At 71.6% G+C, this 112,579-nt stretch carries 102 protein-coding genes and 3 pseudogenes (1 of these 105 cut by a window edge); 54 read left to right on the top strand and 51 right to left on the bottom strand.

What is annotated here, in order from left to right:
- Positions 1-6,172, bottom strand: the 5' portion of a protein-coding gene (locus ACIP8W_RS18230; protein ID WP_402203662.1) for an SDR family NAD(P)-dependent oxidoreductase. It extends 1,103 nt beyond the left edge of the window; only the first 6,172 of its 7,275 coding nucleotides appear in the window; its start codon is at positions 6,170-6,172; its stop codon lies beyond the left edge, outside the window.
- A 579-nt stretch (positions 6,173-6,751) separates the two neighbouring features.
- Positions 6,752-7,555 (bottom strand): class I SAM-dependent methyltransferase, encoded by an 804-nt coding sequence (locus ACIP8W_RS18225; protein ID WP_401956235.1) that lies wholly within the window; start codon positions 7,553-7,555, stop codon positions 6,752-6,754.
- A 221-nt stretch (positions 7,556-7,776) separates the two neighbouring features.
- On the opposite strand from ACIP8W_RS18225, the gene ACIP8W_RS18220 reads away from it, so the two are divergent.
- The gene (locus ACIP8W_RS18220) at positions 7,777-8,436 is read left to right on the top strand and encodes an O-methyltransferase (protein ID WP_401956234.1); all 660 of its coding nucleotides are present in this window, start codon (positions 7,777-7,779) and stop codon (positions 8,434-8,436) included.
- A gap of 362 nt (positions 8,437-8,798) precedes the next feature.
- Here the strand turns inward: ACIP8W_RS18220 and ACIP8W_RS18215 are convergent, their stop codons facing one another.
- The 8 genes from ACIP8W_RS18215 to ACIP8W_RS18180 all read right to left on the bottom strand — a co-directional run bounded on the left by ACIP8W_RS18215 (position 8,799) and on the right by ACIP8W_RS18180 (position 16,740).
- Entirely contained in the window at positions 8,799-9,845 is a 1,047-nt protein-coding gene (locus ACIP8W_RS18215; protein ID WP_402203659.1) for a pyridoxal phosphate-dependent aminotransferase, read from the bottom strand.
- 125 nt (positions 9,846-9,970) lie between these two features.
- Positions 9,971-11,311 carry an MFS transporter gene (locus ACIP8W_RS18210; protein WP_401956232.1) on the bottom strand — a complete coding sequence of 447 codons (1,341 nt, stop codon included), beginning with the start codon at positions 11,309-11,311 and terminating at the stop codon, positions 9,971-9,973.
- A 293-nt stretch (positions 11,312-11,604) separates the two neighbouring features.
- Positions 11,605-12,222, bottom strand: a complete 618-nt coding sequence (locus tag ACIP8W_RS18205; RefSeq protein WP_402203657.1) for a class I SAM-dependent methyltransferase — start codon at positions 12,220-12,222, stop codon at positions 11,605-11,607.
- An 82-nt stretch (positions 12,223-12,304) separates the two neighbouring features.
- The gene (locus ACIP8W_RS18200) at positions 12,305-13,186 is read right to left on the bottom strand and encodes an NAD(P)H-binding protein (protein ID WP_401956230.1); all 882 of its coding nucleotides are present in this window, start codon (positions 13,184-13,186) and stop codon (positions 12,305-12,307) included.
- Between the two features lie 48 nt (positions 13,187-13,234).
- Positions 13,235-13,690, bottom strand: coding sequence for an anthrone oxygenase family protein (locus ACIP8W_RS18195; RefSeq protein ID WP_401956229.1), 456 nt, complete (start codon positions 13,688-13,690; stop codon positions 13,235-13,237).
- Entirely contained in the window at positions 13,687-14,064 is a 378-nt protein-coding gene (locus ACIP8W_RS18190) for a SchA/CurD-like domain-containing protein (RefSeq protein WP_402153010.1), read from the bottom strand. Before ACIP8W_RS18190 ends, ACIP8W_RS18195 begins: the two co-directional genes overlap by 4 nt.
- Entirely contained in the window at positions 14,064-14,801 is a 738-nt protein-coding gene (locus ACIP8W_RS18185) for an SDR family NAD(P)-dependent oxidoreductase (protein ID WP_401956227.1), read from the bottom strand. The genes ACIP8W_RS18190 and ACIP8W_RS18185 overlap by 1 nt, the downstream gene beginning before the upstream one ends.
- Positions 14,802-14,817: 16 nt before the next feature.
- Positions 14,818-16,740 carry a BTAD domain-containing putative transcriptional regulator gene (locus tag ACIP8W_RS18180; RefSeq protein WP_402203654.1) on the bottom strand — a complete coding sequence of 641 codons (1,923 nt, stop codon included), beginning with the start codon at positions 16,738-16,740 and terminating at the stop codon, positions 14,818-14,820.
- A gap of 401 nt (positions 16,741-17,141) precedes the next feature.
- Between ACIP8W_RS18180 and ACIP8W_RS18175 the strand changes: the two genes are divergently transcribed.
- The 3 genes from ACIP8W_RS18175 to ACIP8W_RS18165 all read left to right on the top strand — a co-directional run bounded on the left by ACIP8W_RS18175 (position 17,142) and on the right by ACIP8W_RS18165 (position 19,327).
- Entirely contained in the window at positions 17,142-17,477 is a 336-nt protein-coding gene (locus tag ACIP8W_RS18175; RefSeq protein ID WP_401956225.1) for a TcmI family type II polyketide cyclase, read from the top strand.
- A 267-nt stretch (positions 17,478-17,744) separates the two neighbouring features.
- Positions 17,745-18,650 carry a haloalkane dehalogenase gene (locus tag ACIP8W_RS18170; protein ID WP_401956224.1) on the top strand — a complete coding sequence of 302 codons (906 nt, stop codon included), beginning with the start codon at positions 17,745-17,747 and terminating at the stop codon, positions 18,648-18,650.
- Positions 18,638-19,327 carry an SDR family oxidoreductase gene (locus ACIP8W_RS18165; protein ID WP_401956223.1) on the top strand — a complete coding sequence of 230 codons (690 nt, stop codon included), beginning with the start codon at positions 18,638-18,640 and terminating at the stop codon, positions 19,325-19,327. The genes ACIP8W_RS18170 and ACIP8W_RS18165 overlap by 13 nt, the downstream gene beginning before the upstream one ends.
- 124 nt (positions 19,328-19,451) lie before the next feature.
- Here ACIP8W_RS18165 and ACIP8W_RS18160 read toward each other — a convergent pair whose 3' ends face one another.
- The 11 genes from ACIP8W_RS18160 to ACIP8W_RS18110 all read right to left on the bottom strand — a co-directional run bounded on the left by ACIP8W_RS18160 (position 19,452) and on the right by ACIP8W_RS18110 (position 27,918).
- A complete protein-coding gene (locus tag ACIP8W_RS18160; RefSeq protein ID WP_401956644.1) occupies positions 19,452-19,751 on the bottom strand; it encodes an antibiotic biosynthesis monooxygenase family protein in 300 nt (99 codons plus the stop codon).
- Positions 19,748-20,065 (bottom strand): antibiotic biosynthesis monooxygenase family protein, encoded by a 318-nt coding sequence (locus ACIP8W_RS18155; RefSeq protein WP_401956647.1) that lies wholly within the window; start codon positions 20,063-20,065, stop codon positions 19,748-19,750. Before ACIP8W_RS18155 ends, ACIP8W_RS18160 begins: the two co-directional genes overlap by 4 nt.
- Positions 20,062-20,814, bottom strand: coding sequence for an SDR family NAD(P)-dependent oxidoreductase (locus tag ACIP8W_RS18150; RefSeq protein WP_401956650.1), 753 nt, complete (start codon positions 20,812-20,814; stop codon positions 20,062-20,064). Before ACIP8W_RS18150 ends, ACIP8W_RS18155 begins: the two co-directional genes overlap by 4 nt.
- A 58-nt stretch (positions 20,815-20,872) precedes the next feature.
- Positions 20,873-21,328, bottom strand: a complete 456-nt coding sequence (locus tag ACIP8W_RS18145; protein ID WP_401956653.1) for an anthrone oxygenase family protein — start codon at positions 21,326-21,328, stop codon at positions 20,873-20,875.
- A 2-nt stretch (positions 21,329-21,330) separates the two neighbouring features.
- Complete coding sequence (locus ACIP8W_RS18140; protein ID WP_402203650.1) at positions 21,331-22,569, bottom strand: beta-ketoacyl synthase N-terminal-like domain-containing protein; 1,239 nt, start codon at positions 22,567-22,569, stop codon at positions 21,331-21,333.
- Positions 22,566-23,834: a beta-ketoacyl-[acyl-carrier-protein] synthase family protein gene (locus tag ACIP8W_RS18135; RefSeq protein WP_401956656.1), complete on the bottom strand. Its 1,269-nt coding sequence runs from the start codon at positions 23,832-23,834 to the stop codon at positions 22,566-22,568. Before ACIP8W_RS18135 ends, ACIP8W_RS18140 begins: the two co-directional genes overlap by 4 nt.
- Positions 23,835-23,839: 5 nt before the next feature.
- Positions 23,840-24,688 carry a cupin domain-containing protein gene (locus ACIP8W_RS18130; protein ID WP_401956658.1) on the bottom strand — a complete coding sequence of 283 codons (849 nt, stop codon included), beginning with the start codon at positions 24,686-24,688 and terminating at the stop codon, positions 23,840-23,842.
- Positions 24,689-24,697: 9 nt separating this feature from the next.
- Positions 24,698-24,952, bottom strand: coding sequence for an acyl carrier protein (locus tag ACIP8W_RS18125; RefSeq protein ID WP_401956661.1), 255 nt, complete (start codon positions 24,950-24,952; stop codon positions 24,698-24,700).
- A gap of 119 nt (positions 24,953-25,071) precedes the next feature.
- Positions 25,072-25,983: an NAD(P)H-binding protein gene (locus tag ACIP8W_RS18120; RefSeq protein WP_402203648.1), complete on the bottom strand. Its 912-nt coding sequence runs from the start codon at positions 25,981-25,983 to the stop codon at positions 25,072-25,074.
- 28 nt (positions 25,984-26,011) lie between these two features.
- Complete coding sequence (locus ACIP8W_RS18115) at positions 26,012-26,686, bottom strand: hypothetical protein (protein WP_401956665.1); 675 nt, start codon at positions 26,684-26,686, stop codon at positions 26,012-26,014.
- A gap of 26 nt (positions 26,687-26,712) precedes the next feature.
- Positions 26,713-27,918: an FAD-dependent monooxygenase gene (locus ACIP8W_RS18110; protein ID WP_401956667.1), complete on the bottom strand. Its 1,206-nt coding sequence runs from the start codon at positions 27,916-27,918 to the stop codon at positions 26,713-26,715.
- Between the two features lie 198 nt (positions 27,919-28,116).
- Here ACIP8W_RS18110 and ACIP8W_RS18105 point away from each other — a divergent pair, with 198 nt between their 5' ends.
- Positions 28,117-28,980 carry an SDR family oxidoreductase gene (locus tag ACIP8W_RS18105; protein WP_401956669.1) on the top strand — a complete coding sequence of 288 codons (864 nt, stop codon included), beginning with the start codon at positions 28,117-28,119 and terminating at the stop codon, positions 28,978-28,980.
- 75 nt (positions 28,981-29,055) lie between these two features.
- Here ACIP8W_RS18105 and ACIP8W_RS18100 read toward each other — a convergent pair whose 3' ends face one another.
- The gene (locus ACIP8W_RS18100; protein ID WP_402203645.1) at positions 29,056-30,063 is read right to left on the bottom strand and encodes a methyltransferase; all 1,008 of its coding nucleotides are present in this window, start codon (positions 30,061-30,063) and stop codon (positions 29,056-29,058) included.
- Here ACIP8W_RS18100 and ACIP8W_RS18095 point away from each other — a divergent pair.
- A complete protein-coding gene (locus ACIP8W_RS18095) occupies positions 30,062-31,135 on the top strand; it encodes an NAD(P)-dependent oxidoreductase (RefSeq protein WP_401956674.1) in 1,074 nt (357 codons plus the stop codon). The genes ACIP8W_RS18100 and ACIP8W_RS18095 overlap by 2 nt on opposite strands.
- Before the next feature lie 52 nt (positions 31,136-31,187).
- Positions 31,188-32,381 carry a cytochrome P450 gene (locus ACIP8W_RS18090; RefSeq protein ID WP_401956676.1) on the top strand — a complete coding sequence of 398 codons (1,194 nt, stop codon included), beginning with the start codon at positions 31,188-31,190 and terminating at the stop codon, positions 32,379-32,381.
- Between the two features lie 70 nt (positions 32,382-32,451).
- On the opposite strand, the gene ribA is transcribed toward ACIP8W_RS18090, so the two are convergent.
- Positions 32,452-33,159 (bottom strand): GTP cyclohydrolase II, encoded by a 708-nt coding sequence (gene ribA / locus ACIP8W_RS18085; protein ID WP_401956677.1) that lies wholly within the window; start codon positions 33,157-33,159, stop codon positions 32,452-32,454.
- A 107-nt stretch (positions 33,160-33,266) separates the two neighbouring features.
- Positions 33,267-33,917, bottom strand: a complete 651-nt coding sequence (locus ACIP8W_RS18080; RefSeq protein WP_401956679.1) for an ester cyclase — start codon at positions 33,915-33,917, stop codon at positions 33,267-33,269.
- Positions 33,918-34,008: 91 nt separating this feature from the next.
- On the opposite strand from ACIP8W_RS18080, the gene ACIP8W_RS18075 reads away from it, so the two are divergent.
- From ACIP8W_RS18075 to ACIP8W_RS18065, 3 genes are all read left to right on the top strand, one after another.
- Entirely contained in the window at positions 34,009-34,470 is a 462-nt protein-coding gene (locus tag ACIP8W_RS18075; RefSeq protein WP_401956681.1) for a MarR family winged helix-turn-helix transcriptional regulator, read from the top strand.
- A 97-nt stretch (positions 34,471-34,567) separates the two neighbouring features.
- The gene (locus ACIP8W_RS18070; RefSeq protein WP_402150984.1) at positions 34,568-35,341 is read left to right on the top strand and encodes a dienelactone hydrolase family protein; all 774 of its coding nucleotides are present in this window, start codon (positions 34,568-34,570) and stop codon (positions 35,339-35,341) included.
- 150 nt (positions 35,342-35,491) lie between these two features.
- Entirely contained in the window at positions 35,492-36,247 is a 756-nt protein-coding gene (locus ACIP8W_RS18065; protein ID WP_402150987.1) for an NPP1 family protein, read from the top strand.
- Between the two features lie 47 nt (positions 36,248-36,294).
- Here ACIP8W_RS18065 and ACIP8W_RS18060 read toward each other — a convergent pair whose 3' ends face one another.
- Positions 36,295-37,998: a bifunctional 3'-5' exonuclease/DNA polymerase gene (locus ACIP8W_RS18060; protein ID WP_402203642.1), complete on the bottom strand. Its 1,704-nt coding sequence runs from the start codon at positions 37,996-37,998 to the stop codon at positions 36,295-36,297.
- Positions 37,999-38,128: 130 nt separating this feature from the next.
- On the opposite strand from ACIP8W_RS18060, the gene ACIP8W_RS18055 reads away from it, so the two are divergent.
- The 4 genes and pseudogenes from ACIP8W_RS18055 to ACIP8W_RS18040 all read left to right on the top strand — a co-directional run bounded on the left by ACIP8W_RS18055 (position 38,129) and on the right by ACIP8W_RS18040 (position 41,043).
- On the top strand, positions 38,129-38,614 hold the full coding sequence (locus ACIP8W_RS18055) for an ATP-binding protein (RefSeq protein WP_402203640.1): 486 nt from the start codon (positions 38,129-38,131) through the stop codon (positions 38,612-38,614).
- Between the two features lie 504 nt (positions 38,615-39,118).
- The gene (locus ACIP8W_RS18050) at positions 39,119-40,297 is read left to right on the top strand and encodes a DUF2786 domain-containing protein (RefSeq protein ID WP_401956693.1); all 1,179 of its coding nucleotides are present in this window, start codon (positions 39,119-39,121) and stop codon (positions 40,295-40,297) included.
- A 141-nt stretch (positions 40,298-40,438) separates the two neighbouring features.
- Positions 40,439-40,548: pseudogene (locus ACIP8W_RS18045) on the top strand (30S ribosomal protein S18); the annotation flags it as partial.
- 252 nt (positions 40,549-40,800) lie between these two features.
- Positions 40,801-41,043 (top strand): DUF397 domain-containing protein, encoded by a 243-nt coding sequence (locus tag ACIP8W_RS18040; RefSeq protein WP_401956696.1) that lies wholly within the window; start codon positions 40,801-40,803, stop codon positions 41,041-41,043.
- 200 nt (positions 41,044-41,243) lie between these two features.
- On the opposite strand, the gene ACIP8W_RS18035 is transcribed toward ACIP8W_RS18040, so the two are convergent.
- Positions 41,244-41,756: an ATP-binding protein gene (locus ACIP8W_RS18035; protein ID WP_401956698.1), complete on the bottom strand. Its 513-nt coding sequence runs from the start codon at positions 41,754-41,756 to the stop codon at positions 41,244-41,246.
- Positions 41,757-42,135: 379 nt separating this feature from the next.
- On the opposite strand from ACIP8W_RS18035, the gene ACIP8W_RS18030 reads away from it, so the two are divergent.
- From ACIP8W_RS18030 to ACIP8W_RS18020, 3 genes and pseudogenes are all read left to right on the top strand, one after another.
- Positions 42,136-42,969, top strand: coding sequence for a helix-turn-helix domain-containing protein (locus tag ACIP8W_RS18030; protein WP_401956819.1), 834 nt, complete (start codon positions 42,136-42,138; stop codon positions 42,967-42,969).
- A 63-nt stretch (positions 42,970-43,032) separates the two neighbouring features.
- The gene (locus ACIP8W_RS18025) at positions 43,033-44,499 is read left to right on the top strand and encodes an aldehyde dehydrogenase family protein (RefSeq protein ID WP_401956700.1); all 1,467 of its coding nucleotides are present in this window, start codon (positions 43,033-43,035) and stop codon (positions 44,497-44,499) included.
- Positions 44,500-44,558: 59 nt separating this feature from the next.
- Positions 44,559-44,672, top strand: a pseudogene (locus ACIP8W_RS18020) (PadR family transcriptional regulator); the annotation flags it as partial.
- Positions 44,673-44,747: 75 nt separating this feature from the next.
- Here the strand turns inward: ACIP8W_RS18020 and ACIP8W_RS18015 are convergent.
- Positions 44,748-46,184 carry a glutamate decarboxylase gene (locus ACIP8W_RS18015; protein ID WP_401956702.1) on the bottom strand — a complete coding sequence of 479 codons (1,437 nt, stop codon included), beginning with the start codon at positions 46,182-46,184 and terminating at the stop codon, positions 44,748-44,750.
- A 260-nt stretch (positions 46,185-46,444) separates the two neighbouring features.
- Between ACIP8W_RS18015 and ACIP8W_RS18010 the strand changes: the two genes are divergently transcribed.
- Positions 46,445-47,431, top strand: coding sequence for a VTT domain-containing protein (locus tag ACIP8W_RS18010; protein WP_401956704.1), 987 nt, complete (start codon positions 46,445-46,447; stop codon positions 47,429-47,431).
- A gap of 90 nt (positions 47,432-47,521) precedes the next feature.
- Here the strand turns inward: ACIP8W_RS18010 and ACIP8W_RS18005 are convergent, their stop codons facing one another.
- Together ACIP8W_RS18005 and ACIP8W_RS18000 are read right to left on the bottom strand one after the other, a co-directional pair.
- A complete protein-coding gene (locus ACIP8W_RS18005; RefSeq protein WP_402203721.1) occupies positions 47,522-49,219 on the bottom strand; it encodes a threonine/serine exporter ThrE family protein in 1,698 nt (565 codons plus the stop codon).
- 197 nt (positions 49,220-49,416) lie between these two features.
- Positions 49,417-49,911 carry an inorganic diphosphatase gene (locus ACIP8W_RS18000; RefSeq protein ID WP_401956822.1) on the bottom strand — a complete coding sequence of 165 codons (495 nt, stop codon included), beginning with the start codon at positions 49,909-49,911 and terminating at the stop codon, positions 49,417-49,419.
- Between the two features lie 175 nt (positions 49,912-50,086).
- Between ACIP8W_RS18000 and dacB the strand changes: the two genes are divergently transcribed.
- The 6 genes from dacB to folE all read left to right on the top strand — a co-directional run bounded on the left by dacB (position 50,087) and on the right by folE (position 57,734).
- Complete coding sequence (dacB, locus tag ACIP8W_RS17995) at positions 50,087-51,511, top strand: D-alanyl-D-alanine carboxypeptidase/D-alanyl-D-alanine-endopeptidase (protein ID WP_401956706.1); 1,425 nt, start codon at positions 50,087-50,089, stop codon at positions 51,509-51,511.
- 208 nt (positions 51,512-51,719) lie between these two features.
- On the top strand, positions 51,720-52,856 hold the full coding sequence (locus ACIP8W_RS17990; protein ID WP_402203637.1) for a zinc-dependent metalloprotease: 1,137 nt from the start codon (positions 51,720-51,722) through the stop codon (positions 52,854-52,856).
- Positions 52,857-53,043: 187 nt separating this feature from the next.
- Positions 53,044-54,096 carry a tRNA lysidine(34) synthetase TilS gene (tilS, locus tag ACIP8W_RS17985; RefSeq protein ID WP_402148460.1) on the top strand — a complete coding sequence of 351 codons (1,053 nt, stop codon included), beginning with the start codon at positions 53,044-53,046 and terminating at the stop codon, positions 54,094-54,096.
- 68 nt (positions 54,097-54,164) lie between these two features.
- Positions 54,165-54,725, top strand: coding sequence for a hypoxanthine phosphoribosyltransferase (gene hpt, locus ACIP8W_RS17980; RefSeq protein WP_401956824.1), 561 nt, complete (start codon positions 54,165-54,167; stop codon positions 54,723-54,725).
- A gap of 262 nt (positions 54,726-54,987) precedes the next feature.
- Positions 54,988-57,015: an ATP-dependent zinc metalloprotease FtsH gene (ftsH, locus tag ACIP8W_RS17975; protein ID WP_401956714.1), complete on the top strand. Its 2,028-nt coding sequence runs from the start codon at positions 54,988-54,990 to the stop codon at positions 57,013-57,015.
- 110 nt (positions 57,016-57,125) lie between these two features.
- Positions 57,126-57,734: a GTP cyclohydrolase I FolE gene (gene folE / locus ACIP8W_RS17970; protein WP_401956716.1), complete on the top strand. Its 609-nt coding sequence runs from the start codon at positions 57,126-57,128 to the stop codon at positions 57,732-57,734.
- A gap of 43 nt (positions 57,735-57,777) precedes the next feature.
- On the opposite strand, the gene ACIP8W_RS17965 is transcribed toward folE, so the two are convergent.
- The 6 genes from ACIP8W_RS17965 to ACIP8W_RS17940 all read right to left on the bottom strand — a co-directional run bounded on the left by ACIP8W_RS17965 (position 57,778) and on the right by ACIP8W_RS17940 (position 62,806).
- Positions 57,778-58,272, bottom strand: coding sequence for a DUF3180 domain-containing protein (locus tag ACIP8W_RS17965; RefSeq protein ID WP_401956719.1), 495 nt, complete (start codon positions 58,270-58,272; stop codon positions 57,778-57,780).
- A gap of 74 nt (positions 58,273-58,346) precedes the next feature.
- Positions 58,347-58,961, bottom strand: a complete 615-nt coding sequence (gene folK, locus ACIP8W_RS17960; RefSeq protein ID WP_402203634.1) for a 2-amino-4-hydroxy-6-hydroxymethyldihydropteridine diphosphokinase — start codon at positions 58,959-58,961, stop codon at positions 58,347-58,349.
- Positions 58,958-59,317, bottom strand: coding sequence for a dihydroneopterin aldolase (gene folB / locus ACIP8W_RS17955; protein ID WP_401956725.1), 360 nt, complete (start codon positions 59,315-59,317; stop codon positions 58,958-58,960). Before folB ends, folK begins: the two co-directional genes overlap by 4 nt.
- A 195-nt stretch (positions 59,318-59,512) precedes the next feature.
- On the bottom strand, positions 59,513-59,998 hold the full coding sequence (locus ACIP8W_RS17950) for a nuclear transport factor 2 family protein (protein ID WP_402203632.1): 486 nt from the start codon (positions 59,996-59,998) through the stop codon (positions 59,513-59,515).
- Positions 59,995-60,855, bottom strand: a complete 861-nt coding sequence (folP, locus tag ACIP8W_RS17945) for a dihydropteroate synthase (protein WP_401956731.1) — start codon at positions 60,853-60,855, stop codon at positions 59,995-59,997. The genes ACIP8W_RS17950 and folP overlap by 4 nt, the downstream gene beginning before the upstream one ends.
- 52 nt (positions 60,856-60,907) lie before the next feature.
- A complete protein-coding gene (locus ACIP8W_RS17940) occupies positions 60,908-62,806 on the bottom strand; it encodes a phosphatidylglycerol lysyltransferase domain-containing protein (RefSeq protein ID WP_402203630.1) in 1,899 nt (632 codons plus the stop codon).
- Positions 62,807-62,948: 142 nt separating this feature from the next.
- Between ACIP8W_RS17940 and ACIP8W_RS17935 the strand changes: the two genes are divergently transcribed.
- The gene (locus ACIP8W_RS17935; RefSeq protein WP_401956736.1) at positions 62,949-64,064 is read left to right on the top strand and encodes an alpha/beta hydrolase; all 1,116 of its coding nucleotides are present in this window, start codon (positions 62,949-62,951) and stop codon (positions 64,062-64,064) included.
- A gap of 51 nt (positions 64,065-64,115) precedes the next feature.
- On the opposite strand, the gene ACIP8W_RS17930 is transcribed toward ACIP8W_RS17935, so the two are convergent.
- Complete coding sequence (locus tag ACIP8W_RS17930; protein WP_401956739.1) at positions 64,116-65,276, bottom strand: ABC transporter ATP-binding protein; 1,161 nt, start codon at positions 65,274-65,276, stop codon at positions 64,116-64,118.
- Between the two features lie 174 nt (positions 65,277-65,450).
- Here ACIP8W_RS17930 and ACIP8W_RS17925 point away from each other — a divergent pair, with 174 nt between their 5' ends.
- From ACIP8W_RS17925 to ACIP8W_RS17910, 4 genes are all read left to right on the top strand, one after another.
- Complete coding sequence (locus ACIP8W_RS17925; protein WP_402203627.1) at positions 65,451-66,140, top strand: ABC transporter permease; 690 nt, start codon at positions 65,451-65,453, stop codon at positions 66,138-66,140.
- A gap of 1 nt (position 66,141) precedes the next feature.
- Positions 66,142-66,831 (top strand): ABC transporter permease, encoded by a 690-nt coding sequence (locus ACIP8W_RS17920; RefSeq protein WP_401956744.1) that lies wholly within the window; start codon positions 66,142-66,144, stop codon positions 66,829-66,831.
- A 117-nt stretch (positions 66,832-66,948) separates the two neighbouring features.
- Positions 66,949-67,935 carry an ABC transporter substrate-binding protein gene (locus tag ACIP8W_RS17915; RefSeq protein WP_401956747.1) on the top strand — a complete coding sequence of 329 codons (987 nt, stop codon included), beginning with the start codon at positions 66,949-66,951 and terminating at the stop codon, positions 67,933-67,935.
- Between the two features lie 163 nt (positions 67,936-68,098).
- On the top strand, positions 68,099-69,178 hold the full coding sequence (locus tag ACIP8W_RS17910; RefSeq protein ID WP_402203625.1) for a hypothetical protein: 1,080 nt from the start codon (positions 68,099-68,101) through the stop codon (positions 69,176-69,178).
- Between the two features lie 31 nt (positions 69,179-69,209).
- Here ACIP8W_RS17910 and ACIP8W_RS17905 read toward each other — a convergent pair whose 3' ends face one another.
- Positions 69,210-70,361, bottom strand: coding sequence for an NADH-quinone oxidoreductase subunit D (locus ACIP8W_RS17905; protein ID WP_401956751.1), 1,152 nt, complete (start codon positions 70,359-70,361; stop codon positions 69,210-69,212).
- Between the two features lie 13 nt (positions 70,362-70,374).
- On the bottom strand, positions 70,375-71,325 hold the full coding sequence (locus tag ACIP8W_RS17900; RefSeq protein ID WP_401956826.1) for an SAM-dependent methyltransferase: 951 nt from the start codon (positions 71,323-71,325) through the stop codon (positions 70,375-70,377).
- A gap of 224 nt (positions 71,326-71,549) precedes the next feature.
- On the opposite strand from ACIP8W_RS17900, the gene ACIP8W_RS17895 reads away from it, so the two are divergent.
- From ACIP8W_RS17895 to ACIP8W_RS17835, 13 genes and pseudogenes are all read left to right on the top strand, one after another.
- The gene (locus ACIP8W_RS17895) at positions 71,550-72,749 is read left to right on the top strand and encodes a sensor histidine kinase (RefSeq protein WP_401956753.1); all 1,200 of its coding nucleotides are present in this window, start codon (positions 71,550-71,552) and stop codon (positions 72,747-72,749) included.
- A gap of 133 nt (positions 72,750-72,882) precedes the next feature.
- Positions 72,883-73,557 (top strand): response regulator, encoded by a 675-nt coding sequence (locus tag ACIP8W_RS17890; RefSeq protein WP_401956756.1) that lies wholly within the window; start codon positions 72,883-72,885, stop codon positions 73,555-73,557.
- A 1-nt stretch (position 73,558) separates the two neighbouring features.
- A pseudogene (locus ACIP8W_RS17885) lies at positions 73,559-74,160 on the top strand (AAA family ATPase).
- A gap of 143 nt (positions 74,161-74,303) precedes the next feature.
- Positions 74,304-75,257 carry a Rossmann-like and DUF2520 domain-containing protein gene (locus ACIP8W_RS17880; RefSeq protein ID WP_401956757.1) on the top strand — a complete coding sequence of 318 codons (954 nt, stop codon included), beginning with the start codon at positions 74,304-74,306 and terminating at the stop codon, positions 75,255-75,257.
- Between the two features lie 82 nt (positions 75,258-75,339).
- A complete protein-coding gene (gene panC, locus ACIP8W_RS17875; protein WP_402203622.1) occupies positions 75,340-76,398 on the top strand; it encodes a pantoate--beta-alanine ligase in 1,059 nt (352 codons plus the stop codon).
- The gene (locus tag ACIP8W_RS17870) at positions 76,395-78,182 is read left to right on the top strand and encodes an L-aspartate oxidase (RefSeq protein WP_401956763.1); all 1,788 of its coding nucleotides are present in this window, start codon (positions 76,395-76,397) and stop codon (positions 78,180-78,182) included. Before panC ends, ACIP8W_RS17870 begins: the two co-directional genes overlap by 4 nt.
- A gap of 38 nt (positions 78,183-78,220) precedes the next feature.
- The gene (nadC, locus tag ACIP8W_RS17865; protein WP_401956829.1) at positions 78,221-79,240 is read left to right on the top strand and encodes a carboxylating nicotinate-nucleotide diphosphorylase; all 1,020 of its coding nucleotides are present in this window, start codon (positions 78,221-78,223) and stop codon (positions 79,238-79,240) included.
- Positions 79,240-80,037 carry a type III pantothenate kinase gene (locus ACIP8W_RS17860; RefSeq protein WP_401956765.1) on the top strand — a complete coding sequence of 266 codons (798 nt, stop codon included), beginning with the start codon at positions 79,240-79,242 and terminating at the stop codon, positions 80,035-80,037. Before nadC ends, ACIP8W_RS17860 begins: the two co-directional genes overlap by 1 nt.
- Positions 80,038-80,175: 138 nt before the next feature.
- Positions 80,176-80,775, top strand: a complete 600-nt coding sequence (locus tag ACIP8W_RS17855; RefSeq protein ID WP_401956830.1) for a hypothetical protein — start codon at positions 80,176-80,178, stop codon at positions 80,773-80,775.
- A gap of 14 nt (positions 80,776-80,789) precedes the next feature.
- Positions 80,790-80,978, top strand: coding sequence for a hypothetical protein (locus tag ACIP8W_RS17850; protein ID WP_401956767.1), 189 nt, complete (start codon positions 80,790-80,792; stop codon positions 80,976-80,978).
- Positions 80,979-81,151: 173 nt separating this feature from the next.
- Positions 81,152-81,634 carry a BlaI/MecI/CopY family transcriptional regulator gene (locus ACIP8W_RS17845; RefSeq protein WP_401956768.1) on the top strand — a complete coding sequence of 161 codons (483 nt, stop codon included), beginning with the start codon at positions 81,152-81,154 and terminating at the stop codon, positions 81,632-81,634.
- A 9-nt stretch (positions 81,635-81,643) separates the two neighbouring features.
- The gene (locus tag ACIP8W_RS17840; RefSeq protein ID WP_401956770.1) at positions 81,644-82,183 is read left to right on the top strand and encodes an amino-acid N-acetyltransferase; all 540 of its coding nucleotides are present in this window, start codon (positions 81,644-81,646) and stop codon (positions 82,181-82,183) included.
- A 145-nt stretch (positions 82,184-82,328) separates the two neighbouring features.
- On the top strand, positions 82,329-82,664 hold the full coding sequence (locus tag ACIP8W_RS17835; protein ID WP_401956771.1) for an Lsr2 family protein: 336 nt from the start codon (positions 82,329-82,331) through the stop codon (positions 82,662-82,664).
- Here ACIP8W_RS17835 and ACIP8W_RS17830 read toward each other — a convergent pair.
- Positions 82,643-83,233, bottom strand: coding sequence for an SCO3374 family protein (locus tag ACIP8W_RS17830; RefSeq protein ID WP_401956772.1), 591 nt, complete (start codon positions 83,231-83,233; stop codon positions 82,643-82,645). The two genes, ACIP8W_RS17835 and ACIP8W_RS17830, sit on opposite strands and share 22 nt — an antisense overlap.
- A gap of 435 nt (positions 83,234-83,668) precedes the next feature.
- Here ACIP8W_RS17830 and ACIP8W_RS17825 point away from each other — a divergent pair, with 435 nt between their 5' ends.
- Positions 83,669-86,191, top strand: a complete 2,523-nt coding sequence (locus ACIP8W_RS17825; RefSeq protein ID WP_401956775.1) for an ATP-dependent Clp protease ATP-binding subunit — start codon at positions 83,669-83,671, stop codon at positions 86,189-86,191.
- Positions 86,192-86,675: 484 nt separating this feature from the next.
- On the top strand, positions 86,676-87,302 hold the full coding sequence (locus ACIP8W_RS17820) for a M23 family metallopeptidase (protein WP_401956777.1): 627 nt from the start codon (positions 86,676-86,678) through the stop codon (positions 87,300-87,302).
- Here ACIP8W_RS17820 and ACIP8W_RS17815 read toward each other — a convergent pair.
- Positions 87,292-87,870 carry a TetR/AcrR family transcriptional regulator gene (locus ACIP8W_RS17815; protein ID WP_401956780.1) on the bottom strand — a complete coding sequence of 193 codons (579 nt, stop codon included), beginning with the start codon at positions 87,868-87,870 and terminating at the stop codon, positions 87,292-87,294. The genes ACIP8W_RS17820 and ACIP8W_RS17815 overlap by 11 nt on opposite strands.
- A gap of 131 nt (positions 87,871-88,001) precedes the next feature.
- Here ACIP8W_RS17815 and ACIP8W_RS17810 point away from each other — a divergent pair, with 131 nt between their 5' ends.
- A complete protein-coding gene (locus ACIP8W_RS17810; protein WP_402203618.1) occupies positions 88,002-89,606 on the top strand; it encodes an MDR family MFS transporter in 1,605 nt (534 codons plus the stop codon).
- 109 nt (positions 89,607-89,715) lie between these two features.
- Here the strand turns inward: ACIP8W_RS17810 and cseC are convergent, their stop codons facing one another.
- The 6 genes from cseC to ACIP8W_RS17780 all read right to left on the bottom strand — a co-directional run bounded on the left by cseC (position 89,716) and on the right by ACIP8W_RS17780 (position 94,975).
- Positions 89,716-91,020, bottom strand: a complete 1,305-nt coding sequence (gene cseC / locus ACIP8W_RS17805; RefSeq protein WP_401956785.1) for a two-component system sensor histidine kinase CseC — start codon at positions 91,018-91,020, stop codon at positions 89,716-89,718.
- Positions 91,017-91,721: a two-component system response regulator CseB gene (gene cseB / locus ACIP8W_RS17800; protein ID WP_401956787.1), complete on the bottom strand. Its 705-nt coding sequence runs from the start codon at positions 91,719-91,721 to the stop codon at positions 91,017-91,019. The genes cseC and cseB overlap by 4 nt, the downstream gene beginning before the upstream one ends.
- Positions 91,722-91,731: 10 nt before the next feature.
- Positions 91,732-92,403 carry a hypothetical protein gene (locus ACIP8W_RS17795; protein ID WP_402148441.1) on the bottom strand — a complete coding sequence of 224 codons (672 nt, stop codon included), beginning with the start codon at positions 92,401-92,403 and terminating at the stop codon, positions 91,732-91,734.
- On the bottom strand, positions 92,391-93,005 hold the full coding sequence (locus ACIP8W_RS17790) for a SigE family RNA polymerase sigma factor (protein ID WP_401956791.1): 615 nt from the start codon (positions 93,003-93,005) through the stop codon (positions 92,391-92,393). Before ACIP8W_RS17790 ends, ACIP8W_RS17795 begins: the two co-directional genes overlap by 13 nt.
- 188 nt (positions 93,006-93,193) lie before the next feature.
- Positions 93,194-94,123 (bottom strand): A/G-specific adenine glycosylase, encoded by a 930-nt coding sequence (locus ACIP8W_RS17785; protein WP_401956793.1) that lies wholly within the window; start codon positions 94,121-94,123, stop codon positions 93,194-93,196.
- A 201-nt stretch (positions 94,124-94,324) separates the two neighbouring features.
- Complete coding sequence (locus ACIP8W_RS17780; protein ID WP_401956794.1) at positions 94,325-94,975, bottom strand: phosphatase PAP2 family protein; 651 nt, start codon at positions 94,973-94,975, stop codon at positions 94,325-94,327.
- 194 nt (positions 94,976-95,169) lie between these two features.
- Between ACIP8W_RS17780 and ACIP8W_RS17775 the strand changes: the two genes are divergently transcribed.
- On the top strand, positions 95,170-96,138 hold the full coding sequence (locus tag ACIP8W_RS17775) for a hypothetical protein (protein WP_402154369.1): 969 nt from the start codon (positions 95,170-95,172) through the stop codon (positions 96,136-96,138).
- Between the two features lie 84 nt (positions 96,139-96,222).
- On the opposite strand, the gene disA is transcribed toward ACIP8W_RS17775, so the two are convergent.
- Together disA and radA are read right to left on the bottom strand one after the other, a co-directional pair.
- Complete coding sequence (gene disA / locus ACIP8W_RS17770; RefSeq protein WP_401956796.1) at positions 96,223-97,347, bottom strand: DNA integrity scanning diadenylate cyclase DisA; 1,125 nt, start codon at positions 97,345-97,347, stop codon at positions 96,223-96,225.
- Between the two features lie 44 nt (positions 97,348-97,391).
- Positions 97,392-98,801 (bottom strand): DNA repair protein RadA, encoded by a 1,410-nt coding sequence (radA, locus tag ACIP8W_RS17765; protein ID WP_401956797.1) that lies wholly within the window; start codon positions 98,799-98,801, stop codon positions 97,392-97,394.
- 237 nt (positions 98,802-99,038) lie between these two features.
- Here radA and ACIP8W_RS17760 point away from each other — a divergent pair, with 237 nt between their 5' ends.
- Positions 99,039-100,769, top strand: a complete 1,731-nt coding sequence (locus ACIP8W_RS17760; RefSeq protein ID WP_401956799.1) for a hypothetical protein — start codon at positions 99,039-99,041, stop codon at positions 100,767-100,769.
- Between the two features lie 12 nt (positions 100,770-100,781).
- Here ACIP8W_RS17760 and ACIP8W_RS17755 read toward each other — a convergent pair whose 3' ends face one another.
- The gene (locus tag ACIP8W_RS17755; RefSeq protein ID WP_401956802.1) at positions 100,782-101,633 is read right to left on the bottom strand and encodes a hypothetical protein; all 852 of its coding nucleotides are present in this window, start codon (positions 101,631-101,633) and stop codon (positions 100,782-100,784) included.
- A 40-nt stretch (positions 101,634-101,673) separates the two neighbouring features.
- On the opposite strand from ACIP8W_RS17755, the gene ACIP8W_RS17750 reads away from it, so the two are divergent.
- The 3 genes from ACIP8W_RS17750 (at position 101,674) to ilvD (ending at position 105,696) form a co-directional block, all read left to right on the top strand.
- Entirely contained in the window at positions 101,674-102,606 is a 933-nt protein-coding gene (locus tag ACIP8W_RS17750) for a Ppx/GppA family phosphatase (protein ID WP_401956804.1), read from the top strand.
- A gap of 155 nt (positions 102,607-102,761) precedes the next feature.
- On the top strand, positions 102,762-103,643 hold the full coding sequence (locus ACIP8W_RS17745; protein WP_402203718.1) for a sugar phosphate isomerase/epimerase family protein: 882 nt from the start codon (positions 102,762-102,764) through the stop codon (positions 103,641-103,643).
- A gap of 202 nt (positions 103,644-103,845) precedes the next feature.
- Positions 103,846-105,696, top strand: coding sequence for a dihydroxy-acid dehydratase (ilvD, locus tag ACIP8W_RS17740; RefSeq protein ID WP_401956806.1), 1,851 nt, complete (start codon positions 103,846-103,848; stop codon positions 105,694-105,696).
- Between the two features lie 128 nt (positions 105,697-105,824).
- On the opposite strand, the gene ACIP8W_RS17735 is transcribed toward ilvD, so the two are convergent.
- A complete protein-coding gene (locus tag ACIP8W_RS17735; RefSeq protein WP_402203613.1) occupies positions 105,825-108,062 on the bottom strand; it encodes a PQQ-binding-like beta-propeller repeat protein in 2,238 nt (745 codons plus the stop codon).
- Between the two features lie 126 nt (positions 108,063-108,188).
- Here ACIP8W_RS17735 and ACIP8W_RS17730 point away from each other — a divergent pair, with 126 nt between their 5' ends.
- From ACIP8W_RS17730 to proC, 4 genes are all read left to right on the top strand, one after another.
- Positions 108,189-108,518: a peptidase gene (locus ACIP8W_RS17730; RefSeq protein WP_401956810.1), complete on the top strand. Its 330-nt coding sequence runs from the start codon at positions 108,189-108,191 to the stop codon at positions 108,516-108,518.
- A gap of 157 nt (positions 108,519-108,675) precedes the next feature.
- Positions 108,676-109,215, top strand: a complete 540-nt coding sequence (locus ACIP8W_RS17725) for a hypothetical protein (RefSeq protein ID WP_401956812.1) — start codon at positions 108,676-108,678, stop codon at positions 109,213-109,215.
- 64 nt (positions 109,216-109,279) lie between these two features.
- Positions 109,280-110,029, top strand: coding sequence for a class I SAM-dependent methyltransferase (locus tag ACIP8W_RS17720; RefSeq protein ID WP_401956813.1), 750 nt, complete (start codon positions 109,280-109,282; stop codon positions 110,027-110,029).
- Positions 110,030-110,170: 141 nt separating this feature from the next.
- Positions 110,171-110,980 carry a pyrroline-5-carboxylate reductase gene (gene proC, locus ACIP8W_RS17715; protein ID WP_401956815.1) on the top strand — a complete coding sequence of 270 codons (810 nt, stop codon included), beginning with the start codon at positions 110,171-110,173 and terminating at the stop codon, positions 110,978-110,980.
- A gap of 36 nt (positions 110,981-111,016) precedes the next feature.
- On the opposite strand, the gene trpS is transcribed toward proC, so the two are convergent.
- Positions 111,017-112,015 (bottom strand): tryptophan--tRNA ligase, encoded by a 999-nt coding sequence (trpS, locus tag ACIP8W_RS17710; RefSeq protein WP_401956816.1) that lies wholly within the window; start codon positions 112,013-112,015, stop codon positions 111,017-111,019.
- Positions 112,016-112,579 lie beyond the last annotated feature (564 nt).

The raw sequence follows: 112,579 nt of genomic DNA, 5'->3' as shown, positions 1-112,579 counted from the left end.
GTTCCGGTGCCTGGAGCCGGCCCGCGCTGATCCGCACGTGCGGCCGTCCGGCGGCCACCGCGTCGGCCAGCCGCGCCGAGGACCGGGGATCCTCGTCCGTCTCGACCAGCAGGAACCGTTCGGGGTGCTCGGACTGCGCCGACCGCACCAGGCCGCGCGCCGCGGCGTGGGCCAGGTCGTCGCTGCGGGTCAGCACGACGAGGGGGATGTCGGCCGGGTGGTCGGCGGCCAGCCAGTGCTGGAGGTGGGACAGTGTGTCCAGCGTCGCTTCCCGGACATCGTCGGGCGCCGGGGTGCAGATGACCGCGTCGGCGTCGGCGACATCGACCAGGTCGGCGGTCACACCGAGGAGGTCGGTGCCGAGCAGCGCCCATTTCGGTGTGGTCGCGCCCACCGGGTCGGCGAGTTCGGTCCACCGCGTCCGGTACACCGAATCCGTCGGCAGTGTGCCCGCCAGCTCGCGCAGGGCCACCGTGCGTGTTCCGAGTGTCGCCCGGAAAAGCGGTGCACCCTCGGCGGTGGTGACGTTCACGGTGAACTCGTCCTGGCCACTGGGCGTCAGGTGGGAGTACGCGTGGGTGGTACGGCAGTCGCCGGCCCACACGTCGCGCCATACGAACGGCAGCGCGACGTGGCCGTCCTGCAGCGGTTCGGTCAGGGCGACGGCGTGCATGGCGGCGTCACCGAGCACGGGGTGCAGTCCGGGGCCGGCGAACCCGCCGGGTGCCTCCTCGGGCAGCCGCAGCTCGGCGAACAGGTCCTCGCCCCGCCGCCACAGCCTGCGTACGGCCTGGAACGCCGGACCGTACTCGTAGCCGCGCTCGGCCAGCGACGCGTAGTCGAAGTCGATCTCCTCGGCGTCGGCCGGGGGCAGGTCCCCGGCGAACGGCTCGTCACGGGTGTCGCGGGTGTCCTCGATCGTGCCCTGCGCGTGGCGTCGCCACTGGCTGCCGGGCTGGTCGGGCCTGCTGAACACCTCGACCGTACGCAGGCCCGGGTCCGCCACGACCTGAAGCTCCGCCGTGCCCTGCTGGGACAGGACCAGGGGCGCCTCGATGATCAGCTCGGCGAGTCCGGTGCCGCCGGTGCCGTGCGCGGCGCGCAGGGTGAGGTCCAGCAGCGCGGTGCCGGGCAGGATGCAGGTTCCGTTCACCGCGTGGTCGGCCAGCCATGGCTGCTCGACCGGCGAGATACGGCTGGAGGCCACGAGTTCACCACTGCGGGCGGATTCGACCAGTGTGCCGAGCAGCGGGTGGCCGGTGCCCGCCTTGGGCGAGGCGGTCGTCGTGAGCCAGAACCGCCGCCGCTGGAACGGTGTGGTCGGCAGGGGGACCGGCCGTCCGGTGCCGGTGGCGAGGTTCACACCGTCCACCCCCCGCGTGTACAGCTGCGCGGCGGACATCAGGAACCGTACGGGGCCACCGTCGCCGCGGCGCAGGGTGCCGGTGACGACGCCGGTCGTACCGCCCTCGTCCAGCGTCTGTTCGATCGCGGAGGTCAGCACCGGGTGCGAGCTGGACTCCACGAAGACCCGGAAACCCTGCTCGGCGAGGTGCTCGACGGCCGGCTGGAACAGCACGGGCTGCCGGAGGTTGCGATACCAGTACGCGCCGGTCAGCGTGGAGGCGCCGACCCAGTCCAGGTCCACGGTGGAGTACATCGGCACCGACGGCCTGGTGGTACGTACCTCTCCCAGCCTGGCCAGCAGCTCGTCGTGGAGTGCCTCCACCTTCGGGCAGTGCGAGGCGTAGCCGATGCCGATACGGCGGGCGTGCACACCGTCCAGCGCGCACTGGGCGAGCAGCTCGTCGAGCGCCGGGTCGTCACCGGCGACCGCGGTGGTGGACGAACTGTTGAGCGCGGCGATCCAGAGCCGGTCCGGCCAGCGCTCCAGCAGCGACTCCAGCTGTTCGCGCGGCGCGGTCACCGACACCATGCCGGCGCCGGTGCCGAGCTGGGCGATGACCTGGCCGCGTACCGCGACGACGCGGGCGGCCTCCTCCAGCGGCAGCGCGCCCGCGACGCACGCGGCGGCCAGCTCGCCCAGGGAGTGGCCGAGCACCACGTCCGGTTCGACACCGCGGGAACGCCACAGGGCGGCCAGTGACACCGACATCGCGAACAGCACGGGCTGCAGGACATCGATCCGCTCCAACTGGTCGGCGCCTCCGGCCAGTACCTCGGTGAGCGACCAGTCCACGTGGGGTTTGAGCGCCCGCTCACAGGCGTGGACGGATTCGGCGAACGCCGGTTCGCCCATCAGCCCGGCCGCCATGCCCACCCACTGCGTGCCATGTCCCGGGAAGACGAACGCCACCTTCCCGTCCACCCCCGACGCTCCGGAGACGATGTTCTGCGCCGGCTTCCCCTCGGCGAGGGCCTGTATCCCGGCCAGCAGCTCTTCGCGGTCGCCGCCGACGACGACGGCGCGGTGGGCGAAGTGGCCGCGGGCCACCGTGAGCGAGTGCGCGAGGTCCACCGGCGCGACGTCCCCGGCCATGGGGAGCAGCCGGGCCGCCCAGTCCCGTAGCCGCTCGGGAGTCTTGCCGGACAACGTCCAGGCGACGGCGGACGGTTCGGCGGAGGGCGTCGGCGCGGGTTCCTCCGGTGGTGCCTCCAGGATCAGATGCGCGTTGGTGCCGCTGATCCCGAAGGAGGAGACCGCCGCGCGCGGCGGCCGGTCCTGCTGAGGCCACGGCATGCTCTCGGTGAGCAGCCGGACATCTCCCGCCGCCCAGTCGACGTGCGGCGACGGCTCGTCCACGTGCAGGGTCTTCGGCAGGGTGCGGTGGCGCATGGCCTGCACGATCTTGATCACACCGCCGACCCCGGCCGCGGCCTGGGTGTGCCCGATGTTGGACTTCAGCGAGCCCAGCCAGAGCGGGGTGTCGCGGTCCTGCCCGTAGGCGGCCAGCAGCGCACCGGCCTCGATCGGGTCGCCGAGCCGGGTGCCGGTGCCGTGCGCCTCGACCGCGTCCACTTCGGACGGTGTCAGACCGGCGTCCCGCAGGGCGAGCCGGATCACCTGCTGCTGGGCCGGCCCGCTCGGCGCTGTCAGGCCGTTGGACGCACCGTCCTGGTTCACCGCGGAACCCCGGATCACGGCCAGCACCGGGTGCCCGGCGCGGCGGGCGCTGGACAGCCGTTCCAGCACCACCATTCCGACGCCCTCGGCCCAGCCGGTGCCGTCCGCGGTCGCGGCGAACGCCTTGCACCGCCCGTCCTCGGCCAGCGCGCGCTGCCGGCTGAACTCCACGAACCGCTGCGGCGACGCCATGACGGTCACCCCGCCGGCCAGCGCGAGTTCGCACTCGCCCCGGCGGATCGACCGCACCGCGAGGTCGATGGTCACCAGGGACGAGGAGCAGCCGGTGTCGACGATGAGCGCCGGGCCGCGCAGCCCCAGCACATAGGCGACCCGCCCGGCGGCGACGCTGCCGGCCGTGGCCGTGCCGATGTAGCCCTCCAGTTCGCGGGGCACCTGGTCCGCATCGGTGACGTAGTCCTGGTTCATCAGCCCCGCGTACACCCCGACCCGCTTACCGCGCAGGGAGGTCGGGTCGATGCCGGCGCGCTCCAGCGCTTCCCAGGAGGTCTCCAGCAGCAGCCGGTGCTGCGGGTCCATCGCCAGCGCCTCACGCGGCGAGATCCCGAAGAACTCGGGGTCGAAGTCGGCCACTTCGTCGACGAACCCACCCCACCGGGTGTGCGAGGTGCCGCTGCGGTCGGGGTCGGGGTCGGACAGCCGGTCGAGGTCCCAGCCCCGGTCGTCGGGGAAACCGGACATGGCGTCGACCCCGTCGGCCAGCAGCCGCCACAGCTCCTCGGGGGAACCGACCCCGCCGGGGTAGCGGCAGCCGATACCCACGAGCACGATGGGATCGTCGTCGTCGGTGCCGGCCGCCGCTGCGGCCGTGGCCAGGGGCTCGGGTGAACCGGTGAGCTCGGCCTGCAGATACCCGGCGATGGCGCGCACCGAGGGGTGGTCGAACGCGAGCGTCGTGGGCAGGCGCAGCCCCGTGGCGGCGGCGACCCGGTCCCGTAGCCGGACCGCGCCCGCCGAGGTGAGCCCGTACTCGCGCAGGGCCCGGTCCGGCTCGATCGGACCGGCTTCGCCCAGCACCTCGGTGACCTGGCCCACGACAAGGTCGACGAGCGCCCTGCCGAGGTCGGTCCCGGTGACCCCGGCCAGGTCGGCCCTGGCGGGCAGCCGGTCGGGTGTGGTGGTCGACACCGGCCGTACGTCCGCGACCAGGGTGGCGCCCGGCCGGCTCAGCGCGACGTCCACGGCGTTACGGATCCGGTGGTCGGTCAACCCCTCCGCCAGCGTCAGGGTGGTGGGAGCGGATCCTTCGACGGCGACCGTCACGGTGGAGCCGGTGACGGTGACGGTGATGTCGTACTCCGTACCGGACCGCTCCACACCGCGGACCTCGTGACCGGCCACCAGGTGGTGGGCGATCAGGTCCGCGAGCTCCCCGGCGTCTCCCGTCAGGGCCACGTCGCGGCCGGCGAGCGGACTGGCCCCGGCGGGCAGTCCGGTGCCCGGGACCGGGACGGGCTCACCGTCGGCGCCCATGAGGCGCAGGCCGTCGTGGGAGCCGGCGACCGCGAGCAGCCGGCCGGGCAGCGCGGCCAGCGGCTCGCGCGCGACCTTGCCCGTGGGCGTCCTCGGCAGCGCGGCCACGGTGCGGATCTCCACCGGCACCTTGAAGTAGGCGAGGTCCCTGCGGCACCGCGCGAACAGCTCCGCGCAGTCGACACCGTCGGATTCCGGCACCACCACCGCCACCGGGACCTGGCCGAACTCCTCGTCGGCCCGTCCCGTCACAGCGGCGTCGCGCACCCCGGGCACCCGGACGAGCACGGCCTCGATCTCGCTGGGATGTACGTTCTCCCCGCCCCGGATGATCACGTCGTTGCGCCGGCCGGTGATCCAGAGGTAGCCGTCGGCGTTGCGGCGGGCGAGGTCGCCGGTGCGGTACCAGCCGTCGCGGAGCGCCTCCGCGGTGGCCTCCGGCTGGTTGTGGTAGCCCAGCATGACGTTCGGGCCGCTGACCCAGATCTCGCCGACCTCGCCGGTCGGCACCTCGACACCGGTGTCCGGGTCGACCACGCGCAGGTTCAGTCCGGGCAGCGGCAGACCGCACGAACCGGGCACCTGCTCACCGCCCGGCCGCATGGTGGCGATCGGCCCGCTCGTCTCGCTGCAGCCGTAGTTGTCGGTGAGCTGGAGACCGAAGGCGGTCTCGAACGACTCGGCGAACGTGGCCGAGGTGACCGCGCCCGCGACGAAACACACGCGCAGCGAGGGCAGTGTGAGTCCTTCCGCACCGGCGGCATGGACCAGGTTGTGATAGACCGTCGGCACGCCGACCAGGACGGTGTACGGCCGGGCGCGCAGTTCGTCGAGCACCTCGGCGGGGGAGAAGCCCGGGACCAGATGCGCCGAGGCGCCGACCGCGGTCACCCCCATCACACAGAGGTTGTAGCCGAAGGCGTGGAACAGCGGCAGCGGCCACAGCACCGTGTCCGACGGGGACAGCCCGATGATCGGGGCATAGCAGGTGGCGGCGTTCCACAACACGGCGCGCAGCGCGACCAGTACGCCCTTGGGGCGGCCCGTCGTCCCCGAGGTGTAGAGCAGATAGGCCGGTTCGTCCAGGCCGAGGTCGTCGCGCGCCGGGACGGCCGGCTCGCGCGTGGTCAGCTCCTCGTACGACACCGTGTCCGGGCAGTCGCCGACCACGACGAGGTGTCCGGCCGGTAGCATCGCGCGCACCCGGTCGGCGTGCGCGGGGTCGGTGATCACCGCCCGGGCGTCGCTGTCGGCGAGCAGGTGCCGCAGCTCCGCGTCGGAGGAGTGCGGGTTGACCGGCACACCGACGCAGCCGGCGCGGTTGATGCCGAGGTAACTCTCCACCATCTCCACGCGGTTGCCCAGCAGGATCACCACCCGCGAGCCCCGGGGCAGGCCGAGTGCGACCAGATGGCCGCCGAGCCGGGCCGTACGCCGCTCCAGTTCCGTGTGGGTCACGGCCCGCTGCGCGTCGGAGTACGCGACCTTGGCCCCGCGCAGCGCGGCGTGCGTGCGCAGCAGCTCGGGCAACGGGCGGATCAGATCAGCACGGTGTGTCGCGGACATGCCTGCCTCTTCACTCGATGTGGTCATGAGCGGGCTCCTATCGCTGACTCGGCCGCGGCGAGAACAGCGCCTGAGCCGACGAGCCCGACAGTGGTGTTGTTCTCGGGCGACGGCATGGCGGCGAGCCGCTCCGCGGTCCCGGCGTGTGCGCCGAGGTGCCCGGTCCCGAGTGTCGACAGCCGCGGCAGCACCATTCCGCGCACGACCTCCCGCCCTGGTCCGGCGGCGTGGCAGCGGACCGGAGACGGCTCCGGCCGACCGCGTCGTTCTTCCGGCGCGCCGAACCCGGTCGGGAGCGCGTATGACGGTGTCGGCGAAGAGACGCACTCCCGCGTGGGCTGATGGACCGGCCGCGGTCCTCGTCCAGTACGGGAAGAGGGGGCGAAAATCACGTACCGCATCAGATCTCTCCTACCGTCCTTGGACGGAGAACGTGTCGCCGGACTGCCGCCAGGAGATGTTCTGGAACGTTCACATGTCATCCCTCCGTGCCGCAGAGCGGCACGGAGGAGGCGGAGCGTGGCCGGGCAGGGGCACTCCTGGGGCGAGAGGTCCCGGATGGCCTGCCGGCCGGCGTCCCCCGGATCCTCCGACGTCGACGGCCGGTCAGGCGGCAGTGGCGGGGCGCCTGCCGCGGGTGGAGATCAGCAGCGGGGAGAACCACGCGAAGGAGGGTTCGGTCGTCGCCGCGTACCAGGCGTCGAGTTCCGCACTCGTGATCACGCCCGTGTCGATCATCTGGTCCCTGAGGAGCCGATAGGAGGCCCGGAACAGCTCCGTGCCGGGCGAGTCGGCGTCGCAGGTGGTGACATGGCCCGCGGCCGCGACATCGACCAGTCCACCGCGCCGCAGCGCCGCGTACTGCCGGCTGCCCCAGTCGGGGTCGAACCCGCCCTTGCGCAGTGCCTCGGTCGCGGCCCACGACACCTTCTCGATCAGCGTCTGAGCATCCGCGGTGGTGCTGTCCAGGACCGCCATGTACTTCATGTCGGAGTCCTCGAGCACCAGCCAGCCACCCGGGCGCAGCGCCTGGACCAGCCGGCCGATCACCTGTTCTCTCTCGCGCAGGTGCGTCAGCACCATCCGCGCGTGAATCAGGTCGAAGGTGTCGGCCTCCAGCTCGTCGCGGACGATGTCGTGCCGGCGAACCTCCAGATTGTGGCTTGCGAGGCCCTGCAGCATGCGGGGGTCGAGGTCGGTGACCACCACCTGTCCGGCCGTCCCCACGCGCTCGGCGAGCCAGCGGGCGATCGAGCCGCTGCCGCCCCCCACCTCCAGGCACTTCCACCCTTCGGTCACACCCACATTCGCCAACTGAGCCTTCGACCATCCGTCATAGATGGCCTCGAATCCGGTTAACCGTGCCTCTGTCTCACGAGATTCATTCGGCAGCAGGTACTCAGATATCATAATTCACTCGCATTTCATGCACGTCGGTCGGTGGGTCGAAAATCGAGTGTCTTCGCCGGGCCGCGCTCGGTGCTGTTATCGCAGCGCAGTAGGGGGGATTGGGGAAGGGGGTGTGCCGGTGGGCGGCACGGACGAGCCCCCGGCATATGCGGGTGTGCCCGTCGTGCCACAGGACGGCACGACGGGTATTCACCGACCTGAGAATCCCTAGGCTCGAATACATGACGCGAACAACAGAAGGCCTCACCCCGAAGCTGCAGGAGTACGTCGCGGCGCACAGCACCGCGCCGGACGAGATCCTGCTCGACCTCGCCGCCGAGACCGAGAAGCTCTTTCCCGACGACAATTTCATGCAGATCGGCCCCGAGCAGGGCGGTCTCATGACTCTTCTCGCCCAGATCACCGGGGCGGTGCGCATCGTGGAGGTCGGCAGCTTCACCGGCTACTCGGCCATCTGTCTGGCCCGCGGTCTGCGGCCCGGTGGCACGCTGCTGGCGTGTGACATCAGCGAGGAGTGGACCACGGTCGCCCAGCGCTACTGGAAGCGTGCCGGGCTGTCCGACACGATCACCCTCAAGCTCGGACCGGCGCTGGACACACTGCGCGCGCTGCCGGTGGAGCCGCAGTTCGACATCGCCTTCATCGACGCCGAGAAGGAGGACTACGTCGACTACTGGGAGGAGCTGGTCCCGCGGATGCGTCCCGGCGGGCTGCTGCTCGGCGACAACACCCTCCTCCACGGGAAGATCGTCGACCCCTCGGACAACGCCGCCGACACGCAGGGCATCCGCGCGTACAACGCCCGTGTCCTCGAGGACGACCGGGTGGAGCAGGTGCTCATCCCGATCGGTGACGGTCTGAACCTGGCGCGGAAGAAGTAGGCGCAGCGGAGAAGCACGGAGAGCCGCCAGGCTCTTCGGGCGCCAGGGACGAGGTTCGGAGTGCGGCCCCGGGTGGGGACGGGGCCGCACCGCCACGACACAGCCGTACGAACCGCTGTGGCCCCTGGCGCGGTGTTGTACGAGGACCTGGCCGCCCGTTCGAAGGCGAGCCGTCCCGCAGCCGTACGGTGTCCCCCTCCGGTCCGAGTGCGCCAACGCGTCGGACCGGGCGAGTGTGCGGAGCCGTACCCCCCTTGATGAGTCGGCCGAAGTGGCCTTTGCTCTCCCGTAGTTCGGCGGAGTCCGGTCCGGGACCGAGCACACTGCCCGGAGGCCGCGCCCGTGTGTTCCGGCCGAACGTCTCAGAGGACGGCTTCGAGTCGGCGTATGAGGGTGAGGACGTCGGTGGGGGTGCCGACGGAGATCCGTATCCAGCCGGGCATTCCCATGTCCGTGGCGTCCCGTACGTGGACGTGGTCGGTGAGCAGTCGCCGGGTGACCTCGGGTGCGGTTTCGGGCAGGTGCGCGGTGACGAAGTTGGTCTGGGAGGGCAGGTACGTGATGCCGAGCCGGTCCAGGCCACGGCACAGCGCTGTACGGGCGGTGGCGGTGTAGACCCTGGTCTGTTCCAGGAACGCCTGGTCCTCCAGGGCCGCGCAGGCGGCCGCCTGCGCGAGCCGGTTCACGTGGAACGGCATGGCGTCCTGCACGGTCCCGATACGGGAGACGACGTCGGGATCGCCGATCAGCGCACCCACGCGCAAGGAGGCCAGACCGTACGCCTTGGAGAACGTCCGCAGCACACTGACACACCCCCCCTCCCGCGCCCACGGCAGCGCCGAGGTGAAGGAACCGTCGGCGAACTCCGCGTACGCCTCGTCGAAGACGACATGCGACCCGGTGGCACGCGCCGCCTCCGACAGACTCCGCACCGCACCGCCGTCCAGGAGCGACCCGGTGGGATTGTGCGGATTGCACACGAAGACGAGAGCCGCGCCCTTGTCCATCTCCGCCATCAGCGCGGCGGGGTTCACGCGGTGGTGGTCGAGGGGGATGTGCACGACGCGCAGGCCCGCTGCCTCCAGGCTCTTGGGGTAGCCCTGGTAGGTGGCCTCGTTGACCACCGCGCGGCCGGTGGCGCGCAGGGCGAGGGCGAGCATCAGGATGACCTCGTCCACTCCGTTGCCGACGGCGACCCGGTCGGTGGTGACGCGGTAGTGGGCGGAGAGGGCGTCGATGAGCGCGGTGTGCTGCGGGTCGGGGTAGCGGTTGACGCGCAGCAGTTCGGCGTGTGCCGCTTCGACCGCCCTGGGGCTCGCGCCCCAGGGGTTCTCGCTCCGGTGCAGCAGGAGCGGGGCGGGGGGAGCGTCATCGCTGACGACGTGGGTGGCCGGTGTTCTGGTGCGCATCAGGTCTCCTGCCGGCGGAGGACGGAGAAATATGGTGCCGAGCTACCACACGGTGACACTGTGAGCATGTGCACGTCATCCCGCTGTGCCGCGGAGCAGCACAGCGGGACTCCGGGCGAGGGGCGTCAGACGCTGAAATCCTTGTCGCGGGTCTCGGGCAGGGCCAGCACACAGCCCAGGCTGACCAGGCACAGCGCGCCGCTGTAGAAGCCGAGGGCCGACGGTGACTGCCAGTGCGAAGTCAGCCAGGTGGCGACGATCGGGGCGAAGCTGCCGCCCAGGGTGAGGGCGAGGATGAAGCTCGTCGAGGCACCGGTGTAGCGCAGCCGGGCCGGGAACAGCTCGGGCAGGAACGCGGCTATGGGCGCGAACATCATGGCGAACAGGACGAACCCGATGGCGAAGGCCCCGGCGATCAGTACGGTGTTGCGGGTCTGCAGGGAGCCGAACATGGGCACGGCCCACAGGGCGCACCCCGCCGCGCCGGCCACGATCACCGGGCGTCTGCCGATCCGGTCGGCCAGGATCGCCACCGGCACGATGAAGATCACCTCGGCCGCGGCGCCGATGCTGGAGACGGTCAATATCGTGGACTGCGGGATGCCGAGGGAGGTCGGGCCGTAGGAGAGGGCGTAGACGGTCGCCAGGTAGTAGACCGAGGAACCGCCGATCGCCGCGCCCATACCGAGAAGCAGTCGGCCGGGGTACTCCTTGACCAGGATGGCGAGCGGGAAGCGGGGTGCCGCGGTGTCATCGGCGGGCTGCTCGTCGAAGATCGGCGACTCGGCGATCCGGGAGCGGACCCAGAGGCCGACGACGATCAGGGCGGTGCTCAGGAGGAACGGGATGCGCCAGGCCCACTCGGCGAAGCCGTCCTTGCCCGCGAACGCGAGTGTCGGCAGGATCACGGCGCTGGACAGCAGGAAGCCGATCGGCGGGCCGGCCTGCGGGATCGACGCGTACACCGCGCGGCGTCCGGGAGGCGCGTGTTCCGCGGCCAGCAGCACCGCGCCGCCCCACTCGCCGCCCATGCTGGCGCCCTGCAGCAGACGCAGGGCCACCAGGAGCACGGGGGCGAGGATGCCGGCGGTCTCGTACGTGGGCAGCAGTCCGATGCCGACGGTGGACACGCCCATCAGGAGCAGGGAGAGGAAGAGGGCACGCTTGCGGCCGACCCGGTCGCCGATGGTGCCGAACACCACCACACCGACCGGGCGGGCCACGGAGGCGACGGCGACGGTGAGGAAGGCGGCCAGTGTGGACGCGGTGGCGTTGCCGGAGGGGAAGAAGGCCGGGCCGAGGACGAGGGCGGCGGCCGTGCTGTACACGGCGAAGTCGTAGTACTCGATGACCGTGCCGACGAGACTCGCGACAGCGACTCGCGACGCGGTGGGTTTCTGTGCGGCGTCGGCTGTGCTCGTCGCGGTGGAGCCGACGGGTTTGGCGTCGCTGATGATCTCGGACATAGGGAGCGACTCGCCTCCGTTCAGGTCCGGATGCTCGGTGATCCAGGACGCGCGGTGGGGGGACTGTAGTGCTCCGGATCACCGGTGGAGGGGTGCGCGTGCCGTCCTGCGGCACGACACACTCACGAAGCCCCGCCGTCCGCCGAGGGGGCCGGGGGCCGCCCACCGGAAACGTGCCGCGGGCGGGACCGGGCCCGATGGTGTCGTGGTCCGGTCACCGCGGTCACCCGAGACCGGCCGCCGGGACGGAGGCGCTCCCTGCCCCGCCCCGGCGACCGGTCGGCCCCGGTGGCTCAGACCCGGGTGAGGGAGACCAGCCAGGCCTTCACACCGTCGGCGTCAACGGTGGCGTCGATCGTGCTCTCCTCGATCGCGTCGATGCGCCAGCCCTCGGTGAAGGCCGCCTCGAACTCCGCGCGGGAGACGCGGTGCGGCCCCCAGTCCTCCTTCTGCTGGTCGCCGAAGGAGAGCACGAAGACCCGCTTGCCCGGCTGGACGGCGGAGGCCAGGCTGTTGACGTACGCGGTGCGTTCGTCGCCCTGGAAGCGGTGGAAGAGCCCGGAGTCGAGGATGGTGTCGAAGGTCTCGCCGAGGTCGGCCAGCTTCAGGGCGTCGTAGCACAGGAACCGGGCGTCCAGACCACGTTCGCTCGCCTTCTCCTGGGCCATGCGCACGGCGTTGGAGGCGAGTTCGATGCCGGTGGAGTCGAGGCCGAGCCGCGCGCACATCAGGACGTGCTCGCCGGTGCCGCAGCCGACGTCGAGGACGCGGCCCTGGATGGCCCCGGACTTGGCGAGCGCGAGGAAGGCGGACTGGGGGCGGCCGATCTCCCAGGGGGTCGCGCCCGTCTCGTACAGCTCCTCCAGGAAGCTCGGCTCCTGGTGGCGGGCGTAGACGGATTCGTCGAGCATGGCGTATGCCTTTCGTCGGGTTTCGCGCCCGGCGCGTTCGCGCCGGGCGGGGTATCGGGGTTCGCCGGCCCGGGAGCCGGGCTCAGGCGCGGAACACGTCCGCGTGTTCGGCCGCCCAGGCGGCGAAGGTGAGCGCGGGGCGGCCGGTGACATCGGGCACGGCCGTGGTGACCTCGGCGGGGTGTCCCACCGAGCGGGCCAGGTAGCGCAGGATGCCGTCGACAGCGGCGTCGAAGTGGGTCTGCATGCTGCCGACGGCCTGGGCCGGCATACCGCGCGTGAGGTAGTCCTCGCGGGCGACTTCCGGGGAGACCTCCTCGAACCGGAACGGTAGTCCAGTGGCCTGCGCGAGGAGGCGCACTTTGTCGTACTGGGTCAGGGACTCGGGGCCGGTGAGGATGTACCGGGCGCCGATGTGGTCGTCGGTCAGCAGGCCCTGTACGCCGACGGCCGCGATGTCCTTCTCGTGGATGGGGGCGGTGGCGGCCTCGCCGTAGGCGGCGCGGACGGTGCCGGTGGCGCGCAGCTGTTCGCCCCAGGTCCACAGGGCGTTGGCGTTGAACTCGCCGGGCCGCAGGATCGTCCACTCCAGGCCGGATTCCTCGACGAGGTCCTCGCCGGCCTTGTGCCAGGAGGCGAGCATGCTGGGCTGTTCGTCCGCGCCGAGCCCGTCCTGCACGGACGACGAGGAGAGCATGACGATCCGGCGTACGCCCTGTTCGCGGGCGGCGGTCAGGAAGCCGGCGGTCGTCCGGCCCAGCGCGGACAGGTTCAGGAAGACCGTGCTGATCCCGTCGAGTGCCGCCGTCACCGACCCGGGGCGTTCCAGATCGCCGCCCATCACTTCGGCGTCCTCGGGCAGCAGGGCGAGGTCCGGGGTGCGGGTCAGGGCCCGTGGGCGTACCCCTGCGGCGAGCAGCAGGTCCACGACATGGCGGCCGACATTGCCGGTCGCACCGGTCACCAGGATCACGGTGATCTTCTCCGTTTCATCGGTCGGCTCCCGACGGAGTCAGGTGGCGAGAGCCAGGGCGTTGAGGGCCAGCGCGGCCACGGCGAGCGTCGTACGGGCCAGATGCCAGCGGCGCCAGACCGGACGGGGGTCGCTCCAGTCGGCGGGCAGCCGCCCCGGATCGAGCGCCTTCACGCGGCGGTTGAGGGGGACGTTGCGGAAGTGGGAGACCCAGGAGACGGCCACCAGGAGCAGGGCCGCCGTGCCCAGCGACCCGGCGCGCGTCCCGTCGTCGGCCAGGACGGCCAGCGCGGTGTCGAGGAGCGCGGAGAGCAGGACGATCGCCGGCATGGTGGGGTCCCAGTTGCGGCCGAGCAGCTGATGGACGTAGACGTAGCGGTCGGCGGGCATGACCGCCATCGCGGGTACGACGCTCAGGGCGACCGCGAAGAGGACGCCGGCGGCGATGCCGTTCCCCAGGAGCACCAGCACACCGAGGAGTTCGGCGCCGGTCATGCCGCGGAGTGGTCGTCCACCGAGAGCTGGGTGAGCACCCGCATGGTGGCGTTGCGGAAGTACGTGCGGAAGCCCTCCGGGGTGGTGGTGTCACGCTGTTCGGCGAGGAACGGGGCGAGGCGCTGTTCCACCGTGTGCACGCCCTGCTGGCGGGCCATGTGTCCGGCGATCGCGGAGAATTCGCCCTCGTACTGGATGACGCGGACCATGACGTCGTCCTTGATGAACACGGCGGTGCCCAGCAGCCGCCCGGCGGCCTGGCCGTCCGCGCCGGGCAGGACGGGGGTGTCGACCCGCTTGAAGTCCTGGAAGATCTCGGCGATCTCGTCCTCGTGACCGGGCTTGACCCGGTATGTCACAGCAGCGAAAGGCATTACATACCTCCATCGACAGTCAGGGTGGAGCCGCTGACGAAACGGGAGCCGTCACCGGCGAGGAAGAGCACGGCGTCGGCGACATCGCCCGGCGTGCAGAGCCGGCCGAGCGGGGTCGCGGCAAGGAGCCGTTCCCTTACGGGCGGGGGGAGTTCGAGGCCGCCGTCGTCGCTCGTGACCCCGGGGGCCACGACGTTGACACGGATGCCCCGGGGGCCCAGATCCTTGCACAGGCCCCGGCTGAACCCGATCATGGCGGCCTTCGAGGCGCCGTAGTGCGCGGCACCGGGACGGCCGCGCAGGGCCGCCGCGGAGCCGATGTTGACGACCGAGGCGCCCTCGGTGAGCAGCGGCAGGACGGCCCTGGTGACCAGGTAGGCGGAGGTGATGTTGTGGTCCAGCATCCGCCGCCAGCGCTCGGGGCCGAGGTCCGCCAGGGGGGCGTGGTCGTCGACGCCGACATTGTTGACCAGGACGTCCAGGCCCCCGAGACGCTGCCGGCAGATCTCCAGCAGCCGCTCGGCGCCCTCGGGTTCGGTGACGTCCTCCTGGACGATGTGGTGTCCGTCGCCGTGGCGCGCCAGGTCGTCGGTGAGCCGCGTCGCCTCCGGGCCCGGGGCCCGGTGGCAGGTCACGACGCGGGCGCCCGCCTCCGCGAGGGCCAGCACGGTGGCCCGGCCGATCCCGCGGGTGCCGCCGGTGACGAGCACCCGTTTGTCTTTCAGTCCGTACCCCATGCGCGTCTCCGGTCTCTCAGGCCACGTCGGTGCCCCGAGCCTGCATCAGTGCGCTGGTGTCCGGTTGGAGCGCCGATCGAGCGGGTCGCTGGGGTAACGTCCCGTACCACCTGGCGCCGGCTCTGGCGGCCGGGTCGGTGCCGTCCCGGTCGGCCGTTCCGCACGTGAAGTCCAGTTCGTCCTTGGACAGGCACTGCAAGGTGAACCGGTAGCCGACGGCGCCGCCGGAGGGCTCCCGGGAGACGCGGACGAGTTGCGCCTCGACGAGTTCGTCGAGGAGCACCTCCGCCTCCGGTACGGGCACGCCCAGCATCGTCGACGCCTCCGCGGCGGTGACGACGGACCCGGCGGCGAGGGCGAGCGTGCGGAACGCGGAGCGTCCTGGCAGCGTCAGCAGCCGGTAGGTGCGCCGCAGGCTCGGCGCGAGGGTGCCGAAGGCGTCGGGCTTGGCGCCTTCGAGGACGCGGGCGACGGACCAGTGCGGGCGCATCTCCAGCTGCCGGGCCACGGCGTGCAGGGCGCCGGGCAGGCCCTGGCAGACCCGGATGATCTTCCGCGCGGCTTCGGCCTCGTAGGCGAGCCGGTCCGGGCCCAGCGCGTGGGACAGGAGCTGCCAGGCGGCGGTCCGGCTGAGCGCGTGGGCGGGGACGGTGGCGGTGATGAGCGGGTCGGACAGACGCCGGCGGCAGGTGAGCAGGGTGGCGCTGCGGGAGCCGCCGGGCAGCAGCGGCAGGAGCTGGGCGATGTCGACGACGTCGTCGAGGACGACCAGCAGCCGCAGGTCGGCGGCCCAGCTGCGGAACATCCGGGCGCGGAGGTCGATGTCCTCGGGGATACGGGCGGGCGGGAAGCCGGCCGCCCGCAGGAAGTCGCCGAGGATCTCCCCGGGGGGTACGGGGCGGCCGTCGGGTGTGGTCATCTCGGCCCACAGCTGGCCGTCGGGGTAGTCCGCGCGGACCTGGTGGGCGGTGCGGACACAGAGGGCGGACTTGCCCGACGCGGGAACGCCGGTGACCACGACCACCGGGCGTCCGACAGGCGGGCCGTCGGTCAGCGCGCGGCAGAGGGTCTCCACCTGCTTCCGGCGCCCCACCAGCCGGACGTCCGGGGGAAGTTCGCTGGGCACCAGGCGGAGCGGCGGTCCCGGGCGGCCGGCGGCGTCCTCGCGGAGGTCGAGCGAGGGGTCCCCGTCGAGGATGCGGCTGTGCAGCTGACGCAGTTCCGTGCAGGGTTCGAGGCCGAGTTCCTCGGTCAGGGCCGCGTGGGCGTTCCGGTAGGCGGTGAGGGCCTCCGAGCGGCGTCCGGAGCGGTAGAGCGCGAGCATCAGCTTGGCCCACAGCCCTTCGTGCGTGGGGTTGGCGGCGATCAGGCCGAGGAGTTCGCCCACGACCTGGTGGTGCAGGCCGAGGCCGAGTTTGGCGCCGATCCGCTCCTCCAGAACGGTGCGGCGCAGTTCCTCCAGCCGGACCGCCTCCGCCCGTAGGACGAAGCCGAGTTCGTTCTCCGCCATCGAGGCCTTGCCCCACAGGGCGAGGGCCTGGTCGAACGTCTCGACGCCCAGGAGGCTGTCGCCTTCGGAGATGCGGGCGCGGCCTTCGGCGACCAGGTCGCCGAAGCGGTGCGCGTCGACGGATTCGGGGGGCAGCCGGAGCAGATAACCGGCGTCCGTCGTCTCCAGGCTCACCGGTGTGCGGGAGAGCTGGGTGAGGCGGCCGATGTTCTTGCGGAGCTGGTAGATGTACGTCTGGAGGGTCGTCCGGGCGCTGCGGGGCGGTTGGTCGGCCCAGAGTTCGCAGAGGAACTGGTCGGTGCTGACGACCCGGTTCGCGTTCAGCGCGAGGAGGGTAAGCACCTGACGGAGTTTGGGGGCGGACAGCCGCACCGCCACCTTGCCGTCGACGGTCAGCTCGAAGGGGCCCAGAAGCCGAATCTCTATCAATGGGGCACCATTGTTTCTTCGTTCACTGCGGATGAAAGCCCGGCGATTAATTTCCGGCGAGCATTCAAGTAACCGCACAGTGTGGGGGAGAATGATAGGGATACCTTCCAGTCCGGGTTCTCCGAATGTCAATAGCTGACCATGCGAATTACTTGACGTCTGTCATTTGTGGGACTTCTTGTCGAAACATCGAATTCACTGTGTGAAAGATCCGGCCGATGGGTACCGCTGGCCGAATGGGTGGCCGGGGGACAATTCGTGGCGGAAGCGGCCAGGTTCCCCATATCGCCCGCCGGCGGTCGGCCGGAAAGACCTGCTGGACCGGCGGTCGAGCCGTCGTCGAGCGCGCGCGCCGATCCTGCCGAAACGCTATCGGACCACCCCAGCCAGCAGGAGGAACCGTGAACCGGACGCTCATCGTCGCCCGTATGCGGCAGCAGTCGGCTCCCGAAGTCGCCCAGATCTTCGCCGATTCCGACGCGGGAGAACTACCCGCTGCGATAGGGGTCTCCCGGCGGACCCTGTTCACCTTCCACGACCTGTACTTCCATCTGATCGAGGCCGACGAGGACATCCGGCCGAACCTGGGCCGGGTCCGCAGCCACCCCCTCTACCGGGACATCGACGACCAGCTCAGGGAGTTCATCACCCCCTATGATCCCGGCTGGAAGGAGCCCAAGGACGCGATGGCGCACGCTTTCTACGAGTGGACCGCGGAGCGGGGAAGGATTCGCTAGCAAACCGCCCGACAGGGAAATCACACCTTGCGGCCACCCCTAAAAAAAGGTTACCCCGGCGGTTCGTCCCCGGGCGCCGGGGGGCTGCCTGCCTGTCTGTCCACCGGGTCCCGGCACATGAAATTGCATTTCTGCTGCCCGGCCTGCTCGTGCGCCGCTTCCATCATTCTTAAACGTGTGATGGGCAACATCGGAACGATCTCGGAAGAGGCGCCTTGGCCGATTTTTTACCGGCCGGGGCGCCGCAGACCCTGAAGGAACACATTCATGCCGCACACGACCGCTCTCGGGTCGCCGATGCACTACACCGACCTGGGTGTAGGCCCCCCCTTCGTCTTCCTCCACGGCAACTGCGGGTCCTCCTACATCTGGCGCCACGTCCTGCCCGGCATCGGCGGCGGCCGGCTGCTCGCCCCCGACCTGATCGGCATGGGCCGCTCCGCGCGGCCCGACATCCCCTATACGTTCGCCGACCACGCCCGCTACCTCGACGCCTGGGCGGACGGGCTCGAGTTGGAGGATGTCGTTCTCGTCGGACACGACTGGGGTGGCACCCTCGCCTGCGACTGGGCCGCCCGCCACCCCGGCCGGGTGCGCGGCCTCGCCCTGATGGAGACCATCGTCAAGCCCATGGCGTGGGACGAGCTCCAGCCGTGGGCGCGGGCCCGCTGCGAGGCGATCAACACCCCGGACACCGGCGAGGAGATGGTGCTGGCGCAGGACCTCTATCTGCGGCAGGCGTACACGGGCGGCGGCGGAGTGCTGACCACCGTCGCCGACGCCGACATGGCCGCGTACCTCGCGCCGCACCCCACCCCCGAGAGCCGCCGTCCGCTGCTGGCCTGGGCACGGCAGATCCCGCTGGACGGGCAGCCGGCCGAACTGGTCGCCCGGATGCGGGCGTTCCACACCTGGCTGGGCGCCGCCGCGGACGTACCGAAGCTGCTGCTGACGTTCCACGGATCGCCCACGCTGCTGCTCGGCGCCGACATGGCCACGTGGTGCGCCGAGAACTTCGCCGCACTGGAGACCGTGTCCTGCGGTCCGGCGGGGCACTTCGCCCCCGAGGACCGGCCCCACGAGATCGCCGCCGCCGTCTCCGCCTGGGCCGTCCGGCACGGGCTCTTCGGCGACCGGGACAACCGGAAGGAACCGACGACATGCGCGCAGTGATCATGGGCGGCACCGCCGGCATCGGCCTGGCCGTCGCCACCCGCCTCACCGGAGCAGGCCTCGCCGTCACCGTGACCGGCCGCGACCCCGGACGCCTCGCGGCGGTCCGCGGGCAGGTCGCGGCGGCCGAACAGCTCGACGGCACCATCGAGGCCGACGTAGCGGCCTTCTTCGAACGCCTGGGCCCCTTCGAGCACCTGGTCCTCGCCTTCGGCCCCGCGACGGCCGGTTTCGCCACCGTCAAGTCCCTCAGCGCCGACCGGCTCCGGTCCGTCGTCGAGCCCAAGCTGTACGGCTATCTCACCGCCGTCGCGCACGCCCGGGTCACCGGCTCCGTCACCCTGCTCTCGGCCGGCAGCGCCCGGGTCGCCCGGCCCGGGACCGTCGCCCTGGCCGCGGTCAACGGAGGTCTGGAGGCCGCGGTACGGCCGCTGGCGGTCGAGCTGGCGCCGGTACGGGTCAACGCGGTCTCGCCCGGGGTGATCGACACGTCCTGGTGGGCCGGGTTCAGCGAGGAGCAGCGCGCCGCCCAGTTCGCCGCCGTCGCCGAGGCGACCCCGGTCGGCCGCGTCGGACAGCCCGACGACGTCGCGCGCGCCGTCGAGTATCTCGTCCACGCCGACTTCGTCACCGGGACCGTTCTCCCGGTCGACGGCGGGCTGACCCTGCCGCGCTGAAGCCCTGGATCCGCCGGGAGCCCCGGCCGCCGTTGTGACAGGCGGCCGGGGCTCCCGGCGTTCGGACGTACGGCCGCGGGGCGGACGCCGGTCGGGCGTCCGCCCCGCGGCCGGGTGGCGTCGGTCAGTACGCCGCGTTCACCTCGTACACGGCGAAGGGAACCGCCAACTCCCGGTCCCGGTAGGGGCGCAGGGCCGCCGTGCTGGGGCGGTGGCCGTCGCTCCGCTCCCAGGCCAGGAACGACGGCAGGTCGCGCCAGCGGCTGAGGACCACGAAGCCGGGGCGGCCCGCGACCGACTCCAGCAGCTCGTTGCCGAGCATGCCGGGGACGCCGGCCAGGGCCTCGCTCACCTCGTGATAGGCGCGGCGGATCTCCTCGGGCCGCTCGGCGTGGTGGTGGACGAGCACCCGGACCTCGCTCACCGGTCCCCGCCGGGCAGCGCGGCCACGACCCTCATCGTCACCATCGAGCCGCCGGAACGGAACGGGTGCAGCTTCTGCCGGTGCTCCAGGTGCCGGTCGCTGGTCTCGAACGCGCGGAACTGCGGCTCGTCCACCCAGTCGCTGATGATGTAGTACACCCCCGGCTCCTCCTCGCCCCGGCACAGCCACTGGCCGAGGTTGGCCGGGTGGGAGGTGACCGAGCCGCCGACGGCCGACCAGGTCTTCTCGAAGTCCTCCTCCATCCCGGGCCTGACGTTCATGCGCAGCATGATGCGGAACGGCTGGGTGGTCACGAGATGCCTCCGTCGACGTAGAGGGTGGAGCCGGTGACGTACCGGGAGAGGTCGCTGGCGAGGAACAGCACCGCCCCGGCGACCTCCTCGGGGGTGCCGAGGCGGCCGAGGGCGGTCTTGGCGCGGTACCGCTCGACGAGCATCTCGCGCTGCTCGGCCGGGCGGCTCGCCAGCTCCTCGGTCTCGATCACCCCGAGGGCGATGACGTTGAAGCGGATGCCCTGGGCGCCGTACTCCTTGGCCAGGGAGCGGGAGAGCCCCTGCAGGGCCGACTTGGACGCCGTGTAGTGGGCGCGCAGCGGGATGCCGACATCCGCCGACTTCGAGCCGATGAACGCCACGGAGGAGCCCTCGCCCAGCAGCTCCAGGCTCTCCTGGGCGAGGACGTAGGCGGCCGTCAGGTTGGTGTCGAGCACGCGCCGCCATTCGTCGGCGGGCAGTTCGCCGAACGGGATGTGGCTGACCGTGCCCGCGTTGTGGACCAGCAGGTCGATCCGTCCGTAGCGCTCGCCCGCGCGGCGTACGAGGTCGCGGGCGCGGGCCGGGTCGGCGAGGTCGGCCTGGATGACCTGGTGGTCGCCGGGGGTCTCCTTCAGCTCGGCGACGAGGGAGTCCACGGCGGCGGAGGGCCGGCGGTAGCAGGTGGTCACATCGGCGCCCGCGCGGGCGAGGGCGAGGACGATGCCACGGCCCACGCCCCGGCTTCCGCCGGTCACCAGGGCCTTGCGGCCGGTCAGGTCGAGATTCATGGTGTCTCCGGGGTGTTGTCGAAAGGGTCGGAAAGGATGGAATGGGTGGAAGGGATGGTCAACTGGTCGCGACGATCGCGCAGTTTGCCACCAGCGCGGCCGCGACGAGGAGGCACCGGCGCAGGTTCCACCGGCCCCACGCCGCGCGCCGCCGACGCCAGTCGCGCGGCGGGTCCTGCGGATCGAGCGAGCGGACCCAGTTGTTCAGGGGGACGTTGCGGGTGAGCGCGATGATGACCGCGCCGGCCGAGAGGAGGGCCGCCGCCCCGGACAGCCCCTGGACGAGCGGGTCGTCGGCCGTGACGGCGAGGACGAGGTCACCGAGCACGGTCAGGAGCAGACAGGTCGGCATGAAGGGGTCGTAGCGGGTGGAGAAGAAGGCGTGGGTACGGATGTACTGGTCCGCCGGGAGCCGGACCATCAGCGGGAACTGGCCCAGCTCGCTGGCGGTCAGCACCCCGGCGGCCAGCCCGTTGCACAGCAGGACCGACGCCAGCACGAGCGTGTCGAACATGCTCACCTCCTCCCCACCGGGTCCGGGCGGCGCAGTACGGCCGCCGAGTTGAAGCCGCCGACCCCGCGCGCGACGACGAGCGCGTGCCGTATGTCGGCCGGGCGGGCCTCGGTGACCAGGTCGAGGCCGGGGCCGAGGGCGTCGGCGGACACGTTCACCGTCGGCGGCAGTACGCCCCGGTCGATGGCGAGCGCCGCCCAGGCCAGGTCCAGCGCGGCCCCGCCCGAGCAGAGCCGCCCGGTCATCGTCTTGGGCACGGTCACCGGCACCCGCCGTCCGCCGAACACGGCCCGCAGCGCGTCGAGTTCCAGCCGGTCCGCCCGCGCGGCGCCCGCGCCGTCGGCGAAGACGACGTCGATGTCGTCGGGGGTGCAGCCGGCTCGGGCGATCGACTCCCTTACGGCGCGCTCCAGTTGGCGGGGGTCGGGCGGCGGGTCCTCGGGATGCCAGGCGTCGTGCGTGGCGGCGGTGCCGGCGACCTCGGCGTACATCCGCGCACCGCGCTCGCGCGCCCGCTCCCGCGGTTCGAGGACCAGCATCGCCCCGCCCTCCCCCGGCACATGCCCGGTGGCGTCGGCGGCGAAGGGGCGGTAGGCGGTGTCCGGGTCGGTGCCATGGCTCAGCCCCCGCTGTCCGCTCTGGCAGGCCAGCGCGTACGGCGACAGCGGAGCCTCGGTGCCGCCGGTGAGGACCACGGCGCTGCCCCGGGCGAGCAGCCGCCGGGCCTGCCGTACGGCGTCGATGCCACCGGCGCCGTCGGCGACGAGGACTCCGCAGGCGCCCTTGAGCTGGTGCCGGATGGACAGCTGGCCGCTGCTCGCGGCGTAGAACCAGCCGATCGACTGGTAGGCGCTGACCGCGCGCGGCCCCTCCTGCCACAGCGCCTGGATCTCGCGCTGGCCGAAGGCGTTGCCGCCGGAGCCGCCGGCGGTCACCACGGACAGCTCCAACGGGTTCTGTCCGGCGAGGTCCAGCCCGGCGTCGTCGAGGGCGAGCCGGGAGGCGGCGAAGGCGAGCCAGGTCCAGCGGTCGGTCTGCACGATCAGCCGGTGGTCGACCCACTCGGTCTCCTCGAAGCCGGTCACCTGTCCCGCCACCGCGACGGGCAGCCCGGAGGCGTCGAAGGAGGTGATCGGGGCGATGCCGGACCGTCCCGCCAGGGTGTTGTCCCAGTGCTCGCGCACACCGGTTCCGGTGGGGGCGACGACCCCGATGCCGGTGATCACCGCGGCCGCGGTCATGCGAGCACCCCGTCACGGCTGAGGACCATCGCCGACTGGAAGCCGCCGAAGCCGCTGCCCACCGACAGCGCGTGCCGGACCGTCGTCTCACGGGCCGTCAACGGGGTGTAGTCGAGGTCGCACTCGGGGTCGGGGGCGGTGAGGTTCGCCGTCGGCGGGATCACCCCGCGTTGGAGGGCCAGCGCGCAGGCGGCCATCTCGATGGCGCCGATCGCGCCCAGGGAGTGGCCGACGACCGACTTGATGGAGCTGATCGGCACCTGCCGGACCGGCTCGCCGAGCGCCCGCTTGTAGGCGGCCGTCTCGTGCCGGTCGTTCTGCCGGGTGCCCGAGCCGTGCGCCGAGATGTAGCCCAGGTCCTCGGTGGTGAGCCGGGCCTGGTCCATGGCGTCGCCGATCGCCTCGGCGAGTTCCAGGCCGTCGGGGCGCAGGCCCGTCATGTGGAAGCCGTTGGCGCGGGCCGCGTAGCCGGTGACCTCGCAGTAGATCCGGGCGCCCCGGGCACGGGCGTGCTCCAGCTCCTCGACGACGAGGAACGCCGAGCCCTCGCCGAGGACGAAGCCCTGGCGGCCGTCGTCGAAGGGGCGCGAGGCGGCCTCGGGGTCGTCGTTGTGCGGAGTGGTGGCGCGGATCGCGTCGAAGCAGGCGACCGTGATGGGAGAGATCGGCGCGTCGGACGCCCCGGCGATGACGACGTCCGCCTCGTTGTCCTGGACCAGGCCGAGGGCGTGCCCGATGGAGTCGATGCCGGAGGTGCAGCCGGTGGAGACGACGGCGGCCGGGCCGTGCGCGCCGTAGCGGGCGGCGAGTTCGGCGGCGCCGCTCGCCGGGACCAGGGACTGGTAGAGAAAGGGCCCGGTGTGCCGGTGGTCGACGACCCAGTCCCGGCCGTGGTTGCTGGCGATGACGTACTCGTCCTCCAGCCGGCTGGTCGCGCCGACGGCGGTGCCGAGAGTGACGCCGACCCGGTCGCCGTCGAAGCCGCCGCCGGAGACGTCGAGTCCGGCGTCGGCCACGGCCTCGTCGGCCGCGATCATCGCCATCTGTACGAACCGGTCGGTGCGGCGTACCTCCTGGGGGGTCAGGCCGCGTCCGGCCGCGTCGACGTCGACCTCGGCGGCGATACGGGAGCGGTACGCGGCGGGGTCGAACCTGCTGATCCGGCGGATCGCGGGCTTGCCGTCGACGATCCTGGCCCAGAACAGCTCCCGGCTCTCGCCGCCGGGGGCGACGACGCCGACGCCGGTGATGACAGCGCGTCTCATGGCCGTCATGAGGCGGCCGACGCGGTCTCGGGGTCCGACGCGGTCTCGGTGTCCACATGACCGAGTTCCGGGCGGGGCGCCAGCGGACTGAGGTGGAAGACGGCGAGGACGTCCGTGTCGCCGACGTTGACCAGCCGGTGCCGTACCTCACGAGGGATGAGCAGCCCCTGTTCGGCGCCCACCCGCACCGGCTCCCCGTCGAGGTCGACCCGCAGCTCGCCGCCGGTGACGAAGAGGAACTCCTCGGAGTAGGGGTGGTAGTGCTCGGTGACCTTCTCGCCGGGGCCGATGCGTACGGCGCCGCAGAACCCGGCGGACGAGCCGACCGTGCTCGGGGCGACGAGGGTACGCAGGTCACCGCCGCGGCGGGTGTTGGACGGCACGTCGTGGAAGCCGACCGGGAGCAGCCGGCGGCGCTCCACACCGGCCTTGACGTGGGCCAGCTGGATGGGCGAGTTGGTGTTGATGCGGTCGGTCATCGCGGCGGTGTCGACCGGGGCGTCCGGCTTCATCCGGAAGTCCTGCACCCACCGCAGCCGGGTGCGGTCGGGGGCGATCTCCTGGTAGGTCCAGGTGAGGTTCATGAACTCGAAGGGGCCGGTCTCCACCCGGCGGGACCGTACGGTCCAGGTGTCCTTGTCCCAGGTGCGCTCCGAGATCCAGGACCAGGTGCGGCCCTGCTCGTCGGGGTGCATGGTGAGCCGGAAGACGACCGAGTCGGCGCCCTCCTCCAGGACCTCCACGGCGGCGTACTCGGTGAACAGGTTGGGCCAGTCGCGGACGTCGTTGGTCTGCTCCCACACGAATCCGATCGGCGCGTCGATGTCGGTCTGGTTGTCGGTGTGCCCGATCACGTCTGTCTCCTAGGCCATGTCGCCGGTCAGCCGCAGGTTGACCAGCTGTCGTATCCCCGCAGGCGTCTCCTGAGGGGTCAGTTCTTCCTCGACCGTGATCCCGAACCGGTCCAGCAGTCGGCCCGCGATCTCCAGCAGGGCGAGCGAGTCCATGCCCAGCTCCTCGAAGGAGCTGTCGAGGCTGCCCTCGGCGTCCGGCGGGCTCACGCCCACGGCGATCAGCAGCTGTCGTACATCGCTCTCGGTCAGTTCTGTCTCCGCCATCGCGGACACTCCTTCCGGAAAAAAAGGGGGATCGTGGTCGTCACCGGGTGACGGGGAGGGGGCTCGGGCCGTGGACGCCGTACCGGGTGACCGGCCGGCGCCGGGGCCGGCCCGGATCGTCACCTCGTGCGGTCCTCGTCCTGGGGCCGGGGCGGACGGCTCTCGAAGGCCGCCCTGTTCTCCCGGGCCCACTGCGCGAAGGTGCGGCCCGGCCGGCCGGTCAGCTTCCGTACGGTGGGCGAGATCTCGTCCGCCCGCTCGAGGCCGGTCGCGTTCAGGGCGAGCAGCGTGTCGGCGACCGGCGCGGGGACGCCCCCCATGACCATGGCCGAGCGGGCCAGGTCCGGTGTGATCTCCTCCAGCCGCACCGGCCGCCCCACGGCCTCCCCGATGAGTCGCGCCCGCTCGTGGTAGGTGATCGTCTCGGGTCCGGTCAGCTCGTACGTCGTCCCGAAGTGGCCGTCCGTCGTCAGGACATGGACCGCGACATCGGCGATGTCCCGCTCATGGACCGGCGCCCACCGGGCGTCGCCGTACGGGGCGCGTACGACATCGGTGGCGCGGATCTGCGGGGCCCAGTCGAGGGAGTTGGCCATGAACTCGCCGGGCCGCAGCAGGGTCCAGCCCAGCCCCGACGTCTCGACGGCCTCCTCGACCACGCGGTGCATCCGGCCGATGACGTTGGACTGCTGGTCCGCGGGGACGCCGCCCTGGACCGTGCCGGAGGTCAGCAGTACGACCCGCGGTACGCCCCGTTTCCGGGCGAGTTCGAGGAACGCGGCCGCCGGGGCGCCGCCGTCGGTGCCGTGGAGGAAGGCCGCCGCGTTGAGGAAGACCGCGTCGACGCCGTGCAGGGCGTCGCCGAGCCCCGCCGGGTCGGTCAGCAGGTCGCCGGTGACGACCTCGGCGCCTTCCGGGATCCGGCCGGACGCGGGGTCCCGGGTCACGGCCCGGACCTTCACCCCTTGGGCGAGCAGCAGTTCCACGACGCCCCGGCCGACGTTGCCGGTGGCGCCCGTTACGAGAATCATGGGAGAACTCCCTTCGTTGTGGCTGTGGTTACGTGGTCAGGGCGGTGTGCGGCCGCCAGCGGTGGTGGCCGCTCGGCCGTACACCGGGGATCTCGCCGGTGAGGCGCTGCCGGGAGGCGGCCGTGTCCTGGGCGCCGACCGCCGCGAGGTGCGCCGCCTCGTCGGTCCACTCCGCGTAGCCGAGGACCCGGGTGCCGTCCACGCTGATGTGGAAGTACGCCGAGAGCGCGCCCGGCATCTGCCCGACGTCCCGGGTCGCGTCGTCGTCGGCCATCGTGAACAGCGTGTCCAGGAAGTGCCGTTGACGCTCCGGGCCGTCGGTGTCGAACACCGGGGTGACCAGGCAGCCTGCCGTCTCACCGGGCGCCCCGCCGGGGAAGGACCGCACCGGCCGGTAGCGCACGGGCGCCGCGGCCTCCGTACCGGGGATGCCGGGTACGTACGGCACGGGTCCGGCGAGCGCGGTGTCCAGGGCGTCGTCGTCGCTCCACTGCTCGTACGCCAGCAGCGCGCGTCCGTCGGTGCCGGTGAACAGCGCCCAGCCCAGCAGGCCGCGCGGCCACACCTCCTGCTGCCGCTCGGCCACGGCGGCTGCGGCCAACTCCCCCTGCTGCCCGGGGCCTTCGGTGTGGCGGATCGTGATGACGACGGTGTCGACGCCGCTACGGGCGACGTCCGGCCAGCCGTCGGGGCGGCGGTTCATCCGGCTGCTCCTCTCATCCCTGACGTTCATCCGGAGTGCGCCTCGACGCGGGTGTCCCAGCTGACGCGGTGCTCGTAGATCCAGGCCAGCGAGTGCTCGCCGCCGGAGGCGTGGCCCGAGAGCAGGGCGGGCAGCTTGCGGTCGCGGATGCGCCGCTTCAGGGGCCCCACGGCCTTGAACTTGCTGGCGCGGGCGCCCTGCGCGGTGACCCGCCGGGCCCGGGGCTTGCGCAGTTCCTGGAAGGTGCGGAAGGCGGCCTCGGAGGTCGGCAGGTCGCGCAGGCACTGAGCGAGTACGACGCTGTCCTCCATCGCCATCGACGCGCCCTGTCCGGCGGCCGGGGAGGCGGCGTGCGCGGCGTCGCCGATCAGCACCACGCGTGCGGTGTGCCAGAAGGGCAGGTCGGGGACCTCGTACGAGTTGGAGACGGTGACCGGGCCGCTCGCGGCGACGACCGCGCGGGCCGGGCCCTTGTCACGGGCGAAGACACCGGCCAGCCGGGCCTTCCACCGGGCGTCGTCGACGGTCTCCAGCTCCTCCCGCGTCACCGCGTGCTTGCGGCCGAGGTTGGCGAACCACCAGACGTCGCCGGCGGGGTCGACGGCGCAGCCGAAGAAGGCGCGGCGGCCGAACACCATCCGGTGCTCGCCGGGGGCGAGGCCGAGCCCCGCGGCCGGGCTGAACCCGCCGACGTTGAGGAGCCCCGTGTAGGGCGCGGTCGCGGATTCCGGCATGATCAGCCGCCGTACGGTGGAGTGGACTCCGTCGGCGCCGACGAGCAGGTCCCCGGTGGCCGAGGTGCCGTCCGCGAAGTACGCCGTGACGCCGTCCGCCTTCTCGTCGAGCGCCTTCAGCCGCTTGCCGGTGTGCACGGGGATGTTCCGGCGGCGGACCTCGTCGAGCAGCCGGGCGTGCAGTTCACCGCGTCGTACGCTGCGGGTGGCCGTCCCGTCGGGGAGCGAGCCGCCCACCTTCACCTCGTTCAGCTTGCGTCCGTCGCCCAGGTAGAAGGAGATGGCCGGCGCGGCGAAACCGGTCCCGTTGACGACATCGACGGCGTCGACCGCGTACAGGGCGCTGAGGCCGTTGACCGCGACGGTCAGATAGCTGCCGCGGTGTTCCGGCGAGGTCTCGTACGCCTCGAACAGCTCGGGGTCGTACCCCGCTTTGGCGAGGGCCAGAGCGGTGACGGCGCCGGCGACACCGCCTCCGATGATCAGTGCTCGGGTCATGTGAGTGATCCTTCTGACGTGACAGCGGGCTGGACGAGTTGTTCCGAAGCAGCCCCGCGGACGGGACTTCGGAATGACTCGTCCAGGTCGGGCCAGCGTGCGCAACGCTGCTGGAGAGGGCGTCCAGCGGCGTTGGAGCGGACGGCGCTGGCTCGTGTGTCGAGCCGCGCTCCAGGGGCGGCGGTGACCCTGGGGGGTATGGCAGATGAGATTCTGGTGACAGGAGCGCGCGGCGCCGTCGGACGGGCCGCGCTGGAAGCGCTGGTGGAACGAGGCGCGCGGGTACGGGCGTTGACGCGCCGCCCGGGGCGTGCGGGGCTGCCGGACGGAGTGGCGTCGGTGACGGTCGGCGATCTGGCCCGGCCGGGGAGTCTGGCGCCCGCACTGCGCGGGGTGAGCGCGCTGCTGCTGATGGTCGTCGCGGACGAGGACGTCTCCGCCGTGACCGCCGAGGCCCGCCGGCAGGGCGTACGCCGGGTGGTGCTGATCTCCTCCGGCGGGGTCCACGACGGCGTGGCCGAGCAGCCCGATCCCCTCGCCGCCCGGCATGCCCGCGCCGAGGACGCCGTACGGAAGAGCGGTCTGGAGGCGGTCGTGCTGCGGCCGCGCTGGCTGGCCCGCAACGCGCTGTGGTGGTCGGGGGCGCTGCGGTCCGGGCGGCCGGTGCGGCTCGCGTATCCGGAGGCGGTGACCGCGCCGGTGGACGAGCGGGATGTCGGGGAGGTGGCCGCGGTCGAGCTGCTGGCCGACCGGCCCGGCGCGGATCTGCGGATTCTGACGGGTCCTCGGATCCTCACCCAGGCCGAACAGCTGGCGATCATCGGCGAGGTGACCGGGGAGGCGGCGCGCTGGGAGCGGATCGCGGCGGAGCAGTGGCGGCGGGAGCTCCAGGACTATGTGCCGGTGGAGGTGCTGGACGTTCTGCTGGAGCAGCAGGCGCGGTTGACGGCTGATCGGATCGGCATCTCGGGGGAGACCGAACGGGTCCTGGGGCGGGCCGCGTCGCCGTTCCGGGAGTGGGCGCGGCGGCATCGGGCGGCGTTCGTGGCGGACGTACGCTGACGGTTCGCGGGCCAGGCGAGGCCCCGCCGCCCTGTTCTTCCGGGCGGCGGGGCCTCGTCGCTCCCCAGGGGCCGACTACGGTTTGTGGCCGACGACCAGGCTGCTCGACGCCCCGTGCGCGTGCCGCTCCACGTCGCGGAAGCCGGCCTCGGCGAGCCAGGAGACGCAGTCGTCTGCCAGGTACTGGGAGCCGCCGGACCACATGCGCATGTCGAGGCTGAGGAGGGAGTTGACGAGGCGGGGGGTGTCCTCGTCGAGCATGGCGTCGTAGATGAGCAGGGCGCCGCCCGGGTTGACGGCCTCGGCGGCGGAACGGATCAGTGAACGGCGGGCGTCCTGCGGCCAGTTGTGCAGGACATGGCCGAGGATGACGGCGTCGGCCCTGGGCAGGGGGTCCTTGAAGAAGTCGCCGGGATGGAAGGTGAGCCGGCCGGCGCTCACCCGGCCCGCGGTGAAGCGGGTGAACGCCGGTTCCAGCGCGGGCAGGTCGAAGACGGCGGCCCGTAGATGCGGGTGGGCCTCGGCCAGGGTCGTCGCGAGGCTGCCGCGGGCGCCGCCGACGTCGAGGACGCTCCGGTAGCCGCTCCAGTCGCGCTCGGCGATCTGCCGGGCGAGGGGGGCGACGATGAAGTCCATGGCGTCGACGAACCCGTCGCGCCGCTCCTCGGATTCATACAGGTCGTAGGGCCGGTCGTCCTCGTCCCGGGGCGTCGGCCGACCGGTGCGGAGGGTGTCGGCGAGGCCGCTCCAGGCCGGGTGGACCTCGGTCTCCTGGTTGTCCAGGAACCCGCCGATGTAACCCGGCCGGCCCGGTACGAGGCAGGCGGCGTGCGGGGTGAGGGTGTAGGCGCCGTCCTTGCCGAGCGTCAGGAGTTCGAGCTCGGTGAGGGCGTGCAGCAGGTCGCGCAGCGCCTCCTGGTGCAGGCCGAGCTTGTCGGCGAGCTGCCGGTGGGTGTGCGGGCCCTTGTCCAGTGCGGTGAAGACATCGGCGCGCCAGGCGCCGAGCACGGCCAGCGCCCGTCGGTAGCCGCCGACGATCTCGATCACTCGCCAGGGCTGCGGGGTGGTCTGTCCGGTGGTCATGCGTGGCCTCCATGGTCGGGAGCGGCTCACGCTAGGGGCGACCGCTGGGGCGTCACTCGACGACGGCTGGCGTGACCGGCCGGACCCGGGGTTTCAGCCGCGCTCCATCGGCCGTCGAGGGGTGGCGGCGAGATTGGTACGCCGAAGCGCGGGTGCCGCGCGGAGGACGGACGACGACGGAAGGCGGTCGGAGATGGCGGATCGGGAACAGACAGCCGTGATCGGGCTGGGGGCCATGGGGCAGGGGATGGCTCATCGGCTGGTCGAATCGGGTTTCCCCACGGTGGTGTTCAACCGGAGTCCGGGCCGGGCCGACGGTGTCGTGGCGGCGGGTGCGACCGGCGCGGGGTCGGCGGCCGAGGCGGCGGCGGCCGGGGACGTCGTCCTGCTCAGCCTGAGCGACGAGGACGCCGTCGAGGACGTGCTCGGGCGGCAGGGGGTGCTCGCGGCGATGCGGCAGGGGGCGACGCTGCTGGACACCTCGGCGGTGGGCCGGGACTTCGCGCGCCGGCTGCACGAGCGGTGCGCGGCGCACGGGGTGCGGCGGGTCGAGGCGGCGGTGCTGGGCAATCCCCTGCAGGCCAGGGGCGGTGATCTGCGGGTGTTCACGGCCGGTGACCCGGTGGATGTGGACCGCGTGACGGAGGTGCTGGCCGCGCTGGGTTCCACGCGGGTGCACTGGGGCGGGCCGGGGGCGGCGGCCGCGGCGAAGCTCGTCTTCAATCTGGTCCTGGCCGCGCAGGTCGCGGGGCTCGCGGAGGCGGTGTCCGTGGGTACGGACGCCGGGCTCGACCGGGAACTGCTGCTCGTGGCCATCGCGCAGAGCGGGTTCAGCTCGCCGGTGCTGCGGTTCCGGGCGGAGCTGATGCGGGAACGCCGCTACGACCCCGCCTTCTTCCGTACCCGCCTGATGGAGAAGGACCTGCGGCTGGCGCTGGACGCCGGGCCGACGGACGCGTACCGGGTGCTCGAGGCGACGCGGTCGCTGTTCGAGGACGCGGCGGAGGCCGGGTTCGCCGACAAGGACGCGGCGTCGGTGATCGAGCACGTGACGGCGACGGCGCGCGGCTGAACCGTCGTAGCCGCTCTTCCTTTCTTTTCAACTCCCCACTCGGAGGCATCGCATGGCCACCCTTCAGATCCCCTCCATGGACGTGGACCTGTTCCGCGACGAGCAGCTTCTCGACCCCTACGCCGTGTACGACGCGCTGCGGGCCGCCGGTCCCGCGGTGCGGTTGCCCCTGCACGGGAACGCGTGGGCGGTCGCCGGCTACGACCACGTCAAGAAGGTCCTGAGGGACCACAAGACGTTCTCCTCCGCGCCCAACGCCGGGATCGAGCCCCACCGGGAGGACATGGCGCAGACCGGGGCCGCCGGCGCGGACGGGCCGCAGCACTCCCGGATGCGTTCCCTGGCCGCCGAGCAACTGTCCCCGAGGGCGCTGGTCGGGGTGCGCCGCCGGATACAGAAGCGGGCGGCCGAGTACGTGGACACCCTGCTGGAGCGGGGCACGGTCGACCTCGTGACCGAACTGGCGCGCCCCTTCCCGCTGGAGGTGGCGGGTGACCTGGTCGGCCTCCCGAGGGAGGGCCGGGAACAGTTGCTGGACCTCACGACGGCGGTCTTCAACACCTTCGGCCCGGCCAACCAGCGCACCAAGGAGGGCATCCCGCTCCTGAAGAACACCTTCGAGGTGCTGCCGAAGCTGCTCACCCGGGAGAACGTCCTGCCCGACAGCTGGGGCGCCGCGTACTACAGGGCCGTGGACGAGGGCCGGATGGAGGACTCGGAGGTGGTGACGACACTCATCAGCTTTATCTTCGGCAGCTTCGAGACCACCATCAACACCGCGACCAGCGCACTGTGGCTGCTGTCCACCCACCCCGAGGCGTGGCAGAAGCTGCGCGCCAACCCCAAGCTGGCGGAACCGGCGGTGGGCGAGACCCTGCGTCTGGAGCCGGTGACATGGTTCACCGCTCGCACGGCCACCCGTGACGTGAACTTCCACGGCGTCCCCTTCAAGGAGGGCGACCGGGTCCTCCTCCTCTTCGGCTCCGCCAACCGCGACCCCCGCCACTACTCCGACCCCACCCGCTTCGATCTCACCCGGCACCGGCCCAACGACCACGTGACCTTCAGCCACGGCATCCACGTCTGCCCCGGAGCCCGTTTCGCCCGCATGGAGACGGGCGCCCTCCTGGCCGCTCTGGCCCGCAAGGTGGAGCGTCTGGAGCCTGCGGGCGAACCGACCCGGATCCTGCACAACATGCTGCGCGGGTTCACCAGCCTGCCGGTGACTCTGGTACCGGCGGCCTGACGACCGGCGAAGCGCCCGAGCCCGGCCGGGGCGCGGGCACCGGGGTTCGGCCGGCGGTGTCCGCGCAGGCTCAGGGGAGCAGGGCGCCGAGGTCCAGGTTGTGGTGGGTGCGGTCCGCCTTGGCCCGGAGGTAGCGCAGGTTGTCGGGGGTGGCGTGCAGCGCGGTGGGGACCTGCCGGCGTACGTCGATGCCCAGGGCGGTGAGCTGGGCGGTCTTGTCCGGGTTGTTGCTCAGCAGGTCGATCTCGGTGGCGCCGAGGGCGCGCAGCATCTGCGCGGCCGCCGTGTAGTCGCGGCCGTCCTCGGGGTGGCCGAGGGCGGCGTTGGCCTGGTAGGTGTCCATGCCCTCGTCCTGCAGGGCGTAGGCGTCGAGCTTGTTGTACAGGCCGATGCCGCGGCCCTCCTGGCGCAGGTAGAGGAGCCATCCGCCGTGTTCGCCGATCCGCTCGACGGCTTCGTGCAGCTGGGGGCCGCAGTCGCAGCGCTCGGAGCCGAGGATGTCGCCGGTGAGGCACTCGGAGTGCAGCCGTACCAGCGGTGTGGCGGAGGAGACGGCGGGGCCCAGGCGGATGGCTATGTGCTCCTTGCCGTCGGCGAGGCCGTGGAAGGTCACGAGTTCGCTGTCGGTGCGCAGGCCGCCGGCGAGGTGGAGCGGTACCCGTACGCGCGTACGAACGGAGGCGGGACGCGGGCCCACGGGCGCCGGGCCCACGGGGGTCAGGACGGCGGGCCGCCGGATCGTGGTGCGGTAGTTCCTGATGCGGTGGTTCCTGGGCATGTCTCGTCCTTCCGTACAGCGGTCGGGCCGGTTTCGTGGGAGTGGCGGGCGCCGCGTGCGGCGCCGGAGGAGACGGCGTCGCACGCGGCGCCCGTGGCCGGGGACGGTCAGGCCAGGCCGACCTGGCGCTGCATCGTCAGCTGGTCGAAGAAGAGGAACTCCTCCTCCATGACGCCGCGCTTGTTCAGGACGCCGATGGTGACCATGTGCAGGGCGAAGCGCTTCCCCGTGGGCTTGAAGAAGCCGCCCTTGCCGTCCGGCATCGGGCCGGTGAACGTGCCCTCCCACACGCCGGTCACGGCGGTGAAGTTGCCCTTGGCGATACGGATCGGGTGGACCTCGATCTTGATGTCCGGCGCCCACAGGAACTGGGCCTTCATGTCCTCGACATGGATGTCCAGCCCGTCGGTGTAGTGGCCGTCGGGCCAGTGGACGCGTACGTCCTGGTCGTGGCTCTCGTCGAACCGGTCCCAGTCCTGGTGCGAGTAGACGTCGAAGTCCGCGACGTCGAAGGTCTCCAGGTTGCGGCGCTCCTCACGGGTGAGGTCCTTGGGCCACGGGTACTCCTCGCGGGTCTTGACCGGGTCGCCCATCTTGAACCCGCTCCGGCGCCCGCTCTTGTGCCCGCCCTTGTGCTCGCTCAGCGAGCGGTAGCGGTCCGCGGCCTCGGCCGGGGTCCCGCCGTCGAGGACGGTGGTGAGAGCCAGCGCGCCGAGCGCGGTCCCGGCTCCGTTCCTGAGTACGGCACGACGGTCCATGGTCAGCACTCCTGTGTGGTTGGCGAAAAATTTACCTGCGCACACAATTACAGAATTTAGTTGCGCACGCAAGTAGTCATAGAATGGGGCCATGCCCGACGACAGCGACAGAACCACCCCCCTCACCGCCGACGAGTACGCCCTGGTCAAGGCGCTCCGGCCCGCGATGGCCGCCCTGACCCGCGCCTTCGACGCGAATTTGCAGCCCCTCGGCCTGGCCCACGCCGAGTACATCGCCCTGATGTTCCTGTCCGAGGCGCCCGGCCGCGCGCTGCGCCTGGGCGACCTGGCCGAGCTGTGCCACCAGTCGGCCTCCCACACGGGGCGTACCGTGCAGCGCCTGCAGGCCGAGGGCCTGGTCGTTCGGGAACAGTGCAGCCAGGACGCCCGCTCCTTCCGGGCCAGGCTCACCGACGCCGGCCTCGTCCGCCTCGAACAGGCCTGGCCCCTGCATATCGCGGGCGTCCGCCGCCGGCTGTTCGACCAGCTCGAAGGCGTCGACGTGGGCAGGCTGGCGGCGGCGTTCGAGCGCATCGCCAACGACGTCGACTGACCACCCGCCCGGCCGCTCGGCCGGGCGCGCTCGACCCGACCGGGCCCCGCCGGCCTGTGAACCGAAGACCGTGAACCGAGAACGAAAGTGGTGTCCGATGACTGGTGTACGTGGTGTGCGTGGTGCGTCCGTGGAGATCCCCACGGCGGACGGTGTCGCCGATGCCTATCTGGCCCGTCCGGACGACGGTGTCGCCCACCCCGCGGTGCTGCTCTACATGGACGCCTTCGGGCTGCGGCCCCCGTTGGAGAAGATGGCCGACCGCCTGGCCGCGGCCGGTTACACCGTGCTGGTGCCCAACGTCTTCTACCGCCACGGCCGCGCCCCGGTGACGGAGCTGCCGGAGTTCATCGACCCTGCCCGGCGCCCGGAGATCTTTCAGCAGCTCCGCCCGATCATGGACTCGCTCACGCCCGAACCGGCCATGCGCGACGCGGGCGCGTACCTGGACTGGCTGGCCGCCTGCCCCCACGCCATCGACGCCCCGATCGGCATCGCCGGTTACTGCATGGGCGCGCGCCTGGCGCTGCGTACCGCCGGCGCGTACCCCGAGCGGGTGGCCGCCGTGGCGGGTTTCCATGGTGGCGGACTGGCCACGGACGCCCCCGACAGCCCCCATCTGGTCGCCGAACGCGTCACCGCCGAGCTGTACTTCGGCCACGCCGACCAGGACCCGGGCATGACGGCCGAGCAGATCGGGCTGCTGGAGAGGACGCTCGTGGCCGCCGGTGTCCGCCACCGCGGCGAGGTCTACGCGGGAGCCCTGCACGGCTACACGCAGGTCGACACCTCGTCGTACGACGCCCGGGCCGACGCACGCCACCGGGCCGCTCTTCTGGACCTGTTGGGACGCGCTCTCCGGCCGGTGTAGCCGGGGTGCGGCGTGAGTGAAAAGTTGGCTGATCATTCGCCGTATCGCCTTCTGCCGACCGTAAGTTGTCGACGAGGACCGGAGAAAATGTGATGGTCATGACAACATGTCTCTGTGTCGTCGCCGAGGTCAGTCCAGGAGGGCGCAGTAGTGAAGAAGAGATCGCGTGTCCGTAAAGTCTCGTTCGTCATCGGCAGCGCGGTCGCGCTGATCGTGGCACTCCCGGGCAGCGCCTTCGCCGCGCCCCCGCAGAAACTGCCCGGGAACGCGAGCGCTCTCGAGCAGACGTACCAGCCGGCCTTCGACTACGACACGGACGGCTGTTACCCCACGCCCGCCATCGGCCCCGACGGAATGCTGAACGGCGGCCTCAACCCGTCCGGCGCTCCCCAGGCGGAGTGCCGGGACGCCTCGGACCTCGACAACACCAACGGGTACGCGCGCTCCAAGTGCAACAACGGCTGGTGCGCCGTCATGTACGGCCTCTACTTCGAGAAGGACCAGGCGACGATCGGCGGCCACCGCCACGACTGGGAACACGTCGTGGTGTGGGTGCAGAACAACCAGGCCCAGTACGTGTCGACTTCGGCCCACGGCGGCTTCACCGTCCACACCCGGGACCAGATCCGGTGGGACGGGTCGCACGCCAAGGTCGTCTACCACAAGGACGGCGTGAGCACCCACGCCTTCCGGGCCGCGGGGAGCAATGACGAGCCGCCGGAGAACCACTACGGCGTATGGCAGTACCCGACCCTGGTCGGGTGGGACGGCTATCCCGCCGGGCTTCGCGACAAGCTGAGCCAGGCCAATTTCGGGAGCGCCAATTTCGGCCTCAAGGACGGGAGTTTCAACAGCCATCTCGCGAAGGCCAAGCCCGCCGGTATCCCGTTCGACCCCAACGCCTGACCCGACCGGACCTGATCTGCACAGGACTTCCCTCCTGCCGGGCGGGTTCACTTCGCGTCGGAGTACCGCTCCACCGTCGCCGTCGTGAAGGGGAACCGCACCGGTGTGTCCCCGAAGGCGATCCGCCCGGCCAGCGCCCCGGCCGAGCGGATCGCCTCCGTGACCCGCTCGGCCTCCTCCTCCGGGCAGTGCACGATCACCTCGTCGTGCTGGAAGAAGACCAGCTCCGCCCGTATCGGGGCCAGCTCCCGCCGCAGCGCCGCCAGCATCAGCAGGGCCCAGTCGGCCGCGCTGCCCTGGACGACGAAGTTGCGGGTGAAGCGGCCGCGGGCCCGGCCGTCCGACGAGGCGTAGCCCGGGGTGAACGCCCCGGAACCGCGCGGGGACGCGCCCCCGCCGCCCGGGGCCTCCTGCGGGATCCCCGCCTCGCCGTCGTCCTCCGCGCCCACCGCCCGTGGGCTGGTCCGGCCCAGCCAGGTCCGGACGAGCCGGCCCTCCTCGCCCGCCCGCGCCGCGTCGTCCACGTACGCCACCGCCAGCGGGAACCTCCGCCGCAGCGCGGCCAGGTTCTTCAGCCCGTCGCCGGACGTCTGGCCGTAGACCGCGCCGAGCAGCGCGATCTTGGCGTGGTCGCGGTCGCCCGCGAACGCCCGGTCGGAGAGGGCCGTGTACAGGTCGCCGTCGTGTCCGGCGACCTCCATCAGCCCGGGGTCGCGGGAGATGGCGGCCAGCACTCTCGGCTCCATCTGGTCGGCGTCGGCGACCACCAGCCGCCAGCCCTCGTCGGCGACGACCGCGCGCCGGATCACCCGGGGGATCTGGAGGGCGCCGCCGCCATGGGTCGTCCAGCGGCCGGAGACCGTGCCCCCCGGCTGGTACTCCGGGCGGAACCGGCCGTCCCGCACCCAGTCCTGGAGCCAGCTCCAGCCGTGCGCGGTCCAGATCCGGTACAGCTTCTTGTACTGGATCAGCGGCTCGACCGCCGGATGGGCGATCTCCGCCAGCTCCCAGCGCCGCGTCGACCTCACCTTGATGCCCGCCGACGCGAACGCCTTCACCACGTCCGCCGGGAGGTCCGGCCGCACCCGTCTGCCGAACGCCGCCGACACCTCGTCCGCCAGCTCGGCCAGCCGGCGCGGCTCGCCCCCGCCCGCGTACCGCTCGCCGAGCAGCTCGCGCAGCAGCTCGCGGTGCACATCCGCCCGCCAGGGCAGCCCCGAGCGGTGCATCTCGGCGGCGACCAGCATCCCCGCCGACTCGGACGCGGTGAGCAGCCGCATCCTGTCGGGGTGCTCGGCGGCGCCATGGCGGCGCACCTGCTCCGCGTACACCTCCAGCAGGCCCTCGAACGGGAGGGCCGCCCCCGCGTGCGGCTCGAACAGCGAGGACTGCGAGCCCGGCTCCGCCGAACGCGGCGGCGGATCGGGCGGCACCGGGGCGTGCCGCAGCCGGGCCCAGGCGGCGGCGGCCGACCGGGGCTCCCCGAGCCGCCCCTCGTGGCCGAGCAGCAGCTGCTCCGCCACCTCGATGTCGTAGCACCGCTCGATCCGCACCCCGGCCGCGAGCAGCCTCGGATACAGCTCGGAGGTGGCCCGCCACACCCAGCGCGTGGCCCGGGGCAGCCGCGCCCCGACCGCCTCGACGAGATCGGGCTCCCGCAGGACGGGCCCGGCCGGGCGGCCGTCCTCGCCCAGCGGGGCCAGCAGCGCGCCGCCGCCCTCCGCCGCCGCGAGCGCCCATCGTTCGGTCATGTTGCCGAGTCTCGCAGGGGGGTCTGACAGAAGAGGCTGACGTGGCCCCGGACCGGCGGTGTGGCATGGCGGCACTCCTCTCGCGCACGATAGGTTGCTTTCGGTGACCTATCGATGTCCGAGAGTAACGATGCTCACTGACAATGGACTTGCGCGTGATGTCTTCGACCCGGGTCGCTCCTGGCTGCCCCTCACCCGGATCCCGCTTCCGCACCGGCCGGAGGCGGCCCCCCGGGCCCGCCGCCATACCCGCGAGGTGCTCTCGCTCCGTGGCGTGGACGGCGAGTCGGCCGCCACCGTCGAGCTGGCCGTGAGCGAGCTCGTCACCAACGCGGTGCGGCACGGCGTCTGCCTCTGCGGCTGCACCCGCGGCCCGGTTTCCCTCACCCTGCTGCGTGCGGAGAACCGGCTGCGGGTGGAGGTCGCCGACCCCTCCCGTACGCCGCCGAGATGGCCGACCGGTGTCGAATCCGTCGACGAGGAGACCGCCGAGGCGGAGGACGGCCGGGGGCTGCTGCTGGTCACGGCCCTCGCGCTGGACTGGGGGGACCACGCGGGGCGGCGGCGGGGCAAGGTGGTGTGGTGCGAGTTCGGCACGGCGGGCGCCGGTGCGTGAGGGGCGCCGAGCGCCCCCGCCCACCCCTTCGGTACGCGGATCGCCCGCGCCGGGTCCCCACGGCCGGCGCGCCCGCTGTGAGGTCCTCCGTCGCCACCGGTCCGGCGCCGACCGGCGTCCAGGAAGACCGCGTTGAAGTTGACGAACGTACGGTCACCGATGCTGATGCGGCGGCCGTAGTCGTACCGGGACGGCGGCCGTACGGTGACGCTCTCGCCCACCGGAGCCAGCGGCTCCGCGAGGATCCCGGCCCCGGCCGGCCCGCGCGGCGCCGCCGTTCGCGTCGTCCGCCGCGCGGAGCGCGAAGCGCCGCTCGGTATCCGCGGGCAGCTCCTCGTCGTCCGGTACGGACCAGTCGCCGGCCGGCATGCGCCGCCTGTTCCCGCCCATGGATACCCTTCCGGTTCGCGGGCGATCACCGTATCGGCCCCGGGACGGCGGGGCGGCAGTTGTCCACAGCCTGTGGGTGGAGTCCGCCGCCGCGCACCTGAGACCATCGGGACCATGAACGACACCGTCGAGAGGGCCCTCACCTCCGTGCTCGGCGGGGAAGGGACCGATACCGGCGCCTCCCTGCTCGCCGCCGAACCGGCCGCCGACGCCGACGTACGACGGCGCGGCGAGCAGTTCGTACGACTGGCCTGGGAGCGCGGCTGGCAGCCCGCCGATGTCGTAAGGCTGGTCCGCCGCGACCTGGACGAGCCCCATCTGCGGCTGGTCACCGAGCTGATCGTCGCGGAGTCGCGGCGGTACGAGCGGCAGACGCCGCGCTGGGCCGCGCAGCTCGCCGACCTCGATCCCGCGGCGGCCTACCGGGCCGACCGGTTCTCGTACGCCACCGCCGTGCTGGAGCTGTACCTGCTGCTCGCCCGGCTGCCCGCGCTCGAACCGGTCGGGCCCGTGCCCGGCGCGCCCGTCCATCTGCCGCCCGTGGACGGCGAGCCGCGCATGCTGACCCGGATCCGGGCGCTGCTCGCCAAAGCGGAGGCGACCGGATACCCGCAGGAGGCGGAGGCGCTCACCGCCAAGGCGCAGGAGCTGATGGCGCGCCACAGCATCGACGAGGCCCTGCTCGCGGACCGTACCCATCGCGGCGATGTGCCCGGCGCGTGCCGGATCGGGGTGGACGCGCCGTACGAGACGGCGAAGGCGATCCTGCTCGACGCCGTGGCCTCCGCGAACCGCTGCCGCGCGGTGTGGAACAGCGCGTTCGGCTTCTCGACGGTGGTCGGGTTCGAACCGGATCTGGAGGCGGTCGAGCTGCTGTACACCTCGCTGCTGGTCCAGGGCACGGCGGCGATGACCCGCGCGGAGGCGGCCCAGCGCGCGGGTGGGCGCAGGAGGACGAAGACCTTCCGGCAGTCGTTCCTGATGGCGTACGCCCACCGGCTCGGCGAACGGCTGGCGCTGGCGGCCGAACAGGCCGTGGGGCAGGTGGTGGAGGAGGCTTCGGGGGAGGCCGAGGAGGGCGATGCCCGGCTGCTCCCCGTCCTCGCCGCGCGCGAGGTGGCCGTGGCCGACCGTACGGACCGGATGTTCCCGGAGACCGTGGCGACCCGGGTCCGCGGGGTGACCGACGTCGAGGGCTGGACCCACGGCACCTCGGCGGCGGACGCGGCCCATGTCCCCGGCGGTACGCGGGGCTCGGGGGACCGGCGAGGCAGGATCCGCCCGGCGGGCTGAGGCGCGGCGGGGCGCGGGGGCGCGGTGAGGCGGGGGCGCGGCCGCGCCCGTACGTCATCAATCACCCCATATATCCAGTAATCGCTACGCTCACCCCATGAGCTGGCTCCGGGCGCTGAGGGAGACCGCCCGTTCCGGGCCCGGGGCAAGATCCGCAGCCCCGGGTGGCGCGGATCAGCGCCCAGCAGCAGCGGCTGATGGCGCGCGCCATCAAGAACGCCCGGGAGATGGGGCTGCTGCCGTACGGCTCGGCGCCGCGCCGACTCGGGCCGGGGGCGGGAGACGGCGGTCCGGGGGCGGGCGGACCGACCTGTTTCCTGAAACGTGGGGCGGAAGGGATCCTGACGGTCGCCCGTCACGTCTCTTCCGAAGCGTGGAGGTTTCCGGCGTGGGCGGGCGAGGACATCCCGCGTGCACGTGCATATGCTCATGCAGCGGCATATGAAACACGGCTATGATCCGAGAAAATTGACACCTGCACCTTGCAACTCGGGGAGCGACCTGTGCACCACGTGTACAACGGCATGGCGGCCACAGAGCTTCACGGAGTCGTCTGGCAGAAGAGCAGGCACAGCAACTCCCAGGGTTCCTGCGTGGAGTTCGCCAGGCTGCCGGGGGGCGAGGTGGCGGTGCGCAACTCGCGCCATCCCGACGGACCCGCGCTCGTCTACACCCCTGCCGAGATCGAGTCGCTGCTGATCGGCGTCAAGGCCGGGGAGTTCGACCATCTGGCCGGGGGCGGCTGAGCGCACAGCGGGCCACCGCCGCCGCACCACCGCTTCCCGTCCTCACGGAGGGACGGGTTTCGGTCAATCTGTCCGCGTGTATGGCTGGATAGGTATGGACCAAGAGGCGCGCCGGTCGAACGGAGCGGGCCGCCAGTGGCATATTCCAGCCACCGGCGGCCCGCCCGTCCGTTCTGTTTGTTATGACCGTTCTCGCCGGGTCAGCCCGTCGCGTCCGTACGGTCGGAGCGGAGCTGGAAGAGCGCCCAGACCACCTTGCCGTGCAGCGATCCGGCGAGCGGATGCCAGCCCCAGGTGTCGCTGAACGACTCCACGAGGAACAGCCCGCGGCCGGACTCGGCCGCGCAGTCCTCCTCCGACTCCCGCGTCGTCGGGCCGGCGCAGCTCGGGTCCCGTACGGCGCACACGAGCCGCGACGACCAGCGCACCAGATGCAGCCGCACGGAGGCTTCCTGCGGTCCGCGCGGGGTGTCGGCGGGCAGGGCGTGCCGCAGCGCGTTGGTGACCAATTCCGAGACGACCAGCGCGACATCGTCGAAACGGTCGCTCATCTCCCACTGGCTCAGCGTGGTCCTGGTGAACTGCCGCGCCCCGCGTACCGCCTCGTACCGGGGTGGCAGGGCGCACGACATCGAGCCCGCCGCCGCCGCGGGGTCGATCGGGGGAAGCCCCTGCTTCGAAGGCTGAAGCATGGTCGATCCATTCATCCCCATGCGAGGCACTCCCGGGATTCGCGGCCGTAGCGATACTGCGGTGGTCCAGCGCTGTGTGGTCCAGCATCACGACACGTCAATACGAACGAGTGCGCAGGTGCGCGGAGCCCCATGGTTCCGAATGCGCACGGCAGATGCAAGGGCAGATGCACGTGCACGCGCCGGAATCATCCCTGCCCGTACGGGTAGTGGCTCATTTCTCCCCGTGACCAGTTTTACTCTCTCCGCAAAGGCTTCTTATTTCCGTAATCGAATGAGTACGGGGCGAAGCGTTTTGATGGCAGAATCCGGCACTTGGAGTAGGGGGTGTGCTCCAAACGGGACACACGTGACGGGGAGGGTTGGAGACGTGACCGCAGCCGAATCGGGCGGTTCCGTGGTGCGGCGCATCCTGCTGGGCTCACAGCTGAGACGGCTGCGCGAGACACGCGGCATCACACGTGAAGCCGCGGGCTACTCGATCCGCGCATCCGAGTCCAAGATCAGCCGTATGGAGTTGGGACGGGTGAGCTTCAAGGCCAGGGACATCGAGGACCTGCTGACCCTCTACGGGGTGGCCGACGAGGGCGAACGCGGTGCCCTGCTCGGTCTCGCCCGGGAGGCCAACGTCGCGGGATGGTGGCACAGCTTCGGCGATGTGCTGCCCGGCTGGTTCCAGACGTACATCGGTCTCGAAGGCGCCGCCTCGCTGATCCGTATCTACGAAGTGCAGTTCGTGCACGGTCTGCTCCAGACCGAGGAGTACGCGCACGCCGTCGTCACCCGGGGCCAGCCCGACGCGCCCCGCGCCGAGGTCGAGCGCCGGGTCGCGCTGCGGCTCGAACGGCAGAAGGCCCTCGTCTCCGAGCGCCCGCCCCGCTTCCACGCCATCCTCGACGAAGCCGCGCTGCGCCGTCCGTACGGCGACCGCGCCGTGATGCAGGGGCAGTTGAGGCATCTGATCGAAGTCTCGGAGCAGCCCAACATCACGCTCCAGGTCATGCCGTTCAGCTTCGGCGGACACGCGGGCGAGAGCGGCGCGTTCACCATGCTGAGCTTCCCCGAGTCGGATCTCTCCGATGTCGTCTTCCTCGAACAGCTCACCAGCGCGCTCTACTTGGACAAGCGCGAGGAAGTCGCCCAGTACGAACGGGTGATGGCGCGACTCCAGGAGGACAGCCCGGGGCCGGAAGAGAGCCGAGACGTGCTGCGCGGACTGCTCCAACTGATCTGAGACATCAGTACGATGACGCTGTATCAGGGGTTTGCACCGGCAGCACCTGTAGTAAGGGATCGCATGTCCTACTTCACCGAACTGGCCTACCAGTACATCGACGGCGAGTGGCGGACCGGCAACGGCTCGTGGGACATCATCGACTTCAATCCGTACAACGGGGAGAAGCTCGCCGCCATCACCGTCGCCACCGCCCGCGAGGTCGATGAAGCCTACCGTGCGGCCGAACGCGCGCAGCGTCTGTGGGCCGCGACCAATCCGTACCTCCGCAGGCCGGTCTTCGAGCGGGTCCTCGCCCTGATCGAGGAGCGCGCGGAGGAGATCGTCGAGGCGATCATCGACGAGCTGGGCACCACCAGGTCCAGGGCGCTCGACGAGGTCGGGACGGCCCAGGAGTTCCTCCGCGAGGCGATCCAGCTGTCGCTGCGCCCCGAGGCCCAGATCATGCCCTCGACGGTCGACGGGCGGGAGAACCGCTCCTACCGGCTGCCGGTCGGTGTCGTGGGTGTGATCAGCCCCTTCAACTTCCCCTTCCTGCTGGCGATCAAGTCGGTGGCGCCCGCGCTGTCGCTCGGCAACGCCGTGGTGATCAAGCCCAACCAGAACACCCCGGTGGTCGGCGGCGGGCTCATAGCCAAGCTCTTCGAGGACGCCGGGCTGCCCCCGGGGCTGCTCAACGTGGTGATCACGGACATAGCGGAGATCGGCGACGCGCTGATCGAGCACCCGGTCCCGAAGGCGATCTCGTTCACCGGCTCCGACCGGATCGGCCGCCATGTGAGTACGGTCGCGGGCAGCCTCTTCAAGCGCGTGATCCTCGAAATGAGCGGCAACAGCGCGCTGGTCGTCCTCGACGACCTCGACGACGACCAGCTCGACTACGCGGTGGACGCGGCGGTGTACAGCCGGTTCTACTTCCAGGGCCAGGTCTGCATGGCCGCCAACCGGATCCTGGTGGACCGCGCCGTCGAGCGGGAGTTCACCGAGCGGTTCGTCGCGAAGGTGGCGGCGCTCAGGACCGGCGACCCGCGCGACCCGGAGACCCGGATCGGCCCGGTCATCAACACCTTCCGGGCCGACGCCCTGACCGCGGTGGTGGACCAGGCGCTCGCGGAGGGCGCGACCGCGCTCGTACGGGGGCGTACGCGCGGCACGCTGGTGGAGCCGACGGTGCTGACCGGACTGGCGGAGGACTCCCCGCTGATGTTCCAGGAGATCTTCGGCCCGGTGGCGATCCTGACCACGTTCGACGGTGAGGAAGAGGCCGTACGGATCGCGAACAACACCCCGTACGGGCTGAGCGGGGCCGTGCACACGGCCAATGTGGAGCGCGGGGTCGCGTTCGCCAAGCGGATCGTCACCGGCATGATGCATGTCAACGACGCGACCGTGCTGGACGACCCGATGGTGGCCTTCGGCGGGGAGAAGATCTCCGGGATGGGCCGGCTCAACGGGGACTCCGTGGTGGAGGCGTTCACGACCCAGAAGTGGATCTCGGTGCAGCACGGCCGTACGGAATTCTGTCTCTGACGCCCCTCGTGCCGCCCGCGCCCTCGTGGACAGGAACTGACCGCGAGGGCCCGCAGCCGTGGACCCGGGGCCTGATCGAGCGCATCGAGGGCGGGGCGTACACCTTCGCGGGCGAGGGCGAGCCGTTCGTGGGGATCCTCACCGAGGGGCGGGAGAACCCGTACGCGACGGGGATCGCCCGATGAAGGGGACAGCCATGAGGAGGCGAACGGCCCGCCCCGGGCCGTATCCGTACCGGCTCGGTCTCCTCAGTGGTGAAAGCCCGTGGCGGACGCCTTGTCGCGGTCCTGGGGGCGCTCCTGGAGCCGTAGCTCGGGCAGGACGCGTTCCAGGTCGGCCAGGAGCAGTGCGGCGAGGTCGGCCGAGAAGCCGTTGCGGCAGACCACCCGCAGGACGGACAGGTCCTCGCGGTGGGCGGGGAAGGTGTACGCGGGCACCAGCCAGCCGTGTTCGCGCAGCCGGCGCGAGACGTCGAAGACATCGAAGTTCGTTACCCCGGGGGCGGTGGTGAACGCGAACACGGGCAGTTGGTCCCCCCGGGTGAGCAGCCGGAAATCGGCCAGCCGCCCGATCCGGTCCGCCAGCCCTCCGGCGATGTCGCGGGCGGTCTGCTGGACGGCCCGGAAGCCGTCCCTGCCGAGCCGCAGGAACGTGTAGTACTGCGCGACCACCTGCGCTCCCGGCCGGGAGAAGTTCAGCGCGAAGGTGGGCATGTCGCCGCCCAGATAGTTGACGCGGAAGACCAGCTCTTCGGGAAGCTCGGCGGGCGAGCGCCACAGCGCCCAGCCGACGCCGGGATAGACCAGTCCGTACTTGTGCCCCGAGGTGTTGATCGAGGAGACGCGCGGCAGCCGGAAGTCCCAGACGAGATCCTCGTCGAGGAACGGCGCGATCATGGCCCCCGACGCCCCGTCGACATGGACCGGGATGTCCAGGCCGGTACGTTCCTGGAGGGCGTCCAGCTCCGCGCACAGCTCGGCGATCGGCTCGTAACTCCCGTCGAAGGTCGAGCCCAGCACCCCCACGACCCCGATGGTGTCCTCGTCGCAGAGTTCGGCCGCGGCCCGGGGATCGAGGTGGAAGCGGTCGCCCTCCATGGGCACCTGGCGCGCCTCGACCTCCCAGAAGGCGCAGAACTTCTCCCAGCACACCTGCACATTGACGCCCATGACCAGATTCGGCCGGGCGGTCGCCGGATAGCGCGCCGCGTTGCGCGTGGCCCAGCGGCGCTTGAGCGCCAGCCCGGCGAGCATGCAGGCCTCGCTGGACCCGGTGGTCGAGCAGCCCACGGTCGCCGCCGGGTCGGGGGCGTTCCAGAGGTCGGCGAGCATCGCCACACAGCGCCGCTCCAGCTCGGCGGTGCGCGGGTACTCGTCCTTGTCGATCATGTTCTTGTCCCGGCACTCCGCCATCAGCGCCCCGGCCTGCGGCTCCATCCACGTGGTGACGAAGGTGGCCAGATTGAGCCGTGAGTTGCCGTCGAGCATCAGCTCGTCATGGACCAGCTGGTACGCGGTGTCGGGCGCCGTCGGACCGTCGGGCAGCCGGTGCGTGGGCGGCGCCGAGGTCATCTCGCCGGTCGGATCCGCCTCGCCGTAGAAGGGGTTGAGCGACAGCCTGCGCAGCTCGTCCCGGTCCGCGACGGGGATCTCGGCCGCCCTGTCCGCGCCGCGATGGAGTGGCATCGGATCTCCTCGGGAATGGGGTGCGCCCCCCTCAGTGAGAATACGGAGAGACGCCGGGAACCGCCTTTCGGCGGCGCGCGCGGACCGTACGTATCCGGGTGTGCGCCCACCGTCACGCCGGGGCGGTTCGCGCTCCGGAAGTTGGCGGTGTGCGGGGGCAGGGTGGAACCTGGGGGCGCGGACAGGCGTTGATAACTTGTGCGCGGCCGACCACGCCGATTCGACGATCGACCGACCAACGACTCAGGAGTCCGGAACCCGTGACCACCCTTGCGCTCGGACCCAGCTGGCTGGACCCGGACTATCTGATCGGGACCTTCGGGCTCATCGGTGTTCTGGTCATCGTTTTCGCCGAGTCCGGCTTGCTCATCGGCTTCTTCCTGCCGGGCGACTCGCTGCTCTTCACCACCGGGCTGCTGGTGACGACGGGCGCGCTGGACACCCCGCTGTGGATCGTCTGCTCCCTGGTGGTGCTCGCGGCCATCGTGGGCGACCAGGTCGGGTATCTCTTCGGCCGGAAGGTCGGGCCCGCGCTGTTCAAGCGGCCGGACTCCAAGCTCTTCAAACAGGAGAACGTCGAGAAGGCGCACGAGTTCTTCGAGAAGTACGGCCCCAAGTCGCTGGTGCTGGCCCGCTTCGTCCCCGTGATCCGTACGTTCACGCCGATCATCGCCGGTGTGAGCCGGATGAACTACCGCTCGTTCATCACCTTCAACATCATCGGTGGCGTCCTCTGGGGCGCGGGCGTCACGCTGCTGGGCGCCGGGCTCGGCAAGATCGCGCTCGTGCGTGAGCACATCGACCTGATCCTGATCGCGATCGTGCTGATCTCGGTGCTGCCGATCGTGATCGAGTTCCTCCGGGCGCGCTCCAAGAACAAGAAGGAAGCGGCGGCGGGCGGCCGGGCCGCTCAGGCCGAGGCCCTCCCGCAGACCCCGGTGGGCCCCGGCCCCGGTGTGGACCGCGCGACGATGCAGTTCCCGGCGGTCACCCCGGGCGGCTACGGCAACCAGGGCGCCCCCGGCGCCCCCGGTACGCAGGGCGCGCCGGGTGCGTACGGTGCCCCTGGCGCGTACGGCACGCAGGGTGTGTACGGCGCTCCCGACGCGTACGGCGCCCCCGGCGGCCAGGGCGTTCCCGGTGCCCACGGCGGGCATGGCGCGCACGGTGGGCACGCGGCGCAGCAGGCGCCCGAGGGGCCGGACGCTTCCGGGGAGCCGGGGCGCGGGCGCCACGCCAAGCGCTGAGCGCCGTACCCGCTGCTGGTGGGACGCGTACGGCCGCTGGTATCGCCCCCTGAGCCGTACGGGCTACCAGCGGCCGGGACGTCCCGGCCGCTAGAAGCCGCGCGTCCGCTTGGCCGCGCGGCGGCTCGATGCCCGGCCCGAGCCCGGCACCTTGAGGAACAGCCGGGAGACCTCCCCGCCGAGGTTCACCCCGATCGCGATGGCCAGCGCCAGCGCTACCGCCGTGGAGAGCGACGCGAGCCCCCGGTCCAGCTGGTTCTGGGCGAAGCCGAGCAGCCCGAAGTAGGTTGCCGAGCCCGGCATCAGCGGGCCGAGCGCCGCTGTGACATAGGGCAGCGCGGAGGCGAACTGGTAGCGCGACAGCAGCTGCCCGAAGAGCCCCACCAGCCCCGCCGCGACCGCCGTCGAGGCGACCGGCGAGATCCCGCCCGTGTCGTGCATCGCCGCGTAGACCGTCCAGGCGACCCCGCCGTTGAGCGACACCAGCAGCACGGTGGAACGTTCCTGCTGGAGCAGGATCGCGAAGGTGAGACTCAGCGTCACCGCCGCCAGGATCTGCACCAAGGGCCGCGCGACCGTGTGCAGCGCCGCTTCCGGGTTCAGCTGGGCGTCCAGCTGCACGCCCAGATAGAGCACCATCAGCACACCTATGACGATCGCGATGAAGAAGTACAGGACCTCCAGCAGCCGTGCGGACGCGGTGATGTAGTAGCCCGTCAGCCCGTCCTGCACCCCCGCCACCAGCGCCCGCCCCGGCAGCAGCGCGAACAGCCCGCCGGTGATCACGGCCGAGGGCCGGCCGCCCCAGTGCAGGGCCGAACCGATCAGCGTCAGCGCCACCCCCATCGCGGCGGGCGGCATCGCCGCCACCACGAACTGGTAGAACTCCGGCAGCCCGCGTCCCGCGCACAGCCACGCCAGCCGGTCCCCGAGCATCGCGCCGAGCGCGGCGGCCACGAACACCACCAGGTCACCGCCGACCAGCACGGAGGCGGCCCCGGCCAGCACCCCGCTCGCCACGGTCAGCGCCCAGCCCGGGTAGGGGTGCCGGTTGCGGCGGATCTCCGCCAGCCGCCGGTACGCCTCCTCCAGAGTGACGCCCGTGTCCTCGGTGGTGATGTCGTCGATGAGCGTGTACACGGCGGCCAGCCGCGTGTAGTCGGTGCCCCGCCGGCGTACCGTCCTGCTGGCCGTCACCGGGTCCTCCACCAGCGACGGCTGGTGCGAGATCGACAGCAGGGTGAAGGTGACGGTCGGCTCGCAGTGGTCGAGTCCGTACGCGCTCGTGACCCCGTACATCGCCGCCTCGACGTCCTCGGCGCCCTCCCCGCCCGCCAGCAGCAGCTCGCCGATGCGCAGCGTCAGGTCCAGCACCCGGGGCACGGCGGGCCCCATGTCGTCGTGCCGCTGCACCGGCTCCGGTACGGGACGGTCGCCGACCGGCATCCGCAGCAGCGTCCGCATCCGGTCCTGCCAGGGCGCGTCCTTGGTCAGCGTCACCAGGGGCACGCCCCGCGCGGGGGTGGGAGGCGCGGTGGTACGGCGGCCGCCGTACGGGGACGGCGCGCCGCCCGGCAGGTCGAAGGCCGACCGCTCGGGCTCGGGCCGCTCCGGAGCCGTACCGCCCGGAGCCGTACCGGTCAGACCGCCGGGGAGGGCGAACTCCGACGAGGGATGGTCCCGCTCGTCGGCCTGCGGCTGCCCGACCCCCGGCGGCGGGGCGAAGGCGCTGTGCGCCTCGTCCGACGACGGCTTCCGGTCGTCGGGACCGTCCGGCTCGGCCACCACTGTCTGCGCCCTCACTCCCTGTCGTCACCAGCCCCGTCGTTCACCCCGTCGTCCGTTCCTCGGCCCCACGGCCCCGCTGTCTGCCCAGTATGGGTACGGACCTGGGCGGGCACACGCGGACGGGCGGCGCACCCACGAGGGGTACGCCGCCCGTCGTTCCGTCCGGCGTGTCCGCCGGTCGCACGGAGAAGTACGCGTCAGTGCGCGTTGCCCTGCGCCTCAAGGCGCTTGTAGGAAGCCTCGATCTCGGCCTCGGCCTCGGTACGGCCGACCCAGTCGGCGCCCTCGACGGACTTGCCGGGCTCCAGGTCCTTGTAGACCTCGAAGAAGTGCTGGATCTCCAGGCGGTCGAACTCCGAGACGTGGTGGATGTCGCGCAGGTGCTCCACCCGGGGGTCGGACGCCGGGACGCACAGCAGCTTGTCGTCGCCGCCGGCCTCGTCGGTCATCCGGAACATGCCGATGGCGCGGCACTTGATGACACAGCCCGGGAAGGTGGGCTCGTCCAGGATGACGAGCGCGTCCAGCGGGTCGCCGTCCTCGCCGAGGGTGTTCTCGACGAAGCCGTAGTCGGCCGGGTAGCTGGTCGAGGTGAAGAGACGGCGGTCAAGGCGGATCCGACCGGTCTCGTGGTCCACCTCGTACTTGTTCCGCGAACCCTTAGGGATCTCGATGAAGACGTCGAACTCCACGGGTGGCTCCTCCATGATCAGCACAAAATGTCCGGTGATACTGCGTCTGCGCGGAGAGGGCCCCCGGGACCCGGCCTGACAGACGGTTCCTGGCCGGGGTGCCATGCTCGCGGCAAGGCGCAGTGATTAAGTGTCCCCCACGCAGGAGTGTGATCGCGAAAGGGGCTGGTCAACCGTGCTTGAGCCGAAAGTGTGGCAGCTCACGGCGGGTTCCGTGGCGGCGGGCCTGGCACTCGCCGCCGTGGTGGTGGCCGCGACGGGCCCCTGGGACTCCGGCCAGCGCAGGGCCGAGCGCGCCTGGGCGGCCGCCCAGGACCGTACGGGTGGCGCACCGCACGGCGCTCCCGCCCCGCGTACGCCCGCGCCCGCACCCAGCGCCGCGGGCGTGCTCTCCCCGCTGCGCGCCGCCGACCGCACGGCCGCCGGCCTCAAGGCGGCGCCGGAGGTCCCGCCCGGACTCGGCAGGACCCTCGGCGCGCTCCTCGACGACAAGGCGCTCGGCCCGTCCCGTACCGCCTCCGTCGTCGACGCCGCGACCGGCCGCCGGCTGTACGGGAAGGGCGACGCCGAACCGATGATCCCGGCCTCCACGGTGAAGATCGCCACCATGGTCGCCGCGCTTTCCGCACTCGGCCCCGACCACCGCATCGCCACCACCGTCCTGGCCGCCCCGGACGGGCGGCGGCTCACCCTGGTGGGCGGCGGCGACGCCACCCTCGACCGCACGGGACTGGAGGCGCTGGCCGACGACACCGCCCGCGCCCTGCGCGACCGGGGGATCGACCGGATCGAGCTGCGGTACGACGTCTCCCTCTACTCGGGCCCCCGTGAACACCCCATAGGCCCCAACGACAACATCGCCCCCGTGGTGGCGCTGATGTCCGACCAGGGCCGTCTCGACAAGTCGACCAGCGGCCCGGCGCCGCGCAGCGGCAACCCCGCCGGGGACGCCGCCCGGGTCTTCGCCGAGCTGCTGCGCGAGCGCGGGGTCAAGACCGCCGACGCACCGAAGAAGGGCGGCGCGTCCAAGGGGGCCAAACCCCTCGCGAAGATCCACTCCGCTCCGCTCTCCGCGCTGGTCGAACGCACCCTGACCGAGAGCGACAACGACATCGCGGAGTCGCTGGCCCGGCAGACCGCCATCGCCGCGGGCCTGCCCGCGAGCTTCGACGGCGCGGGCCGGGCCGTCCAGGACCGGCTGCGCGAACTCGGACTGCCCGTCGCCGGCGCCCGCTTCGCCGACGGCAGCGGGCTGAACCGGGCAGACCGGGCCGGCGCGGCCCTCCTCACCGCCCTGCTGGCGCATGCCGCCGACCCCGCCCACCCGGAGCTGCGCCCCGTCCTGACCGGGCTGCCGATCGCCGGGTTCACCGGCACGCTGCGCGCCCGGTACGCGCGGGAGAAGCCCGCCACCGGGCTCATCCGGGCCAAGACCGGCACCCTCACCGGGGTGAACGCCCTGGCCGGTACGGTCGTCGGCGCCAACGGCCGACTGCTGGCCTTCGCCTTCATGGCGGGCTCGACGGAGGCCCCCGCCGCCGCGCAGGCGGCCCTGGACCGGCTCTCGGCGGCGCTGCTCCCCGCGAAGGCGCCGCGGTAGCCGGGGCCGGGCGGCAGCCGGTGGCGTGCCGGACGGCGGCCGGGGCGTGCCGGACGGCGGCCGGGGCACGGGTCCGCCGGGGGCCTCGATCGGCCGTACGGGAACGCCCGGTTCCGTGCCCGGCCCCGGCCCCTAGGGGGCGGGATGGGGGAAGAACCGGGTCGGCGGCCCCTCACCGCTCGTCCACCCGACCACGTACGGTTGACGCATGACGAGCATCGGTGGTGCAGAGATGGTCGACTGGAAACTCGCGGTCGCGACCGCGAGCCGCCTCGTGCGGCCAGGACCCGAGGTCACCCGGGACGAGGCGCGCGAGATCGTCGCCGAGCTGAGGCGGCACGCCAAGGCGGCGGAGGGGCACGTCCGCGCGTACACGCGGATGATCCCCGAGGGCCATGAGCCGCCGGACACCCCGGTCCTCGTCGTGGACCGGGCCGGCTGGGTGAAGGCCAATGTCGCCGGGTTCCGCGAGCTGCTGGCGCCCCTGTTCGAGAAGATGCGGGAGCGCCGCTCCGGCGGCCCCGGCGGCGCCGTGATCGGCGCGGTCGGCGGCAAGGTCACCGGCGTCGAGGTCGGCGTGCTGCTGTCGTACATGTCCTCCCGGGTGCTCGGGCAGTACGAGACGTTCGCGCCCGCCACCCGCGATCTCCCGGCCGCCGCCGCCGCCGTCGGCGGCCGGCTGCTGCTCGTCGCCCCCAACATCGTCCATGTCGAACGTGAACTGGACGTCGACCCGCACGACTTCAGGCTCTGGGTGGCGCTCCACGAGGAGACCCACCGCACCCAGTTCACCGGGGTGCCCTGGCTGCGCGACCACCTCCAGGGCGAGATCCAGTCATTCCTGGAGCAGACCGACGTCGACCCGATGACTCTCATCGAACGGCTGCGCGAGGCGACCCAGTCGCTCGTGGGCGGCCGTCCCGAGGGCGAGGAGAACGACGACGGCGGGCGCAGCATCGTCGAGCTGGTCCAGACCCCGGCGCAGCGCGAGACCCTCGGCCGGCTCACCGCGGTGATGTCGCTGCTCGAAGGCCACGCGGACTATGTGATGGACGGTGTCGGGCCCGAGGCGGTGGCCTCCGTAGCCGAGATCCGCGAGAAGTTCCAGCAGCGCAGGGCGCGCGGCGCCGGCCGACTGGACCTCGCCCTGCGCAGGCTGCTGGGCCTCGACGCCAAGCTCCGTCAGTACCGGGACGGGGAGCGGTTCGTACGCGCCGTGGTCGAGGAAGTCGGCATGGACGGCTTCAACCGGGTCTGGACCTCGCCGAACACCCTCCCCACCAAGGCGGAGATCGCCAAACCCGCGGACTGGGTCGCACGGGTGCACCGCAGGGCGGAATCCTGAGCTCCGAGCCGTCGAATGGCAGATGTACGCCTCAGGTATCACCCATCCGAGGGACCGTGAGTGAGGGATAGGCGTGCAATGCTCGGGTAATGGCTCGGTTCTGTCACCATCGACGCACTCTGAGTGACGCTCCCCGCTCTTACCTCGACCGAGGCACCCCCAAATAACTTCACGAAGGGCACCGGATATGGGTCCCCATCCTGCGGTCGCGGCGATACGCCTGGCGGTCCGCCGCGTACTCCACGACATCCTCACCGAGCGGACGGAGACCTGTTCCGCCGTCTCCTCCCCGCCGTCCTCCTCCTCTTCCTCCTCTTCCCGGGGCGAACCGCCCCTCGTGCTCGTCGCCTGCTCGGGCGGCGCCGACTCCATGGCGCTCGCGTCCGCCCTCGCCTTCGAGGCCCCCAAACTCTCCATCCGGGCGGGCGCCGTCACCGTCGACCACGGCCTCCAGGCCGGATCCGACCGGCTCGCCGCCGAAGTCGTCGTCCGGCTCCGGGCCCTGCGGCTCGACCCCGTCGAATCCGTCGCCGTGTCCGTCGGGCGCGACGGCGGCCCCGAGGCCGCCGCCCGCGACGCACGGTACGCCGCGCTCGACGCCGCCGCGGAGCGCCATGGCGCGGCGGCCGTCCTGCTCGGCCACACCCGCGACGACCAGGCCGAGACCGTCCTGCTGGGCCTCGCCCGCGGCTCCGGCACACGCTCCCTGTCCGGTATGGCGGCCGTCTCGGGGACGGCCGGACGCTACCGGCGGCCCTTCCTCCAGCTCGACCGGCAGACCGCCCGCAAGGCATGCCTCGTCCAGTCGATCCCGGTCTGGGACGACCCGCAGAACGCCGACCCGGCGTACACCCGCTCACGACTGCGCCACGAAGGGCTGCCCGCCCTGGAGAAGGCCCTCGGCAAAGGCGTCGTCGAGGCCCTGGCCCGTACCGCACAGCTCTCCCGCGACGACGCCGACGCCCTGGACGTCTGGGCGCTCGACGCGGCGGGGACCGTACGGGACGAGACGGGCCTGCTGGAGTGCGCCAAGCTGTACGCGCTCCCGTCCGCCGTCCGCCGCCGGGTGCTCCGCAGGGCGGCCATCGAGGCGGGCGCCCCCGCCGGTTCGCTGTTCGCCCGGCACATCGAAGAGGTCGACCGTCTGATCACCGGCTGGCGCGGCCAGGGAGCCATCAACCTGCCCGGCCGCGTGGAGGCCAGGAGGCAGGGTGGCAGACTGGTCATCCGGCAGGGCTGAAGCGCTGATGCACTACGGCTGTGTCTCCGGGGCTCCCGGCTCCGGACCTCTGGCCGACGACGAAAGCGATGCGGGTGGACGACAAGGACATGGGCGACGACCTCCAGTCGGTGCTCATCACCAAGGAAGAGATCGACGCGAAGCTGGCCGAGCTGGCAGCGAAGATCGACGCGGAATACGCGGGCAAGGACCTTCTTCTCGTCGGGGTCCTCAAGGGTGCCGTGATGGTCATGGCCGACCTGGCGCGGGCCCTGTCCACCCCCGTGACGATGGACTGGATGGCCGTCTCCTCGTACGGGGCGGGCACCCAGTCCTCCGGCGTGGTCCGGATCCTGAAGGACCTGGACACCGACATCAAGGGCAAGCACGTCCTGATCGTCGAGGACATCATCGACTCGGGGCTGACACTGTCGTGGCTGCTGTCCAATCTCGGTTCACGGGAACCGGCCTCGCTGGAGGTCTGCACCCTGCTCCGTAAGCCGGATGCCGCAAAGGTCGCGATCGACGTCAAATGGATCGGCTTCGACATTCCCAATGAGTTCGTCGTCGGATACGGCCTGGATTACGCGGAGAAGTACCGCAACATGCCTTTCGTCGGCACTCTCGCGCCGCACGTCTACGGGGGCTAGTACGGAGGGGGCGCTCGGCCACTTCCGGGTGGTCCGGAGCGTTTCCGTACCCGCGTAAGAGCGACGAGGCGTTACGGAAAGGGCTCGTCGCGGCCGGGAACCCCAGCACCCCGCGCGCCGTTGGAGCAGGGGAAGGCGGGTTTGTCAGCCGTCCCGTGCGGTCGCGGGTCATGATGCTGGGGTACCGTCCGAAGAGCACTCTTTATCTCACAGCAGCATTTACCTACGGGCAGGAGGGACGGGGCGACTTCGCCTCGTATGGATGGACGTGAAGCGATACTTCCGTGGGCCGGTCATGTGGATCGTGCTGGCCGTCCTCGCCGTGGTCGTGCTGATGAATGTCGTCGGCCAGTCGGGCGGCTACAAGACGGTGGACACCGGCGAGGTTGTCCAGGCGATCGACAAGAACCAGGCCGAGCAGGTCAAACTGACCACCGGCGATGACCAGATCATCAAGGTCGACCTCAAGGACGGCCTGAAGGTCAAGGGCAGCAACAAGATCCAGGCCAGCTATATCGGCAACCAGGGCGCGACGCTGGCCTCGACGCTCCAGACGAAGTTCCAGAGCGGCGACATCACCAAGGGTTATACGGTCTCGCCCTCGAAGCAGAGCCCGTTCCTCTCGGTGCTGTTCTCGCTGCTTCCCTTCGTGCTGATCGTCGTGGTTTTCCTGTTCCTGATGAATCAGATGCAGGGCGGCGGTTCCCGGGTCATGCAGTTCGGGAAGTCCAAGGCCAAGCTCATCACCAAGGACACCCCGAAGACGACCTTCGCCGATGTGGCGGGGTCCGACGAGGCCGTCGAGGAACTCCACGAGATCAAGGAGTTCCTCCAGGAGCCGGCGAAGTTCCAGGCCGTCGGCGCCAAGATCCCCAAGGGTGTGCTGCTGTACGGCCCGCCCGGTACGGGCAAGACCCTGCTCGCCCGTGCTGTCGCGGGCGAGGCCGGCGTTCCGTTCTACTCGATCTCCGGTTCCGACTTCGTCGAGATGTTCGTCGGTGTCGGTGCCTCCCGGGTACGCGACCTCTTCGAGCAGGCCAAGGCGAACGCCCCGGCGATCGTCTTCGTCGACGAGATCGACGCCGTCGGCCGGCACCGCGGCGCGGGCCTCGGCGGCGGTCACGACGAGCGCGAGCAGACGCTCAACCAGCTGCTCGTCGAGATGGACGGCTTCGACGTGAAGGGCGGCGTCATCCTGATCGCCGCCACCAACCGGCCCGACATCCTCGACCCGGCGCTGCTGCGCCCGGGACGTTTCGACCGGCAGATCGCGGTCGACCGCCCGGACATGCAGGGCCGTCTGGAGATCCTCAAGGTCCACCAGAAGGGCAAGCCGGTCGCTCCGGACGTCGACCTGGGCGCCGTCGCCCGTCGTACGCCCGGCTTCACCGGCGCGGACCTTGCCAACGTGCTGAACGAAGCGGCGCTCCTGACGGCGCGCAGCGACAAGAAGCTCGTCGACAACCACTCCCTGGACGAGGCGATCGACCGCGTCGTGGCGGGCCCGCAGAAGCGGACCCGGATCATGTCCGAGAAGGAAAAGAAGATCACCGCGTACCACGAGGGCGGACACGCCCTGGTCGCCGCGGCGTCTCCGAACTCCGACCCGGTCCACAAGATCACGATCCTGTCCCGCGGCCGGGCCCTGGGCTACACCATGGTCCTGCCCGACGAGGACAAGTACTCGACCACGCGCAACGAGATGCTCGACCAGCTCGCGTACATGCTGGGCGGGCGCGCGGCCGAGGAGCTGGTCTTCCACGACCCGACCACCGGCGCCGCCAACGACATCGAGAAGGCCACCGCCACGGCCCGCGCGATGGTCACGCAGTACGGCATGACCGAGCGGCTCGGCGCGATCAAGTTCGGCGGTGACAACACCGAACCGTTCGTCGGCCGTGAGATGGGTCATGCGCGCGACTACTCGGAAGAGGTCGCCGCGCTGGTCGACGAAGAGGTCAAGAAGCTCATCGAGACCGCGCACAACGAGGCGTGGGAGATCCTCGTCGAGAACCGCGACGTGCTCGACAATCTGGTCCTGGCTCTCCTGGAGAAGGAGACGCTGAACAAGGAGCAGATCGCCGAGGTCTTCTCGACCATCGTGAAGCGCCCGGCCCGCCCGGCGTGGACCGGATCGTCGCGTCGTACGCCCTCGACGCGGCCCCCGGTGCTCTCGCCCAAGGAGCTGGCGCTGACCAACGGCGCGGCCGGCGCGAACGGCGGCCTGCCCGCCGTGACGGCCGGTGAGAAGCCGACCGAGGCGGTCCCCGAGGACCGTCCGGAGAGCTGAGCCACCGCTCCTACCAGGCCCGGAATGGATGCCGCGCCCCTCAGGTTCTAGCCTGGGGGAGCGCGGCATCCCTTTTTGCCCGCCACGGAACGGCACAGGAACGAGGCACAATGACCGACCCGGTGACGCTGGACGGCGGCGAGAGCCCGATCCGCGTATTCGACGAGAAGCGGGCCGAGGACGCCGTGCGCGAGCTGCTGATCGCGGTGGGGGAGGACCCGGACCGGGAAGGTCTGCGGGCGACCCCCGGCCGGGTGGCGCGGGCGTACAAGGAGATATTCGCCGGTCTGTGGCAGACGCCCGAGTCCGTGCTGACCACGACCTTCGACCTCGGACACGACGAGATGGTCCTGGTGAAGGACATCGAGGTGATGTCCAGCTGTGAACACCATCTGGTGCCGTTCGTCGGGGTCGCCCATGTCGGCTACATCCCATCGGCCGACGGGAAGATCACCGGACTGTCGAAGCTGGCCCGGCTGGTGGACGTCTACGCCCGCAGGCCGCAGGTCCAGGAGCGGCTGACGACCCAGATCGCCGACTCGCTGATGGAGATCCTGGAGCCGCGCGGGGCGATCGTGGTCATCGAGTGCGAGCACATGTGCATGACCATGCGCGGGGTGCGCAAGCAGGGCGCCAAGACGATCACGTCGGCGGTCCGTGGCCAGATGCGCATCCCCGCGACGCGCGCGGAGGCGATGAGCCTGATCATGGCCCGCTGAGGCCGTTCCGTACGGGGGTACGGAGCCGGCGGGACGTACCGGGTCAGGCGTGCCCGGCGGGCGCCGCGCCGCCTCCGGTGCCCTCCGTGTCCTCGGGGAGCTTGCAGACGTGCTCCAGGAAGAAGGCGGCGGCGATGACCGCGATGCCCGCCACCACGGAGGCGCCCGCGTAGATCGCCTGGTCCCGGCGGGCGGGGATGTCCAGGAAGCCCAGCAGGAAGACGCCCGTGCCCCCGTACATCCCGCAGACCAGCGCCGCGACCAGCGCGCTCGCCTGGCCGAAGACCACCGCGCGGGCGGCCATCAGCGGATCGACGCCCTTCGCGTCCGGGCGCCGCTCCCGCTGGGCCTTCAGCCGGGACCGGAGCGACAGCGCGGTCGCGACGAGGACGGCGGCGATGGCCGCGAGCACGATGGGCGCCGCGAGCGGCACGCTCGGCAGGGTGTCGAACGAGTCCCAGAGCCGGGCGGCGGCCCAGGACAGCACACCGGCCACCACGAACAGGCCGACGAGGACGCCGATCCGCAACTGCTTCACCGAGAAAAGCCCTTCGCCTTGCTGCCGTATTGCTGCCGTACCGGTCCGTTGTGCCGGTCCGCTGAGCCTAACGACTACTCGGGCAGGCGGAGTTCCAGATCGGGCCTGGGCAGCACGCCGTCCCGGCCGACACCGGCCAGCAGTCCGGCGACCGGCCCGTGGCCCGGGAGCTGCGCCTCCGGCTCCACGTCGTGCCACGGGACGAGCACGAAGGCGCGCTCGTGGGCCCTCGGGTGGGGCAGCGTGAGCCGTGGGTCGTCCGAGACGACGTCCGCGTACGCCAGGACGTCCACGTCGATCGTGCGCGGCCCCCAGCGCTCCTCGCGGACCCGGTCGTAGGCGTCCTCGATGGCCTGGCCGCGCTCCAGCAGCGAGGACGGCGGCAGCGTCGTCCTGATCACGACCACCGCGTTGAAGTACGACGGCTGGGAGTCCGGGTCCACGCCCCAGGGCTCCGTCTCGTACACCGGGGAGACCGCCTTGACCCGCACTCCCGGGGTGTCCTCCAGGGCGTCGATGGCGCCCTGGAGCGTCTCCAGCCGGTTGCCGAGATTGGCGCCGAGGGCGATCACGGCCCGCCGCGGATTGGACAGCGTGCTGTCCGCGGCGTCCACCTGCGCGACCACGGAGGCGGGCACCGGCTGGGCGGTCGGGTCGCTCTGAGGTCCGTTCACGGAAAGAAACGTCATACTCGGCTCCGGGTGATGGTGACGGTCACATCGTCGAACGGCACGGTGATCGGGGCGTCCGGCTTGTGGACGACGACCTCGACCTCCTGGACGGCGTCGTGCTTCAGGCACCGCTGGGCGATGCGCTCCGCCAGTGTCTCGATCAGGGCGACCGGCTCTCCCTGGACGACCTCCACGACCTCCTCGGCCACGATCCCGTAGTGCACGGTCTTCGTCAGGTCGTCGGCGGCGGCCGCGGGACGGGTGTCGAGGCCGAGCACCAGGTCCACGATGAAGGTCTGGCCCTCTTCGCGCTCCCGGGGGAAGACGCCATGGTGCCCACGGGCCTTGAGGCCGCGCAGCGCGACACGATCCACGCGAATCACTCCTGCTGTTGTCGGTCGTCGGGGCGCACTGCCCTGTATGGGCGGTTCGGCGCCCACTTTCGAATCTACCCGCGGGCACTGACAACGCTCTCCCGAGGGGTGGGAGCGGCCGGTCGTGGCGCGGGTCGTAGCCGCGTTCCCTACCCCGGTCCCCGGCGCGCAATCCACCGGGAGGTGGGGGACCGCTCACACGGAGGGGCCCGCGTCCGGGTCCTCCTCGGGTTCGGCCAGTACGGGCGAGCCGTGGTGCGACCAGATCCGCCAGCCCTCCGGCGTGCGCCGGAACACGTTGGTCGCGACGACCAGCTGGCCGACGAGCGGTCCCAGCGCCCCGCCCTCCTCGGCAGGACCGCCGCTCAGGATGTTCTCGGTACAGGTCACCAGGGCCGTGTCCGCGTGGACGGACACCGCGACGTCGGTCAGGAAGAACTGGATGTACTCGGTGTGCGCCATGATCAGGGCATAGGAGCGCAGAACCTCGGAGCGGCCCCTGAGCACGGGCCAGCCCGGGTGGACGCAGGACACACCGTCGGTTCCGCCGTTCTTGGCGCCCTCGCCGTCCTCGCTGTCCAGCCAGAGCGCGGACAAGGACGCGAGGTCACCGCGCTCCATCGCGTCGTAGAGCGCGGTGTTGGCCAGCTCGACCTGTTCGGTGTCCGTACGGGCGTTCACCGGGCGCCCTCGACGGCGCGCGCCACCCGTACCGCGTCCGCTGTCGCCCGTACCTCGTGGACGCGGACCGCCCAGGCGCTCTGATGGGCGGCGATGGCGGAGACCGCGGCGGTGGCCGCGTCGCGCTCGCGGGCGGGCGGTGGCGAACCCTCGCCATCGGCGAGGACATGGCCGAGGAAACGTTTACGGGAGGCCGCGACCAGAAGCGGACAGCCCAGGGTGCGCAGCTCGGAGAGGTGGGCGAGGAGTGTCAGATCGTGCTCGGCCCGCTTGGCGAAGCCCAGACCGGGGTCGATGACGAGGCGCCCGGGGGCGATCCCGCCCGCGATCACCGTGTCCAGCCGCATCCGCAGCTCGGAGAGGACCTCGGCGACCACGTCGGTGTAGTGCGCGCGGCTGTTCATCCGGTCGCTGAAACCGCGCCAGTGCATCACCACGAACGGCACCCCGGCCTCGGCGACCACCGGCACCATGGCCGGATCCGCGAGACCGCCGCTGACATCGTTGACCAGGGCGGCACCGGCCGCGACCGCCTGCTCGGCGACGGAGGCGCGCATGGTGTCGACGGAGACGGTGACGCCCTCGGCCGCCAGGCCGCGTACGACGGGAACGACCCGCCGCAGCTCCTCGTCCTCGTCGACCCGGGGGGCGCCGGGCCGGGTGGACTCGCCGCCGACGTCCACCAGGTCGGCGCCCTCGGAGACCAGGGCGAGGCCGTGTTTGACGGCGGACGTGGTGTCGAACCAGCGGCCCCCGTCGGAGAAGGAGTCGGGCGTCACATTGACGACGCCCATGACCGCGCAGCGGTCCCACTCCGGCAGCCCCTCGACCGTGCCCCGCCCGCTCAACGTACTCATACGTCCACCCTAGGGCGTAGGGCGGTCCAGCAGCCGTGGACCGTCCTGTGCCCTACGTGGTGCGGACCTCGTGGTCGGACGGCGGTCCGGTGGGGCGCTCGCCCGGACGGCTCCGGGAGGCGCGGCCGAGCCGGCGCAGGGCGCGGGGCAGGGCGAGCGTCACGAACCCCTCCGCCTGCATCGCGGCGAACCCGATCCTGGGCAGCTCGCCGGGGGAGCGGAAGACCACGTAACGCGGCTCCCAGCGCGGCTGGAACTTGGCGTTGAACTTGTACAACGACTCGATCTGGAACCAGCGGGAGAGGAAGACCAGCAGCCCCCGCCAGCAGCGCAGCACCGGGCCCGCGCCGAGCCGCTCGCCCCGGGCGAGCGCCGAGCGGAACATCGCGAAGTTGAGGGAGACGCGCACCACGTCCAGCGCGGGGGCGGCGTGCAGGGAGGCGACGATCAGCAGCTCGTTCATGCCGGGGTCCGCCGAGCGGTCGCGGCGCATCAGGTCCAGGGACATGCCGTCCGTACCCCAGGGAACGAAGTGGAGTACGGCCTTCAGGTCGCCGTAGGGGCCCGTGTCGCCGTCGCCCGGCTTGTGGGCGGTGGCGATCACGGAGTCGCCGTCGGAGGGGTCGCCGATCCGGCCGAGCGCCATGGAGAAGCCGCGCTCGGTGTCGGTGCCGCGCCAGTCGTCGGCGGCGCGGCGGACGCGCCCCAGCTCGCCGTCGGAGAGGTCACGGACGCGTCGTACCCGCGTTTCGTAGCCGGCGCGCTCGATGCGCTTCACCATCTGGCGTACGTTGCGCATGGCGCGTCCCTGCAAGGAGAAATCCGGCACGTCCACCACCGCTTCGTCGCCCAGCTCCAGCACGGAGAGCCCCGTCTCGCGGGTCCACACCTCTCCGCCGGTCTCGCTGCACCCCATGACGGCGGGGGTCCAGGAGTGGGCCTTGGCCTCGTCCATGAAGCGTTCGATGGCGCCGGGCCATGCCTCGACATCACCGATGGGGTCGCCGCTGGCGAGCATCACCCCCGAGACGACGCGGTAGCAGACGGCCGCCTTGCCGCTGGGGGAGAAGACGACGCCCTTGTCGCGGCGGAGCGCGAAGTGGCCGAGGGAGTCGCGGCCGCCGTGGCGCGCGAGCAGCGCCCGCAGCTGCCGCTCGTCGTCCTCGGTGAGCCGGGCGACCGGGTGCTCGGGCCGGAAGGCGAGATAGATGGTGGTGAGGGCGGTGAGCAGGCCGAGGGCGCCCAGGGAGTCGCCCACGGTGCCGCTGACTATGCCGCTGTAGTCGATGGGGCCGGAGAAGCCGAACAGGCCGAACAGTACGTGTTCGAGCCTCTCGGAGAGGCTGGGGTTGCCCACGGTCCGGTGCGGATGGACGCTGACGATGAGCAGGCCGAGCCCGATGGAGCCCGCGCCCATCAGGACGAAGTTCGCCAGCGCCTTCCAGCGGCTGCGCGGGTCGGGCAGGGCGGCGAACTCGCGGCGGTGCCACAGCAGCAGCGCCAGCAGGGCCAGTGAGAGCACGACGCCGCTCACCGAGTGCCGGTACGCGAACTGGGCGACGGCGCCCGCGGGCAGCAGGATGACGGCGGCCCGCCAGGCGCGGCGCTTGCGGCGCTTGAGGCCGTGGGCGAGCAGCAGCAGGAGGACGCCGGTGCTCAGCGCGAGCGCGGCGGCGTAGGGGCCGAGCGCGCCGGGGAGCACCTCGGCGAGGTCGTGCATCCGGCTGTGCCGGAAGCGGGGGAAGACTCCGGCGGCGATGTCGATCAGGCCGATGACCGCGCAGGCGGTGCCCACCAGCGCGGGGACGGACTCGGGGCGCGGGCCGCGCAGCAGCCGTCGCGCGCGCTGAGGCAGTCCGTTCGGCCGGGGGCGTTCCCCGGAGCCTCCCGAGGAACGTTCCGTCCGATTCGGAACCGATCCCGATTTATCCCCATCTAGCGTCACAGACATCGCTTCCCGGCTCCGCGAGAGATTGTGGTGGCCGAGTCCGCTTCTCCTGCGCGGACCGGACATTTTGCGACCTCTAGGACGAGGCTTTCCGGGAGCGGGTTCCTCTGGTTTCAGGAAAATCTCACGGAAGAGCTCGGTCGACATGGGTCTTACCAGCAGAAAAGTCCTGGTCCTGGCGGTTCTGGTGGCCGTGCTGCTGTTTGTGGCGACCATCTGGCTCTGGCCACGGCTGTCCCGCCGTGCGCCGAGCGCCGTACTCGGCCGTATCGGCATGCTGTTCGTCACACAGGTGACCATCTTCGCGGCCGTCGCGCTCGCGGCCAATCAGTACTTCCTGTTCTACGGGAGCTGGGGCGACCTCTTCGGTCAGGAACAGGATCTGGGGGCCGTCGTCGGGCAGGCCGCGGCCGCGGGCCGGTACGCCACGGTCATGGAGACCCAGCACACGTCCGTACCGGGCAGCAGGCAGCCCGCCGTCGCCGGACAGATCCAGAAGATCGCCGTGAGCGGTCCGAAGTCGGGGATCAACAGCACCGCGTACGTCTATCTGCCGCCGCAGTACTTCCAGCGCCAGTTCAGGAAGCAGAGCTTCCCGGCGGCCATCGTCCTCACCGGCTACCCGGGCGTGGCGGAGAACCTGATCAAGGGGCTGAACTATCCGACGACGGCCTGGACGCTGGCGAAGGAGAACAAGATGCAGCCGATGATCCTGGTCATGCTGCGTCCCACCGTGGCCCCGCCCCGGGACACCGAGTGCGTGGACATCCCCGGCGGCCCGCAGGCCGAGACCTATATCGGCAAGGATCTGCCGCACGCGGTGTCGAAGACCTACCGGGTGAAGGACACGGCCCGCAGCTGGGGCATCATCGGCGACTCCACCGGCGGCTACTGCGCGCTGAAGATCGCCATGCACCACCCGGAGCAGTTCTCGGTGGGCGCCGGGCTCTCCGCGTACTACAAGGCCGCCGAGGACCCGACGACCGGTGACCTCTTCCAGGGGCGGCAGGAGCTGCGCAACCGGGCCAACCTGCTGTGGAGCCTCGACCATCTGCCGCAGAGCAATGTGTCGCTGCTGGTCACCAGCTCCCTCAAGGGGGAGCGGAACCTCAAGGACACCAGGACGTTCATCAGCAAGGTCAAGTCGCCGGCGCAGGTGTCGTCGATCATCCTTCCGACCGGCGCGCACAACTTCAACACCTGGCGCCGGGAGATCCCGCCGGCCCTGGTGTGGATGAGCAGCCGCCTCAGCGGAGCCTGACAGCGCGGAACCCGGCGGCCGGGCCTCCTCCGTACGGAGAGGGCCCGGCCGTCAGCGGTCGACGGTCTCCACGTGTACGTCGGTACGGGCGACGGCCCGGGAGTCCGCGTCGACCGACCGGCGCAGCGCCTCGTGCAGCCGGGCCGGGGTGAGGACCCCCAGGAACCGTCCGGTCTCCGCCGCGTCGACGACCGCGATCCACCCGGCGTCGTACTGGAGCATCGTGGCGAACGCCTGCTTCAGCGAGGAGCCGACGGGCAGCCGGGCGTCCATCGGGCGGGCGTGCTCCCGTACGGTCCCCTCACGGCCGGTGTGCTCGGTGGAGATCCAGCCGTACGGCCTGTCGTCGGAGTCCAGGACGACGGCCCAGCGCGCGCCCTCCTCGGCGAGCAGCGCCGCCGCCCGCCCGAGCGGGTCGTCGAGGCGGAGGACGGGCGGCCGGTCGAGGTCGCCCTCCTCGACGGGGGTGACGGAGAGCCGCTTGAGGCCCCGGTCGGCGCCGACGAAGTCCGCGACGTACGGCGTGGCGGGCGCGCCGAGGACGGTGGCCGGGGCGTCGAACTGCTCGATCCTGCCCTGTCCGTAGACGGCGATGCGGTCGCCGAGCCGGACGGCCTCCTCGATGTCGTGCGTGACGAACAGGACAGTCTTGTCCACCGCCGCCTGGAGCCTGAGGAACTCGCTCTGGAGCCGGTCGCGCACGACGGGGTCGACCGCGCCGAACGGCTCGTCCATCAGCAGCACGGGCGGATCGGCGGCCAGCGCGCGGGCCACGCCGACGCGCTGGCGCTGACCGCCGGAGAGCTGCTCGGGGTAGCGGTCGCCGTACACGGACGGGTCGAGGCCGACCAGATCGAGGAGTTCGGCGGCGCGCGCCCGGCCCTTGGCGCGCTGCCAGCCGAGAAGACGCGGGACGGTCGCGGTGTTCTCCAGGACCGTCTTGTGCGGGAAGAGGCCGACCTGCTGGATGACATAGCCGATACGGCGGCGGAGCTGGACCGGATCGATGGCTGATATGTCGTCCCCGTCGAGGAATATGCGTCCCTCGGTCGGTTCGATGAGCCGGTTCACCATTTTCATCGTGGTCGTCTTGCCGCAGCCGGAAGGGCCGACGAGCGTGACCAGTTCGCCCCGGGCGACCTCGAAGGAGAGATCGTCGACAGCGGCCGTGCCGTCCGGGTACCGCTTGGTGACATGCTCGAATCGGATCATGGTTCCCCATTGTGCGGTGCGCGCGCGGTGGTTGTACGGCGAGTTGTGTGAAGGCCGTGTTGCTGGAATGTGGCCGTCATCCGCGATTGTCGGTGGTCGGGGATAAGGTCCGGACACAGGTCGTTTCCCCGGGTGCGGAGGGGAAGACCATCGGCGGGACGGGGAGGCGGGGGGATGGGCGCACAAGGCTGCCTGGCGGCGAACGACTGGATCTGCGGGGAATATCTCCGTTCCCGTAGCCAGGAGTTGACCGATGCCACGCTCCAGCATGTGTGGATCACGGCGGTCTCGGTCCTCATCGGACTGGTCATAGCATTTCCGCTGGCGCTGCTGGCGCGCGGCAGACCCGCTTTCGCGGGACCGGTGCTCGGACTGACGACCCTGCTCTACACGATTCCCTCGCTGGCGATGTTCTCGCTGCTGCTGCCGGTCTTCGGGCTGTCCGCCGGACTGGTCATCACGGGGCTGGTCCTGTATTCCCTCACCATTCTCGTACGGAACATCGTGGCCGGGCTGGAATCGGTGCCGGAAGAGGCCAGGGAAGCGGCGCGCGGGATGGGTTACGGACCCGTACGGCTGCTGTGGGAGGTCGAGTTGCCGCTCGCGCTGCCCGCGCTCATGGCAGGTCTGCGCATCGCCACGGTGTCGACGGTCGCGCTGACCACGATCGGCTCGATCGTCGGCCGGGGCGGGCTCGGCAATCTCATCGAGGACGCCCTGCCGAGCTTCTTCAAGGCGCAGGTGCTGGCCGCCTCCGTGCTCTGTGTGCTGCTGGCGGCCGTCGCCGATCTGCTGCTGCTCGGGATACAGCGGCTGCTGACGCCCTGGACCCGCATACCCGCGTCCGCCGGGGCGGTGATCTGACATGGACGTTCTCCCGGAAGCCTGGAGCTGGCTGACGACCGGTGCCAACTGGTCGGGCGACGGCGGGGTGTGGCACCGGCTGGAGGAGCATGTGTACGTCAGCGGGGTGGCGCTCGCGCTGGCCTGCGCGATAGCGCTGCCGCTGGCTCTGTGGCTGGGGCACCTCGGCAGGGGCGGCGCGCTCGCGATCAATATCTCCAACGCGGGCCGGGCGATCCCGGTCTTCGCCGTACTCGCGCTGTTCATGGTCTCGCCGCTGCGCAACTCCGGCTCGCTGCCCACGGTCATCGCGCTGGTGCTCTTCGCCGTGCCGCCGCTGCTGACCAATGCCTACGTCGGGATGCGGGAGGTGGACCGCGCGGTGGTGGAGGCCGCCCGGGGCATGGGCATGTCGGGGCGTCAGCTCTTCGTCCGGGTGGAGCTGCCCCTCGCGTACCCGATGGTCATGACCGGCCTGCGGTCGGCCTCCGTGCAGGTGGTGGCCACGGCGACCATCGCGGCGATGGTGGGCCAGGGCGGGCTCGGCCGGATCATCACCGCCGGCTTCAACACGTACAACACCCCTCAGGTGGTGGCGGGGGCGCTGCTGGTCGCGCTGCTCGCGCTGCTGGTCGAAGGGGTGCTGGTGGTGCTGGACCGGCTGATCGACCCGGCGCCGTCCCGGCCGGCCGCCGCCCGTACGACCGTGTGACGACCGGGCCTCCCGGCTCTCTCGGCTCCCTTTCGGTTCCTCAGTTCCTCAGTTCCTCAGTTTTTCTCGGGTTTCTCGGTTTTCGGCTTCATTGGAGAGTGGACATCAGTGGACATCATGAGAAGGACCTCGCGTCTCGCGGGTGCGGCCCTGGCGGTGGCCGCGCTGACCGTCTCGCTCGCCGCATGCGGCGGCGACAGCCTGGAGAAGGGCAAGGGCGGCTCCCCGGACTCGGGTTCCGGGTCCGGCTCGGGCGCGAAGGGCTCGCTGGTCGTCGGTGCCGCGGCCTTCACCGAGTCCAAGGTGCTGGCCGAGCTGTACGCCGGGATCCTGGCCGGCGCGGGCTACTCCACGTCCGTCACCACGGTGAGCAACCGTGAGCTGTACGAACCGTCGCTGGAGAAGGGCGAGATCGACGTGGTGCCGGAATACGCCGCCACGATCACCGAATTCCTCAACGCCAAGGTGAACGGGGCCAAGGCCGCCGAGACCGAGCCGCTCGCCTCCGGCGACGTGGACGCGACCGTCGCCGAGCTGAAGAAGCTCGCCGAGCCGCGCGGACTGAAGGTGCTGCCCGCCGGTCGGGCCATCGATCAGAATGCCTTCGCGGTGACCAAGGAATTCGCTGAGAAGAACAAGCTCAAGACCCTTTCCGATCTGGGCAGGTCCAAGATCGAAGTCAAGATCGCGGCAGGCGACGAGTGCGAGGTCCGGCCGTTCTGCGCGCCGGGTCTGAAGAAGACGTACGGCATCGATGTGACCGGCATCGATCCCAAGGGCGTCGGCACTCCGCAGTCCAAGCAGGCGGTCAAGGACGGAATCGACCAGTTGGTCCTCAGCACCACGACCGACGCCACACTCGACAGCTTCGGACTGGTGGTCCTGGAGGACGACAAGAAGCTCCAGAACGCCGACAACGTACTGCCGGTGGTCAATGCCAAGGACGCCGGATCGCCGGAGATAGCCGACGCTCTGGGCAAGTTGACCGAGGTGCTCACCACGGCCGATCTCGCCGCGCTGAACCTCAAGGTCGACGCCGAGCGGGCGAAGCCGAAGGACGTGGCCAAGGAGTATCTGGAGTCCAAAGGTCTGGTAAAGAAGTAGCGCGCGGACGGCGTCCGGACAGTAACGGGCAACAGGCAAAACGGAGTTCTCCAGAAGAAACAGCGGAGGAGCGGAGGGAGGCCGGCAACAGCCCGGCAACAGCCCGGGAAAGATTGTCCGACCGGTACCCCATTCGGTCTCCACGCACGGTAAATTTCAGGCCATGCCACGTGGACGCCACCGCCATTCACCACCTCTCCACAAGCTTCTGCCGCCGACGGCGGTCGCCGGAGCCGCGGTCCTCTGCGCGGCGGGCGCCTGGCTCTTCACGGACCCCATGGTGCTGCGCGGACTGGTCGCCGCGGCGGCGGTCGCCGCCATCAGCGGCGCCGTCGTCATGCGCGGCTGGGACCGGAGCGCGGGCCGCCGCGTCGCCGAGCTGGCGCGCGGGCGGGAGAGCGACCTGTGGAAGAGCGAGGAGCGCGTCGCCGAACTGGAATCCGACGTCGAGGAGTCGCGCGCGCTGCGCGCCAAGCTCGACACGAAGCTGCGGGCCAAGCGGGTCGAGCTGGCCAAGCTGCGGGGCGAACACGCCGCGCTGCTGCGCCGGTACGCCACCGCCCAGACCGAGCGGGCCACCGCGCTGGAGGAGCAGCGCAGGCTCGCCCTTGAAGCGGCGGCCGAGCCCAAGGCGCTGACCGGGGCCGGCGGTTCGACGAGCAGGGCGGCGTATTTCGACGCCGCCAGGGCCCTGGCGGAGCTCTCGCGCAACGGCGCGGCGCAGGAGGCGAGGCGCATCGTCGAGGCGGCGCGCGAACGCGATCTCGTGGAGCGGGCCGAGGAGGCGGAGGACCCACGGGGGAAGCACGCGGCGGTCGCCGGGGCGGAGCAGCACAGCCGCACGGCGTCCGCCCTCCCCGCCACCCGGGTGCCCACGGCCTCCGCGATCGTCCCGTACTCCCCGCTGCGCCGTCCGGCACGGACCGAGGGCGGCTTCGACTTCTTCGGCGCGCAGGGTGGGCCGGGAGCAGAGGGCGCTGAAGGCACCGAGGCTGCCCCGGATTCCGCCGATGCCTCCGGGGCGTCCGATGTCTCCGGGGCCTCCGGGAGGTCCGGGGAGGCGCCGGTCGGTCCGGCCGCCCGGCTGGAGCGCGAGGATCTCGCGGACGTCGTGGGCGAGGAAGCCCTCGCCGAGCGGCGCAGGAGCGAGGACCGGGGCATCGGTCAGGTCATCGACCTGACCGCGCACGACGAGACCGAGCGCCTCGAACTCGGCGAGCTGCGCGACGCGATCAGCTCCTGACCCGGGCCGGGCCTTCCGGCCCGCTGCCGGGCTACTTGTCGATGTCGCCGACGACGAAGAACAGCGATCCGAGGATCGCCACCATGTCGGCGACCTGAGTGCCCGGCAGCAGCTCGGCCAGGGCCTGGATGTTGTTGTACGAGGCGGAGCGGAGCTTCAGCCGGTACGGCGTCTTCTCGCCCTTCGACACCAGGTAGTAGCCGTTGACCCCCAGCGGGTTCTCGGTCCAGGCGTAGGTGTGGCCCTCGGGTGCCTTCAGGACCTTCGGCAGCCGCTGGTTGATCGGGCCGGGCGGCAGCTCCCCGATCCGCTCCAGACAGGCGTCCGCCAGCTCCAGCGCGTTGTGCGTCTGGTCCAGCAGGCATTCGAAGCGCGCCAGACAGTCGCCCTCCTCGCGGGTCACGACCCTGAGGACGCCGCCCAGCTCGCCGTACGCGAGATACGGCTCGTCGCGGCGCAGGTCGAAGTCGACGCCCGAGGCGCGGGCGATCGGCCCGGACACCCCGTACGCGTGGACCGCCTCCCGGGAGAGCGCTCCGATCCCGCGCGTCCGGCCGCGGAAGATCTCGTTGCCGAGGACCAGCCGGTCGTACACGTCCATCCGTGAGCGGACCTCGGACACCGCGTGCCGGGCCCGGCCCAGCCAGCCCGCGGGGAGGTCCTCCTTGAGCCCGCCGACCCGGTTGAACATGTAGTGCATCCGGCCGCCGGAGAGCTCCTCCATCACGTTCTGGAGCTCCTCGCGCTCCCGGAAGGCGTGGAACACCGGGGTGATACCGCCCAGTTCGAGCGGGTACGAGCCGAGGAACATCAGATGGTTCAGCACCCGGTTCAGCTCGGCGAGCAGCGTCCTGGTCCAGACGGCGCGCTCGGGCACCTCCATGCCGAGCATCCGCTCGACGGCCATCACCACCCCCAGCTCGTTCGAGAACGCCGACAGCCAGTCGTGGCGGTTGGCGAGCATCACGATCTGGCGGTAGTCACGCGCCTCGAACAGCTTCTCCGCGCCCCGGTGCATATAGCCGACGACCGGCTCCGCCCGCCGGATCACCTCGCCGTCCAGCACGAGCCGGAGGCGGAGCACACCGTGCGTCGAGGGGTGCTGCGGTCCGATGTTGAGCACCATGTCGGTGCTCTCCGCCGCGCCGCCGATGCCGACCGTCGTCCGGGTGGTCTCCGTCATGGGCGACAGTCTCTCAGAGGCCACCGACAACCCCCGGCCCGGCGGGGAGGACCGGCGCCGCGACCCCGACGGGCTGGAGCAGCCAGCAGAAGTCCCCGAGCCCCCCGCGCGCCGTCAGTTCGGCCGCCTCCCCGGCCGCCGCGAGCGCCCGTACGTACGCCGTCGGATCGGTGGAGGCGAGCGCCAGCGGCGGCCGGCCCCCGCTCACCCCGAGCCGGCGCAGCGCCTCGCGCTGGCCGAGCAGTTCGGCGCCGGGCAGCGCGCAGGCGTCCAGCGCCACATGGGCCGTCAGATCGCAGGTGCCGTCCGGTACGGGATCGACCTCCCGGCCCGCCCGGAAGCCGGTCAGCGTCCCGAACGGCGGCCGGGAGTCCCGTACATGGGCGTAGTCGACGGCGACCGCGAGACCGCGCTCCAGGGTGGCGACGGCGGCGGCCCAGGCCGCGTCACGGGGGCGGCCGATCTCCGCGCGGCTGCCGGGGCCCGCCCGCGGCCACCAGCGGGCGAGCCAGCGCGCGTCGGGCCCGTCGACGGGTTCGCCCAGCTCCTCGGAGCCGTCGGGGCGCACCAGGACGTACCGCGCGATCCCGTCGGGACCGGTCTCCGCGACCTCGACGGGGACGTTGTCGAGCCACTCGTTGGCGAAGAGCAGCCCGCGCACCCCCTCCGGCGGCCGGTCGCCCCACTCGACGCGCGGGTCGAGACCGGCGGGGCGCGGGGCGCGCTCGACCGCGTACGGCCGCACCGAGAGCCCCTCGGGTACGGCCGCCAGGACCCCGGTCAGCAACTCCCCGCGGCCCGCGCCGATATCGACGACCGTCACCTCGTCGCTGCCCAGCAGCGCGGCGGTGCGCACCAGCAGCCGGGCGACGGCGCCCGCGAAGAGCGGGGAGGCATGCACAGAGGTACGGAAGTGCCCCGCGGGACCCTCGGGCCGCAGATAGAAGCCGCCGGGGCCGTACAGCGCGCTCTCGGCCGCCGCGCGCCAGCGGACGGCGCGCTGCGGGGTACGGGCGGGGTCGGCGTGGGCGGCGTTTCTGCGGGGCGCCTCCTCCTCGTACCAGCTCGGCTTCCTGTGGGTCTCATCCGTCACGGAGCCAAGTCTCCACCTTGGGGAGTACGCTTCCGCCGACCGGATCGGTCCTCTGGCTGACCCGCCCCCTTTTCCGCCTCCCTACGCTGGATTACGTGCAGCGCTTCTACGACTTTCTCCGCAGACACCCGACGGGCGTCGACAGCTTCTGGGCTGTCATCCTCTTCGGGATCTCCCTGTTGTGGGTGGTCCAGGAGAACGACGGCACGGTGGCCCGGCTGCTGGCCATGGGTACGGTCGCGCCGCTGAGCCTGACCGTCGCGCTGCGCAGGCGGGCGCCGGAGATGATGCTGGTGGCCGTGGTGGCCGTGGGGATCGGTCAGCTCGTACTGGACGTGGGCATCAACACGGCCGACTTCGCGATGCTGGTCGTCATCTACACCGTCGCCGCGCAGGGCGGTCCCCGCTGGGCCTCCCGGCTCGCGCTGACGGGGGGCGTGCTGGCCGCGCCGGTGTCGCAGCTGCGCTGGCCCGAGGCCAACGGCGGCACGGCGGGCCAGGTCTTCGTCTCCGTCGTCCTGACCGTGCCCTTCGTCCTCGCCTGGGTGCTGGGCGACTCGCTGCGCACCCGGCGCGCCTACCTCGCGCAGCTGGAGGAGCGCGCCACCCGGCTGGAGAAGGAGCGCGAGGCACAGGCCAAGGTGGCGGTCGCCGCCGAGCGCGCCAGGATCGCCCGCGAACTGCACGATGTCGTCGCGCACAACGTCTCGGTCATGGTGGTCCAGGCGGACGGCGCCGCCTATGTGCTGGACGCCGCGCCCGACCAGGCCAAACAGGCCCTGGAGACCATCTCCACCACCGGCCGGCAGGCCCTCGCAGAGATGCGCAGGCTGCTGGGCGTGCTGCGGACCGGCGACACCAGGGAGACCGGCGAGTACGTGCCACAGCCCGATGTCGGCCAGATCGAGGATCTGGTCGAGAAGGTACGCGCCGCCGGGCTCACCGTGGACTTCAGGATCGAGGGCACCGCCCGCCCGCTGCCCAGCGGCGTGGAGCTGACCGCGTACCGCATCGTGCAGGAGGCCCTCACCAACAGCCGCAAGCACGGTGGCCCCGATGTCGGCGCCAGCGTCCGCCTCGTCTACTTCGACGACGGGCTCGGTCTCCTCGTCGAGGACGACGGCCGGGGCGCCGCCCACGAGCTGTACGAGGACGGCGGGGCCGACGGCGGGGGCCACGGGCTCATCGGCATGCGGGAGCGGGTCGGTATGGTCGGCGGCACGCTGGACGCCGGGCCGCGCCCCGGCGGCGGCTTCCGGATCAGCGCGCTGCTCCCGCTGAAAGCCACGCACTGAGACCGGCCCTTTGAGTCCGGCCTCTACAGAGGTTGAGCGCTCCGCTACAGGGACGCGACCTCCCGTCAATCCAGCACCTGTACGTTCACCCCCACCGTTCGCCCCATCGGCCTCCAGGACAAGGACCCTCCCCATGTCGATCCGCGTGATGCTCGTCGACGACCAGGTGCTGTTGCGCACCGGTTTCCGTATGGTGCTGGCCGCGCAGCCGGACATGGAGGTCGTCGCGGAGGCCGGGGACGGCGCGGAGGCGATCGAGAACCTCCGGTCCACGGCGGTGGACGTCGTTCTGATGGACGTCCGTATGCCCCGGCTGGACGGCGTCGGGGCGACCCGCCGGATCTGCGCCGAGCCCGGCGCCCCGAAGGTGCTCATCCTGACCACCTTCGACCTGGACGAGTACGCCTTCTCCGGGCTCAAGGCCGGAGCCAGCGGCTTCATGCTGAAGGACGTACCGCCGGGCGAGCTGCTGAACGCGATCCGCTCGGTCCACAGCGGCGACGCCGTCGTCGCCCCCTCCACCACGCGCCGGCTGCTCGACCGCTTCTCGTCGCTGCTCCCGAGCACGGGCAAACCGGAGAGCAAGGTGGTCGAGCGGCTGACCGGCCGCGAGCGCGAGGTGATGCTGCTGGTCGCGCAGGGTCTGTCGAACGGCGAGATCGCGGGTCGGCTGGTGCTCTCCGAAGCGACCGTGAAGACCCATGTCGGCCGGATCCTCACCAAGCTCGGCCTGCGCGACCGCGTCCAGGTCGTCGTCCTCGCCTACGAGACGGGCCTGGTCCGGGCGGGCGGCGGAGCGGGGGCCTGACGTGCTGCTGTGGATCAACGGCCCGTTCGGGGGCGGCAAGACCCAGACCGCGTACGAGATCCGGCGCCGACTGCCCGGCAGCGTCGTCTGCGACCCGGAACACGTCGGCTTCGGCCTGCGCCGCATGCTGCCCGCCGACCTGCGCGGCGACTTCCAGGACCTGGCCGCGTGGCGCCACGGGGTGTACGAGGCCTCGACCTGGCCCTGCGCGCGGACGGGCGCACGGTGATCGCCCCGATGACGCTGGTCGACCGCGGCTACTTCGAGGAGATCATCGGCCGGCTGCGCGCGGACGGGCACGAGGTGCGTCACTTCGCGCTGCTGGCCGAGCGGGAGACCGTACTGCGCAGACTGACCGAGCGCGGCTGGGGCACCGGGCTGAAGCGGGAGAGCTTCGCGGTACGCCGGCTCGACCACTGCCTGGACGCCCTGGCCGACCCGCTGTTCGCCGAGCACCTCCGCACCGGCCGGCTGCCGCTGCCCCGGGTCGCGGACCGGATCGCCGCCTCGGCCGGGCTGCGGCTGGAGCCGAACACGTACGGGCGCGCGCGCCACCGGCTGCGCCGGATCCGGGTCGGGCTGGGCCATATCCGCTTCGGCTGACGCCTGACACCTGACGCCTTGGCGCGGAAACGGATCGCCTCCCACACCCTGTGGACAAGCCGGGTGGCCGGGCGAAACCCTGGCGTAGCATGGCGAGAAATCGTCCGGTACCCCCTGCGGACTGGAACGGAAGGCCCCACCGCGTGAACTCCACAGCACAGGAACCCTTCGACCCCCGGGACCGCCCCGCCAGGCTGACCGTGGGTGTCGTCGGAGCCGGGCGGGTCGGTCCGGCGCTCGCCGCGTCGCTGCGGCTCGCCGGGCACCGTCCGGTCGCCGTGTCCGGCGTTTCGGACGCCTCCGTACGGAGGGCGGGAGCCCTGCTCCCCGACGTCCCCCTGGTCACCCCCGCCGAGGTCCTCGCCCGCGCCGAGCTGGTGCTGCTGACCGTCCCCGACGACGCGCTGCCCGGCCTGGTCGAGGGGCTCGCGGAGACCGGCGCGGTCCGGCCGGGACAGCTGATCGTCCACACCTCGGGGCGGTACGGGGTCAAGGTGCTGGACCCGGCGCTGCGCGCGGGCGCCCTGCCGCTCGCCCTGCACCCCGCCATGACCTTCACCGGCAGCCCGGTGGACGTCCAGCGGCTGGCGGGCTGCTCGTTCGGCGTCACCGCGCCCGAGGAGCTGCGGCTGGCCGCCGAGGCGCTGGTCATCGAGATGGGCGGCGAGCCCGAGTGGATCGCCGAGGAGTCCCGCCCGCTCTACCACGCGGCCCTGGCCCTGGGGGCGAACCACCTGGTCACGCTGGTGGCGCAGGCCATGGAGCTGTTGCGTACGGCAGGGGTCACCGCCCCCGACCGGATGCTCGGCCCGCTGCTCGGCGCCGCCCTGGACAACGCGCTGCGCTCCGGTGACGGCGCGCTCACCGGCCCCGTCGCGCGCGGCGACGCGGGCACGGTCGCCGCGCATGTCGCGGAGTTGCGCGCGCACGCGCCGGGCGCCGTCGCGGGCTATCTCGCGATGGCCCGTACGACCGCGGACCGCGCCCTGGCGTCCGGGCTGCTCAAGCCGGAGCTGGCGGAGGACCTCCTCGGCGTCCTCGCGGGCGGGGACAGTGCGGGCGACGCCCTCGGAGGCGGCGCGGGAGGCACCCGGTGAGCCTGTCGCAGGCCCGCCCTGCCCGCCTCCTGTCGCGCGAGCCCGCCACGGAAGAGAAGACTGGTCGCGGAAGGACCGTCCGATGAGCTGTGAACTTGTCTCCACGCGTGTGGACCTCGCCCGTCTCCTGGACCGGCGCGCCGCCCCCGGCCGTACCGCCGTGGTGCTCACCATGGGCGCGCTCCACGCGGGCCACGCGACGCTCGTACGGGCGGCGCGCGCCCACGCGGGACCGGCGGGCCTCGTCGTACTGACCGTCTTCGTCAACCCGCTCCAGTTCGGCGCGGGCGAGGATCTCGACCGCTATCCGCGCACCCTCGAAGCCGATCTGCGGACGGCGGCGGAGGCCGGCGCCGACGTGGTGTTCGCGCCGTCCGCCGAGGAGATGTACCCGGACGGCGCGCCCCAGGTGACCATCACCGCCGGGCCCATGGGGGAGCGCCTCGAAGGCGCCTCGCGCCCCGGCCACTTCGACGGCATGCTCACGGTCGTCGCCAAGCTGCTGCGGCTCACCCGCGCCGACACCACGTTCTTCGGCCGCAAGGACGCCCAGCAGCTCGCGCTGGTCCGCCGGATGGCCCGTGATCTGAACCTCCCGGTCGAGATCGTCGGCGTGGAGACCGTACGGGAGGACGACGGCCTCGCCCTCTCCAGCCGTAACCGCTATCTGTCCCCGGCCGAGCGCGGGACCGCGCTCGCCCTCTCCCGGGCCCTGTTCGCCGCCCGGGACCGGCTCGGCGCCCAGCACGCGCTGCGCGCCCGCGCCGCGTCCGCCCCCGCGCCCGGGGGCGCGCGTGCCGCCGGGCTCTCCGCCCTCGGCGAGGCCCGGCTGGCGGCCGACGCCCACGCGGTCGCGGTGGCGTCTCCCACGGAGGCCGGCCCCGCCGCCGCGGGAGACACCGCCCCGTCCTCCGGCTCCTGCGGAGCGGATGCCGTACGCGCCGCCGCCCGCGCCGTCCTCGACGACGCGACGCGCGCCGAGCCCCCGCTGACCCTCGACTATCTGGCCCTGGTCGACCCCGCGGACTTCGCCGAGGTCCCCGACGGTCACACCGGCGAGGCGGTCCTCGCCGTCGCCGCCCGGGTCGGCACCACCCGGCTGATCGACAACATCACCCTGGCCTTCGGAGCCCCGCGATGACCGGAACAGCGGCCGGAGCGGCGACCGGACCCGGAGTACGGCTGTCCGCCCCGGCGCCTGGCTGGGCCCTCGACGCCGATGTCGTCGTGGTCGGCTCCGGCGTCGCGGGCCTCACCGCCGCCCTGCGCTGCACCGCCGCCGGGCTGCGTACCGTCGTCGTCACCAAGGCGCGCCTCGACGACGGCTCCACGCGCTGGGCCCAGGGCGGCATCGCCGCCGCGCTCGGCGAGGGCGACACCCCCGAACAGCACCTCGCCGACACCCTGGTCGCCGGGGCCGGGCTCTGCGACGAGGAGGCGGTCCGCACCCTGGTCACCGAGGGGCCCGCCGCCGTGCACCGGCTGATCGGCACCGGTGCCCACTTCGACACCTCCGCCACCGGAGAGCTCCAGCTCACCCGGGAGGGCGGCCACCACCGCCGCCGCATAGCCCACGCGGGCGGGGACGCGACCGGCGCCGAGATCTCCCGCGCCCTGGTCGGGGCCGTCCGCGCCGCCGCGCTGCACACCGTGGAGAACGCGCTGGTCCTGGACCTGCTGACGGACGGGAACGGCCAGGTCTCGGGGGTCACCCTCCATGTGATGGGCGAGGGCCGGCACGACGGCGTCGGCGCGGTCCGCGCCCCCGCGGTCGTCCTGGCGACCGGCGGCATGGGCCAGGTCTTCTCCGCGACGACCAACCCGGCGGTCTCCACGGGCGACGGGGTGGCGCTGGCGCTGCGCGCGGGCGCGGAGGTCTCCGACCTGGAGTTCGTACAGTTCCACCCGACGGTGCTCTTCCTGGGCGCCGGGGCCGAGGGCCAGCAGCCGCTGGTCTCCGAGGCGGTACGCGGCGAGGGCGCCCACCTCGTCGACGCGGCCGGCGTCCGGTTCATGCTCGGCCAGCACGAGCTGGCCGAGCTGGCGCCGCGCGACATCGTCGCCAAGGCGATCATGCGCAGGATGCGGGAACAGGGCGCCGAGCACATGTACCTGGACGCCAGGCACTTCGGCGCCGAGATGTGGGCGACCCGCTTCCCGACGATCCTGGCCGCCTGCCGCGCCCACGGCATCGACCCGGTCACCGAGCCCGTCCCGGTCGCCCCCGCCGCCCACTACGCCTCCGGCGGCATCGTGACGGACCTGCGCGGCCGTACGACCGTGCCGGGGCTGTACGCGTGCGGGGAGGCCGCCTGCACGGGCGTCCACGGTGCCAACCGGCTGGCGTCCAACTCGCTCCTGGAAGGGCTGGTCTTCGCCGAGCGCATCGCCGCCGACATCGAGGCGGGCCCGCGCCGCGAGCCCGCCGCCGGGCCCGCCGCCGTACCGGTCGAGCCCGCGGGCACCGTCCATCTGCCGCTCATCGCCCCCGAGGCACGCGCCGGGATCCAGCGGATCATGTCCCAGGGCGCGGGCGTCCTGCGGTCGGCGCGCAGTCTTGAGGAAGCGGGCCGGGCGCTGGCGGAGGTCGAGCTGACCGCCGAGGGCGACCAGGAGCCGGCGGACCGCAGGACCGGCGACCCCAAGGCAGCCGTGCCCGGCGTCGACTCCTGGGAGACCACCAACCTCCTGTGCGTGGCCCGTGTCCTGGTCGCCGCCGCACTGGAGCGCGAGGAGACCCGCGGCTGCCACTGGCGCGAGGACAGCCCCGAGCGCGACGACACCGGCTGGCGCCGCCATCTCGTCGTCCGGCTGGTGCCCGGCCACGGGCTCACCCTCCGCCGTACCGACACGGCGTCCTTCCCGCCCGCGACCCCCGTACCCGCCTCCGTACACCCACTCGCCGACGCCCCCAGGGAGCCGTAACCGTGAGCACGCACCAAGACAGTCCGCGCCCCGAGTCCATGGACCTACCGCTCGTCCGGACCGAGTCCGCGGGCGGCTGCGGCGACGGCTGCGGCTGCTCCGGCGGTGACGGGGACGGACCCGACCTCGACGGCCTGGAGTGCGGACTCGACCCCGCCCTCGCCCAGCTCCTCGCCGACGCCGGCCTCGACCCCGTCCTCGTCGAGGACATCGCCCATGTCGCCGTCGAGGAGGACCTCGACGGCGGGGTGGACATCACCTCCGTCGCGACCGTCCCCGAGGACGCCGTCGCCACCGGTGACTTCACCGCGCGCGAGGGCGGCACCGTCGCCGGGCTGCACATCGCCGAGGCCGTGCTGTCCCTCGTCTGTACGGAGGAGTTCGAGGTCGAGCGCCATGTGCTGGACGGCGACCGCGTCGAGGCGGGCCAGAGGCTGCTGAGCGTCACCACCCGCACCCGCGACCTGCTCACCGCCGAGCGCGGCGCGCTCAACCTCCTGTGCCGGCTGTCCGGCATCGCCACCGCCACGCGCGCGTGGGCCGACGCGCTCGAAGGCACCGGCGCCAAGGTCCGCGACACCAGGAAGACCACACCGGGGCTGCGCGCCCTGGAGAAGTACGCGGTGCGCTGCGGGGGCGGCGTCAACCACCGGATGTCGCTCTCCGACGCGGCCCTCGTCAAGGACAACCACGTCGTCGCCGCGGGCGGGGTGGCCCAGGCGTTCAAGGCGGTACGGGACCAGTTCCCCGACGTACCGGTCGAGGTCGAGGTCGACACCCTGGACCAGGTCCGCGAGGTCATCGACGCGGGCGCCGATCTGATCCTGCTGGACAACTTCACCCCGGAGCGGACCGCGGAGGCCGTCGCCCTCGTCGCGGGCCGCGCCGTCCTGGAGTCCTCGGGCCGGCTCACCCTCGCCACCGCGCGCGCGTACGCCGAGACGGGCGTGGACTACCTCGCGGTCGGCGCGCTCACGCACTCGTCCCCGATCCTGGACATCGGCCTCGACCTGCGCGAGGCCGACGGTACGGACGAGACGGGCGGGGCGGCCGCCTGATGCTGCTCACCATCGACGTCGGCAACACCCACACCGTCCTCGGCCTGTTCGACGGCGAGGAGATCGTCGAGCACTGGCGCATCTCCACCGACGCCCGCCGTACCGCCGACGAACTCGCCGTACTCCTCCAGGGCCTGATGGGGATGCACCCGCTGCTCGGCGACGAGCTGGGCGACGGCATCGAGGGCATCGCCATCTGCTCGACGGTCCCCTCCGTCCTGCACGAACTGCGCGAGGTGACACGCCGGTACTACGGCGACGTCCCCGCCGTCCTCGTGGAGCCCGGCATCAAGACCGGCGTACCGATCCTCATGGACAACCCCAAGGAGGTCGGCGCCGACCGCATCATCAACGCCGTCGCGGCGGTCGAGCTGTACGGCGGCCCGGCGATCGTCGTCGACTTCGGTACGGCGACCACCTTCGACGCGGTCAGCGCGCGCGGCGAGTACACGGGCGGGGTGATCGCCCCCGGCATCGAGATCTCGGTCGAGGCGCTCGGCGTCAAGGGTGCCCAGCTCCGCAAGATCGAGCTGGCCAGACCGCGCAGCGTCATCGGCAAGAACACCGTGGAGGCCATGCAGTCCGGCATCCTGTACGGCTTCGCGGGCCAGGTCGACGGCGTCGTGGCCCGGATGGCCCGCGAGCTGTCCGGCGACCCCGAGGAGGTCACCGTGATCGCGACGGGCGGCCTCGCGCCCATGGTCCTCGGCGAGGCGTCCGTGATCGACGAGCACGAGCCCTGGCTGACGCTGATCGGGCTGCGCCTCGTGTACGAGCGCAACGTGTCCCGTATGTGACGGGCGCCCCGGCACGGTCCGGCGGCCGTCACCCGTTCGGCCGCCGGACCGCGCCAGCGCGGTGGCATTAAAGCGGATTTTGTCCCTTTGGCGCGTACTGTCGGCCCCATGCCCACGCCATACGGATCCCGCGGCGGCATGGCCTTCGGCACCGACGAGCTGTGTGTGCTCCGACGTGCCCTCGCCGTTGCCCTCCACCCCGCCCCGCTCCCGGACGACGACATCCGGGCCTGTCTGCGGCTGGCCGAGTCCGTGGACGAGGCGGTGCGCGAGGCCGGGCGGCTGAGGGCCTTCCTGGTGGCCGACCTCGCCAGGTACCGCGAAGCCCTTCCGGGCTCGCTCACGGGCTATCTGGAGCTGCTCCAGGATGCCCTGGCCGCCGGTTACCTCCCCCGTCCCGACGACCTCGCCGCGCTGCGCGCCCTGCGCGGCGACCCGGCCGCCGCCGTCCTGCTCGACCGCTGCGACCGGCTCACCGAGGCGGCGGTACGCTCCCGCCTCGCCGGCCGTACGTCCGCGGGCGCCGTCCCGACCGCGCCCGCGCCCCGCACCCGGCTCCTCGCGCTCCCCGGCGGCCGCGCCGCCGACGAACCCCCGCGCCCCAAGGAGCCCGTCCAGCCCAAGGAACCCGCCGCCCCGCGCCCCGCCCCGGAGCGCCCGGCGGCGCCCAAGCCGTCCGAGGTCTTTCCGCCGCGCAGGAAGCCCGCGCCCCCGCCGGAGCGGCTCGCGGCCGGATAGCTACTCTGGACGCCATGGACTACGTATCCGCGCTCCTCCCGCCCGTGGTGATGGCGACCTTCTTCAGCCTTCTGGTCAGGACGATCGTCAAGAGCCAGGGCGGGCCCAACAAGTCCAAGGAGGACGCGGCCGTCGACGCGGCGTTCGAGCGCGCGGCGGAGAACGAGCGCCGCAACGCCACCCCGGACGCCCGCGGAGTCTGAACGCGGATCCGGGCCGCGCCCCGGGCGTGGGCCCCGGGGCGCTCCGGGGGCGGGTGCCGAACACCCTCCATGGCCTGAACGTATGACCAGGACGTACGACTTCCCTCCCGTCGTACGTCCTTTTTGTCACGTCAATAGACTGTGAAACGGGCATTTCGCACTATGGTTGCGCTGTGCCCCGTCAATTGGGAGACCTGGAAGACGCCGTCATGACACGCGTCTGGCAATGGAACCGGCCGGTAACCGTCAGGGAAGTCCTCGAAGACCTTCAGAAGGAACGGTCCATCGCCTACACCACCGTCATGACCGTAATGGACAATCTCCATCAGAAGGGCTGGGTGCGGAGGGAAGTCGACGGCCGCGCCTATCGATATACAGCGGTCTCCACCCGAGCCGCCTACGCCGCGGCCCTGATGAACGAAGCCTGGTCGAAGAGCGACAACCCGGCCTCCGCGCTTGTCGCCTTCTTCGGCATGATGTCGCCCGAGCAGCGCACGGCACTTGAGGACGCCGTCCGTATGGTCCAGGGAGACCGGCCGGAAGACGGCGGGCCGGAAGAGGCCGGTACGGAAGACACGCGTACAGAAGTACGGGCCGAAGGGCCGGCCGAAGTGCCGGACGAGGGCGCCGACGATGGGCCCGGGGCAGGGCGATAGCGTCCAGTCATGCCCACAGCGCTTCCCGTTCCCAATGCCGAAGCAAATGCCCTCACCGTCCGACGGGCCAGGACCAGGGATGTGCCGGCGGTCCGCCGTCTTGTGGACCCATACGTCGGTGAAGGCATCCTGCTCGACAAAGCGCCGGTGACGCTTTACGAGGACATCCAGGAGTTCTGGGTGGCGGAACGCGACGAAGACGCCACGGTCATCGGCTGCGGCGCCTTGCACGTGATGTGGGAAGACCTCGCGGAAGTCCGCACACTCGCCGTAGATCCCACGGTCAGGGGCAGTGGGGCGGGCCATCTCCTTCTGGACAAGCTGCTGGAGACCGCCCGCTGGCTGGGAGTGCGCCGCGTATTCTGTCTCACCTTCGAAGTGGAGTTCTTCGCGAAGCACGGCTTCGTGGAGATCGGTGAGACACCGGTCGACCGAGATGTCTACAGAGAGCTGCTGCGTTCCTATGACGAGGGCGTTGCCGAGTTCCTCGGTCTCGAACGGGTGAAGCCGAACACCTTGGGCAACAGCCGGATGCTTCTGCACCTGTGATCGCCCGACTACCGGCGTAGCCCTATGTCCGAATCGCGCACGTTTCCCGTCCTGTTGCGCCGCTGAACCTCTGCCGGGGGTTTGTGTTTTCCTGAGAAAAGCGGTTTCCTTTCCGCGTACTGCATTTTCGATGAAAGGAAATCCGGTGGCACAGAAGGTTCAGGTCCTTCTTGTCGATGACCTCGACGGTGGCGAGGCGGACGAGACAGTCACGTTCGCTCTGGATGGCAAGACCTACGAGATCGACCTCACTACCGCCAATGCGGAGAAGCTCCGGGGTCTGCTCGACGCGTACACCAAGGGCGGCCGGCGTACCGGTGGCCGTGGTGCGGGCACCCGCGGCAAGGGCCGTGTCGCGGCCGGCGGCAACAAGGACACCGCGGAAATCCGCAAGTGGGCGAAGGAGAACGGCTACAGCGTCAACGACCGCGGCCGTGTTCCCGCCGAGATCCGTGAAGCCTACGAGAAGGCCAACGGCTGAGTATTCGCACGAAACGTATTTCCACGCCGCAACCGGGCCCGGTGGCACTCAGTCGCCGCCGCGTCCACGAGTCGCACGAGACCGGGGGCATCCCCACCGCTGCCCCCGTCGCCGCCACCGCCGTGTCCGAACGGTACGAGCGTCGGCAGCGACTCCCTCTCGCGTCCGGGCCCGGGGGGCCGCAGCCACACAGCGGCCCCCCGCGCGGCTCCACGCGGCCATCGCGGGGGCACCGGCGCCGTCATCCGGCCACCGGCGCCGAGCGCGGTCAGCCCCAGGGCGATCCCGCCCCACTCCAGCCAGTCGAGCAGCCCCGGCAGCTCGTCCGCGCTTCCCACGGCCACCAGCAGCCGCATCCGGTCCCCGTGGAGCGCCACAGGCCCCGTCGGGCCGATCCGCCGCAGCAGTGCCTCCCCCGCGTCGGCGGGCAGCTCCAGTACGTCGAAGCGCACCCCGGTCAGCAGTCGCACCGGGGACCCCGGCGCCGTGGCCCAGCCGAGCTCGTTCTCGTACCACCGCGCGAGACCGCCTTCGAGCGGCGTGCGGGGCGGCGGGACAGTGAGGGCCATGACCGGAGCAACTCCCGAACCACGCACGGAGTTACGCTGTGTCCGCGATCAGTCGCACAAAGCGGACCTTCCGGTGGTTGTGCGGGCCCGGCCCCGAGCGCAAGGGTGTTCGCCCTTAGCGGAGTGCCGAGGGGTGCGCCGCATGGAGTGTCCGTGGCTACGGGTAGGACATTACCTAGTGGGAGACGGGCGACACGCGGTTTCGGACGTCTCGCGTTCGCCATCGGCGTACTGATGGTGAGGGTATCTACTTGGTCTGCGGGAACATCGTCTCGGACCATCGGGTTGGAGCTGGTGTCCGGCGTTCGGGGCTGAGAGCCTGGGACAGGTGTCAGCAGTTGGAATGAGCGGTCCCCGCTTGCGGGACTAAGCTGCGGAAGGACAGGGAGGGGACCGACCCCTTTACTGCCTGACCGCTCTGAGGAGCGATTAACGATGTTCGAGAGGTTCACCGACCGCGCGCGGCGGGTTGTCGTCCTGGCTCAGGAAGAAGCCCGGATGCTCAACCACAACTACATCGGCACCGAGCACATCCTCCTGGGCCTTATCCACGAGGGTGAGGGTGTCGCCGCTAAGGCCCTGGAGAGCCTCGGGATTTCGCTCGAGGCGGTCCGCCAGCAGGTGGAGGAGATCATCGGCCAGGGGCAGCAGGCCCCGTCCGGTCACATTCCCTTCACCCCTCGTGCCAAGAAGGTCCTGGAGCTGTCGCTCCGCGAGGCCCTTCAGCTGGGCCACAACTACATCGGCACCGAGCACATCCTGCTCGGCCTGATCCGCGAGGGCGAGGGCGTCGCCGCCCAGGTCCTCGTGAAGCTGGGCGCCGATCTCAACCGGGTGCGGCAGCAGGTCATCCAGCTGCTCTCCGGTTACCAGAACAAGGAGGCGGCCACCGCCGGCGGCCCCGCCGAGGGCACGCCCTCCACCTCCCTGGTCCTCGACCAGTTCGGCCGGAACCTCACCCAGGCCGCCCGTGAGTCCAAGCTCGACCCGGTCATCGGGCGCGAGAAGGAGATCGAGCGGGTCATGCAGGTGCTGTCCCGCCGTACGAAGAACAACCCGGTCCTCATCGGCGAGCCCGGCGTCGGCAAGACGGCGGTCGTCGAGGGACTGGCGCAGGCCATCGTCAAGGGCGAGGTGCCCGAGACCCTCAAGGACAAGCACCTCTACACCCTCGACCTCGGCGCGCTCGTCGCGGGCTCCCGCTACCGCGGTGACTTCGAGGAGCGGCTGAAGAAGGTCCTGAAGGAGATCCGCACCCGCGGCGACATCATCCTGTTCATCGACGAGCTGCACACCCTGGTGGGTGCCGGCGCCGCCGAGGGCGCGATCGACGCCGCCAGCATCCTCAAGCCGATGCTGGCCCGCGGAGAGCTCCAGACCATCGGTGCCACCACGCTCGACGAGTACCGCAAGCACCTGGAGAAGGACGCCGCGCTGGAGCGCCGCTTCCAGCCGATCCAGGTCGCGGAGCCGTCGCTGCCGCACACGATCGAGATCCTCAAGGGTCTGCGCGACCGTTACGAGGCGCACCACCGCGTGTCCATCACGGACTCCGCGCTGGTCGCCGCCGCGACGCTGGCCGACCGCTACATCTCGGACCGCTTCCTGCCGGACAAGGCGATCGACCTGATCGACGAGGCCGGTTCCCGGATGCGCATCCGCCGGATGACCGCGCCGCCGGACCTCCGCGAGTTCGACGAGAAGATCGCGGGCGTCCGCCGCGACAAGGAGTCGGCCATCGACTCCCAGGACTTCGAGAAGGCAGCCTCCCTCCGCGACAAGGAGAAGCAGCTGCTGGCCGCGAAGACCAAGCGCGAGAAGGAGTGGAAGGCCGGCGACATGGACGTCGTCGCCGAGGTGGACGAGGAGCTGATCGCCGAGGTCCTGGCGACGGCCACGGGCATCCCGGTCTTCAAGCTCACCGAGGAGGAGTCCTCGCGGCTGCTCCGCATGGAGGACGAGCTCCACAAGCGCGTCATCGGCCAGAAGGACGCCATCAAGGCGCTCTCGCAGGCCATCCGCCGTACGCGAGCGGGTCTGAAGGACCCCAAGCGCCCCGGTGGCTCCTTCATCTTCGCCGGTCCGTCCGGTGTCGGTAAGACCGAGCTGTCCAAGACGCTCGCCGAATTCCTCTTCGGTGACGAGGACGCGCTGATCGCTCTCGACATGTCGGAGTTCAGCGAGAAGCACACGGTTTCCCGTCTCTTCGGTTCTCCCCCCGGATACGTGGGGTACGAAGAGGGCGGCCAGCTCACCGAGAAGGTGCGCAGGAAGCCGTTCTCCGTCGTTCTCTTCGACGAGGTCGAGAAGGCCCACCCCGACATCTTCAATTCCCTTCTCCAGATCCTGGAGGACGGTCGCCTGACCGACTCCCAGGGCCGGGTCGTGGACTTCAAGAACACGGTCATCATCATGACGACCAACCTCGGGACCCGGGACATCTCCAAGGGGTTCAACCTGGGCTTCGCCGCCCAGGGCGACACCAAGACCAATTACGACCGGATGAAGAACAAGGTCAACGAAGAGCTGAAGCAGCACTTCCGTCCCGAGTTCCTCAACCGTGTCGACGACACGGTCGTCTTCCACCAGCTCACGGAGGAAGACATCATCCAGATCGTCGACCTCATGGTCGACAAGGTGGACGAGCGGCTGAAGGACCGGGACATGGGCCTTGAGCTGAGCCCGGCCGCCAAGTCGCTCCTCGCCAAGAAGGGGTACGACCCGGTCCTGGGCGCCCGGCCGCTGCGCCGGACGATCCAGCGCGAGATCGAGGACGTCCTCTCCGAGAAGATCCTCTTCGGCGAGCTGCGCCCCGGTCACATCGTGGTCGTGGACGCCGAGGGCGAGGGCGAGGCGAGGAAGTTCGTCTTCCGCGGCGAGGAGAAGTCTCCTCTCCCCGACGTCCCTCCGATCGAGCAGGCCGCCGGTGGCGGCCCGAACCTGACGAAGGACGCGTGACGGCCCGCCCGCACCAGGGCTGAGCGCCATGCTGTACGGCTGAAGGGGCTGCCCCGGACCGTTTCGACGGTCCGGGGCAGCCCCTTTTCCGCTTTTCCGCGTCGGCCCTTCCGGTCGCCCTTCCGCCGCCCTTTTCCCGTATCGCGGCCTTTTCCCTGCCGTACCCGCCCGTTTTTATCGGGGTCCGGGCCGCCGGGACGTTGGTCCCGAAACGGACAGGCTTTCTGCCCGGTGGCCGTGACAAGGCGCACAGGCTTTTCCGGGCCTACTAATGGAAATAGTGCGGGCGCCGGCTGTCCGGCGGGTCTTTTCGGGGCGCTCATGGCAGGACGGGGCACGCGGTCAAGGGCCGGAAGAACGGGGCGACGACTACGACGCGATGTCGTAGATGGGCCGTTTTGGGTTGGGGTGGGGTCCGGGTTACCAAGGTGAGGCAGCCCGGCGCACCAGTGCCGGGTCCTTTTACGCCCGGAGGTTTTCCCGTATGTCGCAGCGTGAGCTGTTCCGTCTTCCCCGCCCGTCCGCCCTGCGTACCCGTGCCGGAGTTCTGGCCGCCGGACTCGGTGTGTCGGTGGCGTGCGGAGCCGGAGCCGCCTTCGCCGCGGCCGGCGGTGGCGACACGGCAGCCCCCCGGACCACGACGGTCGTCGCCGCCGCGGAGCAGGCGCGGACCGCGACCGTCAAGAAGGCCGCCACCTGGACCGGCCCGGTCAAGAAGTACACGCTGAGCGCGAGCTACGGCCTCGGCGGCACCAGGTGGTCGAGCAAGCACTCCGGCCAGGACTTCGCGGTGCCGATCGGCACGCCGGTCCGCTCGGCCTACAACGGCACCGTGGTCAAGGCCGGCCCGAACGGCGGCGGCGACGGTCCCGCGTACGGCAACGCGATCGTCGTCAAGCACCGCAACGGTACGTACTCGCAGTACGCGCACCTGTCGAAGATCAAGGTCAACATCGGCCAGAAGGTCAGGGCGGGCCAGCAGATAGCGCTCTCCGGCAACACCGGGAACTCCAGCGGCCCGCACCTGCACTTCGAGATCCGTACGACCCCGCACTACGGTTCGGCGATCAACCCGGTCGGCTTCCTGCGCTCGGTGGGCGTCAAGGTGTGACCCGGTGAGCCTCGCTCACCAGTTCGGTGGAGACCTCCAGGATGGCCGCGCGCTTCTCCTCGGGGTCTCCTTCGACATCCGAGAGGGCGAGCATCCCCGCGTGCATGGTGACGATCGCGCTCATGCAGCGGACCCGGTTGACCATGGTCGCGTCCGGCACCTGGATCAGATCGAGCAGATGCAGCATGCGGTCCTTGAAGGAGGCGCCGATGCGCAGATCGCGTACGGTCGCCTGGTTCTCCTGCATGAAGCGGAAGAGCGGCGCGGCGTCCGACAGCGTCTGGCTGTAGCGGCGCAGGATCTCCTGCTTGGTCTCCAGGGTGCGTGGCTGGGTCCTGCCCCAGGCGATCAGCTCGTCGATCGGCCGCGTCAGATCCTCGAAGATCGAGCCGAGGATGTCCTCCTTGGTCTTGAAGTGGTAGTAGAGCGCCGCCTTGGTGACCTCCAGCCGCTCCGCGATCTCCCGCAGTGAGGTCTTCTCGTACCCCTGTACGGCGAACAGCTCCAGCGCGACGTCCTGGATGCGCTGGCGAGTGTTGCCCCGCCGGGGATGCCGGCTGCTGCCCATGTGCTCTCCCGAGAATTAACTTACTTGACGCCCGGCAAGTGAAGGTCTACCTTGCCCCACTGTAGCCAACTTGCCGGTTGGCAAGTAAGTGTGCGCCGGGGACAGCGCCAGGGATCAGGGGAGTGGGAACGATGGGTCCAACCGAGGAACAGACGGAGAAGGGCGCGGTGGCCACGGAGCCGGCCAAGGCCGAGCCGCAGCCGCGCAGCGTGCGCGTGGTGCTGCTCGCGCTGATGATCGCGATGCTGCTGGCCATGCTGGACAACATGATCGTCGGCACCGCGATGCCGACGATCGTCGGTGAGCTGGGGGGCCTCGCGCATCTGTCCTGGGTGGTCACCGCGTACACCCTGGCGACCGCCGCCTCGACACCGATCTGGGGCAAGCTCGGCGACCTCTACGGGCGCAAAAATATCTTCCTCACCTCGATCGTGATCTTCCTGATCGGCTCCGCGCTCAGTGGCATGGCCCAGGACATGAGCCAGCTGATCGGCTTCCGCGCCATCCAGGGGCTGGGCGCGGGCGGGCTGATGGTCGGCGTCATGGCGATCATCGGCGACCTCATACCGCCCCGCGAGCGCGGCAAGTACCAGGGCATGATGGCCGGTGTCATGGCGCTCGCCATGATCGGCGGACCGCTCGTCGGCGGCACCATCACCGACCACCTCGGCTGGCGCTGGAGCTTCTACATCAACCTGCCGCTCGGCGTGGTGGCGCTGGCGATGATCACGGCCGTACTGCATCTGCCCGTCAAGGAGCGGTCGAAGGCCAGGGTCGACTATCTCGGGGCCGCGCTGCTGACCATCGGCATCACCGAGATAGTGCTGCTCACCACCTGGGGCGGTACGGAGTACGCCTGGGACTCCGGGGTGATCATGACGCTGGGCATCACGGGCGTCTCCGTGCTCCTCGCCTTCATCGCCGTGGAGCGGAAGACGGCGGAGCCGATCATGCCGCTGCACATCTTCCGCAACCGCAACTTCTCGCTGATGTCGGCGATCGGGTTCCTGACCGGCTTCGTGATGTTCGGCGCGGTGCTCTTCCTGCCGCTCTACCAGCAGTCCGTCCAGGGTGCCTCCGCCACCAACTCCGGGCTGCTGCTCCTGCCGATGCTCCTGTCGATGATGCTCGTCTCGCTGATCGCGGGCCGGATCACCACCAGCAGCGGCAAGTACAAGATCTTCCCGATCGTGGGCGGCGGGCTGATGGTCCTCGGCCTCTTCCTGCTCGCGCAGATGGACACCTCCACCACCCGGCTGACCTCCGGCCTCTACATGGCGGTGCTCGGCGCGGGCCTGGGTTTCCTGATGCAGATCACGATGCTGGTCGCGCAGAACAGCGTCGAGATGAAGGACATGGGCGTCGGCTCGTCCACCACCACCCTCTTCCGTACGCTCGGCGGCTCCTTCGGCGCCGCGATCATGGGCGCGCTGTTCACCAACCGGGTGCAGGACGACATGGCGGCCCACCTGGGCACGGGCGCCGGAGCGGCCGCGCAGACCGCGCAGCTGGACGCGGCGAGCCTGGCCAAGCTGCCCGAGGCGATACGCGAGGCGTACCAGCAGGCGGTCTCGTCCGGTACGCACGAGGCATTCACCCTGGGCGCGGTGATCGCCGTGGTCGGCTTCGCCGCCGCCTTCTTCATCAAGGAGGTCCCGCTGCGCGGCGCGGGTCCGCAGCCCGGGGAAACGCCCGCGACGGACGACGCCAGGGTCCCGCAGACGGCCACGTCCTAGATGTATTGATCACGACACGTGTCCACAACACTCGTGACCAATACACCCAGCGCCGTGACCCGGCAGTGTCGGCCCCGGGCCAACACTGCCGGGTCACGGCGCTGGGCGGTCAGTCGGGCAGACGCGGGAGCGGGAAGCTGCCCGTGGTCGTCGGGGCGTGCTCCGGGAGCCAGAGGACCGCGATGGCGCCGCCCGTACCGTCCACGCCCGCGGCGCCCGCGTTGCGGAAGGTGAGCCGGGCGCCCAGGACCCGGGCCTGGCCGGCCGCGATGGTCAGGCCCAGGCCGTGGCCGTGGCCCGCGCGGTCGGTGGCTCCGGTACGGAAGCGGCTCGGCCCCTCGCGCAGCAGGGCCTCCGGGAAGCCGGGTCCGTGGTCGCGTACGCGCACGACGCGGCCCTCCACGGTGACCTGGACCGGGGTACCGCCGTGCTTGGCGGCGTTGGCCAGCAGATTGCCCAGGATGCGTTCGAGGCGGCGCGGGTCGGTGTTGACCCAGGACTCGTGCACCACCTGGACCCGGATCCCGGGGTCCAGCGCCGACACCCGCCGCTGGACGAACTCCCCGAGCGCGATCTCCTGGAGCTCCGCGCGCTCCGAGGCGCTGTCGAGCCTGGCCACCTCCAGTACGTCCTCGACCAGGGTCCGCATGGCCTGCGCCCGGTCCCGTACCAGCTCGGTGGGGCGGCCGGGGGGCAGCAGCTCGGCGGCCGTGAGCAGCCCGGTGACGGGGGTGCGCAGCTCGTGGGCGATATCGGCGGTGACCCGGCGCTCCGCCTCGATCCGCTCGTTCAGCGCGTCCGTCAGCGCGTCCACGGCGCGGGCCAGCTCGTCGGTCTCGTCGCGTACGACGCCGCCGATGGCCTCCCCGACCCGTACCTCGGTGTTGCCCTGCGCGACCCGGCCCGCCGCGGCGGCGGCCTTGCGCAGCCGCCGGGAGAGCTGGCCGCCGATCAGCACGCCGAGGGCGCAGCCGCCGAAGACCACCGAGACCGAGCCGATGATCAGGGACCGGTCCAGATCCTGCATGATCGTCGCGCTGCGGTCGGCGAACTTGCTGTGCAGGGAGAGCACGGCGCCGTCGTTCATCGGGACGGCCGCCCAGACGTCCGGAACCCCGCTGCCGGTCTCCTGGACGTAGGTGGCGCGCCGCCCCTGCTTCATCTTGTGCCGCAGGCCGTGGGGGAGCAGCGGGTCGTTGACCTTCGTGCCGAACTTCGGTTCCTTGGTGGTGTCGTACATCCGCTGCGCGAACAGCAGCCGCTCCAACTGCACCTCGCGGGCGTTGTCGAGCATGGAGACCCGGGCGGAGTTGTGCACCACGAGGCTCAGGGCTATCGCCACCAGCGCGCCCACCGCCGCGATGGCGATGCTGATCTTCCAACGGACGCCGGTGCGCAGGGCGAGTCGCTTCATGCCTTGAGCTTGTAGCCGAAGCCGCGGACCGTGTCGATCCTGTCCTGCCCGATCTTGGTGCGCAGCCGCTGCACATGGACGTCCACGACCCGGGTGTCGCCGCCCCAGCCGTAGTCCCAGACCCGTTCCAGCAGCTTGTCGCGGGAGAGTACGGTCCCGGGCGCGGCCGAGAACTCCAGCAGCAGTCGCATCTCGGTGGGGGTCAGCGCCACCGGCGTACCCGATCTGCGTACCTCCATGCCCTCCGTGTCGATCTCCAGATCGCCGAAGGCCAGCACCCCGCGCTCGGCGGGATCCCCGGCGCCGTCGGGGTCGGCCACCGGCCGGCCCGCGTGGCCGAAGCGGCGCAGCACGGCCCGGATCCTGGCGACCAGCACCGCGCCGTCGAAGGGCTTGGTCACGTAGTCGTCGGCGCCGGCCTCCAGGCCGAGCACCACATCGATCGAGTCCGCGCGCGCGGACAGCATGATCACGGGGACGGTCGACTCGTCGCGGATGCGCCGGCACAGGCTGACACCGTCCAGCCCCGGCACCATCACATCGAGCAGCGCGATGTCCGGCCGGTGGGCGCGGAACGCCTCCAGACCGGACAGCCCGTCCGGCATGGCGGTGACCACGAAGCCGTCACGCTCCAGCGCCAGCTGGGTGGCTTCGCGGATGACGTCGTCGTCCTCGACGAACAGGACGTGGGTCTCGGCCATCCAACGGCCCTCAGTTCTTGTCCGTGGCGGTGGGCGCGGGGGCGGGAGTGCCACCGTCGTTCACCGCTCTGCTGTAGTCGTTGCGTACCCGGTAGCGCTCGCTGAACTTGTTGTCGGCCCATTTGTACGTGACGACGTCCTCGCCCGAGGGGAAGGGCAGCGGGTCGCCCTTCGCGTACACCTGTTGGGTGACGACCAGCTCGCCGCGGTCGATCGTCGCGTAGACCGCGGGCTGCTCGGTCGCGAAGACGTTCTGGTACGTGTTGTTCTTCTCGCGGTAGACGAACGTACCGATGCCCACGGAATCGCCGCAGGTCAGCACGTTGATCACCACATCGGGCGCGCTACCGCCGGTCAGATTGCCGTACGAGGTGTCCACCGGGTAGACGTCCACCGAGCACGGCTTGAGGTCGGCCTTGATCCGCCTGCTGACCTTCGGGTCGTCCCGTAGCAGCGTCACCGCGTCGACGCTGCCGGCGGGCGTCGGCGCGGAGGCCCCGGGGGCGGGTGCGCCGCGGTCGACCGGGGTGGTCACGGCCGCTCCCTCGTCCCGCGTTCCCGTACCGCCGGTGGAACAGCCGGCCGCGGTGAGCAGGCCGAGGGCGGCGAGCCCGGCCATGACCGCGCTTCCCGCCGTGAACGATCCGCCCCCCGAACGGTCGGGGCCTGTCAGGCCGCGCACCTCTGCCGCTCCCGTTCCCCACCACCGCCGGGGCGGTGGTGACTACGAAGTTCTGCCAGCGTCCGGCTACCGGGCGCGCCGGTCTCCGGGGACTCCGGAGAGCCGTTCCGCAGCTCCCTGCTCTCCAACTCCTGGCGGAGCCGGGCCAGTGCCCGGTGCAGGGTGCTCTTCACCGTACCCGTAGACATCCCGAGCGCCGCGGCCGTCTCCTCCGTGCTCATCTGCTCCCAGTGTCGCAGGACCACCACACTGCGCTGCTTGGGCGCCAGCACCCCGAGGATGTCCATCAGCAGCGCCCGGTCGGCGCGCTGCTCGCTGCCGTCCTCGACGCTCGCGTCCGGCAGTTGCTCGGTGGGGACCTCTTCGAGCTTGCGCGCCCGCCACCACTCCGTACGGGTGTTGATCATGACCCGGCGCAGATAGGCGTCGGCGAGCGACTTGTCGGCGATGCCGTCCCAGCGGCCGTACGTACGCGCCAGCGCGGTCTGGAGCAGGTCCTGCGCGTCCACCGGATCGGGCACGAGACGGCGGGCGCTGCGCAGCAGGGCCTCCTGCCGGGTACGCACGTACTCCTCGAATCCGAGCACCTCACCCTGTGCCATGCCAACCGCCTCCGACCCCGTGGACTTCCCGCCATTCGCTGACAACACGAAGCTACGGAGCGGTTGTCACAGGGCTGTGCGGGCCAGCCGTCGGCGAATGCACGGCTGGCCATCGGTTGTGTAACAGCTCTGGGCAACACCCCATAAAGCGGTGATGATATGTCGATATGCCCGGAGTGAAGTTCCCGTCAACTCTGCGGCAGCCGGTACAGACCGTTCTCCAGCGGCTCCACCAGCCCGTCGGCGACCAGCCCGTCCAGCGCCCGCGCCCGCTGCACCGGTTCGTCCCACACCCGGTCCAGGGCCCGCTGTTCCACCGGGCCGACCGCCTCGCGCAGCACGGCGAGCAGCTTCCCGCGCACCTGGCGGTCGGTGCCCGCGTACGTCTGACCGCGCCGGGCCGGGCCCTCGTGCGGCGGCTTCCCGGCCAGCCGCCAGGCGCACCGGGCGGCGATCGGGCAGCGCGCGCAGCTCTCGTTCTTCGCCGTGCAGACCAGGGCGCCCAGCTCCATGGAGGAGGCGGCCCAGCGCGCGGCCGTCGCCTCGTCCGGGGGCAGCAGGGCGCGGGCGAGCCTGCGCTCGGCGGCGGTGGTCGCGTTCGGCGGGTACTGCACGCCCGTCACGGCGCGCGCGAAGACCCGGCGCACATTCGTGTCGAGTACGGCATGGCGCTGCCCGTACGCGAAGGAGGCCACGGCGGCGGCCGTGTACTCGCCGATCCCGGGGAGGGAGAGCAACTGCGCGTGCTCGCGGGGTACGTCACCGCCGTGCCGCTCCGTTATCGCCTGCGCGGCCCCGTGCAGCCGCAGCGCGCGGCGCGGATAGCCGAGCCGTCCCCAGGCGCGGACGGCCTCGCCCGGGGCCTCGGCGGCGAGATCGGCGGGGCGCGGCCAGCGGGCGAGCCACTGTTCGTACACCGGCAGCACCCGGGCGACCGGTGTCTGCTGGAGCATGAACTCGCTGACCATCACCCCCCAGGCGCCCGCCTCGGGGCGGCGCCAGGGCAGATCGCGCGCGTTCGTCTCGAACCACGCGATGACAGGGGTGTGGAGGACGGCCGGTTCGACGGGGGCCGTCGGAGGGGCGGTCGGGGCGGGGTGCGCGGAGGTAGCAGTCATGGCAGCACCGATCCTGGCACGACCGGGGACGGCGGTGGTGCGGCAGGCGGGCGTACGCCGGAGGTTGTCACGCGCCCGGGTCCGCCGCCTGCCCGCTCTCGCCGTCCTTATCCGTCTCTGTCTCTGCTCGGTGTCTCTGCTCCGTGGGTTCCGTTCCGGGTCTCCGTGTTCCGTCCGTGTCTTTGTTCTCCGCCCGCGTGCTCAGCGACGGCCGGCGCTGTGCCGACCGCGCTCGACCCCGGCGCGTTCGCCCGTGCCCGCCATCCAGAGCACCAGCCCGGACCGGCTCGTCCGCATGGTGGTGACCAGTGCACCCACCGGACGGGCGGCTGCCAGCACGACGACCGTCACGACGATCCCGCCGAGGACCAGGCCGACCGCGACGTCGTGCGGGTAGTGGACACCGACGAAGACCCGGGAGAACGCCATCAACAGCGCCATCGGCACGGTCAGATAGGCCAGTACGGGACGGGCGAGGGCCAGGGCGATGGCCGCCGCGCCCGCGATGGTGGAGTGGTTGCTCGGGAAGGACCAGTCGCCGACCGGCGGGCAGGCGACGAGCGACGCCCCGGCTCCCACCACCGCCCGGCAGGGCCGGTCCTCCGTGAAGAAGAGCTTGAGCAGCTCACTGCATACATAGGCGACGGCCGTCGCGAGGGGGGCGAGCACCGCCACGGCCACGGCGCGGGCGCCCATGGGCCGCGCGATCCACCAGACGGCCACGAAGAGAGCACCGAACAACAGCAGTCCGGCCTCCGTCCACAGCTCGGCCAGATGTTGGAACCAGGAGGGGGTACTACGTGCGAAGTCGGTTATGTCCAGATAGAGATCGCTGGTTGCGCTGCTGTTCATGGGGAGAACGTACCGAGTTCGCTCGGGGTTCCTTTCACCTGAGGGTCTTTGGAGGCGGTTGAGGGGCTTGGGGACGGTCGAGGGACGGTCCTCGGCCGAGGGTTCGTCCGCCCAGGCTGATGATCCGTAAAACTTGCGAACACGAGCGGCATGGGGGGAGGGAGTTGGCGCCGATCTCTCGTAGAGTTTGCGGCGTGGGATCTCTGCGCAATCCGGTCGGGCCGCTTCCCTCCACCATCTACTGGCGACGGAGGGCCATCGCTGCGGCGCTGATCGCGCTGCTCGCGTTGCTGGCCGTATGGTTCTTCGTCAGCTCCGGGGGGAGCGAGGGGAAGAAGAGCGCCGGTCTGTCCGACGGCGCCAACCCCGCGAAGACCATCGGCCCGGGGCCCACCCCGTCGGGCACGGCGATCAGCCAACAGCCGGGCGGACGCGACGAGTCCGACGCCTCGGGGGCGGGCGGCGACACCTCGGACGGTACGGACACGGGCGGCGGCGGCAAGAACGGCGACCCCGGAGAGACCGGCGGCTCGGCCGGTACGGCGGGCTCCGGGTCGGACGCGGGCTCGGGGTCGGACGCGGGCTCCGGGTCGGGTTCGGACGCCGGGTCGGGTTCGGGTTCGGACGCGGGTTCCGGCTCGGGTTCCGGTTCCGGTTCCGGCTCCGGTGGAACTGACGGTACGTCGGGCGGCGGCTCCGGAGCCGAGGGGGCGACCGGGTCCACCGGATCGGGACGCCAGGTCGCGGCGGGCTCCGCGCTCCCCACCTGCTCCCCGGGCTCCCTCACCCTGCGCCTCACCACCGTCAAGGTCGCCTACGCGCCGGGCGAGAAGCCCTCGTTCCGGCTGCTCGCCACCAACACCTCGGACACGAGCTGCAAGGCGGACTTCGGCCCCGAGGCCATCGTGCTGACCATCACCGACACCGACGACGACCAGGTCTGGTCCTCCGAGGACTGCCCGAAGACCTCGGCGACGCTGTTCGAGGTCCCGGCGAACGGCAGCATCACCCGGACCGTCGAATGGGACCGTAAGAAGAGCTCCCCGAAGTGCGCCACCCCGCCCGCGGGCTCGGTCGGCCCCGGTACGTATCTGGTGGAGGCCGAGGCGGCGGGCGCTTCGGTGAAGCAGGGCCGGCAGTCCATCCGGCTGGAGAAGGACTGAGCGCCGGCACCACGGAGCGAAACCGCGAGGTGCCCCGGCCGATCGGATCGGCCGGGGCACCTCTGCGTTCCGTACGGGAAACCCCTAGACGTACCGCTCCAGGATCGACGACTCCGCCAGCCGTGACAGCCCCTCGCGCACGCTGCGTGCCCGCGCCTCGCCGACGCCGTCCACCGTCTGGAGATCGTCCACACTCGCCGCCAGCAGCTTCTGGAGCCCTCCGAAGTGCTCGACGAGCCGCTCGATGATGGCGCCCGGCAGCCTCGGCACCTTGGCCAGCAGCCGGTAGCCGCGCGGGGAGACCACCGAGTCGAGCGTCTCGGGCGAGCCGCTGTAGCCGAGGGCCCGCGCCACATTGGGCAGTTCGAGCAGCTCGGGATGGGTCAGCGCGTTCAGCTCGTCGAGCGCCTCCTCGACCGTACGGGACCGCTTCGCGGTCGGCTCCGGGACGTAGTCGCGCGCGACCAGGTTCCGCTCGGGCTCGACGCCCGCGATCAACTCCTCCAGCTGGAGCGAGAGGAGCCGGCCGTCGGTGCCCAGCTCGACCACGTACTCCGCGATCTCCGTGGCGATCCGGCGCACCAGCTCCAGCCGTTGCGCCACCGCCGTCACGTCCCGGACCGTGACCAGATCCTCGATCTCCAGCGCGGAGAGCGTCCCCGCGACCTCGTCGAGACGGAGCTTGTACCGCTCCAGGGTCGCCAGCGCCTGGTTGGCCCGCGACAGGATCGCCGCCGACTCCTCCAGGACCCGGCGTTCGCCGTTCACGTACAGCGCGATCAGCCGCATCGACTGCGATACGGAGACCACGGGGAACCCGCACTGCTTGGACACCCGGTCCGCCGTGCGGTGCCGGGTGCCCGTCTCCTCCGTGGGGATCGAGGACTCCGGGACGAGCTGGACGCCCGCCCGCAGAATCTTGGTGATGTCCTTGTCGAGGATGAGCGCACCGTCGAGCTTGGCCAGCTCGCGCAGACGGGTCGCGGTGAACTCCACGTCCAGGACGAAGCCGCCCGTGCACATCGATTCGACGGACTTGTCCATGCCCAGGACGATAAGACCGCCGGTGTTGCCGCGCAGGATCCGCTCAAGCCCGTCGCGCAGGGCCATGCCCGGCGCGACGGCGCTCAGCGTGGCGCGCATGAGCGCCTCATTGCCGGAGCCTGCGCCGGATTTTCCGGGTGCTGATGCCCGGTCGTTGGCTGCCACTGCACTCCTCCGGCTCGTACGGATGGGCGAGACCAGGGCAAAGTCTACCGGCGAGCGCTGTCGTCCTGTGGGGCGTCCGCACGACCCCGGCGCGGCAGCACCCGCAGAGCCTCGCCCATGTCGGCCACTTCCGTGACCTTCATACCGGCCGGGATCTTCCCCGGGTCGCTCGGAACGAGCGCCTGGGTGAAGCCGAGACGGTGCGCCTCGGCGAGCCGCCGCTGCACCCCGGTGACCCGTCTGACCTCGCCCGCCAGCCCCACCTCACCGATCGCCACCAGGTTCTTCGGCAGGGGGGTGTCGCTGGCGGCGGAGGCCAGCGCGAGGGCGATGGCCAGGTCGGCGGCGGGCTCCGTGAGCTTCACGCCGCCCACCGTCGCGCTGTAGATGTCGCGCTTGCCGAGCGCGCTGATCCGGCCGCGCTGCTCCAGCACGGCCAGCATCATCGAGACCCGGGAGGTCTCCAGCCCGGAGGTGGTGCGCCGGGGCGAGGGGATCTGGGAGTCGACCGTCAGCGCCTGCACCTCGGCGACGAGCGGCCGTCTGCCTTCGAGGGTGACGGTCAGACAGGTGCCGGGCACGGGCTCGTCGCGCCGGGTCAGGAAGAGCCCCGACGGGTCGGTGAGCCCGGTGATCCCCTCGTCGTGCAGCTCGAAGCAGCCGACCTCGTCGGTCGCCCCGTACCGGTTCTTGACGCCGCGGACGAGCCGCAGCCTGGCGTGCCGGTCGCCCTCGAAGGAGAGCACCACGTCCACCAGGTGTTCGAGCAGCCGGGGGCCCGCGATGGCGCCGTCCTTGGTGACGTGGCCCACCAGCAGCGTGGACATGCCGCGCTCCTTGGAGGCCCGGATGAGCGCCCCCGCGACCTCACGCACCTGCGCCATACCGCCCGGCGCCCCGTCGATCTCGGGAGAGGCCACGGTCTGTACGGAGTCCAGGATCAGCAGCGACGGCCTGACCGCGTCGAGATGGCCGAGGACGGCGGACAGGTCCGTCTCCGCGGCCAGGTAGAGGTGGTCGCTGATGGCCTTGATCCGGTCGGCGCGCAGCCGCACCTGGCTGGTGGACTCCTCGCCCGTCACGTAGAGCGTGCGGTGCTCGTCGGTGGCCGACTTCGCCGCGACGTCGAGCAGCAGCGTCGACTTGCCGACGCCCGGCTCGCCCGCGATCAGCACGACGGCCCCCGGCACCAGCCCGCCGCCCAGCACCCGGTCCAGCTCGGGGACGCCGGTGGGGCGCGCCGTGGCCGTACGGACGTCGACCTGGCCGATGGGGAGCGCGGCCGTCGAGACCCGGCCCGCGGCCGTCGTCCGCACCGCGGGCGCGCCGTATTCCTCGACCGTGCCCCACGCCTGGCATTCGGGGCAGCGGCCGAGCCACTTGGCGGTCGTCCAGCCGCACTCGGTGCAGCGGTAGGACGGCCGGTCCTTCGCGGATTTCGTACGGGCAGCCATGTCGTCACCGTATAGGGGTCCACCGACAGCGCCGACCACAGTGGGCGCGCGCCCCGGGCGGTCCGCCGCCGGGGGCGGTCGAAGCGGCGGCGGAAGCGGGTCATAGCTCATCGGAACGCACTGAAACTCATCGAAACATGGCGTTCCTGTCCCCTTATGGGGGATACCTTCACCCGTAAGGATTAAATATGCTCAAGAGATGTGAGGGGCCTCGGGTCCCCTGTCTACCGTCGCCGGGTGAAGAGCAGCAGCCCCGGGACCGAAACGCACACCACCGGCGCACACCGCGCGCTCCGTCGTGCGCCCCATACGGAGGCGCAGGTTCCGCCCGCACGGTACGAGCCGTACCTCGACGGCCTGTTCACCTACTGCCTCTCCGTCCTCTGCGACCACGGAGCGGCGACCGGGGCGCTGGGCGATGTGCTGGCCATCTCCGAGCGCCAGTACGGGCGTTGCCCCTCCGGCGCCGGGGAGCGCAGGGCCTGGCTCTACGCGATCGCCCGCTGGACCTGTCTGCGCAGGCTGGCCGAGCGGCGCCGGGGCAGGCAGGGGGCGCATTCGGCCGGCCACGAGCCGGACCCCGTACCGGCGCCCGAGGCGGAGCCGGCCACCGCCGAGCGCCACCGCACCGAACTCGCCCGGCTGGCCTGGCCGGAGGCGGCCGGTACGACCCCGGAGCAGCGCGAGGTCCTGGAGCTGGCGGTACGTCACCGGCTGGGCCCGCGCGATGTCGCCGCCGTGCTCTCCATGGACCCGGCCGCCGCCCGTGAGCTGCTCGCCTCCGCCGCCTGCGAGGTGGAGCGCACCCGCGCCGCGCTCGCGGTCGTCGACAGCGGTGACTGCCCGGCCGTCGCCCGGCTCACCGGCGACCATCAGGTGCTGCTCTCCGTCGCGCTCCGCCGTGAACTCGTCCGGCACGTCGACGACTGCCCGCGCTGCCGCCGCGCCGCCGAGCGGGCCGAGGCGCGAGGGCCCTGGCCCGGCTCGCGCCCGCCGGTCACCCCGGACGGGGCCGCGCCCGCCGCGCTGCCGCTGGTGACGGCGGACCGGAGCGCCGCGTACACCGCCATGACCCGTGCCTCCCGGGCCCGTACGGCGGCCCCCCGCTTCGGCCGCAACGGCTTCCCGCTGGACCCGAAGGACCGCGCGGCCCGCCGCGACCGGCTGCGGGCGCGCGCCGTGACGACGACCGTCGTGGCGACGGTCGTCGCGGCCCCCGTGCTCGCCCTCTGGGCGGCGTACCGCCACGCGCCGCAGACGGGCGAGGGCCACGCCGGCTCCTCCTCGGTCACGGCGGGCGGGAACGAGGAGCCCCGGGGCCCGGACGGACCCCACGACCAGTACGAGTACTACGAGAACGCGGGCAGTACGCAGCACAGCCGCCCGCCCGAGCTGTCGGTCGAGGTCATCAGCGACCCGGTGGGCGTCCCGCCCACCGGCCCGGGGAACCCCGACCCCGGCCGGCTCACGGTCGAGGCGCGCCCCGCCGGTGACGCGACGCTGATCACGCTCCGGGCCTCCGGCGGCGAGCCGGTCTCCTGGACGGCCGGCACCGAGGCGCCCTGGCTGCGGCTCGGCGCGCGGTACGGCACGCTCGCCCCCGGCGAGTCCCGTACGCTCCGCGCCGTCGTCGACCACGCGCGCGAGCCGTCCGGGCCGTGGAGCGCGCGCATCGCGGTCTACCCGGCCGGGGCCGTGGTGAAGATCCGGGGGTACGGCGCCAGACCGGCGCCGCCGCGCCGCCCGCCGTACCGCCCCACCGAAGCCCCGGCGCGCCCGCCCGTCACCACCCCGGCGCCGCCCGTCGCCGCCGTCGCGTCCCCCGCGCCCCCGCCCGTCACCGCGCCCCCGCCGAGCCCCGGCACCCCGGAGCCCTCGGCCCCGGCGGCCTCCGAGAGTCCCGGGCCCGAGCCCTCCGGCCAGGTCACCCCGTCCCCGGAGGACCCGCCGCCCCCGCAGCCGGACTGAACGCCCGGGCGATCAGCTCTCGCGGACCGGGTCCGCCGGGTGCGGGGCCACCAGGGGCAGCAGGCTCGCCATGCGCTGTTCGCAGAGCCCGGCGAGGACCTCGTACCCCGCCGGGCCCATCAGCTCGGTCAGCTCGGGCCGGTACGTCCGGTAGACCGGCTCGCCCGCGCCGTGCGCCGAGGTCGCGGAGGTGCACCACCAGTGGAGATCGTGGCCGCCGGAGCCCCAGCCGCGGCGGTCGTACTCACCGATGGAGACCTGGAGGACCTTGGTGTCGTCGGGGCGCTCGATCCAGTCGTACGTCCGCCGGACCGGCAGCTGCCAGCACACGTCCGGCTTCGTTTCGAGCGGCTCGCGGCCCTCGCGCAGCGCCAGGATGTGCAGCGAGCAGCCCGCGCCCGCCGCGAAGCCCGGACGGTTCTGGAAGATGCAGGAGCCCTTCCAGCGGCGCGTCTGGCGCTCCCCGTCGTCATCGGTCTGCGTCCAGCCGGTGGACGTGCCCTCGCCGTGGAACTGCCACAGCTCGGGAGTGAGACGCGCCACATGTCCGGCGACCCGCCGCTCGTCCTCCTCGTCCGAGAAGTGCGCGCCCAGCGTGCAGCAGCCGTCGTCCGCCCGGCCCGCCTCGATGCCCTGGCAGCCGCTGCCGAAGATGCAGGTCCAACGCGACGTGAGCCAGGTCAGATCGCAGCGGAAGACCTGTTCCTCGTCGGCCGGATCGGGGAATTCGACCCATGCGCGGGCGAAGTCCAGGCCCTTCTCGTCGGGGGTGTCCGGAGCCGCGGCCCGGACCTCCCGGCGCCGCTCGTCCTGCTTCTTCGGGCCCACTGCTTTGCCCGGCTTCGCCTTTTTCGTCTTTGGCACGGGTCCAGCGTATGCGCGACCGCGCAGTAGCGTTCCGCCCATGAGACTCGGAGTCCTCGACGTCGGTTCGAACACGGTGCACCTCCTGGCGGTCGACGCCCACCGCGGTGCACGTCCGCTGCCCGCGCACTCGTACAAGGCGGAGCTGCGGCTCGCCGAACTCCTCGCCCCGGACGGCGCGATCGGCCCCGACGGCGTCGACCGGCTGGTGACCACCATCGCCGACGCCCTCCAGGCCGCCGAGGACAAGGGCTGCGAGGCCGTCCTGCCCTTCGCGACCTCCGCCGTGCGCGAGGCGAGCAACGCCGACCAGGTCCTCGCCCGCGTCAGGAGCGAGACCGGTATCGACCTGGAGGTCCTCACCGGCGAGCAGGAGGCCCGGCTCACCTTCCTCGCCGCCCGCCGCTGGTTCGGCTGGTCGGCCGGGAAGCTGCTGGTCCTGGACATCGGCGGCGGCTCGCTGGAGATCGCGTACGGAATCGACGAGGAGCCCGACGCCGCCGTGTCCCTGCCGCTCGGCGCGGGCCGCCTCACCGCGGCCCGGCTGCCCGGCGACCCGCCCGACCCGATCGACGTCAAGGCGCTGCGCCGCCATGTGCGGGCGGAGATCGCCCGTACGGTCGGCGAGTTCTCCCGGTTCGGCAGTCCGGACCATGTGGTGGCGACGTCCAAGACCTTCAAGCAGCTCGCCAGGATCGCCGGGGCCGCCCGCTCCGGCGAGGGCCTGTACATCCAGCGCGAGCTGAGCCGTACGTCCCTGGAGGAGTGGGTCCCCAGGCTCTCCGTCATGAACGCCGAGCAGCGCGCCGCGCTCCCCGGGGTCTCCGAGGGCCGCTCCTCGCAGCTGCTGGCCGGGGCGCTGGTGGCGGAGGCCGCGATGGATCTGTTCGGCGTCGAGACGCTGGAGATCTGTCCCTGGGCGCTGCGCGAGGGCGTCATCCTGCGCCGTCTGGACCAGCTGCCGACCACGTAGGACTTGGCCGTACGCTGTCTGTCGTGGCAGATCCAGTGGTGCGCGTCGGGGATACGAGAAACGCACGGGATACGAAAAACGCACGGGATACGAAAAACGCACGAGGTACGGAAGACGCCCGGGGGACGGAGAGCACCCGAGGGACGAAGGTCGCGCTGTCGACTGCCTCGGTCTATCCGGAGTCCACGGCCACGGCCTTCGAGATCGCCGCGCGCCTCGGGTACGACGGCGTCGAGGTCATGGTCTGGACCGACCCCGTCAGCCAGGACATCGAGGCGCTGCGCCGGCTCTCCGACTACCACGGGGTGCCCGTCCTCGCCGTACACGCGCCCTGTCTGCTGATCACCCAGCGGGTCTGGTCGACGGACCCGTGGGTCAAGCTCCAGCGCGCGCGGTCGGCTGCGGAGCGGCTCGGGGCGTCCACCGTGGTCGTCCACCCGCCGTTCCGCTGGCAGCGGCAGTACGCGCGTGACTTCGTCACCGGCATAGCGCGGATGGCGGATGAGACGGATGTGCGGTTCGCCGTCGAGAACATGTACCCGTGGCGCTACCGGGACCGCGAAATGCTCGCGTACGCGCCCGAGTGGGACGTCACCAAGGACGACTACCGCCACTTCACCGTCGACCTCTCGCACACCGCGACCGCCCGCACCGACGCCATGGCCATGATCGGGCGGATGGGCGACCGGCTGGGCCACATCCACCTCGCGGACGGCAACGGCTCGGCCAAGGACGAGCACCTGGTCCCGGGGCGCGGCAGCCAGCCGTGCGCCGAGCTGCTGGAGGGGCTGGCGGGCAGCGGGTTCGACGGACATGTGGTGATCGAGGTCAACACCCGGCGCGCGATGTCCGCCGCCGAGCGCGAGGCGGATCTCGCGGAGGCGCTGGCGTTCGCCCGGCTCCATCTGGCGTCCCGCCCGGAGCGCCCGGAGCGCCCGGAGCGCCCGGAGCGCCCGGAGCGCCCGGAGCGCCCGGAGCGTACGGAGCGTACGGAGCGCCCGGAGCGAGCAGGGCGTACGGAACCGCCCGAGCGCTGAGCCCGGAAGCCGTCCCGGACCGCCCGGAACCGACAGGGGAACCCCGCCCCGACCGACCGGGAAGTGGAACGGACATCCCGCATTCCGGACAACATGTCCGGATCCTGGCCGGGGGCGTAGGCTCGGAAAGAGTCTTTTCTGCCGAAGGATCTGTTGAGGATCCGTCGAAGGATCCCAAGGATCCGCTGAAGGAGCGATCGGCATGCCCGAGCTGAGGTCCCGCACAGTCACCCACGGACGCAATATGGCGGGCGCGCGCGCCCTGATGCGGGCCTCGGGCGTAGCGAGCGCGGACATCGGCAAGCCGATCATCGCCGTGGCGAACTCCTTCACGGAGTTCGTGCCGGGCCACACCCACCTCGCCCCGGTCGGCCGGATCGTCTCCGAGGCGATCAAGGCCGCGGGCGCCGTGCCGCGCGAGTTCAACACGATCGCGGTCGACGACGGCATCGCGATGGGCCACGGCGGCATGCTGTACTCCCTGCCGTCCCGCGACCTGATCGCCGACTCCGTCGAGTACATGGTCGAGGCGCACTGCGCGGACGCCCTGATCTGCATCTCCAACTGCGACAAGATCACCCCCGGCATGCTGATGGCCGCGATGCGCCTCAACATCCCCACGGTCTTCGTCTCCGGCGGCCCGATGGAGGCAGGCCAGGCGACACTCGTCGACGGTACGGTGCGGAAACTCGACCTGATCAACGCGATCTCCGACGCCGTCGACGAGAACGTCTCGGACGAGGACATCCTCCGTATCGAGGAGAACGCCTGCCCGACCTGCGGTTCCTGTTCCGGCATGTTCACCGCCAACTCGATGAACTGCCTGACCGAGGCCATGGGCCTCGCCCTCCCCGGCAACGGCTCGGTCCTCGCCACGCACACCGCGCGCAGGGCCCTGTACGAGAACGCCGGACGGACCGTCGTCGAGATCACCAAGCGCCACTACGAGCAGGACGACGCCTCGGTCCTGCCGCGCAACATCGCGACCCGGGCCGCCTTCGACAACGCCATGGCGCTCGACATCGCCATGGGCGGCTCCACCAACACCATCCTCCACCTGCTCGCCGCCGCCCAGGAGGCCGAGCTGGACTACGGCCTCGCGGAGATCGACGCGGTCTCGCGCCGGGTCCCCTGCCTCTCCAAGGTCGCGCCGAACGTCGCCCCCGGCGGTACGTACTACATGGAGGACATCCACCGGGCCGGCGGCATCCCCGCCATCCTCGGCGAGCTGTACCGGGGCGGGCTGCTCAACGAGGACGTGCACACCGTTCACTCCGCGAACATCAAGGACTGGCTGGAGACCTGGGACGTGCGCGGCGGCTCGCCGTCCGCCGAGGCCGTCGAGCTGTGGCACGCGGCCCCCGGCTGTGTCCGCTCCGCCGAGGCGTTCTCCCAGTCCGAGCGGTGGGACACGCTCGACACGGACGCGGCGGGCGGCTGCATCCGCGATGTCGCGCACGCCTACTCCAAGGACGGCGGCCTCGCGGTCCTCAAGGGCAACCTCGCCGTCGACGGCTGTGTGGTCAAGACCGCCGGTGTCGACGAGTCGATCTGGACCTTCGAGGGCCCGGCCGTCGTCTGCGAGTCGCAGGAGGCCGCCGTCGACAAGATCCTCCGCAAGGAGATCGCCGAGGGCGATGTCATCGTCATCCGGTACGAGGGCCCGCGCGGCGGCCCCGGTATGCAGGAGATGCTCTACCCGACCTCGTATCTGAAGGGCCGGGGGCTCGGCAAGTCCTGCGCGCTGATCACGGACGGCCGCTTCTCCGGCGGCACCTCCGGCCTCTCGATCGGCCACGCCTCCCCGGAAGCGGCCTCGGGCGGCACGATCGCGCTGGTCCACGACGGCGACCGGATCCGCATCGACATCCCGAACCGCTCGATCGACCTGCTCGTCCCCGAAGAGGAGCTGGCCACCCGCCGCGAGGCGCTGAACGGCGTGTACGAACCGGCGCACCGCGAGCGCAAGGTGTCGGTGGCGCTGCGCGCCTACGCGGCGATGGCGACGAGCGCGGACAAGGGCGCGGTCAGGGACGTCTCGAAGCTGGGCTGACCTTCTTTCGTACGTACTTCTCGTACGTACTTCTCGTACGTACTTCTCGTACGTCCGAACGTGCGTACGGGTGTGCGCCCCGGATCCCCACGGACCCGGGGCGCACAGCTGTCACCGGCCCTCCGGTGTCACCAGCCCTCCGGATCCCGCCCGTCGACGGCGAAGACCGTCCCGTCCGGCGCGGAGGCGAAGACCCTGCCCGACACGGCGACCGGCGCGGCCAGCGCCGGGGCGAGCGTGCCGGGCTCGGCGCTCATACGCGGCCTCGTCTGTCCCAGCAGCACCCCGCGCCGCCCGTCCACGGCGAGCAGCCGCCCGTCGCCCGCGCTCAGATACACATGGCCCCCGGCGACGGCGGGACGCGAGGCCCGGGTCACCGAGGTCTCCAGCCGCCAGCGGATCCCCGGGCGCCCGCCCGTCGCGACGGCGAGCAGCGATCCGGAGTACCCCACGACGTGGACCGTGTCGCCGTCCACCGTCGCCTGCGCCTGGTCGACCGGCGCGTCGAGCGGGACCCGCCGTACGGCACGGCTCCGCGCGTCGATCCGTACGACGGACCGCGTCAGCTGGTCGGGGTCGGTGCCGAGCAGGAAGAGCGCCCTGCCCGTGGCCCCCACCGGGGTGAGGCCGCCCGCCAGCCGCTCCTTCCAGAGCGGCGCCCCGGTGGCCGGGTCGAGGGCGCTCACCTCGGTGGCCGTGCCGTCGTCCGAGGGGGTCGCCCCGAACAGCGGACCGGCCGCGCCGCTCGCCGCCGTCCAGACCGTGCCCGTACCCCCGCGCCTCCCCGACCAGCGCTCGGTCCCGGTCGCCGCGTCCAGGGAACGCACCCGCCCGTCGTACGACACGAGCAGTACGGAATCGGCGGTGTGCCGGACGGCGGCGTACGAGGAGACGTCGGTCCCCCAGCGCCTGGCGCCCGAGCCGGGGTCCAGCGCCTCCAGCCGCCCCCCGCCCGGGGCGACGACATGCAGCAGCCCGCCGGAGAGGACGGGCGGCGCGCCCCCGTCCGTACCGGCCTCCGTCCGGCCGGCCCCGATCCGCCACCCGACCCGGCCGGTCACGGGGTCGAGCCGGGCGGCCCGGACACCGGGACCGGCGCAGTACACCCCCGATACCCCCGCGCCACCGCTCCCGGCCGAGCAGACGGGCATCCCGTCCCCGCCGAGCGTGGTCTGCCACGGTACGAACCCCCGTACCGCCGGCTCCACCGGCCGGCTGATGGGCGCGCTGTCGTCCCCCATGGCCCGCACCCCCACCACCCCGGCCGCGCCCAGCACCGCCACCGCCGCGCCGGCCGCCACCCAACGGCCCCGCCGCCGACCGCCCAGGGCCGGGGACCGCACGGCCCCCGGCAGCCGCGTCCGCAGCCGGGACGCGGGGGAGTGGGTGGTGTCGGGCGCGAGCCGGGCCGGCTCCGTACCGGTAGCGGTGGAACGACGCTGCGAGGGTACGAGCGGACTGGTCCCCGGCGCACCGGGGACGCCCGGAGCGCCGGGCGTCCCCCGTATCTCCCGCGTCCCCCATACCCCACTGGCCTCCTGGACCCCCACGCGCAGCGACGCCATCACCTCGTCCGGCGTCGGGCGTTCGGCGGGATCCTTCGCCAGACACCGGATGACCAGGGGCAGCAGTTCCTCGGGCACCCCGGCCAGATCCGGTTCGTTGTGCACGACCTGGTACGCCACGATGTACGGGCTGTCCGAATCGAAGGGCCCGCGCCCGGTCGCCGCGTGCACCAGCACCGCGCCCATGGCGAACACATCGGCGGCGGGCCCGACTTCGCGCGGCCGCTGGAACTGCTCGGGAGCCATGAACGGCGGGGTGCCGATCAGCTTGCCCGTCTCCGTCCGCAGATCGCTGTCGACCGGGCGCGAGATACCGAAGTCGATGACCTTGGGCCCGTCCGGCGCCAACAGGACATTGCTCGGCTTGAGATCGCGGTGCACCACCCCGGCCCGGTGGATGTCCCGCAGCCCCTCGGCCAGCCCCGCGCCGAGCATGATCAGCTCAGTGGGGCCCAGCGGACCGCTCCGCTTCACCCGCTCCGAGAGGGTGGGCCCGTCGATGAACAGCGTGGCCATCCAGGGCCGTACGGCCTCCGGATCGGCGTCCACGACCGGCGCGGTGAACGCCCCGCTCACCCTGCGGGCCGCCGCGACCTCCTGCCGGAACCGGGCTCTGAACTCGGGATCCGACGCGTGGTTCGTATGAATGACCTTGATCGCCAGCCGTAGCCCGGAGGCGGAGGTGGCCAGATGGACGACGCCCATCCCGCCGGAGCCCAGGGCCGATTCGAGCAGGTAGCGACCGGCGTAATCCGGACGCTCCGCTTCCGGGGCCGGCCCGGTGTTGCGCAGTGGCGGCATCGCCCACCCCCGTGGATTTCGTGCGCGAGCGCGACTCACGGAGCCTAGTCGATGATGCGTGCTATCAAGCCATGGCTTGCTAGCCTGCGCGGCTCAGGGATACGCACCTCAATGGGGGAGGACCGCATGTCGACCGAAGAGGTGGAGAGCACGGGAACGAGAGCGGCCACCGCGACCGATGACACGGACGCGATGGAAACCACGGAGGCCAAGCGCTACGCCGTACACCCCGACTACCGGGTGAACGTCCGCAGCGGCCCCGGCACCAACCACCAGCTGGTCAGGGTGCTTTCATACGGCGCGACCGTCCCGGTCAACTGCCAGAAGACCGGCGAGTGGATCGCCGGTCCGTACGGCACGACGAACCTCTGGGACAACATCGCCAACGGCCAGTACATCTCGGACGCGTACGTCTACACCGGCAGCAGCGGCTACGTAGCACCCCACTGCGCCTGACACCCGCCACACCCACACCCGCCACACCCACACCCGCCACACCGACACCCGCCGCACGCACACCCGCCAGACCCACACCCCGTCACGCCGGCGGGCGACACACCGACACCCGCCGCACGCACCCCGTTCCGCTCTCCCCCGCCGGGATAATCCGCCCGTGAGCGAACAACCCCCCGCACCGCGCCACCCCTCGGGCTCCGCCCCCGCCGCGTCGGCTCGCGGCGGGCCGGAGCCCGAGGCCATCCGCTTCTTCGGTACGACCTGGGTCGGCCACGACCCCGGCCCCCGGGGCTACGCACCCCGCCGCGTCGCGGTCGCCGTGGGCTCGCTCGCCACCGCCACCGCCGCCTGCTGCGTACTCCGCTTCGCCTACGAGGGCCTGGAGATCGCGGCCGTGGGCTCTTTCACCGGCCTGCTGGTCGTCGTGATGTTCGCGGTGTGCAGCTCCATCGCCTTCCGCCGGACCTGGGACGGCTACACCCGCCGCCCGGCCGACCCCGCCCGCGAGGAATCCCTCCGGGGCGTCAGGACGATCGGCTTCATCGGATCCCTGCTGGCCTATTTCCTCCGCTCCCTGACGGAGGCCCCGGGCGAAGGACTGCGCCGCAGGGAGTACGAGACAGCCGGAATCCAGTACGAACGCCGCGCCGCCCGCCGGAACGCGAGCCCCCGCAAGCCCGGACGCCGCCGAGGATAGGCCATGGCCCCAGGACAGCGGAGGCGCCATGGCCTCATGCCGAGCGGGTGGGCACCATGCCCTCATGACAACCCGACGCGCGCTCTCCTTCGACGCCGTGGCCGAGCAGTACGACACGGCCAGGCCCGGATACCCCGCCGCTCTCCTCGACACCGTCGAGGAACTGACCGGACGGCCCCTCAAGGGCTCCCGCGTCATCGACATCGGCGCGGGCACCGGCATCTCCACCCGGCTGCTGTGCGAGCGGGGAGCCCGCGTCACCGCCGTCGAACCGGGCCCCGACATGGCCGCCCGACTGCGCCGGGCGCTCCCCGGCACCCCGCTCGTCCGGGGGTACGGCGACGCCCTGCCGCTGGCCGACGGCTGCGCCGACCTCCTCACGTACGCCCAGTCCTGGCACTGGACCGACCCGGCCCGCTCCGTCCCCGAGGCGCTGCGCGTCCTCGACGAGGGCGGGGCGCTCGCCCTGTGGTGGAACGTCTCGGACGCCTCGGTGGAGTGGATCGCGGCACAGGACCGGCGGATCCGCCGCTGGACCGGCGACACGGCCCACGGCGCGCACAGCTCCTCGGAGTACGGCAGGGACCTCCCGGCGTCGCTGGTGCCCGTGGCACGAGAGATGGGCTGGAGCCGTCGCGTCACGCTCGACACCCATCTGGCCAATCTCGCCAGCCACTCCGTCTTCCGGCTGCTCGGGGACGGGACCACGACCGCCTTCCTCACGGCGGAACGCGCCGAACTGCTCGCGCTCTTCCCGGACGGGACGGTGGAGGAGTCGTACGTCACGGAACTGACGGTCGCCCACAGAGCCTGACGGCCCCGGGCGGCCCGGGCGCTCGACGGACCGCCTCGCCCGTACCGCCCATCGGACACCTCACCCCCGCGCCCCGATCCCGGTGCGAGGATGGGCCAGGACGACAGCGAACCCATCCCCACCGGCGAGGTGACCCCCGCAATGCCCCAGACAGTCGCAGTCCTCGGCACCGGCAAGATCGGCGAGGCCCTGCTCAGCGGCATGATCAGGGCCGGCTGGCGACCGGCGGACCTGCTGGCCACCACCCGCCGTACCGAACGCGCCGACGAGCTGCGCGACCGCTACGGCGTCGAGACCGTCACCAACGCCGACGCCGCCAAGCGCGCCGACATCCTCATCCTGGCCGCCAAGCCCCAGGACATGGGCAAGCTCCTCGACGAACTCACCCCCCATGTCACCCCCGACCGCCTGGTCATCAGCGCCGCAGCCGGAATCACCACCGCCTTCATCGAGGAACGCCTCGCCACGGGCACCCCCGTCGTACGGGTCATGCCCAACACCCCCGTCCTGGTCGACGAGGGCATGTCCGTCATCTCGGCGGGCAGCCACGCCGGGCCCACCCATCTCGCCCACGCCGAGGAGATCTTCGGCGGCGTCGGCAAGACCCTCCGCGTCCCCGAGTCCCAGCAGGACGCGGCCACCGCGCTCTCCGGCTCGGGCCCGGCGTACTTCTACTACCTCGTCGAGGCCATGACCGACGCCGGCATCCTCCTCGGCCTGCCCCGCGCGCAGGCGCACGACCTGATCGTCCAGGCGGCCATCGGCGCCGCCGTCATGCTGCGCGACAGCGGCGAGCACCCCGTGAAGCTCCGCGAGGCGGTCACCTCCCCGGCGGGCACCACGATCAGCGCCATCCGCGAGCTGGAGAACCACGGGGTACGGGCCGCCCTCATCGCCGCCATCGAAGCGGCCCGGGACCGCAGCCGAGCCCTCGCCACCGGCAACGGCTGATCCCAGCGGGCCCGCCGACGGGATCGGCCGACCGGATCACCCGGCGGGCAGCAGCCCGATCGCGCGATAGGCCGCGTCGACCAGCGGCCGGGCCAGCTCCCTGGCCCGCGCCGCGCCTTCCCTGAGGACGCCGTCCACGTACCCCGGATCGGCCGCGAGCCGCGCGTGCCGCTCCCGCAGCGGCCGCAGCAGCTCGATCACGGCCTCGGCGGTGTCCTTCTTCAGTTCCCCGTACGACGTGTACGCGCCGACCAGCTCGTCCGGGGTCCGGCGCGTGCACGCCGCGAGGATCTCCAGCAGATTGGCCACCCCGGGAGCGGCCTCCTTGTCATATACGACGTCCTCGCCGCTGTCGGTGACCGCGCGCATGATCTTCTTCCGTACGACCTCGGCGTCGTCCAGCAGGAACACGATCCCGGCGCCCGGCTCGTGCGACTTCCCCATCTTCGACGCCGGATCCTGGAGATCCATCACCCGCGCGGCCACCGGTGGCCTGGTGGCCCTCGGCACGGTGAACGTATGCCCGTACCGCTGGTTGAACCGCACCGCGAGATCCCTGGTCAGCTCCACATGCTGCGTCTGGTCCTCACCCACCGGCACCTCGTCCGTCCCGTACGCCAGGATGTCCGCCGCCATCAGCACCGGATACGACAGCAGCGAGAACCGCACACTCTCCCCGGACGCCCGCGCCCGAGCGCCCTTCTCCCGGTACTGGATCATCCGCCGCAGCTCCCCGTCCGTGGCCGTGCACTCCAGCAGATACGAGAGCCGCGCGTGCTCATCCACCTGACTCTGTACGAATACGGTGCACCCCGCCGGATCGAGCCCCGCCGCCAGCATCAGCGTGGCGGCCTGCCGACTGAGCCTGCGCACCCGCGCCGGATCGTGCTCGACGGTCAGGGCATGCAGGTCCACCACACAGAACAGTGCCTCGGCCCGGTACTGATCGACCTCGACCCACCGCTGTACGGCACCGAGGTAGTTGCCCAGCGTCAGATGTCCGGTCGGCTTGATCCCGCTGAAGATCCGCGTCATCTCTCTCACCCTCCTGGTCGGACCGCCGCCGCCGGCGGTCCGTACTCCCGGGGGAGAAACGCGAACGGCCGCCGAAGCGGCGGCCGTTGAGTGCATGCGTGTCGGTCGGCCGCCGGTCAGGCGGCCCACCACCGAAGGATGCGCGCATGCGATGTCATGGGCCCCAGGGTAGCGTCCGACCTCGCAAGTTGACATGCCAAACACGCATCCGTAATGTACTCCGAGCTGTCCGACGTGAGCACCGGCCCAGGCCGGTCCCCGGACAGTCATTCCGCAGGACCACACGACAAGCACACGACTTCAGGTCGCGCTGCTTTCCGCGTGGCTTTGCGAAATGAGGAATCCGCGTTCGAAGGGACGCAGCCCCGATTAGCGTCGGAGGCAGGGATTCCGCTAAAGTCTCACTCGTCGGAAGGGCCCAACAGCCCGGATGGCAGCCCACTCTGACTGGGAATCAGGACCGAAAGGATCTGGTAGAGTCGGAACCGCTGGAAAGGGAAAGCGCGAAAGCGAAGAACTGGAAAGCAAGCCCCGCTCCGACGGGGAATCGGACACGAAAGAGTC

Source organism: Streptomyces sp. NPDC088554, from assembly GCF_044752945.1.
Lineage (GTDB): Bacteria > Actinomycetota > Actinomycetes > Streptomycetales > Streptomycetaceae > Streptomyces.
The sequence above is the reverse complement of the archived record's forward strand: the minus strand, read 5'-3'. Positions and strand labels throughout refer to the sequence as shown.

Excerpts from the sequence above, each read along its gene's own strand:
- ACIP8W_RS17720 (WP_401956813.1), top strand. The coding sequence starts at position 109,280 with ATGACAACCCGACGCGCGCTCTCCTTCGACGCCGTGGCCGAGCAGTAC.
- ACIP8W_RS18185 (WP_401956227.1), bottom strand. The coding sequence starts at position 14,801 with ATGGGGTACGGACTGAAAGACAAACGGGTGCTCGTCACCGGCGGCACC.
- ACIP8W_RS18070 (WP_402150984.1), top strand. The coding sequence starts at position 34,568 with ATGACTGGTGTACGTGGTGTGCGTGGTGCGTCCGTGGAGATCCCCACG.
- ACIP8W_RS17730 (WP_401956810.1), top strand. The coding sequence starts at position 108,189 with ATGTCGACCGAAGAGGTGGAGAGCACGGGAACGAGAGCGGCCACCGCG.
- ACIP8W_RS17935 (WP_401956736.1), top strand. The coding sequence starts at position 62,949 with ATGGGTCTTACCAGCAGAAAAGTCCTGGTCCTGGCGGTTCTGGTGGCC.
- ACIP8W_RS17820 (WP_401956777.1), top strand. The coding sequence starts at position 86,676 with ATGTCGCAGCGTGAGCTGTTCCGTCTTCCCCGCCCGTCCGCCCTGCGT.
- ACIP8W_RS17905 (WP_401956751.1), bottom strand. The coding sequence starts at position 70,361 with ATGACGGAGACCACCCGGACGACGGTCGGCATCGGCGGCGCGGCGGAG.
- ACIP8W_RS18125 (WP_401956661.1), bottom strand. The coding sequence starts at position 24,952 with ATGGCGGAGACAGAACTGACCGAGAGCGATGTACGACAGCTGCTGATC.
- ACIP8W_RS18165 (WP_401956223.1), top strand. The coding sequence starts at position 18,638 with ATGCGCGCAGTGATCATGGGCGGCACCGCCGGCATCGGCCTGGCCGTC.
- ACIP8W_RS18205 (WP_402203657.1), bottom strand. The coding sequence starts at position 12,222 with ATGCTCGACGAATCCGTCTACGCCCGCCACCAGGAGCCGAGCTTCCTG.
- ACIP8W_RS18090 (WP_401956676.1), top strand. The coding sequence starts at position 31,188 with ATGGCCACCCTTCAGATCCCCTCCATGGACGTGGACCTGTTCCGCGAC.
- ACIP8W_RS17920 (WP_401956744.1), top strand. The coding sequence starts at position 66,142 with ATGGACGTTCTCCCGGAAGCCTGGAGCTGGCTGACGACCGGTGCCAAC.
- ACIP8W_RS18105 (WP_401956669.1), top strand. The coding sequence starts at position 28,117 with ATGGCAGATGAGATTCTGGTGACAGGAGCGCGCGGCGCCGTCGGACGG.
- ACIP8W_RS17930 (WP_401956739.1), bottom strand. The coding sequence starts at position 65,276 with ATGATCCGATTCGAGCATGTCACCAAGCGGTACCCGGACGGCACGGCC.
- ACIP8W_RS18170 (WP_401956224.1), top strand. The coding sequence starts at position 17,745 with ATGCCGCACACGACCGCTCTCGGGTCGCCGATGCACTACACCGACCTG.
- ACIP8W_RS17910 (WP_402203625.1), top strand. The coding sequence starts at position 68,099 with ATGCCACGTGGACGCCACCGCCATTCACCACCTCTCCACAAGCTTCTG.
- ACIP8W_RS18100 (WP_402203645.1), bottom strand. The coding sequence starts at position 30,063 with ATGACCACCGGACAGACCACCCCGCAGCCCTGGCGAGTGATCGAGATC.
- ACIP8W_RS18055 (WP_402203640.1), top strand. The coding sequence starts at position 38,129 with ATGCTCACTGACAATGGACTTGCGCGTGATGTCTTCGACCCGGGTCGC.
- tilS (WP_402148460.1), top strand. The coding sequence starts at position 53,044 with ATGGGTCCCCATCCTGCGGTCGCGGCGATACGCCTGGCGGTCCGCCGC.
- radA (WP_401956797.1), bottom strand. The coding sequence starts at position 98,801 with ATGGCTGCCCGTACGAAATCCGCGAAGGACCGGCCGTCCTACCGCTGC.
- ACIP8W_RS17870 (WP_401956763.1), top strand. The coding sequence starts at position 76,395 with ATGACCGGAACAGCGGCCGGAGCGGCGACCGGACCCGGAGTACGGCTG.
- ACIP8W_RS18140 (WP_402203650.1), bottom strand. The coding sequence starts at position 22,569 with ATGACCGCGGCCGCGGTGATCACCGGCATCGGGGTCGTCGCCCCCACC.
- ACIP8W_RS17860 (WP_401956765.1), top strand. The coding sequence starts at position 79,240 with ATGCTGCTCACCATCGACGTCGGCAACACCCACACCGTCCTCGGCCTG.
- ACIP8W_RS18150 (WP_401956650.1), bottom strand. The coding sequence starts at position 20,814 with ATGAATCTCGACCTGACCGGCCGCAAGGCCCTGGTGACCGGCGGAAGC.
- ACIP8W_RS17780 (WP_401956794.1), bottom strand. The coding sequence starts at position 94,975 with ATGAACAGCAGCGCAACCAGCGATCTCTATCTGGACATAACCGACTTC.
- proC (WP_401956815.1), top strand. The coding sequence starts at position 110,171 with ATGCCCCAGACAGTCGCAGTCCTCGGCACCGGCAAGATCGGCGAGGCC.
- ACIP8W_RS18075 (WP_401956681.1), top strand. The coding sequence starts at position 34,009 with ATGCCCGACGACAGCGACAGAACCACCCCCCTCACCGCCGACGAGTAC.
- ACIP8W_RS17855 (WP_401956830.1), top strand. The coding sequence starts at position 80,176 with ATGGCCTTCGGCACCGACGAGCTGTGTGTGCTCCGACGTGCCCTCGCC.
- ACIP8W_RS17825 (WP_401956775.1), top strand. The coding sequence starts at position 83,669 with ATGTTCGAGAGGTTCACCGACCGCGCGCGGCGGGTTGTCGTCCTGGCT.
- ACIP8W_RS18110 (WP_401956667.1), bottom strand. The coding sequence starts at position 27,918 with ATGACCCGAGCACTGATCATCGGAGGCGGTGTCGCCGGCGCCGTCACC.
- ACIP8W_RS18210 (WP_401956232.1), bottom strand. The coding sequence starts at position 11,311 with ATGTCCGAGATCATCAGCGACGCCAAACCCGTCGGCTCCACCGCGACG.
- panC (WP_402203622.1), top strand. The coding sequence starts at position 75,340 with ATGAGCTGTGAACTTGTCTCCACGCGTGTGGACCTCGCCCGTCTCCTG.
- ACIP8W_RS17750 (WP_401956804.1), top strand. The coding sequence starts at position 101,674 with ATGAGACTCGGAGTCCTCGACGTCGGTTCGAACACGGTGCACCTCCTG.
- ACIP8W_RS18225 (WP_401956235.1), bottom strand. The coding sequence starts at position 7,555 with ATGATATCTGAGTACCTGCTGCCGAATGAATCTCGTGAGACAGAGGCA.
- folK (WP_402203634.1), bottom strand. The coding sequence starts at position 58,961 with ATGACGTTTCTTTCCGTGAACGGACCTCAGAGCGACCCGACCGCCCAG.
- hpt (WP_401956824.1), top strand. The coding sequence starts at position 54,165 with ATGCGGGTGGACGACAAGGACATGGGCGACGACCTCCAGTCGGTGCTC.
- ACIP8W_RS17785 (WP_401956793.1), bottom strand. The coding sequence starts at position 94,123 with ATGACTGCTACCTCCGCGCACCCCGCCCCGACCGCCCCTCCGACGGCC.
- ACIP8W_RS17925 (WP_402203627.1), top strand. The coding sequence starts at position 65,451 with ATGGGCGCACAAGGCTGCCTGGCGGCGAACGACTGGATCTGCGGGGAA.
- ACIP8W_RS17840 (WP_401956770.1), top strand. The coding sequence starts at position 81,644 with ATGCCCACAGCGCTTCCCGTTCCCAATGCCGAAGCAAATGCCCTCACC.
- ACIP8W_RS17815 (WP_401956780.1), bottom strand. The coding sequence starts at position 87,870 with ATGGGCAGCAGCCGGCATCCCCGGCGGGGCAACACTCGCCAGCGCATC.
- ACIP8W_RS18115 (WP_401956665.1), bottom strand. The coding sequence starts at position 26,686 with ATGAACCGCCGCCCCGACGGCTGGCCGGACGTCGCCCGTAGCGGCGTC.
- ACIP8W_RS18060 (WP_402203642.1), bottom strand. The coding sequence starts at position 37,998 with ATGACCGAACGATGGGCGCTCGCGGCGGCGGAGGGCGGCGGCGCGCTG.
- trpS (WP_401956816.1), bottom strand. The coding sequence starts at position 112,015 with ATGACGCGGATCTTCAGCGGGATCAAGCCGACCGGACATCTGACGCTG.
- ACIP8W_RS17810 (WP_402203618.1), top strand. The coding sequence starts at position 88,002 with ATGGGTCCAACCGAGGAACAGACGGAGAAGGGCGCGGTGGCCACGGAG.
- ACIP8W_RS18145 (WP_401956653.1), bottom strand. The coding sequence starts at position 21,328 with ATGTTCGACACGCTCGTGCTGGCGTCGGTCCTGCTGTGCAACGGGCTG.
- folP (WP_401956731.1), bottom strand. The coding sequence starts at position 60,855 with ATGAGTACGTTGAGCGGGCGGGGCACGGTCGAGGGGCTGCCGGAGTGG.
- ilvD (WP_401956806.1), top strand. The coding sequence starts at position 103,846 with ATGCCCGAGCTGAGGTCCCGCACAGTCACCCACGGACGCAATATGGCG.
- ACIP8W_RS18035 (WP_401956698.1), bottom strand. The coding sequence starts at position 41,756 with ATGGGGATGAATGGATCGACCATGCTTCAGCCTTCGAAGCAGGGGCTT.
- folE (WP_401956716.1), top strand. The coding sequence starts at position 57,126 with ATGACCGACCCGGTGACGCTGGACGGCGGCGAGAGCCCGATCCGCGTA.
- ftsH (WP_401956714.1), top strand. The coding sequence starts at position 54,988 with ATGGACGTGAAGCGATACTTCCGTGGGCCGGTCATGTGGATCGTGCTG.
- ACIP8W_RS18195 (WP_401956229.1), bottom strand. The coding sequence starts at position 13,690 with ATGACCGGCGCCGAACTCCTCGGTGTGCTGGTGCTCCTGGGGAACGGC.
- ACIP8W_RS18095 (WP_401956674.1), top strand. The coding sequence starts at position 30,062 with ATGCGTGGCCTCCATGGTCGGGAGCGGCTCACGCTAGGGGCGACCGCT.
- ACIP8W_RS17940 (WP_402203630.1), bottom strand. The coding sequence starts at position 62,806 with ATGTCTGTGACGCTAGATGGGGATAAATCGGGATCGGTTCCGAATCGG.
- cseB (WP_401956787.1), bottom strand. The coding sequence starts at position 91,721 with ATGGCCGAGACCCACGTCCTGTTCGTCGAGGACGACGACGTCATCCGC.
- ACIP8W_RS18050 (WP_401956693.1), top strand. The coding sequence starts at position 39,119 with ATGAACGACACCGTCGAGAGGGCCCTCACCTCCGTGCTCGGCGGGGAA.
- ACIP8W_RS18220 (WP_401956234.1), top strand. The coding sequence starts at position 7,777 with ATGACGCGAACAACAGAAGGCCTCACCCCGAAGCTGCAGGAGTACGTC.
- ACIP8W_RS17790 (WP_401956791.1), bottom strand. The coding sequence starts at position 93,005 with ATGGCACAGGGTGAGGTGCTCGGATTCGAGGAGTACGTGCGTACCCGG.
- ACIP8W_RS17830 (WP_401956772.1), bottom strand. The coding sequence starts at position 83,233 with ATGGCCCTCACTGTCCCGCCGCCCCGCACGCCGCTCGAAGGCGGTCTC.
- ACIP8W_RS18120 (WP_402203648.1), bottom strand. The coding sequence starts at position 25,983 with ATGATTCTCGTAACGGGCGCCACCGGCAACGTCGGCCGGGGCGTCGTG.
- ACIP8W_RS17850 (WP_401956767.1), top strand. The coding sequence starts at position 80,790 with ATGGACTACGTATCCGCGCTCCTCCCGCCCGTGGTGATGGCGACCTTC.
- ACIP8W_RS18025 (WP_401956700.1), top strand. The coding sequence starts at position 43,033 with ATGTCCTACTTCACCGAACTGGCCTACCAGTACATCGACGGCGAGTGG.
- ACIP8W_RS17915 (WP_401956747.1), top strand. The coding sequence starts at position 66,949 with ATGAGAAGGACCTCGCGTCTCGCGGGTGCGGCCCTGGCGGTGGCCGCG.
- nadC (WP_401956829.1), top strand. The coding sequence starts at position 78,221 with ATGGACCTACCGCTCGTCCGGACCGAGTCCGCGGGCGGCTGCGGCGAC.
- ACIP8W_RS18015 (WP_401956702.1), bottom strand. The coding sequence starts at position 46,184 with ATGCCACTCCATCGCGGCGCGGACAGGGCGGCCGAGATCCCCGTCGCG.
- ribA (WP_401956677.1), bottom strand. The coding sequence starts at position 33,159 with ATGCCCAGGAACCACCGCATCAGGAACTACCGCACCACGATCCGGCGG.
- ACIP8W_RS17890 (WP_401956756.1), top strand. The coding sequence starts at position 72,883 with ATGTCGATCCGCGTGATGCTCGTCGACGACCAGGTGCTGTTGCGCACC.
- ACIP8W_RS18135 (WP_401956656.1), bottom strand. The coding sequence starts at position 23,834 with ATGAGACGCGCTGTCATCACCGGCGTCGGCGTCGTCGCCCCCGGCGGC.
- ACIP8W_RS18190 (WP_402153010.1), bottom strand. The coding sequence starts at position 14,064 with ATGCCTTTCGCTGCTGTGACATACCGGGTCAAGCCCGGTCACGAGGAC.
- ACIP8W_RS17990 (WP_402203637.1), top strand. The coding sequence starts at position 51,720 with ATGACGAGCATCGGTGGTGCAGAGATGGTCGACTGGAAACTCGCGGTC.
- ACIP8W_RS18215 (WP_402203659.1), bottom strand. The coding sequence starts at position 9,845 with ATGCGCACCAGAACACCGGCCACCCACGTCGTCAGCGATGACGCTCCC.
- ACIP8W_RS18080 (WP_401956679.1), bottom strand. The coding sequence starts at position 33,917 with ATGGACCGTCGTGCCGTACTCAGGAACGGAGCCGGGACCGCGCTCGGC.
- ACIP8W_RS17735 (WP_402203613.1), bottom strand. The coding sequence starts at position 108,062 with ATGCCGCCACTGCGCAACACCGGGCCGGCCCCGGAAGCGGAGCGTCCG.
- cseC (WP_401956785.1), bottom strand. The coding sequence starts at position 91,020 with ATGAAGCGACTCGCCCTGCGCACCGGCGTCCGTTGGAAGATCAGCATC.